This is a genomic window from Candidatus Laterigemmans baculatus, assembly GCF_010367455.1.
Taxonomy (GTDB): domain Bacteria; phylum Planctomycetota; class Planctomycetia; order Pirellulales; family Pirellulaceae; genus Laterigemmans; species Laterigemmans baculatus.
Map to the genome: position 1 here is coordinate 1 of NZ_WRPR01000148.1, position 115,343 is coordinate 115,343.

Below are 115,343 nucleotides of genomic sequence, written 5' to 3' on the forward strand. Positions count from 1 at the left end.
CCCGCGTTGGGCCGCTGAAGTGGTGATGTACCTCAGCAGGATGCGCCGCTTTTTTCACTCAATCAAGAACACGACTTTCGACAATAGCTCGCGTCGGTCACCATCGCCCCTCAGGGAAAGTCAAGCAGTAGGATCGTCAGTGCGGCCTGGACGGGCACGACCCGAAAACTGCCGAAATTTGACTGGTCAAGAAAACTACATGCTTTTACCGCCGCTGAAAATCTGTACTACTTGACTCAGAAGGCCATATAGATGTTCGCCGTCGTTTGGATGCGCGGGTGAACGTCTGAGGAAGTGGATGCAGTCGGACCGAAACCGAACGTACCCAGCCCCGATCGTCACACTGCAGTATAGCATGATCAGTGCCGGATTTACTCCGGCTTCGAGCAAGCGAGGCGTGTCGAGAAACCGATCACCGGACATCCACGCGAGTGCGAGGTATCCACCATTGGCGACGACGCAGAAGTCAGCAATGAACCAAGCCCATCGCTCGCGAATGAGTGCGGCAAGCGACACCGGGATGAGCACGCCAAGCAGTGGGCCGGCCCAAAGCGTCATGAGCGGGCGTGGATCAGGGGAGTGCAAACTGTACGGCATTCGACATGGAGCCAGGTCATAGTCCACAAGCGTTGCGCCGCACGCCATGCCGCCAACAATGTGCCCGCCTTCGTGCGTGGTCGTCATTACAATCCACGAGCTGGCTATCAGCAGGATGAAGTTGGCGCTGTGTCGTATCAACCAGCTTGACCAATGAGGGGTCGAGGAACGTCACTCGGCGAACGTCCGTCGTCACCGGGAGCGCGCCGATGGCTTTCCATTTCAAAAAGCCTGATTCGCGATCTCCGGTGCACGACGTTGTTACATCAGTTTCTAATTTATCTGGATAAAAACTGTGTAGTACGGAATACCGGGACGTTGAAAGCCGCGGGCAGCAGAGAACACCTTGAGGGCGACATGCTTCCCCGACGTGGTATCCGTGGCTGTAAAAATCGACGCCTTCTCTTCTTCGTCGACACTGACATGACCAGTAATCACGAAGCCTTCAAAATAGAAACCCTTCCATTTGCCGGCAAGAAGCTTGTCCGCCTGCCAGCGGGTAACGAGACCATCTGCGACGATTGAGTCCGCTAAATCGGAAGCACGAGAATAGGCTGCCTGGCTTCGCTTACTGCGCCATGCTTCATAGTGCTGGCGCTGAACGAGGCCGCTTTTCATCAACAATTCGGTAAAATGGTCGGCTGATTCGACTTTCACCGAAGCACTTGTCGAGTTGATGTAACGGCGGCGATGACGTGGCCGCCGCAGTGTGGAAAGTATCGAAGTACGCGGCCATCGGCGGCTTATCGTAACCCGCACATCAAATATCTTGGCCAAAGTGGGAGCCCTTGTCCAGCTCGGAACGGAGGCCAAAAGAAACAGCGTGCGGCGGAATTTTGCCGCGTTGTGAATATCCTGTTACATACTCCCAAACGCTTGGGAGACAAGGCCTTCGAGCCGGCCGCTGACGAATTTCGGCGGCTGCCGCGGCGGGGAACATCTCCCGACCGACGACTAACGTGAGACCTTCGCAGCGGCCGGTTCGGCTTTTGACAAAACGAATTCTCAGATGACGTACCTGGCAAGGACCATCGATAAGCACTTCGCCGTCAAAAGCCACTCGAAGGCTTTTTCCGTCCTAGATCCACACTATATGCTACGCGACACGCACCATGACGAGAACACCGGAAAAGCAGCGCGCCGAAGAACTCCCGTTGAGCAGCGAGTCTCGCATTTCACCGGCGAATCCGGAAACACGGGAACAGTCCTCCCAACCCGTCGTGTCCGTGGGCATCGACTGGACCGATTCCGCCCACGCCTACGCACTTCGAGCACCCGATGGAACGACTCATGCCGGCGAGTTCAAACAGACTCCCGAGGCCATTGGCACTCTGCTGGAATCGTGGACACGGCTTTATCCTGATGCCCGCATTGAAATCTGCATCGAAACCTCCCGCGGTGCACTAATCAACGCGCTGCTCGAGTCCCCGCACGTGACCATCTACCCGGTCAATCCAAATGCGCTGGCCAACTATCGAAAGTCGTTCGCACATGGCGGCGGCAAAAGCGATCCTGTCGATGCGCAGCTCATCCTCCAGTATCTCGAAAGCTATCCCGAGCGACTGCGACCGCTGCGCCGCGACGAGCCCCAGACCCGTGAACTAGCGACACTCTGCGAGGATCGACGCCGGCTTGTCGACCAGCGGGTCGCGCTCGCAAATGAGCTAAAAGCCCTGCTAAAAGTGTACTTTCCCGCCATTTTGCTGCTCGAACCGGCCAGGATCCATGCCGAGTTTATTGTCCGGTTACTGCTCAAGTTCCCGTCGCTCGAGCAGGTCCAGGCGGCCGGGCGCACGAAGCTTCGAAAATTGCTTTTCGGCATCGGTGCGAAAGCCATAGCCGAGAAGCGACTGGACGTGCTGATGAACGCGACGCCACTGACGAGTGACGCAGTCGCAATTCGATCCTGTGCACGTCGCGTCCAAGCCATCTGCGGGCTACTCGACTCCCTGAATCGTTCGATTTCGTCCTACGATTCAGAGATCAAGAAATTGGTAAAGACGCACGCCGACTATGTGGTCGTCGCTTCCCTTCCCGGGGCCTCCCACAAAACCCAAGGTCGAATCATCGCCGCACTCGGCGACGACCGTTCACGTTATGCCAACGCTGCCGCGTTCCAAGCAGCAGCAGGCATCGCACCTCTTACAAGTCAGAGCGGAAAGCAGCGGTACGTATCTAGCCGATGGGCATGCACGAAGTTTATCAAGCAGACGTTCCACGAATATGCAGGCCTCTCGATAACCAAGTGCGCATGGGCTAAAGCTTATTACGATCTTCAGCTCAGTAAGGGGAAATCCACTCATATGGCTCGACGGGCACTCGCATACAAGTGGATGCGAGTCACCTATCGTCTCTGGCAAGAGCGAGAAGCCTACGACGATGTCCGTTATGTGGAACGTCTAAAAGCTACTGGATCGCCAATAGCAGAGCGACTTTCCCCAGCCGCTTAAACTGACGAGCGATCTACATATCAGACTCCGACAGCCACTCCGAACCGGGTGCATGTTGAACCTGCGCGGTGGAAAACATGTTCTTCAGACAAGCAGACTTAGCCGCTGAAAAACACCGCCAACCTATTGACGCGTTGCCTCAGATGTCTCACGTCAATCGCATCGTTATGCGTCAGGTCTCGCTGCACGGAGCAATGGACGCACGAATTCGTAGCCCGGGGGTGGCATGACCCATTCGGTACAACGATGGCGGCGAAAACGGCGCGCCGTCGAGAGAACCAGGCTGACGGCGAGCACGTCTGGGGCGATGGCAATCGGCCACATCATCAGCTTCCAGAACGGTAAGGCGGCTAAGGTGCCAGCGGCGCAGCCAATGGTGACAGAACAGAGGCCACGCAACGCCGAACGTGAAAGCAAATACGTCTGCCGTGGTACGCGCCAGTGTTTAGCCATGTCTCCGGCCTTGAGCGTAGGCAACAGTAAACCGAATGGGAGGCCGACAACCATGTTTGCACCACCGGCGACAAGCAAGAATGCCGGGTCGGCCGCCGCAAACAGCGCTCCGCCCAAGACCTGAGGATCACTGAACATAAACGATTGCACCGCGCACCAGACCGCCGCGATGACGACGAGCAGTGGATAGACCACCGGCTCTCTAACGGACGAAACTATCGGCATGAAGCGGAGCCTACGTCGCATAACGGCGAGGATCACGCGGCGGCGGCCCACGAGATCGAGTCAAGGAAACGCGTCACCCGCCGCTCGCGTGAATCCGTTAGTTCAAGTAAGCCGCTGGCGCGGCGGGATGGCTGAGTGGCTCCAGTTTACGCGGTTCTGCGGGGCGGGGCGAGTTTGGGGGCATGTTTCCTTGTTGATTCTCTCTTTCCCCAACAAGGAACCCCTCTAATGTCCAAGGCTCACTCCCGCTTCTTCACCGGTCGCCGCTATACCCGCATGGCCGAGGACCTGCATCTGGCCGGCATGAGCGAGCGGACCCACGCCGGCTATCTGCGGGCCGTTCGCCAGCTCGCCGACTACTGCCAGACCGCGCCCGACAAGATCACCGAAGAGTGTGGCGAGTGTGGCGGCTCGCTGCGGATCGTGGAAGTGACGTACACACCGAGGCTGGTGCTCTCGGAGCGGGCGCTGGCTTACTTCGACAGCAGCTGAGATGCAGGATCTTACAATCTGCTCAACCGCCAGATCGAGAACACCGCCGGGAAGGTGCTCACTGGGCGCCCGCGCTGCCACTGGCAATCCGGCTTCAACTGCGGAATCTTTAAACCACCAGCGGGCCGCAATTACCACTGCAAGGCATTCTCGCCGGCGTTCGCTGCGATCTCAGTCCGCCGCCAGCGTCCTCTCGCCCCCGAATCGGCCCGCTGGCTCCAGGCCGTACTGAACCAATACCCAAGACGGCGACCGCGGCTCAGCCGGGCCTCTTGAACAGAGGCCTTGAGCTTCGGCTCGTACCTCGCGAAGTCAAAGCCTTATTGGTTCTGCCCTCTATCCGCAATGCTGAACGGTGGCGACTAGCCGCGACGCGGGCGCCGCCATCAGCCTCTGAACAAAGGGATCGTCACGGAACTTCGTAATCGCATTGTCGATGCGGCGTGGGTTTTCGATCCACTGGTTGGATGAAACTTCGTCTCCCGTCGCCTGTCCGTAGACGAGCGTCATGCTCAATTGGACCGCCGAATCGTCGAAGTCAGCGTCCTCGTCCTCGGCGGCCGCAAACACTTGGCGAGTGAAGTCAATGTACTGTCGCTCGGACTGCTCGAACGCTATGTCGTCAGCGGATGCGTTCCGTAAGTCGGCGGGACCTTCTGCGATCAACGGCGAGATGGCGCCCCATTGCAGCAGAAGCATGTCACCATCGGAGTTAAGGGAGGCACGGTCGATTCTGACGTCACGATAACCTTGGATCACACGTTGCAGAACCGCCTCTGCCGTAACCTCAGGTTCAGCCTGCAGGTCACGTGCTGCGTTGATGAACTGTCGAATTGCGGCTTCTAGGTCAACTGTCATCGTCGGAGAGCGCGAACCAACTGGGGGCAGAACGGTGGGGATCACGCGGCGGCGGCCCACGATGTGTTGTTGAGAAAGGATGTTGTCCGCCGATCGCGTGAATCCGTTTGTTCAAGTAAGCCGCTGGCGCGGCGGGGTGGCTGAGCGGCTTCAGTTTACGCGATTCTGCGGGGCGGGGCGAGTTTGGGGGCACGTTTCCTTGTTGATTCTCTCTTTTCCCAACAAGGAACCCCTCTAATGTCCAAGGCTCACTCCCGCTTCTTCACCGGTCGCCGCTACACCCGCATGGCCGAGGACCTGCATCTGGCCGGCATGAGCGAGCGGACCCACGCCGGCTACCTGCGGGCCGTCCGCCAGTTCGCCGACTACTGCTAGACCGCGCCCGACAAGATCACCGAAGCGTGTGGCGAGTGTGGCGGCTCGCTGCGGATCGTGGAAGTGACGTACACACCGAGGCTGGTGCTCTCGGAGCGGGCGCTGGCTTACTTCGACAGCAGCTGAGATGCAGGATCTTACAATCTGCTCAACCGCCAGATCGAGAACACCGCCGGGAAGGTGCTCACTGGGCGCCCGCGCTGCCACTGGCAATCCGGCTTCAACTGCGGAATCTTTAAACCACCAGCGGGCCGCAATTACCACTGCAAGGCATTCTCGCCGGCGTTCGCTGCGATCTCAGTTAGCGGCCAGCGTCCTCTCGCCCCCGAATCGGCCCGCTGACTCCAGGCCGTACTGAACCAATACCCAAGACGGCGACCACGGCTCCGCCGGGCCCCTTGAACAGAGGCCTTGAGCTTCGGCTCGTACCTCGCGAAGTCAAAGCCTTATTAGCTATGCGTAGTTTCAATTGCAGGTAAGCGATAAATTCAGTAGCCGTCGAAATCGCCAAGTTCGTATTGCGTGGGCTTCTCGCCTGACTCGTTTACGACCCGCGGATAATCGGTTCCAGCGACAGGAGCCCGCGGATTCTTGCGCGAGCGAAAGATCTTGAATAACCAGCAATCGCCATAATCAAACAAGTAATACAGGTGGTGCTTCGGGGGCAGCGGAAATAAGTCACGAATTCGGGTGTTAGATATCGACGGGTCGTCGCATTCGTATCTTCTGAATGGCTGCGACGATCATCTGCACCACAGCTACCAATCGCATCCCCTGTCGTAGATTATCTAAATCGGGTAGCACTCGTCGAGCGTTTATTCGTTCCTGAGTCGGGGTGAAAGTCCGGATGAACAGCCGCGGGCGTGACGAGAACACCCAAGTGGCTGTGGCGATGCAAGTGAAACCGATCGCGGCAGTCAAGAGAAACGCTTCGGTCTCAGTCATCAGGTCGGAGCAGCCATGAGCGAGGATCTATGCCTCGACGAACGTTTGCGTTAACCCGGCGGCGGCCGAGTGGACAGTATTCAGGAGACGCCCCATCCGCCGCTCGGGTTCGACGCCTGGTTCGCAGAGTCTTTAAGGAGCCGGCAGTTCGATCGGCCGGCGAGCCGGAACCACAAAGTGTAGCAGCGAAGAATGGCCGAGCCAATCTTCGAGCGCATCAGTTCTCGCGCGCATCTGGCGTTGAACAATCCGGAGTAGCCTCTCGAACCAAGTTAATCCAACCGCGAATTGGGGCCGGCGGTCAATTGCAGAAACCCACGATCACGGGGAGCACAGTCGAATCGCGGGCACCTGTTGCGGGATCGGACTTACGGCTGAACGAGAGTCGTGGACTGAGCGCATCAGGCCAACGTTGTCACGGAGCGGCTGGCACCAGTAATTCGAGCGCACCATTTGTGTGACGTGAGCGGGAAAGAACGAAATGAGGGGCCGCGAGGGCGGTATGTGATCGACGCCGCGAACGTTTGCGTTAACCCGGCGGCGGCCGGGTGGACAGTTGTCAGTAAACGCGTCATCCGCCGCTCGGGTTCGACGCGTTGTTATGGCTCCGTAGCAGTGCCCGGCGAGCCAGGACCGCAGATGTAGCACCGTGGTAATCGAGTGTAACCGATCGACTCGGCGTCAGCATGCCTGAATCAGCCGGTTCTGTGGCATCAATCGTGAAAGCCGGAACTCACGTATCACTCTTTGGGCCAAGCCCCGCGTACCAGGTTCAGTGATCATCGAACGCCAGACAGTCAACGACGGTGTCGCGTGAGCGAAGTGCTTCATAAACGTTGTCGGCCCCACGACTCTCCAATCCGATTGACCTTCACGCGCACCTGCTCCCCGATTGAACCCTCGGATAGCGATGACGCCAAATCCTCGAGCACGGAAGTTAGTGGCGCCCCAATCGACAGTCGGAATCTAATGCGGGTGGCGGTTCACTGTGCATAGGGGCTGATTCGAGCGCACCACGGCAGGCAGAGAACGGATAGCGCCGGTGATTGCCATAACGGGTGCGTTAACCCGGCGGCGGCCGAGTGGATAGTCTTCAGGAAACGCGTCATCCGCCGCTCGGGTTCGACGCGTTGTTATGGCTCCGTAGCGGTGCCCAGCAAGCCAGAGCCGCAGCGGTCGCGCCACGGCATCCATTGTAGCCGACCGGCCCAGCGCGAGCGCGTTTGCATTGGCGATCTGCGAGGCGTCAATTATCAAAGCCGGAACCCGCGTATCTCGCTTCGGAACTGAGCCCCGCGGACCGAGCCGGAATGTCACCCCGAGAGTCCCCATCAACGACGGTGTCGCATGAGCGAAGAGCATCATAAACGCTTTCGACCCGACGGGTCCCCAATTCGATCGACCCTCACGCGCACCCGTTGAATCCGTTAGGGGCGACGGAACCGGCGAGGCGCGACACCGTATTCATGAGTGCGGTGGGTGATTCGAGTGCGGTTCAGCAGCCGGTGAACATGTGGCGTCGGTGATTGCCATAACGGTGGCGTTAACCCGGCGGCGGCCGAGTAGACAGTTTTCAGGAAACGCCTCATCCGCCGCTCGGGTTCGACGCGTTGTTATGGCTCCGTAGCGATGCCCAGCGAGTGAGGACCGCAGAGGTCACGCCACGTTAATCCAGTGTAACCAATCGGCTCGGCGTCAGCATGTCGAAATCAGCGAGCTCTCCAGCGTCAACTATGGAATTCGGAGTCCACACATCACTCTTCGGGTCAAGCCCTGCGAACCAAGATCAGCGATCACCCAACGCCATGCAGTCGACGATGGATCCGTTTGACCGAAGAGCTTCATAAGCGTAGCCGGCCCGACGACACTCCAATGCGGTTGACCTTCACGAGCACCTCTGCTCCCCGATCGACCCCTCGGATCGCGACGACGTCAAATTCTCGAGCGCCGCGGTTTATGGCATCCCGGAAAGATCAAAGCAAATTGCATCCGGGATGGGTTCCGTTTTACATAGCGGATGGATTGCGCGCACCTCAGCAGTCAGAGAGTGTGTTGCGTGGGCGATTGCCATAACGGTGGCGTTAACCCGGCGGCGGCCGAGTGGATAGTCTTCAGTAAGTGCCCCATCCGCCGCTCGGGTTCGACGCGTTGTTATGGCTCCGCAGCAGTGCCCGGCGAGCCAGGACCGCAGATGTAGCGTCATGGTAATCGAGTGTAACCGATCGACTCGGCGTCAGCATGCCTGAATCAGCCGGTTCTCTGGCATCAATCGTGAAAGCCGGAACTCACGTATCACTCTTTGGGCCAAGCCCCGCGTACCAGGTTCAGTGATCATCAAACGCCAGACAGTCAACGACGGTGTCGCGTGAGCGAAGTGCTTCATAAACGTTGTCGACCCCACGACTCTCCAATGCGATTGACCTTCACGCGCACCTGCTCGCCGATTTAACCCTCGGATCGCGATGACGTCAAATCCTCGAGCGCGGAAGTTAGTGGCGCCCGAAACGATAGTCAGAATCTAATGCGGGTGGCGGTTCACTGTGCATAGGGGCTGATTCGAGCGCACCACGGCAGGCAGAGAACGGATAGCGTCGGTGATTGCCATAACGTTTGCGTTAACCCGGCGGCGGCCGAGTGGATGGTTTTCAGGACACGCCCCATCCGCCGCTCGGGTTCGACGCATGGTTCGCGGAGTCCTTGTGGAGCCGGCAGCTCGATAGGCCGACGAGCCGGAACCGCAAAGCGTAGCAGCGAGCAATGGCCGAGCCAATCTTCGAACGCATCAGTTCTCGCGCGCACCTGGCGTTGAACAATCCAGAGTAGCCTCGGGAATCGAGCCAATCAAACCACGAATTGGGTACCGGCGGTCAAATTCAGAAAGCCGCGGTTCCGGGAGCACAGTCAATCCGCGGGCACCTCTTACGGGATCGAACTTACGACTAAACGAAAGTAGTGAACCGAGCGCATCAAACCGATCGTGTCACCGAGCGGTTGGCATCAACAATTCGGGCGCACCATTTATGACGTGAGTGGGAAAGAACCGATCAGACGTCGCGAGGGCGGTATGTGGTCGACGCCGCGAACTTGTTTCTCACCGGGTGGTGCGGCGAGATGGGGGTTGGGGTGGGTGTTCTCGCCGGTTCGGCGGGTGGTGTTCCCGCTGGTTGGTGAGAACGGCTTGGCTCGTATTCTCGCCGGTTTCGGCGCTCGGCGTCAATCAAATGGGCTGGAATTGGTCTCTGCCGGAGTTTCGGCAGATTTTGCTGTACTGGCCTTCAGGTACTGAACATCCGGCACGTTCTTTGCCCCTCCGGTTGCGAGTGTGCGGACCCCTTAGTCCGGTTGGGCGTGTGGATTGGGGGGAGTGCACATGCGATTCGCAATGGAGAGGGCGCGGGCGGCTTGCTGGTTCGCGGCCGACGATTGTCAGGAGCTTGCTACGTCAACTGAAGCGTTCTGGGGTGCGCTGGTGTGGGCACGTGTGCCGCCTTCGCACAGAGGATTCCCCGGACGCTGCAACTCGGGAGATCGTGATGGCTGTTCTTGTGCGGTCGGCAAGGTCGGAGCGGGAGCTGAAGTGGGCGCGAATCTGGTTCAGGGATCTGGCCCGCTTTCATCAGCGAGTTCCGCGGGGCAGTTGGAAGTTTACAGCGGACCATGTGATTGCCTTCCTGCGGTCACACCTGAGGAAGGGGACGCCTGCTTGGAAGCGGCTAAGGATTGTTCAGGGGCTGATCAGTTATCGCTGGATGGTCCAAGAAGCAGCGGCAGGTGATCTGCTGCCGATACGGGCGAAACTTCGAGAGATCGCCGCCAAGGAGCAGCTCGCTGGTGCCGGTGTCGACTCGATCGAGGATGTGGTGGGGCGGATTGACCCGCAGGAGCCTGACATCCTTCGCGACTACCGGCGGACCTTGCGTCGGCTGGGGAAGAGCCACGAGACCGAGCGGGCTTACGTGCGGAAGCTGAAAGCCTTCATGAGCGCCCTTGGACTGCGGTGTCGCAACGATTTTCGCAAAGTCGGCGCGGCCGACGTCGAAGCGCACTTAACTGATCTTGCGGTGGACGGAAACGTTGCGCCGTCGACTCAGAACCAAGCATTCTACGCCCTGTTGTTCCTTTTCGAGAACGTTTTGAAGCGGGACATGGGCCGCATTCAGGCGATCCGCGCCTCCAAGGGTAAGCAGATCCCGACGGTCATGAGCTGCAATGAGGTCGAGCAGGTTTTCGCTCAGTTGAAAGGTGTTCCGCTGGTCATCGCCAAGCTCCTGTACGGCTGTGGGATGCGCATCAGCGAAGCCCTGCGGCTCAGGATCAAGGATATCGACTTCGATAACCAGTTGATCGAGATCCATCAAGCGAAAGGAGGCAAGAGTCGACTCGTTCCCCTGCCGCTCGAGCTGATCGAGCCGCTTCGCCGACTGGCAAAGTCACGGCGGGTGCTGCACGAGCAAGACTTGGCAGATGGCGTCGCTTCAGTTTGGCTCCCGTATTCACTGGCTAAGAAATATCCGTCGGCCGCTCGCGAGTTCCGCTGGCAGTTCCTGTTTGCCTCCGACCGGCTTTCCAAAGATCCACGCACCCACGCTCTGCACCGCCACCACCTTCACCGCGACACTTTTCCGAGCCATCTGCGGCGTGCGGTTGAGGCCGCCGGAATCACCAAACACGTTTCCGCCCACACATTCCGCCACTCGTTCGCTACCCATTTGCTGCAACAGGGAGCGAACATCCGCACCATTCAGGAGTTGCTCGGGCACAGCGACGTGACGACGACGATGATCTACACGCACGTGGTCTACCGAGAGGATGTCCGCGTTGTCAGTCCACTCGATCGGCTGGTCTGCAGCCAGCAGCAAAGCGAGTCAGGAAGTGTTGACCAGGTAAAGCCCGAACTGTCGCCGTGCGTCGTTGAGCTTGATCGGACATGTGTGCCAGATTCGGTCTGTGCCCCTGCTCCGGTCTGCGAGACTGAGCGTGCCATTGAGCCCGAGCTCACCTTTGAAAGCGAGCCGGTTGGGTCAGAGTGTGATCCCGAGTTTGCTTCTGAGGACGGGACGGTGTGTGAGAACGGGATGGGCTCCGCGAATGCGTTCATCCGCGGCGGCCAGGAGCCGGCTCGCGGCGATAGGTCGGCAACGAGTTCCGGAAGTAGAGGTTGGTGGACTGGTCTTGCTGGAGCGATGGTGAAGCTGAATTTTGCCCAGCCCGGCAGTCCGCGAGGTGACTGTGCGGCTGAAACGGATCGCGACCCCAGTCGCTGCGCCATGGCATCTTCGGGTTTGGCAGCAATTCTTAAAGGAACGCGTCTGCGGAAAGGGTCCCGCCGGAGCTCTTCGCAGCCGACTCAGCCAACGCCTCTGCTTCGTCGAGCAAGCTGACGGGGGCAGCTGCTGGGGCATCCGATGCCGCATGGTATTCCTCGAATGTTGGCTCGACTTCCCAGGGCCAAGGTCCAAGCCATTGGTGGAAATCGGGTTCTTCAGCCCAGACGTCGAAGTGGCTCTCACCAAGCCGCTGCGGATCATGGTGATCTAAGAATCCTGCTCCCGCTGCTTGCTGGAACAATTTGGGGTGCTGCTTAAGGAGTCTCCATCGCCGTCGCCTGTGCGGGCGGACTTGAGCGATCTGGCGGACGAGGGCCGCCAGGGCTGCAACAGCACCGCAAGCCTCTGCTTCAATTTTCTCGGGCCGCCGGAGGTTCTTGGCCGAGACGTTGGACTGTGCAGCTAGACTTCGTGCTCGTGGGTGACGCTTGCGTCGTCCCCGATCCGGTCACCCCTCAGCGGCGGGGCTATCTGAAGGGGCAGTATAACGGGAATCGAGAGCCTGTCAGCTCTCCGCACGTTCAGCACGGTGCTTCAAGAAGTGTTGCTGCACTCAGCAGCGGACAGCCTTCCATCATCGCGCAGGCGAGCTACACGAGCTACATTCGGAGCGAGTATCTTCAATGAATCGTCCGCTGCACTCTTTCCCTCCCGACCGTCTGCGACCGAGGCCTGCAGGACCCCATGTCTCTGGACCAGCTCAGACGCACTGTTCAGCACGCTCGTTGCCGAGTCATTGGCTGGCAGGACGCCAGCAATCACGCCCATCGTTCCGTGCTCGCCTCGCTCATTTGCGAGCTTAAAAGTGAGTCCTCGACGGTTCTCTGTGAACCGAGCCTCGCGCGCAGCACCACCCGCCCGCCAGACATCGTCGTCGTCTGCCCGAGGGCCGGGATTCATGTGATCGAAGTGAAGGGAGTTGGTCTCGAGCAGATCACGGCCATCGAACCGGGCGGCCAGTTCGCGATTCGTTACGCAACCGGGACGCGGCGCAAGAACCCATTCGTCCAGGTTCGCAACGCAATGTTCGACATTCGCGATGCGGCGCAGCGAGCGTACTTTGGCGACCTGGAGATTCCAATCCGGTACTGGGTCGTCCTCGCCCAGATCACCCGAGTGGCGTGGCAGGATCGGTGGGGTCGCAACGCCGTTCTGCCTCGGGAGCTTCTCTTCCAAGAAGACGTGGCCAGCTTGGCGGGGCGATTGTCAGAGGCCGGACGCAAGCAACTCCAGGCCTGCGATCTTCAGCAGTGGAACGCCAACGAGCTGCAGGCCGTGTACAGCGGGTTCGGTGATTCGTCAGTCCTGTTCCCCGCCCCAGAGGATCGCGCCCCAAGGCAAGTGCGAGAGACCACTCTCGGCGAGCTGTTCGATGAAGCCGCGGAAACATACAAGACGCTTTCGGATGAACAGCAAAAACTGTCCGCTCAAGTTTGGGGACGAGGGCCGAGGATGATTCGCGGGGTGGCGGGAAGCGGCAAAACGGTTGTCCTGGCCAATAACCTCGCCCGCTGGATCGAACGAGCGCAGAAGGGCTCTCTCTCGCTGTTTGACGAACCAGTTCGCCCACCTCGGATTCTTGCTGTCTGCTTCAATCGCACGCTCGTCCCATTCCTGCAAAAGAAGATTGGAGTCGCTTAGCGGGTGGAACACGGGAAGAGAACGAGCTCGTGGTGTCGCGGCTTCGCTGGCTGGTCGAGGACCAGGAAGTTCGTCCCCAGGACATCCTCGTTTTGTCGTACTACCGTGAGCGAGTCCGGGGACTTGCCGAATGGGTGCGGCGCGCCAGCATCAAGGGCGTGGAGGACATCCACATTGCCTTTGACGATCGGGACACGCATCTGGGGCAGCGCGGCCGGTTGACATTCTCGACTGTCGCGTCGGCCAAGGGCTACGATGCCTACTGTGTATTGCTCGCGTCTGCCAATCAGTTCCCGACAGACGTCTTGGGGCGAGCTAACTTCTACGTCGGTTGTACGCGTGCCATCGAGTATCTGGAAATCACTGGCACTGCACCGCACGGCCTGCTGCACGAGGCACAGAAGGCAAGCCAGTGGCAGGAGCACGGCTCCGACGCAAACGCCGCAGTGGCGTCACCTGCAGCGAATGCGATCCTCGGGGCTGCCCCAGCATAGCCTTAGGTACGCCTCGTAGCGGGCAAAGTGTTCGTCTGTGGTTTCCCTCAGTACTCGCAGCCATCGAGGGTGCTGTGGCGCGCGGTGTACTGATTCGCTGGTATCGCCCGACAATTGCGGCTGGGCACGGCGACTGGCAAATGACGCGTCCGCAATCGTTCAGAACCGCTCGGGCGACGTCTGGCGGATGCTCTGTAGGGCTTTGGCAGCGGCGTTGCGGAGAGTGACGTAGTCGTCTTCGCGGAGAGTCTGAAGGCGAGATAGGGCAGGTCGCGCAGCTGCCCCGATCTCTCCAAGAGCCTCGGTGGCAGCCACTCGGACCGCTAGGCGTGGATGACCGAACGCCGCGATCAAATGCGGCACAGCCCCCGCGCCCAGCTTCCCGAGGGCGCCGGCGGCGGAGCGGCGAACGCCGTCGCCAAAGTACTCTTCCTCGTCCAGTAGCAGTTCGATCAGTGCCGGGGTCGCCTCCGCGGCCGCAGGACCAATCGCGCCGAGCGTTTGAGCCGCTTCCGAACGGACGATCCAGCTTTCGTCGCCCAGGGCTGCGATGAACGCAGAAAGAGCTGGCGAGGCCGCAGGTTCCAGAGTGCCCAAGGCGCGTGCTGCGAACTCTCGCGTTTCCTGATGCGAATCTGTCAGCGCCGCGATGAGCGTGGGAAGGGAGAGTGCGTTCTCGTGATCGATGCGCCACAGGGCGAGGGCAGCCGCCACTCGGACTGGCCCTTCCTCGTCGTTCAGCATTTCCACGAGCGCGTCGGTCGCCTCGGCCAGGACCGGAACGACCGCCTCCTCGCCAAGCTGCCCCAGGGCCCGAGCGGCTTCGACGCGGTTGTTGCGTTCGGGATCGCTGCGGAACATCTGCACGAGCGCGTCGGCAGCATCCGCAGCATCAGGGCCCATGGCGGCGAGCGTGCGTGCCGCAGCGGCACGGTAGTCGGCATCGTCATCGGAAAGTGCCACGACCAGCGGTGCGGTGGCAGCTTCTCGTGGTCCACCGATCTGTCCGAGCGATTCCATGGCCAAACGGCGAATACTCTTCGCTTCATGCGAGAGTGCGTGGATGAGACCCGGGATAGCAGCAGCCCCGATCGTCTCCAGCGCGCCGGGTATCGACTCGGCGATGCTCTCGCAGCATCTCCACCAAAGCTGGTACTGCGCTCTGGGCCGCTGGACCCACTGTGCCAATCACCTTCGCGGCGTGGTGGCGGGCGAAGGCGTCCTCTTCAAGCAGACACTCGATGAGCTGCGGAATGAACGGTTCGAGTTCTGCTTCCATCGCAGCAAGCGCGTCGGCGGCGTCGTCCCCGACGCGGCGGTCGGCATCGTCAAGGGCGTCGATCAAGACTGGGATCGCTGCCTTCGCTTCAGGGCCGCATTCCCCAATTGCATAGGCCGCAGCGAGTCGCACATCGGAGTTGGGTGCCTGCATTGCCTCGATCAGAGTCGGCACAACTTCCTTGGCCACGGGGCCGACCATACCGAGCCCGTAGAGGGCTTTGCTGCGAAGGGCCGGCGATGCAGTCCATGCGAGCTCGGCGAGCGGCTCGACGGCCGGCTCACCGTAGCGAGGCAGTACGGTAGCGATGTGGATGCGGAGTCGTTCAGGACGTTGAGCATCCATCAACACTCGAACGAGCGGCTTGAATGCTGGTTCACCAATCCCGCACAGCGACTCGACAGGAACGCTGAGATCGATGAACCGGTCCGTAACTTCGATCAGATCCTCGATCGCAGGCTGAGCGGCAGGGCCAAACTCGCCCAGCGAAGCGGCAGCCGCCTCAACGACCGATGGATGCTCGTCGTCAAGCGATTCCACGAGCGCCGCGACTTCTTTCAAGCGGCCGCTACCGACCTTGCCCAGCGCCCGTGCGGCCGCTTCACGCACTCGATCGTCGCTGTCTTGGAGCAACGCGATCAGTGCAGGAACGGCCTGCCTCGCTTCGGTGCCTAGCATGCGGAATGCAAAGGCAGCTTTCCGGCGCCGTTCCGGATTCGTGTCCGATCGAGCGACTTCGATCCACTGGCTGACCGGCTTGCCCCCGAATTGCGGATCGTCTTCCGCTCCCGCACAAGTCGATGCCACCGTCCATGTGAAGCACAGCAAGAAGAGCGGAAAAATGGGATTGCAACCGGGGCGGATGGGACGTGTGCACCGAGTTCCATCGCGAGGCAATGCATCGAGACCGCTCGTAGACTTCTTTTCCGTGGGCTCGTTCATAGAGCATCAGGGCTGGGAACAAAGCCAGGATGCGGTACGTTGCTGTCCTTCCCGTGGAGCGTCAGCAATGCTTGATAGGTGCGGTAGTCAATGTCGTCGCTCACAAACCGAACACCCCCGTCTGCGAAGGATGCATTGACGCCCGATCGATGGGCGGAGGAAGGCCGGGCGTAGAGAGCATTCATTTGGTCGGTTCCGCTGGATGATATTGCTGCGGTCGATCTATCGCTGTTGATCAAGACCTGCGGCGGGGGTGGAGCTGAGTACTCTCGGTCGTAGTGGTGCCACACAATCCCGGTGTAGTGCTTGGCGAGGTTCGGCTCTAAGAATTTGCGTGGATTGAGCATCACCTGTGATGGGGCCAGGTTAGCACGCATCGGCTCAAAGCTAATGCGATGCCATGACTGTGCTTGCAGATTCTCGGTAAACAAGAGCGTGGTACTTGTGCCATCTCTGAAGTGATCGATCCGAACCGGCGGACCGGTCGAAGTCGCGTCGCCCAACATGCTGGGCCCACCGTATTTGTTATTGAAGGCTCCGTTAGCCGTTTTTGACGCTTCGGCGAATGGAAGTGGCGTGGTGCCTGTGACGCCACAGTTGGCGACGTAACTGTTGCGAGCGATTCCTTTGGCTTCGCCGACGGATTTTGGGCAGATGAAGGTAGGCAGGTTTGGCAACGCCCGGCGGTTATACGTCCCGTCCACTGTGCTCACGCTGCTCAGGAGTGGATATTTGTCTTCGGTCCAGTGCTCGTAGGTTGGCTGATGCCCCAAGTACGGCATCAGTGTGACGGCCCAGGTTCCAATCTTTGCATGAGCTTCGGCCGGATACCCGTCTCCCAGAGGCTCCGACGGATCGGTGCCACCGGGAAAAGTACCAAAATCATGGAGGTAACCCGGCAATTCACCGTTGGCAACCTCGTATTGAACGGCTGCCAAAGCGAGGTTCCTTAGATTGTTTGCGCATTCGGTCCGTCGATATTCCGTGTGTGACGATTGCATTGCCGGCATCAGCAGCCCCATCAGGACAACGATGATGGCGATCACTACCAGTACTTCAAGCAGCGTGATTCCAGTGCGACGGTGACCGAGCATTGACCCACCTTATCTTGGTTGCTTTTAGCCGCTGGGTATCGGACGCCTTGAAAGGAAAAGCAGCGCTGCCCCCTTTGCGGCGTGGCGGGCTAGGCGGCCAGCTTCGCGAGTTCCGCATCGAGCATCGGCTGGAGCATCTGTATCTGCACGTCGAAGATTGGGCGTGGTCTCTGAGAGCGGAAGAATCAGTCTACCACTGGTGCCGGCAGATTGCCGCATTCGAAGAGATGGAAGTAGCCTTCCGCGGCTACGATACTGCCGCGGGGTACCGGCTCCGCTGATCCTGCACGCCTCGTCCGCCGCCACCGCTCCAAAGCACCGCCGAGTGATCCACCTCGAATTCGCGGCCGAAGAACTGCCGCACGGCCTGCAGTGGCACGGACGGTGGTGAGGCTGCAGCTGGATCAAAACCGGATCTCGATGCCGGCGTCGGGATCGCTCTCGGGTTCCGTAACGTAAGCGACGAGCTCCAGAGGCAGGCCGTCCAGGAAGTACGCCTCATCCCCTTTAGAACTGCCAGACGCTGTCCAGCCACGTTCAGCTCTGGTGATGTGTAGTTCGTCCGCAGCCCTCGTCAGGGCGACGTAGAGCACGCGGCGCTCTTCTTCGGCTTCCTTCTCCGTGAGCCCAGGCTGCGGAAACGTACCTCTGGCGACGTCGACGACGAAGCATCGCTGCGCCTCAAGACCCTTGGCGGAATGGATGGTGATGATCTTGACTAGATCCGTTTCCCCCTTCTTCTCCAGTTGCTTCTCGTAGACGGGATTCAGCGAGTACTCGTCCACAAATGCGTGTACCGTCCGGTGTTTCTTCGCCAACTGGCGAATGTACGTGAAGTCGCGTCTGCGGGCGTCCCAGTGGTCATTCCGATAGATCTTTGCCATCGGCTTTTCCATTGCGTCGAGCACGGCTCCAAGCAGCTCGTCCGGCTTCGACGACGCCGTGAGACAACGGAGAAGCGGTTCCGTCCAGCCCGCACTATCCGAAGCCTTGGCGTCCCGGACCATGTCGAGCAACGGCGTCTCTGTGTTCCTCCCGCGTCCGACCGAATCCTCCGCTCCAAGTGCGAGCTGTCGGAAAATGCGTTCCGCAGTGACCTCGCCGATTCCCTTCCAGAGCTGGAGATATCGCATCCATGCCAGCTCGTCCCAACGATTGGCGTAAATTCGCAGGAGCGCCATTACGTCTTTGACATGTTTGGCGCCGAACAAGCTCTGGCCACCGATCAGGACGTGCGGGATCTTCCTCGAGAGGAACTCGGACTCCACGGCCCGCGCACTGTAGCCGCTCCGGACGAGCACCATGTTGTTCGCCCACCGCTGCTCCGTGCAGAAGGACGTCACGATCGTCTCGGCAACGTAGTCGGCTTGGCTCCACTGATCCTCGAATTCGCGGAGGATCGGCTTCTGCCCAGCCCCTCTGGCCGCACGAAGCTCCTTGTCGTATTCGAGTGGCGAGCGCTCCAGCAGCCAATTGCTGACGTCAAGGATCTCTTGCGTCGAGCGAAAGTTCTCTTGCAGCTTCAGGACGACCGCGTCGGGATATCGCGAAGTAAATGCGTGAATGCTCTCGAAGTCAGCCCCTCGAAAGCCGTAGATCGACTGGGCGTCATCGCCCACACAGAACAGGTTTACGTGGGGCGCAAGCGCGTCGACGATCAAATACTGAAGCGGGTTGGTGTCCTGCATCTCGTCGATCATGACGTGCGAGAATCGCTTGCCGATCGCCTTCGCGATGGCGGGGCGGGCGATCTCTTCGGCCACTCGCTCCAGCACGTCGTCGTAGTCGATGTAGTTCCTGCTTCGTTTGAAGTCGACGTAAAACTTCGAAGCCTCGGTGTACTGCGAGAGCTTGTCCTCATCGATTCCGGCCAGCTTAGCTGCTTCTTCAGCCGGGAGCCGAGTGTTCACGAGGAGCGAATGGAAGTCCGCGAGGTCTCTCGCTTTCGGAAGGTTTTGAGACGCGTGGGTTTTACGGTACCGCTGAAGCAAGGTGATGACGTCGTCCCGGTCGATCAGCGAAGGCGACTCCAGCTTGAATACATTCGGATTATTGCGAATCAGTCGCATCGCCCAGGAATGGAAAGTAGAGGCGGTAACGAGGCTACGTTTTCCTTCTGGTCCCCGGATCCGCGAGCGAATCTCGTGGGCCGCGCGCCGGGTGAACGTGATGAGCAGAATTTCACGCTCTGGGACACCCGAGCGGATCAGGTGATTGCAGCGGCCAACGATCGTCGTCGTCTTCCCGGTTCCAGCACCGGCCAGCACGAGAACGTGTTTTGCGGTAGTCTCGATCGCTGCGAGTTGTTCAGCGTTGAATGAAGAGTTCGAATCCACGGATGCAGCCCGATGTGCGTGCGAGGCGAATCGGCATAGGAGGCCGAATCTATCGTAATTGGAGCGATGTCGAACCGCTGCAGTCGGCACTGCAAGGCCAACAAGCAGAACTCACGCCGCATCGGCGCCGGCATTTCAAGATTGCTCCCACCGAGCCTGCGCGTGCCGTTGAGCGGAGGTGCCGGCTACCGTAGTGATTTTTTAGCTATCAGAGAGGCACCGGCGGGCATGCGGATTCGGTCACTCCTGCTTTAGGTAGATGTTCTGGTCAAATTGGGTGCACTGCCATTCTGGATCGTCTCCGGAAATACAGCACCCTCCCAATACGGTTTTGCCTGACTGAATTTCCTGTTCCAGTTCATCGGAAAAATGAGGCAATCCATACACGATCCTGGCGACTGGTTGGCCGCCACATTTCGGGCACTTGACGGGCTTTTGAGAAGCTTCAATTCGGGCTTCCGCCATTTATCTAGTCCCTTTCCACTTGCGATGGATGCGATGTGTCCGCCTCCGTGCCGGACCGCGAGCGAATGGCCCCGAATGCCTTCACGCACTGTGGACCGATCATTCGGGAAGTTTCGGAGTTTTGCCGATGTAGCCGGTGGGCGTCAGGACGTTTTCGACGAGCCAGTCGGGGGCGGCGCCTGTGTAGCCCTCAAAATCCAGCATCGCTCCTCGGCCTCCGATCGCGAGCAGCAAATCTCGGAAATCGGTTGCGGAGAGCGTGACCCCGTTGATGGTGGCCGTTCGAGCGTCGCCATCGATGCGAACGGTGACGGCCGGATACATCGATTCGGTCACCGGACCCGCCTCATTGAGGTTGTTGTTGACTGCCCGCTCAATCTCCGCTTCTGCGTACTTCGGCACATCGACATCTCCTGCTATGAAGCCGGAAAGAGTCACTGAATAGGTGACCCCGATCCTCTCGTCGGTTACCGTGTAACTCCCGGTGGTTGGATTGATTTGCTTGTATCGAGAGAATGCTTCGTACAGCCGGTTGATCTCGCTCGCGGTGTAGAATCGCTGCTGCCGACAATGCATCGCCAGGTCCGCCAGTTCACTTTTCAGACGCACAAGGTAGGCCAGGTCACTCTCGCCAGATTGACGCGTCGTTGCGTGCCGGAATTCCTTCTGACGGACGAACACGAAGCGATCTCTGTCGTAATCGAACGCGACTTGAAGCCCCGCTGGCTCCGTGGCTCCAGTGAATCGCTGTTCGCCCTGCAGCGCCGCCAGTTTGCTCGACACCGCCGACTCTTGCTCAGCGAGTCGCGACCGCATCTGCTGAATTTGCTGGTTCTGCGATTCCAGTCGCTGGCGATACGCGGCCATTTCCGCTTGCTGCTTCTGCAACTGCTCCGCGAGCTTCTGCACTTCCTCCGGACTCAGGGTGTCGACCGTTTCCGGTACCGTCACCCCGGGGACTTCGGCGATCGTCACCGTGCTCGCTCGAACCCTCTGGGAGACTTCGACGGCCAGAGTCACGACGAACAGCACGAGAACGACTAGCGCACAGAACACCAGGTCCGCGAAAGTTTCGTGAGCGCTGGAATGGGTCGATGAGTAATGGTCGCTGAGCGATTTCATGCGGTCACCTCAACCGGTTTGCCGGCACGCGAGTTTTTCCGAAGCCGGGGCGTGATCTGAACTTCCGTCAGCGATGCGATGTAGGAGACAAAGTGATCCACATTGGAGGTATAGACGTTGTTCAGCACCCGCAGTACGACGCTGCCGAGAATCGCTCCCACGAGCGTCGTGTAGAACGCTGTTCCAAGACCAGCCATCGTCGACCTCAGCCCGGTCATGAGGTCCCCAGGGTCGCTTGTCTCCCCCAGGCTTTCCAATGTCACGCCGAGGCCGCTGGTCATCGTGATCAACCCGACGACGGTTCCGATCAGACCCAGCGAGACCAGCACACCCGACAGCACCTCGACAATCTTGGCCCGAGCCATCATGCGACTGTAGAGCAGCGTGACGAGGCTGTCCTGGGAAACGTTCGGGTCATGCTTAGCGATCTTCACGAGATCCTGAATATGCCGGTGAAACACTCCCGAGGGAGAGACGGCCACAATTTCATTTAAGCCCCCAGCCGTTTTCAGCTTCTTCAGTAGGAACGCGGCACAGACAAACTCGTTGCGCAGGCCTTTGACTGCCCGAAAATTCAGAACGACCCCCAGCCCAAACAGCCCCATGATCAGCAGCACCAGCCCGCTACCGTCAGTGACGACCGCCCGCACCATGTGGATCCCTGCCGCTGCAACAATGAGGATCCCAATGACCGCCGCGTAAATGATCCACTCGCGAAGCGGATCACGGTCGAGCGCTAGGTTTCGATCTCGCTGCGCCTCGGCCGCCAGTCGCTGTGTGAGAACCTGGCTGGCCGCTTCTTTCTTCATTGCGCCCCGCTGCTCTCGGCGCTGCTGTTCCCCGAGCTGGCGCCCCACCTCGTCCATTTTCTCCTTCTCGCCCGGCACCTGCAGAAGCCCATGGCACTCGGGGCACGGAGCTTCATCACCGGCTTCCATGATGCTCGAGGTGAGTCGGGTCCGGCAGTGTGGGCAGTCGTACTTCACGGCCAGGCCTGCCATTCCCGGCTTGACTTCGTATTTCTCGATCCGTCGGTATGCTGTGCTCATTCGATGTTTTGGCCGGGGAAAGTGAGTGGGCGGTGGTTGGTGTAGGCCGTTGGAGAGAGCGAGTTGTCGATGAAACGGTTGCGACCGGGAGGCCTGCGGAGATTATTTGTCTTCCCAGAACCGGATGCTGTTCGGGTCGACGAACCACCAAGCAGCACGCGCATAAATCTCGGCCATGCGAGCGGTAGGCAGCGACTTGGGAGCGGCAAGCGTCCACACAAAGAGGCCGGCGGGTGCTCCGGCCGCCGTAGTCTGAGCCAGGTAGTCTACGAGGATCTGCGGGCGGTCGTGTAACCGACCGCTGAACGTGCGGAAATCTCTGGCCTTGTGAACGTGGCAGCGAGGGTCGAGCAGAATCACCCCGCTTGTGTCTTCGGCAGAAAGCCGACCCAGTCCCTCGACTGTCGTGACAGTCAGTCCACCTGCCCGCCAGCGTTCTCGTCGACCATCACGCTTCACGGATACGCCATGGGCCTCGAACATTCCTCTCGCGGTTTCGGTGAAAGGTTTCGACGAGCACACCACAATCCACCGCTGTGCATCGTTAAGCTGTGACAACGCAGCGAGCTTTCGAATCATCGGTTCACAGGACGTGAAGCCGCCGGAGAACATGCCCAGGTGGGAGCTCGCCAGATCGTTCAGCTGCCCCGTGTCCAAATCGGACTGCTGTATCACCCGTTGCCCATCACGAGTGACGCGTCGCAAATGCATCCTTAAATCAGTCGTGGCCATGGCGTCGGTAATACTCATTTTCTTACTCCACGGGGGTGCCGCAGTTCATGCAGAAACGAGACGCTGAAGGGATGTTCGCTTGGCACTCAGAGCAGGCGGCGTGGGCCGTGCCGCTCAGCAATTCGAGCCCGGGCTCGCCGAACTTCTGGATCTGCGGCGATGCTTCGGTGAGTGCTGACCGCAACTCTTTGAGCACCGCGACAGCCGCGGACTTGCTGGCTGTGGTGGCCTGATGGGGATGGGCGACGCAACGGAAGCACCCTTCGTCCCCCTCACAGTCGCAAGAGGAAATACGGTCCAGCGACTTCTCGATGAGCGCGGGCATGTGATCGTAAGCCTCGCGCACCAGCCCGACGCCGTCGTAGGCCATGTCATAAAGTACGATCGCCGGCTCGCCACCTCCAAGCTTGGTACATCCGGACGAATAGTCCTGAGGGTCGCAGGGGCCCGTCACTGTCGGGAACAGCCCGCACATCAGTCGCTCAACCGATTCGAGGGCGGTGCGGAACCGCTCTCCGAGCTTGTTGCGAAGCACCTCGGCCAGTGGCCCTTTCAAGACGAGCAATGTCGCTTCGGTCGGTAAACGATGTGCTGGCATTCCCGCCGGGTTCGGCCAACTGCGAACGACGTTGCCGCCAGGGTCTTTTTCCGTCAGGCAGCTGAGAAACTCGGTGACGTCAACGCGTCCCGTCGCCAACTTGACGCGGGGGTAGTCACTCGATTCGCTGAACCGTTTCAGGCGGATATCTTTGCGGATATACGCGATCGTTTCATTGCGAGTCATCTCCCGGGCAAGTCTCACGATCCGCTTGCCCCGGATGATGTCCTTCACTCGGTAAGTCCGCCCGCCATGGCGGTAGATCGCGTTCCTCGGAGCCTCGCGGAGCAGGTGGAAAGCACCGATCTGGCCAATGGCATCGCCGCCGTCGCACAGCTCATAGTTGGAGTCCCCGCTGGTGCGGAGATTGAGTTCGCCGTGAGGATCGTTCCGGTAGAACTCTTCCGGGTCGAGCTTTCCTTCATCTCGGAGTTGGCGGATCTGGACGGCCGTGGGGCCCAGTAGCTCCGCCTCGACTAGCTTCTCGTCGCCGCCCAATTCCTGAATCGCACAAGCGTAGTGGTGCCGCACGAGTCGCTCGTTTTCCACGTTAATGGCGATCGGCTCGTTGTCTCGAGCGAAGAGCTCGTCCGGATGCCGCGCATAGTAGGTGTCGATTGGCGAATCACCGGGGATCAGGACGATGGCTCCCTCGCGTCCAGCCCGAGCAACTCGCCCGGCTCGCTGCCAGAGGCTCATCATCGATCCCGGCAGCCCGATGCAGATCACGACGTCGAGTTGGCCGATGTCGATTCCCAACTCCAAGGCGCTGGTGGAGAAGACCAGCCGCTTGCTCTTCTCCCGGAGTCCTCGCTCAATCTCTTCCCGCTCAGCGGACGAGAGCCCAGAGCGGTAGACGGCCACGTGTTCATCAAAGGACCCGTCGCTGCGCCGCATGCGCGAGAGCATGCGTTCGGCGGCGACGCGGCTGGGACAGAACGCCAGCACGCTGAGCCCCTGGTCGGCTAGCGACATTGCCAGCTTCCGGCCGATGTCATAGTGGTGGTCCGCTCCACCGACCATCCAAAACTTGCGGCGTCCCTGACGGCTGCGGTCCTCTTCGGGGCCGACCAGAGCGAAAACATGGCCGGTGAGCAGCTTCATGTGCTTCTGCGGATCGGCGATCGTCGCGGAGGAAGCGATGAAAGTCGGATCCGATCCGTGCAGCCTGCAGATTTGGCGAAGGCGTCGCAGCAGCAGCGACACTCCGCTTCCGAAAACGCCGCGGTATTCGTGGCACTCGTCGATTGCCACATACTTGAGATTGGCGAAGAAACGTCCCCAGTGCGTGCCATGGTGCTGCAGGATGCCGAGGTGCAGCATGTCGGGGTTGCTCAGCAGGAACTGGACCTGTTCGCGGATCGGCTTTCGGTCATCCTTCTCCACATCGCCGTCGTAGCGGCTGATCAAGTACGGGTGCTGCTCCAACCGCGAGGCGACCGATGGAGTGCCAGCGGCCAGCCTCCGCAAGTTCAGCAGCTGGTCGTTTGCCAGCGCCTTTTGCGGGTACAGGAACAGGCTGGTCGCTTCGGGATCGCGACAAAGAGTGTCGATTGCGGGAAGCGAGAATGTCAGCGATTTGCCGCTGCTCGTGCGCGTCGCCGTAACCGTGTGCGCCCCCCGCAAGGCACTTTCGATCGCTCGGAACTGGTGGGCGAAGAGACCATCGGGGAAGGCAGGCCCCAGAGCCGCGACAACGTCCGGATGCAGGGACGAGTCGGCGAGCGGAACGAACTCGCCCTCGGTAGGTCCCGCGGCGGGCGGATCGTACAAGACGTTCCAGTCGGGGTTCGCGGCGATGGTCTGTTCGGCGAGTTCAATCGGCGACGTGGGGGCGAGCATTGGCGAAGCATCCCGTGGGCAAGTGGAGTGACTGCTGACGGGACTTCCCTAAAGCAACGAAGTGACCACTTAAGTTTCCTGGTGCGTCAGATTTCACCTAACTCGCTGCCGCTGAACCGTTTGCGTTCTTCCGGAATTTTTTCACTCCCACGTGACCCACAAATAAGCCTGTATTCACCACAAATGCCTTTGTTCCTGGCCCCGCCGCTGATTAATCTTTGCGGCACGGTGGCCGTCCCGCGGAAAGACCGCCAGCCGACAAAGCCGGTACCCTTGAACTTGGTGTCCTCCCATGACTCGGCGACGTGTTCTGATTCAGTGGATCGGCCATAGCGACCTCAAAGCACTTGCTGCCACGCTGCCGGCGGACCGACGCCGCAAGGTGCTCGAATGCACCGGCGGTGACGCTGGCACTCAAACGGATCAGGGACCGACAAAGTGCCTGCTGTCAGAGGTCTCGTTCGATCGGGTGTTGCTGCTGAGCAATTACCCGCCTGCCATCAACCGTTGGTTTGCGGAGTGGGTCGGGACGCCCGTCACTTTCGTCCCTGTCGAGCTGCAGCGCCCGACCGATTACGGCCGCATCTTCGAGATCTGCGAGCAGCAGTTGCGGGAGTTGAAAAGCGATCGCAGGTGGAGTGATGCAGAGATCTGCCTGCACCTCAGCCCGGGAACGCCTGCGATGACGGCGGTGTGGCTGCTGCTGGGCAAGACGCGCTATCCGGCGACGTTCTACGAGACTTCCCGCGCCGGCAAAGTTTGGATCACGGACGTCCCGTTTGAGCTGCTCGACGTCATCCCCGACGTGCTGCAGAAGCCGGACTCCTACCTCCAGCATCTGGCGTCGGAGGCGCCGGCGGAAATCGATGGCTTCGAGGACATCGTTGGCAACAGCCAGCCGATCCGCGACGCCGTGGGGCGAGCCAAACGTGCGGCCATGCGGAGCGTCTCGGTGCTGCTGCTCGGTGAGAGCGGGACCGGCAAGGAGATGTTCGCCCAGGCGATGCACCGAGCTAGCCCTCGCAACGGCGCCCCGTTCAAGGCGATCAATTGCGCGGCGATTTCCAAGACGCTGCTTGAGTCGGAGCTGTTCGGCCACGCCAAGGGAGCGTTTACAGGAGCCGAGCAGCACCGCAAAGGGGCGTTCGAGGCGGCTGACGGCGGCACGATCTTTCTCGATGAAGTCGGAGAGTGCGACCTCGACACGCAGGCCAAGCTGCTGCGGGTGCTCCAGCCGATCACCGGCGAGGGCGTTGCCGTCCGCAAGGTATGTCGGCTCGGCGAAGAGAAGGACCGCAAGGTCGATGTGCGGATCATCGCGGCCACCAACCGCGACCTGCACGCAGCAATCTCACGCGGCGAGTTTCGCGAGGACCTGTACTACCGGCTGGCGGCCGTCACGATCACACTGCCTCCGCTGAGGAACCGCCGCACCGACATCGCTGCGATCGCTGAGCGGTTGCTCGAGCAAATCAACCGCCAGTTCGCCGCGGAGGAGCCTGGCTACCGGCACAAAACGCTTTCTGCTTCCGCAACCGCGTTTGTGAAGGGGCACTCCTGGCCGGGGAACGTCAGGCAGTTGTACAACGCTCTGGTTCAGACGGCCGTGCTCACCGACGGAGAAAAGATCGGTCGCCGCGAACTGGCCGCAGCCGCCGGGGAAACGCTGGCCGCGGGGGCCGGGGACGCCGCTGTAGCCGACCGCCCGCTGGGGAACGGGTTTAACCTGGACGAGCACCTGAATTCCATCCATAAACGTTACCTGGAGCGAGCGATGAGCGAAGCGAACGGCGTCAAGGCGGAAGCCGCCCGCCTGCTCGGCATGAAGAACTACCAGACCCTCGATGCGCAGCTGAAACGGCTGGGGGTGCGGGAGAATTAAGGACTGCGAGAGCCGTCCCAAGAGTTAAACGGCAGCCGTTGGCACACACGTTGCCAAAAGGGGCTCGTCGAGTCCGAACGGGCCAAAGACAGGCAGCAGCGCAAGAGCCGCAGGGAGAGCAAAAGTGATCACCGCGATCGAAATCGAAAACTTCAAGTGCTTCGGCCAGCGGCAGCGCATCACGGTGGCTCCGATCACACTACTTTTCGGAGCGAATAGCGCAGGCAAATCGTCATTCTTCCAGTCACTGTTTTATCTGCAGCAGATCTTCGAGACGTACTCGGCAAATCCATTCGCTCTTTCGAGTTTTACGGACGGTTTTGACCTCGGCGGATATTCTCAAGTCGTTTTCGGGCACGAGATTGACAGGGAGATGACATTCCGTATCGAGTGTTGGGTTGAGGAGGAAGAAGTTCACATTCCTTTGCTTTTGCGGGGACAAGAGGAAGACGCCGGTATTTATTCCTTCGGTGCTTCCGAGATCGCAATCGAGTTAACCGTCTCAATAGCGGAAGACGGGTATGGGGGCATCGTGCGATGCTTCAAACTGTTTGCAGATGACAAACAGCTAGTCCAGTTCGAAGCTGGTGGGCTGGATGAGCTTGGCAAATTTCGCGATTTCACCGCGACATTCTTCTATGAAAACCTTGAGCAAAAGGTAGACGTCCCCGATCAGCGCGAGAACCCCTGGAAAACGTTCTATGGCTACGGAGCCCTTCCCAGTCGTTATGATCCGCCGCTGTCGGCAGGAGTTCGCCTCGATGACAGGACACTTTCGGAAGAGGAGTTTCAGTTTGGCCGGGAAGTCGATCAGTTCTGTAGCGCTGCAGTAGAATGCGTTCGAAATCACCTAAACAATCTGCTTTACATCGGCCCGGTGAGGCAGGTGCCGCCTCCAAACTATTCGCCAGTGCCACTACCGAGGTTGCAGCGATGGGCATCGGGACTAGCCGCTTGGGATATGCTGCACTATGGGGGTGGTGACCGCATCGCTCAGGTCAATTTCTGGCTCGGTCCTGACCGACTCGACACCCGGATAAATATCGAATATCAACGACTGTTTGCACGCCCTGATATGCCGCGGCTTCCCGTTCAAAGTGACCAGTCGCCGCGAATTCGTCTCAGGCCGCTGGTGACTGGTTCGGCAACGCCTGGTCCCGCTGTGCTCCGTGTGCAGGACGTAGGCTTCGGCATTTCACAGATTCTTCCTGTCGTCGTGGCATTGCTTGTAGCCAAGGAAGACTACGTGCTCGTCGAGCAGCCTGAACTGCATTTGCATCCGCGTTTGCAAACGGAACTTGGTGATCTTCTGATTGAAGCCTGTGTCGGCGATGAGAAGACCAAGCGGGCCATCATGGAGACACACAGCGAGCATTTGATTCTGCGGGTCCTGCGTCGCATTCGTGAAACCACCGACGGAGAACTGCCGGACGGATTCCAGGAAGTCGGTCCGGGCGATGTCTCAGTAAATTATCTTGAGCCTGCTGAAGAGGGAACGAAGATAATGCGCCTCCGCATCGATGACGACGGAGAGTTCGTCGACCGATGGCCGCATGGATTTTTTGATGAGCGAGCGGAGGAGCTGTTCTGATGATCCATACGTTCGCCATCGAACCTAGCGTTCTCTCGGATCCTCTGAACCGTCGATACTTCCTAGAGCAGTTCGGTGTGTCTAAGGGGAGGGTTATAGCCGGACTCCCTCGCGAATGGCATCGGAAGGTGTATCGACTTCTCGCGGGTGAGATGAAGGATCGGGAGCGGCGTCTATATGAAGAGCAATTGCTGCATCTCCGCAAAGCAGTGCGGCCGCTCGACCCGCCGATCGAGACGGTGCCGAATATGGCCGAGTGGTTGCAGTACGCAGAGGACTACCAAATTTCCCATGAGAAGCCGTTCCGTGCAATTGTCGCAGTAGAGAACCCTCGTGAACGAGAGTGGGTTATCAAAGCAGCCGAGGTAAACGAAGGATCGCCAAACTGGCACGTGAGACGGCAGGATAAAGTCCCTCGCACCCCCGAAAGCCTTGTTGAAGTGTCGCTCCCTTTGCTTGAGATCTCACGAGAGGTTCTGCTCGTCGACCCGTACTTCGATCCCAGTGCAAGTCGGTACGTAAAGTCGCTCAGAGCATTGATGACCGCCCTGGCTCCTAGAGCGAGAAAACTTGCAAGAGTCGAGCTGCATTGTTTTCGGCATCTCAACGCAGACGAGCAGTTCTGGAAACGTTGTGAGACGGTGTTGCCAGCGCTGATTCCCGAGGCGATGAGTCTATCTGTTCATCGCTGGAGTGCCGCAGTATCCGGAGAGCGGTTTCATCGCCGGTATGTGCTTACTGAGCAAGGCGGGATCGCTTTCGAAGGTGGGCTTGACTGCGGACGTGAAGGGGAGTCGACCGACGTGTTTCTGTTGGAAGACGAACTGCGACTCGTACGATGGGCTGAGTACCAGGCAGATTCGGACGTGTTTCAGCCCGATCCTGAAGGGCCGCGAGAGATCAGCGGCGAGGCATGGGTGACCTAGCCTCCCAGGCGACCGCCCTTTGAGACGACACTGAATTAGTTCCTCTCAGGCTTTCTGTGCGGTGATGGTTTGGAACGAATGAGTGCGGCTGCAAACCGCCTGCTGTTGAATGATTCGGATTCGACTCGGAAAAACACTGAATGATCACTGGTGAAGTTAAGTCGCAGGTTGATGCGATTTGGAATGCGTTTTGGACGGGTGGGATATCGAATCCGCTGGAGGTCATTGAGCAGATCACCTATCTGCTGTTCCTCAAACGGCTTGATGATCTGCATACGCTCGAGGAGAACAAGTCGACACGGCTCAAGAAGCCAATGGAGCGGCGGGTGTTTCCTGAGGGAAAGGATCCGAAGGGGCGTTCCTACGAGGATTTCCGCTGGTCCAAATTCAAGCACTTCGCCCCCGCCGAGATGTTCGAGGTCGTCTCGCAGCACGTCTTCCCGTTCCTGCAAAAGCTCGGGGGCGACGGGTCGACCTACGCCCACCACATGAAGGACGCCCGGTTCACGATTCCCACCGCAGCGCTGCTGGCCAAGGTGGTCGACATGATCGACCGGGTCCCGATGGAGGATCGGGACACCAAGGGCGATCTGTACGAGTATATGCTGGGCAAAATCGCCGCCGCGGGGCAGAACGGCCAGTTCCGCACTCCACGTCACATCATCCAGTTGATGGTCGAGATGACCGAACCGGACGCGAAAGACGTGATCTGCGACCCGGCCTGCGGGACGGCCGGTTTCTTGGTCGCGGCCGGCGAATATCTACGCGACCATCGGCCGGAAGTGCTCCGCGACTCACGGCTGAAAAAGCACTTTCACGAGTCGATGTTTCACGGCTTCGATTTCGACAGCACGATGCTGCGGATCGGCAGCATGAACATGTTGCTGCACGGCGTCGAAAATCCCGCCATCCGCTACCGGGACTCGCTGGCTGAGGAGCACGGTGGGGAGGAGGAGCGGTACACGCTGGTGCTGGCCAACCCGCCCTTTGCCGGCTCGCTCGACTACGAGAGCTGCGCCAAGGATCTGCTGCAGATCGTCAAAACCAAGAAGACCGAACTGCTGTTCCTGGCCTTGTTCCTGCGGCTGCTCAAGCCGGGCGGCCGGGCGGCGATCATCGTTCCCGATGGGGTGCTGTTCGGGTCCTCGAAAGCCCACAAGACGCTACGGAAGATCTTGGTCGAGGACCAGAAGCTCGACGGAATCGTTTCGCTTCCGGGCGGGGTCTTTAAGCCGTACGCGGGGGTTTCGACGGCGATCCTGCTGTTCACGAAGACGAATTCGGGCGGCACCGACCAGGTGTGGTTCTACGACATGGCGGCCGACGGAAAGTCGCTTGACGACAAGCGGACCGAATTACTCCCGCCGGAGAAGCAGGGTCCGGTGCCGAGCGTGCGGCTGGCGAAGGACGAGCACGCCAAGAACAACTTGCCCGACGTGCTGAAGCGGTGGGGTAAGCGGGACAAGGGGGAACGCAAGAACCCGCGGACGGCGCAGAGTTTTTGCGTGCCGAAAAGCGAGATCGCCGAGCAAGGTTATGACCTATCGATCAACCGCTACAAAGAAGTGGTGCACGAGGAGGTGGTGCACCGCCCGCCGCAAGAGATCCTGGCGGGGCTGGAGGAACTGGAAAATGAGATTCAGCGAGGCATGAAGGAACTGCGGGGGATGCTGAAGTGACGGAATGGCAGGCTCATCGCATGTCGGAATTAGTCGAGGAAGCTAAGCCTGGATTTGCATGCGGAAAGAACCCTGAGAGCGGCGTCTTCCAACTTAGGATGAATAATGTAACGAAAGAGGGGCAGCTAGATCTTTCAAAGCAGCGCCGTGTTCCGAAAGAAACCAAGCGGCTCGCCTCATATTTGTTGGAGCCAGGGGATGTTTTGTTCAATGCTACGAATAGCCCCGACCTCGTTGGGAAGTCAGCATATTTCGATGGCCACCTTGAGCCGGTCGTATTCAGCAATCATTTTGTTCGGATACGTCCACGCAGGGATGTACTGGATGGACGCTATCTCGCCCGCTGGCTAACGTTTCAATATCAGCGGCGAATTTTTCAGTCAATGTGCCGGCAGTGGGTAAATCAGGCTACTGTTGGACGCGACTCGCTGCTCTCGCTCATGATTCCCCTTCCCCCCCTTCCCGAGCAGCGGCGGATTGCGGAGGTGCTGGATCGAGCGGAGGCGTTGCGGGCCAAGCGTCGCGCCGCCCTCGCCCAACTCGACGAGCTCACCCAGTCGATCTTTCATGAAATGATTGGGAGACGTGCGAATCCAATTGAGACGATTGGCGACCTTCTGGAGCGAGGGGCGCTTTTGCTTCACAAAGATGGAAACCATGGGAGTCTTTATCCCAGGTCCGAAGACTTCGGGGAGGACGGTGTACCGTTTCTCTCCGCAAAATCGATTTCCGACGATGGCGAGTTGATAAGCGATCTCGTTGAAAGGCTGAAGCCGGAGAAAGCGAGCAGGTTAAGGCTCGGTTGGCTTCAGCCGGACGATGTTTTGCTTGCGCACAACGCGTCTGTTGGAAAGGTCGCGACTTACGATGGCCGGTTCAATAAAGCGATAATCGGCACATCTTTAACGGCATTCCGTTCAAATCGCAGCGATCTTGATCCGGCATATTTGGCTGCAGCTTTGCGCTCTGTGGCATTTCAGCGCCAGCTTGAACAAAACATGGGGCAGACGACGCGGAATCAGGTTCCGATCACAGCACAACGTCGACTGGTCTTGCCTGTTCCCTCTATGGATACACAGCTAGCGTTCGCACGCCGCGCATCGGAAGTTGAACGTCTTAAAGCGTCCCATCGCCGATCGCTCGCCGAACTCGACGCGCTGTTTGCATCGCTGCAGGATCGGGCGTTTAGGGGGGAGCTTTGAGAGAGAGTGACTGCGGCCCCGGTGGAAGGGGCGGCCGCAGCCGCCCGGGCCGGGGTGGCGGACGGGTTTGATCGCGTTTGCTTCTGTCAGAAAAAGAGGGTGTTTTTTCTGACAGCAAAGGACTCGTTCATGGCGGAAACTATCGAAAATCGCCTTCTCAAACGCATCCGTGGCGCTGGTCGCGGTTCGGTGTTCATTCCGAGCCAGTTTACCGACCTGGGCGGGAGGGCGGCAATTGACCAGGCCCTCTCGCGCCTCGCGGCTAGCGGGACCATCCGCCGCTTGGCACGGGGCGTTTACGACTACCCCAAAACTCACCCCGTGATGGGCGAGCTCGCGCCAACGGCGGAGGCGGTTGCCAAAGCCATCGCAGGCCGGGACCAGACCCGTCTGCAGCCGGCCGGTGCGCATGCCGCAAACTTGTTGGGATTGTCGGAGCAGGTGCCGGCCAAGGTTGTCTATCTGACCGACGGAGCGACCCGCACCGTTCAGGTTGGCGGCCAAACGATTCAGCTCCGTCAAACGACGCCACGAAACATGGCGGCTGCGGGACGCTTGAGCGGTTTGGTAATCCAGGCGCTGCGGCATCTGGGTAAAGAGCAGGTAACGGAACAACATATCGCTCAGCTCAAGCGAAATCTGCCGCTCAGCCAACGTCGAACCTTGCTGAAGGATCTGAAGCTCGCGCCCGTTTGGATGCACCCGCTGTTTCGCCAATTAGCGGAGGACGAGGAATGAAGCTGGAGTTTCTTCGACTCCCGGCGGCCGAACGGGGTGCTTACTTCAGCGAGGCGGCAGCTCGGCGAGGTGTGTCGCCGATCATCCTGGAAAAGGACTTCTGGGTCTGCTGGATGCTCGGCATCTTATTCGAGTCTCCGTTCGCCAGCGACATCGTCTTCAAAGGGGGCACCTCGCTCTCGAAGGTCTTCGGCGTGATCGATCGTTTCTCCGAGGATATCGATCTCTCACTCTCGCCGGAGTTTTTGGAGTTGCCGGAGATTGGCACGCCTCCGAGTCGAAACAAGGCGAACGAGTGGATGGAGAAAGCGGAGGCCGCTTGCGCGGCTGCAGTTCGCGACCGGTTGCAGCCGACACTCGAGGAGTCTGTAACCGAGGTGCTGGGTGAATCGACGTCGGCTTGGCTGGAGTTCCAAATCGACTCGATTTCGAATTCACCGGTTCTCTTGTTTCACTACCCAACGACGCAGCCAGCGGGCTTCGCTTATCTCCGACGTTCCGTGAAGCTGGAGTTTGGCTCCCTGACCGATCAGCGCCCGACCGGACGGCACTCGGTGAAGCCGTGGCTGGCGGAAATCTTTCCAGTCGCCTTTCCGGATTGGGAATGCGAGGTTGTCGCCCTGGAGATTGAACGCACCTTCTGGGAGAAAGCGACTATTCTGCATGCGGAGCATTTTCGCCCGGCTGAGAAGTCGACGTCCGAACGCTTTTCCCGCCACTACGCCGACACCGCCGCCCTGGCTAGCCATGCCAGTGGTCTCTCCGCAATTGAACAAGCGGAAGCACGGGAGCGGGTCGTCCGCTGGAAGTCACAGTTTTTCGGGAGCGCTTGGGCTCGTTACGATCTTGCGGTTCCAGGTTCGTTTCAGTTGCTGCCGTCCCAAGACCGCATTCGCGAACTGGAGCGGGACTACGAAGCAATGAAAGACATGTATCTTACCGAGCCGTCGTCGTTCACAGACGTGTCGGCAACTCTGCAACACCTAGCCGATCGCATCAATGGGAAAACATGAGCTGATGTCCCAGTTCGAATTTCTGCTGGCGGAGTTTCCCACCGTTCATGAATCGGCCACGCGCGCGGAGTCGCTGGCGATCGCCGATCCCCGGACCGCCTGCTTCTACGCGCGGCGAGCACTGGAGTTGGCGGTCAACTGGGCGTTCAAGTACGACCGTAGCTTGGAAAAGCCCTACCAGGACAACATCTCGGCCCTGGTCCACGAGCCGACGTTCAAAAAGACTGCCGGCGAAAAGGTCTTCAGCAAAGCACATTTGCTGATCAAGCTCGGCAACCTCGCCGTTCACAGCCACCGCGCAATCCCCATTTCCGATTCCACGGTGGCGGTGAAAGAGCTGTTCCACGTTTGCTACTGGTTCGCTCGTCTGTACGGCCGCCGGCACCGTCCCGATCCGGCGCTCGAGTTCCACGAGGAGCGGCTTCCAAAAACCGCTCCGATCCCCCGCCAGACGCTCGAGCAATTAAAGCGTCTGGAGAGCGAGTTGCGGGAGAAGGATGAGAAACTCTCCAAAATCCTGGCCGACAAAGACCATCTCGACGAGGAGCTGAAGCGGCTGCGGAAAGAGGTTGCCGAAGCCAAGAAGGCCGCGGCGGCGATTCCCGATACGCACGACTACTCCGAAGCCGAGACCCGCGATTACTTCATCGATCTGCTGCTGAAAGAGGCAGGTTGGCCCCTCGATCAGCGTCGCGATCGGGAGTTCGAGGTCGCGGGGATGCCCAAAAAGCTGGGTAACGGCGACGGCAAAGGCTTCGTCGACTACGTGCTGTGGGGCGACGATGGGCGACCGCTTGGATTGGTTGAAGCCAAACGGACGGGCCGCGATCCGCGAGTTGGCGAGCAGCAAGCAAAGCTGTACGCCGATTGCCTGGAGAAGGCATACGGCCAGCGGCCGGTAATCTTCTTCTCCAATGGGGCGGAGCACTGGATCTGGGACGATGCTGCTTACCCGCCGCGTCGCGTTCAAGGATTCTACACGAAGTCTGAGCTCGAGCTGCTGATCCAGCGCCGCCAGACACGGCGACCGTTGGCCGACACGCCCATCGATGAGACGATCGTGGAGCGTTATTACCAGACGCGGGCGATCCGGCGGATCGGCGAGTCGTTCGAGAACGACCAGGAGCGGAAGGCTCTTCTGGTCATGGCTACCGGGTCGGGCAAAACCCGCACGGCGATCGCACTGTGCGATTTGCTGATCCGCTGCAACTGGGCCAAGCACATCCTTTTCTTGGCCGACCGCGTTGCGCTGGTGAATCAGGCAACCAACGCGTTCAAGAAGTTCCTGCCCGATTCGTCGCCGGTCAACCTGGTTACCGAGCGGAAGGGCGAAGGGCGTGTCTTCGTCTCGACCTACCCGACGATGATGGGGATGATCAACGAGATGGTCGGCGCCCGCCGGCGGTTCGGCGTTGGCCATTTCGATCTGGTGATCATCGACGAGGCCCATCGTTCAGTGTTCCAGAAGTACCGGGCCATCTTTGAGTATTTCGATTCGCTGCTGGTCGGGCTAACCGCAACACCCAAGGCGGAGGTGGACCGGAACACCTACGGGCTGTTCGATCTCGAAAGCGGCGTCCCCACCGACGCCTACGAATTGGACGACGCGGTCGGCGATGGCTTTCTCGTTCCTCCAAAAGCCGTTTCCGTGCCGCTTAAGTTTCAGCGTGAGGGGATCAAGTACGAGGATCTGTCGGAAGAAGACAAGGACCGCTGGGATTCGCTCGAGTGGGACGAAGAGGAGGGAGCACCGGACCAAGTCGACCCGGCGGCGGTGAACAAGTGGCTGTTCAACAAAGACACCGTCGACAAGGTTCTCAAGCACTTGATGACGCGGGGCCTGAAAGTGGCTGGCGGCGACCGCTTGGGCAAGACGATCATTTTTGCCAAGAACCAGGCTCACGCCGACTTCATCAAAGAGCGGTTCGACGCGAACTACCCGCACTACCAGGGCCACTTCGCCCGGGTGATCACCTTCAAGGTGGACCGCCCCCAGTCACTGATCGACAGCTTCTCCAACCAGGAGAAAGAGCCGCACATCGCGATTTCCGTCGACATGCTCGATACGGGCATCGACGTTCCGGAGGTCGTCAACTTAGTCTTCTTCAAGCTCGTCCGCTCGAAGACCAAGTTCTGGCAGATGATCGGGCGTGGGACGCGGCTCTCTCCCGATCTGTTTGGGCCAGGAGACGACAAGAAGTTCTTCTACGTCTTCGACTATTGCCAGAACCTCGAATACTTCAGCGAAAACCCCGCCGCGACCGAAGGAGCAGTGGGTGAATCGCTGCAGACCCGCCTATTTAAGTCGCGTCTGGAGCTGTTCCGTGAGCTCGACGGGCGGCACGAAGCGAGTGGAGCGGTCGCCGCTGGCGTGGCGCACGAAGCGTCCCCCGCTTACACGGGGCTAATGACCGAAATCCAGATCCGCGACAGCACGAGACGAACGCTGCAGCAGCAAGTTGCGTCGATGAACCTGGACAACTTTGTGGTTCGGCCCCACCGGAGGCTGGTGGAGCGATTCGCGAAGCTGGAGGCATGGACGTCGCTCAGCGACCAGGACGCTCGCGAGTTGGGGGCTGATCTGGCGGGACTGCCGACCCAGATGGCAGCGGAGACCGAAGAGGCGAAGCGTTTCGACTTGCTGCTGTTGAAATTGCAGCTAGCTCACCTGAAGGCCGAGCCCTCCTATGCGCGGCTGCGGCAGCAAGTCATGGAAATCGCCGCTGCGTTGGAAGAGCTATCGTCGATCCCCGCGGTTCGTGCCCAGATGCCGCTGATCCTGGACGTCCAGACGGAAGTGTGGTGGGAGGGCGTCACCACTCCGATGTTGGAATCGGTGCGGCGGCGACTGCGAGACCTGGTGCAGTTAATCGAAAAGAAGGCGAAGAAGCCGCTCTACACGGATTTCGAAGACAAGATGGGTGAGGAGACGGAGGTTCCTCTCTCAGGCTTCGGGCAAGCCGCCACGCTGGAGAAGTTCCGCGAGAAGGCGAGGGCCTTTCTTCGGGAGCACCAGTCGCATCCGGCGATCGCCAAACTGCGTACAAACCAGCCGATGACGGCGAGCGATTTGGAAGGGCTCGAGCAGATGCTGACCGAGCACGGGCTCGGGCAGTCGGAGTTTTTTGAGCAGGCGAAGGCCGAGGCGCAGGGGCTGGGGCTTTTTGTCCGGTCCTTGGTCGGAATGGACCGAGAGGCGGCCAAAGAGGCCTTGGGGGCTTTTTTGACCGGCAAAACCTTTTCGGCCAACCAGATCGAGTTCGTCAACATGATCATCAACCAGTTGGCCGAACACGGAGTCGTCGACGAATCGCTGCTCTACGAATCCCCGTTCACCGACATCTCCCCCCACGGTCCCGACCAGCTCTTCACCTCGGACCAAGTCGACGAACTGATCACCATCCTGCAGCGCGTCCGCGCCCTGGCGCTCGCTGCCTAATCACGCGGGGCGAACGCGATGACGTCGCCCGACGACCAGGACCACCCCGTACATGCTGTTGTGAAAAGGGAGCAGGGCTGAGATAGATAGGCGTTTCTTGGTCCGTAGTCACGGCCGTGCGACATTCGGCGGAACACTCGCGGCTGCATCGCCGCTTCGTGGAATGACCTCATGCACTGCCGGTTTCCCAATGGTTCTGATCAACGACTCGAGTCTGTGGTGCTCCGCCTCAACGTCTGTGCGATCTCGGAGCGTCCACGTGCTTTTCTGCCCGTCACCATTCTTCCCGACAGCAACATGCTGAGCTGCAACCAACCATCGCGGGCGTCGTCGCAGTGTTCCATCGCTCATTTCTTGGAAAGTTCCCGCTAGAAAATTGCGGTCGAGTGCTTCTTCGTCCCAATACACACGGACATCAACGAGCCGCTCGGACGACAGTGACATCGACCTCAAAACGTCACGGATTCCGATCGCTTTTCTTTCGTCTCCCGGTTTGCACAAAAGATCCAAGGCAAACGGTCGAGTCGATCGATCGCTTCCGCAAGCGATACGGATCAGTTGCTTCACGGTCACGATTTCGTCCCCTGAATCGCCGCCCTTTATGTAGGGCAACTGAGCAACGCACCAGTCCGAGTGGTCGCAGAGCTTCTGCAGCAGCCTCTTCTGGCCGTCGACACTCCGACTTACCGACATCTGAAAAGGCAAAGATCGGCGAATCCACTCAAGATCCCGAACTTTGTCAGTTCCAACGACGGAAGCGTCTCCCCCGGGGTCCGCCCTTGACGCGAAGATCCAGTCGATGTGACCATTTTCTCGTCGTCTTGAAAAGCGAATCCACTGATCTTCGGATTTGGGAACCTTCAAACTGCTTGTGCGGTGAGAAAGCACGACGTCGTTGATTCGCGCAAGCAGTGAAAGGGCGCGATCGCGAGCCTGCGGAGGGAGCCGATAGACTCGGCTTTCCACATCTTTCCACCAGTGCTCCGCATGCGGATCTGATACGAGAACATTGAGGTAGTCGATTCGAGGTGGGAAGAGCAGCTGCTCCAATGCCTCCAATCCATCCACGGGACCGACCTGTTTGGCAATTTCTTCAAATGCTTCCGGCGTGATTACGACGTCGTAGATCATTTGCCAAACCGCTCCTTGTAGCTCATCTCAAACAAGTCGTCCGGCCAGTAGTCGGTGAGACATCCAAAGCGATCCAATTCCATCTTCTTCACCGCCGTCTGCCCATCTTGATTTCTCACGTGATACACCGAGACATCAGCTGACTGAAGATGCGGTCCGTCACTCGGCAGTTCTTTTGCCGTTTCGCGAATCCTGCGCATGAGGCGTAGCAAAAGCACTTCGCTGTGCGTCTCCGCTACAAATTGGCGGTCAGGCAGAATGCCGGGTTCGCTTGCGATGCCGGATGCAAGCAGATCGCCTAGGACCGCCTGTAATTTTGCATGGATGTGCAACTCTGGTTGCTCCAGAAGAAAGCAACCCTCCGTTTCGCCCTGTGCTGCGACAATGATTGGCAGAACTTGCGAAAATCCAACTCCCAGGTCAGTGCTGTTGAGGCAGAGGTTTTCTGGGCTATAGATCAGAACACGACGCGAGGCTTTAAGATGAGCCAGCAGTGAATTCGTCTCCTCTGCCACCTTCGAGCGACGCGACGCAAGTTCAGTGCTGATCCGATGAACGAGCTCCCGGGCTGGCTCAAGCCTTGCCCGGAATCCGAACAGCTCTTTCGATGAAATCCACTTGTTCACTGATTCACATGCGTGGCTAGTGGAGTTGGACAGTTCGTCCCACGCTCCGAGGCCGTCTGCCCAGCTTCGGGCATCACCGGCCGTACGACTCTCCGTTGGTGGCGAATAATGACTGCGCAGCGGACCGACATACCTGAGTCGATCCAGCTCAGAGCGCACGGCATGCACCGCTTGAAGCATCAATGCGCCGGCATACACCGTCGGCACCGACGCGTCCCGCAACTCCGCTTCTGTTAGCACACGTCCGAATATGTCGGTACTTATCTGTGGGTAGTTTGGCTGCTTGAAATGGACTTTTTTCCAGAACCACCCCTCGAAGATGGAATAGGGCAAATAGCGGCTTTCACCAAACAGATTATCGAGATCATTGCTTCCCTCCCCAACTGTCCAGTCGAGGGGCCTCTCGCCAATGATCTGTTTCAATCGATCCTTCCATCCAAAGCTGCCTCCTGAATCGCGTTCCTCTTTGAGCAATTCGTTCCACAGATGATTCTCTTTTGATTCCCAGTCATCGGGGCTCATCGGCGAATCAGAAAAGGATGATCGGAGTCCTAGGTTTTCGTAAGTTATCTCTAGGGATTCCCTGTCCCATCTTGCTAGGTCCGGAACATAGTCTGGAAGTACGGGATGGTCGCAGTCGATTTCTATTTTGTGATTCACGCTCCAGTTTCCAGGCTCTTCAGCCTTTTCGGACTCGATCCTCTTAATCCTGACAAGGCGACGCTGGTCATAATAAACTTCCATCTGCTTGAGCACTAACTGGCGGCCTGGCGGATCGAATCCGATGTCTACTGACACTCCGACAGTATAAGGGGCGACGCCGAAGTTCAGTGGCCAGGCCGGCGTCGGAGTTCGTTCGGAGAATAAGTAATATCCATCGTCTGCAAGAAGTTTCAGCGTGTTCTCCATCCCTGGATGCAGAATCGAATGTCCAGCAAGATCGAAGTACTCATCCAATTTCGGATGATAGAGCTCCCGATCAATGACGCAGTGGATTCCGAGCGTGACGTCACGCTCGGGACGCCGTCCATGGACGAACGTACGAAATCCGCCGAGCTCGGTGAAACGCCCGCCCGTTTCGGTTCGAAGCGGATCGTAGTTCCGATGGACAAACACCTCCCGAGCATATTGCAATCCCTGGAGGATGCTGCTCTTCCCCGAGCTGTTTTCCCCGTAGAGCAAAGTTATTTCACCGAGGTCAATCTCGACCGGATGTCCGATGGACTTGAAGTTCGCAAGTTGAAGATGGGTAAGCATTGATTCAGCGACCGAAAGAGTCGCGGGAGGGGGATTGCGTGAATCTGCTGCGGGATGTTCAGCCTACAGTGGTCATGTGGCAGCCTCCCGCGGGCTCATTAATGACCTCCGGAGGATCCTGTCCTCATCAAGTTCGACAATTCTACTGCATGACGGCAGCTGCGAGAGCACGGAGAATGTGCACGACGCCGTGTGATCTTGGAGTGCCCCACACGAGATGAAGCCCCCGGGCTGCCCAGGATTTCGGTGCTGGTCGCCGTCGAGGTCGGAAAGTCTAGCCTCGGCACGCTCTGAGGGGAGCTTGCGTTCCTCATCCCTGCGGTCGGGCTAGCGCTGCGTGGCTGGTTTCCGGATCCGCAATCGCGCTGCTCTGTGGAGATTGTGCCCCCTTTCAAGAGTGACCCACGGTTGTCACTGGAACTCGGCATGCTGCTCGTTTACTTTCAGCTGCGGCCGTTTGACCGGCTCGATTCTTAAGATCGATTACGATGCCACCTGCCGGTCGTCGCCGTCTAGGGTGATTTTCTTGCTTGATTCTGGATACCCATGATTCGTGAAATTGCTGCTCAACCCGCTCCACAGTGGCTGGCTTCGGTGGGGGAACCACTTCCGGAGTTGCCGGTCCGGGATGTCTTGGCTGGCTCGGTCTACTACCCCGCCAGCGGATTCGACGGCGATCCGGTCAAATTCCTCGGTGGGAACTTCCACAGCTTCGTTTACGTGGACTACGGCATCGGTCGCGAGCAATTGCTCGAGAATCTCGAGGCGTTCCGTGGCTATCGGGTCGCTTCGTACCGGGAGGTTACGGAGCGAGAGCTTACGCCGAACGGCTGGAACCCCATTCCGCCGCAGGCAGGCGAAGGAAGCAGCCGGATGCCGGACGGGCGAATCAAGCCGCCCTTCGGTGTTTGGTCGATCCACAAGCGGACTGAAGAGTACGGGCCGGAGCATGGTCCCGAACGCTTCAGCTTGATCTACATCGGGGGTGACGGGGTCGCGACCTTCCAGGCTCTGTACCACGGTAACCGCGTCGCTCCAGCCGTGCTCGCGATCATCCAGCCCGGCACCGGCTTTGGCGGGAACTGGACGGACTTTGAAGATCCCGATGCGGTGCTCGCGCGCTCGGTGCTTGGAAACGAGAGTGGCGTACCTGAGTATCTGCTGTACGGCGGAGGGGGAGACGGCGCGTTCTACCGCAAGCCTTGCTGGCCGAGCTACAGCGAACTGGTCGGCGTCATCCATGGACGGCTGCGACTGTGGAAGCGAAGCGGCGATTGATCGCCAGCGTCACGGCCCACTGCAGTCTCGAGCGGTCGCCAGGGCGGCGGTCGCCAGGGCGGCGGTCGGGGGTTCCATAGCGGACGGAGCCGCACAGCGAACAGAATTCTTCCGATTTCCCGCCGCCGCTGACCCACTGTTGTCATCGGGGCCGGATATTTTCTAGCTAACCGACTTCTCTAGCCGGGGAACGACGTGCCTCAGGGCGAGGCCGGCAGTAGAACTTTGAACGCACAGCGGAGTCGAACGACTTGAGCAACGCCAGACCCTCCCGCCCAGGGCGCTTGATCGCGATTGGGGATGTCCACGGCCATGCGGTGGCGCTGCGAAGCCTGCTGGAGTGGGTGGAGCTGGAGGTGGGCGACCAACTGGTGATGCTCGGAGACTACGTCAATCGGGGCCCAGATAGTTGCGGCGTTATTGAGTGCCTGCTCGGGCTGCGCGGGGCTTGTGAACTGGTGAGCCTTCGGGGGAACCACGAAGAGATGATGCTCGACGCCCGCAGCGACCGGGCGGCCATGGATCGATGGCGAGACATGGGAGGCTGGGAGACGTTGTATTCCTACGGTAGCGAAGGGACGCTCCGCGACGTTCCGGAGAGCCATTGGCGGTTCCTCGAAGGCTGCGTCAATTCCCACGAGACGAACAAGTTCCTGTTCTTCCACGCAAACTACGACTCCACGCTTGCTGCGGACGCCCAGCCCGCTTCGCTGCTTCGCTGGACGTCGATCGGGGAGTGTCCGCCACAGGCCCACCAGTCCGGCAAGGTCGCAATTCTGGGGCATGAACCGGGTGAGGTGCGGGACTTTGGCTACTGCCGCTGCATCGACACCGGGTGTGGCTTCGGCGGAATGTTGACCGCAATGGACGTTCGCTCCGGCCACTGCTGGCAAGTGAGCGAATCGGGAGAGCGAGTGGTGAGCAGCTGATCTCGCCGCTACTTACCCTGCCAACCGCCCGTCGTTCGGCGACGCCCCGTCTGGCGAGCGACGCCCTGACCTAACCTCCTCCAGTGAAGCGAGACATTCTGATTCAGCCTCATTCCCCAGACGCGACGATGCGGTGCCGAATCCATCGGGGCTGCCATGAAATTGGTGGGAACTGTGTAGAGATCGAGTTCCAGGGGCAGCGGATCGTGCTCGATGTTGGCTTGCCGCTCAGCGACAGCGAACCGAAGACGGTCCCGGAAATCAGTGGCTTCAGTTCCGCGGACGAAACATTGCTGGGAGTCTTTATCTCCCACTCGCATCCGGACCATTACGGGTTCCTCGAGCAGATCAAGGAGCCAGTGCCGATCTACATGGGGGCGGCAGCCCGGCGAATCATCGAAGTCAGCTCGTTCTTTACGCCGCTACCGGGCTTGGGGCATTTTCAGCCGAAGACGCTCGCGGACCGGCGGCCAATTCAGCTCGGCCCCTTCACGGTCACTCCGTTCCGCATCGATCACTCAGCTTTCGATAGCTACTGCTTGCTCATCGAGGCTGGCGGAAAGCGATTGCTCTACACGGGGGACCTTCGTGGCCACGGCCGCAACGCCGCTCATTTCGAGGAGCTGGTTTCAAGCCCGCCTCCGGACATCGACCTCCTGATCTGCGAGGGCACGCAGGTGGGGAGGACGCCGGACTATGCGTATCCGAACGAGGAGTCTGTCGCGGCGCGGATGGCAGAGATCTTCCAGCAGACGGAAGGGATGGGGCTGGTCTGGTGCTCGAGCCAAAACATCGATCGGCTGGTCTCGGTTTGGGAGGCAGCCGAGCGCTCCGGCCGTAAGCTGATCCTGGACATGTACACGGCGGAGATTGTGCGAGCAGCGGATCACGATGACCTGCCAAGCGTGGCGAAAGAGGATGTCAAGGTATTCCTTCCACGGAGTCAGAAGCGGCAAATCATGGCTCGCAAAGCGTTCGATATCCCGGCTCCTTACTATCCGCACCGCATCTACCCGGAGAGCCTTGCAGAAGCTGCTCACGAATCGGTGATGGTCTGCCGACCGAGCATGCTCCGAGAGTTGAGGCGGGCCAACTGCCTCGAGGGATCGTCGTTCATCAGTTCCCTCTGGTCGGGCTACCTCAACCGCAGCCAGAAACACCTCAGCGTCCTGTCGGAACCGTCGCCTTTGTCATCGCCAGCGGCCGATCACGCTCCGAATGGCGAGATGACTGGCGGGCAGACGTCAAGCCAGCAAGCCGTCCCCCACTTTCACGTCCACACATCTGGCCATGCGACAGTGGAGCAGCTAGAACGTCTCCTGTCCGCCTTCCCCCGCTCGCGAGTGGTTCCGATCCACCTCGATGACGCTGAGCGGTTCGCAGAGCTGGCGGCGAATGTGGAACTGAAGAATGATCTTGAATGGTTTAGAGTATAAGTGATGCTGGCATCTAAAGCGTTGGTTTACATTCCAGACCTAAATAAACACACATGGCTTCTCATGACGAGGCGGAAGGATTCGGTATGCCTGCGTGACTATTTTCCGGCTGATGGCTCCGCGCCCAAGGAAGACAGAACCAGAAACCGCAGTGACATAGAGCGCTTACTGAAGAATGGCGACTCGCATTACGAGTCTCTGTCCACTTTTACGGAAGTGGGATATCAGGATATAGATTTCTGGAGGGATCAGATCGAGCTCAGGAATGCGGAGCTGCATCCAGAAGAGGAAGCACCAACTCGCTTATCCCAAAGATTTGCAACAGAGTTCAAAAAAGCCTCCAGTCAGGCGAGCTGCAACGAAGCGATCCGCACCATGTTCGAAAGGTGGTCTGGTCGTTTCGAGAGAACTATCGTGAGCAAGCAAGATTTCAACCACTGGGATCGAGATTCTCCTACGGAATACTTTTCGAATGGGCGGGGAGGCCGCACGTACGAAGATTTGTTGCGAGTGACAGGAATCGGTTGGACATCGCAACTCCTGGAGTATTCGAGGGGCAATAGTGTCTGCACCTACGTTCGCACAGGTATTGAGGAAGCAGATTTTTCTCTTCTAGCGATGGAGCTGTCGCTTGGCATTTCTTCAAGAAACAACTTGTTCAGGGAGGGGCAGCGCGACTTTATAAAGCCCGATGGTCTCGCTGTTAGAGCCGATGGGAGCATGACCGTTCTAGAGGTAAAAGGTCCTCAGGATGACCCCAGCTTGACGAACCCAGTTGTGCAGGCCACATGCGCGGCGCTTGCGGTGGTCGCGAAGAGGCACATGATCACGAGAATTGCGACGGCAGCCGACGGTGACAGCCTGAAGCCGAGAAGGCGTCCAGTCATCGCTAATGCTCGCATCCCGTTGAGACGGCGGTCGCTGGGGATCCATGTTCTGAGTCATGCTGAAAAAGCTGGGCAGCCGCGACAACGTTGGAGCGATCAGGTGGAGGGAACATGTCGCTCCATCCTCGCCAACTTTGCGCAGCTCAAGTACATCGCATTCTCGTTTGTATCAGCCGCTCAGGCAGAGAGTTTAGGAAACAAACTTAGGACCGACATACTTGTCACCCCAGATAGTATCTGGCAGCGATAGGCAGAGAAGGTGAGCATCGTCGGAAACACCGATCGTGACCGCCGTATCCGCCAGGCGGACCGGATGGCTCGCGTCTTGAAGGTGCTGCGATTGATTTGCAGTCGTGGATGCTGGGACGCCGAGGCGATCGCTGACGAGGTCGAGGCGTCAACGCGGACGGTGATGCGCGACCTCAAGGCCCTCGAGTTCGCTGGAGTGCCGGTCTACTTTGACCGCCGCTCCGGCAGCTATCGCGTCCGCGATGGGTTCCGATTCCCAGTTCCAAACCTCACCGAGGACGAGATCATCGGCCAAGCGGTAGCGTCGTCGATTACCGAGGCAGCCGGGCTGGACGCCGCTGGAGGTGCGGCTCCGACGACTCAGAAGATTGGCGCCTCGACCTCGGAGGAGAACCGCCAACTGCTGGCGGACGCTCAGTCGACCGTCGCAGTGCTGGGGCTGCAGTTGGCGGATCACTCAGCCCACCAGGACGTCATTCGGACCTGCCAGCGGGCGCTGCTGAAGAAAGTACAGGTAGCTGGCGGCTACCGCAGTCCTTACCAGTCAGCGACAGCACAGCTTCGGCTGAACCCGGTGAGGCTCTGTCTGGTCAAGAACGCTTGGTACCTGATCGCGGTTCCGCTGGATTGCGATGAGCCTCGGACATACCGAGTGGCGCGTTTTGAGAATCTCGCGCCGCTTGACGCACCGGCCGTGACTCCCCCCAACTTCGACCTGCAGCAGTACCTTGGGAACGCGTGGGCGGTCTATCGCGGAAGCGAATCGCACGACGTGAAGGTTCGCTTTCTGCCGGAGGCGGCCAAACTCGTGACCGAGACGCACTGGCACCACACCCAGACGGTCGAGTGGCAACCTGATGGTAGCGTCCTCTTGGGCTTCTGCGTTGATGGCCTGGAAGAGAGCCGGAATTGGCTGATGACCTGGGCGGGATACGTCGAAGTGATCGAACCAGAGGCACTGCGGGAAATGGTTGTCGAGCAACTACGCCGAGGCATTGAACTGAACCGCAGTAGGTGCTGAACTCCGGACACTTCAAGAGAGACTTCAGGATTGGGCAAGATCGGAATTTGGTGGGATGACGGGCAGCGATTGGTTGCCCTGACGCACCCGGCGAGTGAGAACGCGACGCGGATTTCCGGACGCATCGACAGCAATCTGGCGCATGTCGATGAATGGCCGAGCGTGGCCAATCGCCTTGGTCGGTCCGCTCGCGAAGAGTACTTCGTGGTGCCGCGAGGCCGTGTCGTGCTGGATGCCCGGACCGGAAGGGGCATTGTCTTCCATGGGAACGGGACGAGCCGCGACCGGCTTGCCCTGATCGCAGAACGCTTTGACTTGGCCGAGTGGCAGGCAGAGCTCGATGCTCATTATTCGGTGGGTGCCGAGATTGATCGTCTCTTCGACGAAGACGACTGAGGACCCCTTTCTGCCGGCTTCAGCGGAGCTTTCTCGGCAGAAATCCAGAAATTGCGGATTGAATGCATGAGCTCAGAGAACCTTCCGCGGCGGCTGCTCACCATGCGTGCCTTCAATCGGATCAACCGGGAGCTTGGTACGGCAGGCGTGACGTGTGCCCGCTGCGCGGTTGCGGTCGCAGCGGCTGTCCATCCGGATGCAATTGTGCAGCATGAGGAGTGGGATCAGCTGAATCAAAATCTCCCGAAGCCGGCACTCACGCCCGCGGATGCAGGGAAGGTCGTGGAGGAGTGGCTCGAGCACGGTCATCTCGATTGGTCGGCGTGCCTGGCCCGGCTCTACGCGTGCGATCCAGCCCAGCTGATTCGGACGCTCATCCGTGGTGCGGCGACACACGTCGACTCCGCCAAGGCTGGTAGCCAGTTGGTGGTACAGCCATGCCTGGCCGGCCGAGTGCCGGAAGCGGGCGATGCGCCCGCAGACTCTGGGCGAGCTTCGCGAGAGAAGCTGGACCGCCTTGTGGAGGTGATGACGGCAATCTGTGGTGTGCCGATCCGATGTCCCCGTGAAGCTCAAATCGATCTCACCGAGGCGGCCATCGGCTGGGCCTTGGCCACGCTCGCACTTCACAAGGACCGGGGCCGGTGCGAGGAGCATCTTTATGCCCTTGCCGATGCGGTTCACCTCGCCGAGCCGGACCAGGTAGAGGACCTTTCGAATGGTGCATGCGACCCAAGTGCACGTATCCACCACAGCTTCGCAGACGAACTGAACGACATAACCCGCGCCTCAGCCGAGATCGTCCGCCGCTACGAGCAATTCTTCCACCCACCCACTGCGGCCACAACGCTCCAGCATGTCCGCCGCAGCCAACTGGAACACATTGCCCCGTTCAGGCTGGCCCGGCTGATAGCAGGATGCGTAAAGCTCAGCCAGGCGATCGGTGATATCGGAGTACGCCCCGAAGCACTGACAAGCGTTTCTGAAAATACGAGCTTCGTCATCAGCACCGCTGTGGAAATCCCTCTGTCCATTCTCTCTGCCATCGAGACGGAGAAGCTGACGGTAGAGCGCGGCGTACTGGTCAACCCAGCTCGTGGGACACATCCGTGGGTGTGGTGACAGTACTCGCGAATCGGCTGAATACGCGACGAGCCATTCGTGAGCTAGTGCTGCCCGAACTCGCTGCAATTCAGGCGACTCTTGCGGATATTCAAGCACGGCTAGACCGGCTCGAACGGTCACTCCCGGAAGAAGGGTCAACGAGTAATTAGCTCATTCCTTCCCCCAGATGGTGTCGTCTATGCGAGTGTCCCGTGCTGAAGAGGAAGCGACTGGTCATGATGCCAAACGGCCAGCGGGATCGATCCCGCTGGCTTCAACTAGCTGTCATGATCGCTTTCGTCGGCGAACGGGTGGGTTAACTCAGCACCTGCAGGACAAAATCCCTGGATTTCCAGTCTGCTTGTTGTGCCTGTTTAATGTGTCTTTCGAGCACCGCGAATATTTGCTGCTTGGCACAGAACTGCCGGAAGATCCGTTCGATGAGCGGGCGGCGGAGGGCGAGCAGTTCAGCGACGGCATTCGACGGCTCTGCACGTCCAGGAAGGGGGGCTGGGATAGGGGGCTCCATAGCCGCCGAGAAGATTGACAGCCGGGGGACGACGATCCGAGGATTGTCAAAGGGCGCGATGGCGATTAGCTCCCTCTGTTCCAAAACGCGAAGGTGCTTATTCACCATGTCCCGCGACGTCTGCAGTACGGATTCCAGGAGAGCTGTGTCACCGGCACCGGCTTCGACCACCGCCAGTAACGTCTCGAGCTGACCATCGGTCAAACCCAGCAACGCCGAGATGAGGCCGAGTTGCGTAGCTCGTGCCAGCAATTCAGCACGGTCTTTGCGAGGCTTCCACTCGCGGGACATCCCGCATAGCGACACCCGTGTCTTCACGGCTGAATCACTGCGCTCCAGAGTCTCGGCAATTTCTTTGATGCTGTCTCCCCGCTCATACATCGCTCGCAAGGTCCCGATTTCTGATTCTGTCCATTGGGAAGGACGTGTCCTGAGCATTTGATGCCTCAATTAAAGAAGTTGATATCTCTAGAGGTGGTGGCTTCACCGCCTCCTCTTCCAGTTCTTCAACCTACGCGGCCGCCTCCGTTTCCCCAAAAATCGTCACTCGCACCTGGTCGTTTCGGCTCCGTTGTCGCTGGATCGACGGGCGGCTGGGCTAGAGCAACGGGCCTGCCCGCCGATTGCCTGCGGCCACTGGCCAAGAGTCTGGCGGTCTCGAGAAATTCATTCGGCGGCGGCTTCGGCGAATCGGCTGCAGCCCATTGTTGAAGTGGGGTGGGAGCCGAGCCGAGAACGTCACTCGCCTCGCGAATGCGGCTGGGCGCCCTATGGGGTGGCTGCGTGCCAGAAGCTGGCAAGGCGTGGCCGGACTCCGGCTGCCTTGCTCCCAGCACGGTGGTACGCTCTAGCCGAAGTCGCGAGGGGCGTGGCTCGCGGCACGTACTACGAAGATGAGGAGGCCCGATGGATAGGCTGCAGCGACGAGCACTTCTTGTTCTTCAGATGGTTCACGAACTGCACAAGCAGGGCTACCAGCTACTTCGCATCGCACCCGGGATGTCGGCGTCGGGTTGCCACTGGCGGTGCGCGGTGACGCAGCGGGCGAACATCCGGCGAGACAATGGCGCGATGCTGGCCGACTACGGTGCCCCAGCGGCCGTCCACTACACGACTGGCCAAGAGGACGCATACTTCGGCTGGACCGATGCGCAGGAGGACGACGCTCCGGAGCTGGCGAGAAAGTTTACGGAGCGGCTACCCGAGGTCGTCGATGGGGCGTTTGGCGATGACTGGGCGTACGCGGGCTGGTACGCACGGATGCTGGGCTACGCCGAGCGGGGCATGTTCCCGGTCGCCTATGCTGACTGGTGGGAACCGCCGAACCCGCGCTTTCTGCCGCTATGGGGCCACGAGAGCGACCTGCCGATGCCACCTCCGGGCGACGCTGAGCCCGAGGAAGAGGCTCTCTAGAAAAATCGGTTCGACGTGTGGTTCCTCGTGGTCGCTTCCTCAGCAGGCTGGAGATTTCCCTGGCGTCCATCGTGGGGAGTGCGAATAACGCTTGCTCTGGCGGTGGGAGATTACTCCAGGACGCCCGGGCCTAGCTCGACGGCGTCTCTCGCGAGGACTCGGCTGGAAAGGTCAGGTACTCGGCTGGCACGGCTTCGGTGAGCCAGACTCCGTTTGCCGACAGGTAGAACTGGTGGCCGGCCTGGTGCATTCGGGCGGCGGCCACGGTCAGGACGATTGGCTTGCCGCGACGCGAGCCGACCTTGGTGGCCGTAAGCTCGTCGGCAGAAAGGTGGACGTGGTTGCGAGACCGCTTGAGCAGGCCGTGCTTGCGGATTCCACCGAGGAAGGCTTCGACGGTCCCGTGGTAAAGAGCACCGGGCGGAGTCGCCGGTTCCAGCTTCAGGTCGACCGCCGTGATTGAGTGCCCTTGGTTGGCTCGAATGCGAAGGCCGTCGTCGCTGAGCGAGAACCGCTTCTTGTCGTTGGTCGCGACCACCTCATGCAGGAGCTCCAGTGTGAGCGAGTGCCCGTGCTGGTTGGCCTTGTCGAGCAGCGCAGCGATCTCGAGCCAGCCCTCCGGATCGAGCTGCATCCCGATCACCTCCGGCTTGTGCCGCAGAACAAGGCTGAGGAACTTGCTGGTGGAGACGAGTGACTCGTTCATAAGGTCCTGCCCGCTTCATGGGGGCTCGCGTGGTGCACTGCGCGACCTTGGGCCACTTCGTTGACGCGGTCAAGTGCTGCTTCCCCAAGCGGGGCAAAGGGTCTACAGCGACCGAACCGCCGCCTGACCGATAGCCGGCGACGCTGGTAAGCTGGTGCCGCTCCCTGCAGTTTTGTAATGCACCGTTTTCCGTCGATCCCCCGGCTCATCGCAGGCCTTCATCTATGGCATCGCTGACTGGTAAGTACTTCTCACTGGCCGACGAACCGACTACCGAGGACCGAGGACCTGGTGCCTCTCGGAGTACCGGACAAGACGGGCGTGCGAGCAGTGGCCACAGGGGATTCGAGGAAACCGCGAAAGGGCGAATGATACCTGTCGGGATCAATCGTCGAAGCGTATCGCGCCCCAAGTGACCTCTCCAGTGAGTTTCACATTGCGAGACTGGTCGTAATGTGAGAATGCCGCCCGACAGCCCCGTAACCGCTACTTGAGCAGTCGCCGCATCGCGCCGGCTACACCCAGGGTGACCTCCGTCATGCGGGCATAGTCGAGCGTGTCGGGGGTGTCGCTTTCGAGGTGGTAATTGGGATTCCGTAGAAAGCTGGTGTCGGTCAGCATCAGGGCGGGGTAGCCCTGGTCCCAGAATGAGCTGTTGTCGCTCAGCCGGATCTCGTGGACCGTTTCCGGGAGGCAGATTGAGAACAGGGGCAGCCGGGTGCTTCGCTTGAAGCCGCGGCGGAATGCCCAGGCCAGCTTCCACGACGGCGGGTTGCCGACGGCGGCCAAGAAGTTGCCGCGGCGGGGGAAGAAGCGGTGCAAACGGCTGGGGATGGTCGCGGGGACTTGCTGGGAGCCGGGCTCGTCGCTGAAGTACCCGACCATCTCCAAGCAGAGCATGCCGGCGATCCGCTCGCCTCGCTGCCGGCATTGGCTGGCGTGATGCTGGCTCCCCATTTCCCCAAAGTTGAAGAAGGGCGGCTCCTCGCAAGCGAACGCGACGTAGCGTGCGGTCCGACGGCCATCGTGACCGCGGAGCAAACGGCTGACCTCCAGCAGGACTGCGACGGCCGATGCGTTGTCGTCGGCTCCGGGCGTCGTGCTGACCGTGTCGTAGTGGGCGCCGAGCAGGACGATTTCATCGGAGCGGCTCGTGCCCCTCTTCTCCACGATCAGGTTCGTGGCCTGCTGGCCGAGGGCGACGTAGGACTCCCGTTCGACCTCGAAGCCGATCCCTCGCCACTGATTCTCGAGGTACCCGACAGTGGCTGCGATCGTCTTGGGACGCTCGAGCGTGCGGGGACCGATCAGTCCAGCGAGGGTCTCGACGTGCTGGCGGAGATTCGCTTCGATCGTCTCGCGGTCGACGGTCATCAGTACGGTGGAGCCAAACGTCGGAAGCCGTGAAACAAGACGACCGCGAGAAACAGCAGATTGCGGGGCAGCACCGCCAAAGGATTGATGCTGATGGCTTTCGTGGGAGCTGAGGCGCTGTGGGCTTTGGCTAACTGCTGTGCCAGGCGATTCATCCAGCGGACGCTTCGCGGCCACTCGCAGAGGCCGTCGATCCACTCCCACGGAATTCCCTGGCGACCGACTCCTGCTCCGACGATTCCACCCACAATCGCCGCGGTGGTATCCGCGTCGCCGCCGCACTCGATTACCGCGGTGACTGCGGCAGCGTAGTCGGTCGGGTGGGACAGCCAAGCGTGGATTGCGACCGGCACCGTGTGGTACGTGTACCCGGTGACTCCCTTTTCCAGGCCGAGTGACGCAGCAAAGGATCGTGTGGACTCGCCGGCGGACACGCTCTCGCTCGCCCGGCGGACCAGAGTGACCAATTCGCTAGCTTCCTCGCCGACGCATTCGGCGAGCGACTGCAGGAAGCGGTTCGGGGCTTGCATGCCCGCTCGCGAGGCCTGAGTCGCGAGCGCTACCGCGATCGCACCCGCCTCGGCCTTGGGGTCGGTGTGCGTGAGTCGCGACGAGGCCTTTACGAAGCGGAGCAGTCTATCCCTCTCATCAATCACCGCTCCGAGGATTGCGGCTCGCATCGCTGGTCCGTTGCCGGCTGAGAAGACGCCCGCGGTTGTGGGCGAGGCGCCGAGCCAGAGTTTGATTCCGCTGCGAGCGGTCGCTTTCCCGACACCAGCCGGCAGGGCCAGGATCCACCAGCGGAGTCGCCACGCGAGCCGACGTGCGAAATCGTCCACGTCGTCGCCCGCCTCGATCAGCGACTGGGCGACCATCAGCGTGTGCTCGGTGTCGTCGGAGATCATCCCGCGGCCGAACAGGAAGCGATGCCGCGTCGGCGGCCCCAGCAAGCGTGGAGCCCGATCGCGCGCGACGCCTTCATACGGCAGCCCCAGCGCGTCACCGACCGCGGTGCCCAGGATACAGCCGGCGATTGGCTCGGTGCTCATCTCGCCTCCGTCGTCTCATCGATTGAAGCTGCAGTGCGATCTATTTCACCGGCTCCGGGCCTATTTTATCGGCTTGGCATACAGGTCGCGCAGCGCAGGCTCCAATGCCGGGTAATGAAATTCGAACTTCGCGTCCGCCAGTCGTTCCGACACCACGTACCGGCCGTAGAGGGCTAGTTCAGGATCGGTCCGCAAGAACCACGGAGCGCCAATCCGCACCATCCACTCGAACGCTGGCAAGCCGATGGGCATGCCGAGGACTCGGCGAAGCGTGCGCATGAACTCGATCTGCGAAACAGGGTTGGGTGACGATGCGATATAAGGGCCCGACATCGCTTCATCGGCGATCGCCTGAGCGAACAGACGATTCAGGTCGGTCTCATGAATCCAGCTCATCCCCTGTGTTCCGCTGCCGACGCGCCCGCCCAATCCCAGCCTCGCCAGCAGTCCGAGCGTCGAAAGGGCACCGCCGCCTGCACCCCGGTCACGTCCTACGACGAAACTGGTTCGCAAAATGACGCCGCGCTGCTCCGGCAGTTTGCTGTTGGCGAATTCTTGTTCCCACGCGCGAGCGATCTCGGGTGCGAACCCAAAACCTTCGGCAGAGCTTTCCGTGCAAACGAGGCTCGGCGGATCGCCATAGATATGAGCCGTGCTCATTTGCACCCAGACGGGCGGCGGCGATGCCACCGAACGCATCGCCGCACCGAGGACCCGCGTCGCTTCGATCCGAGATCTCAGGATCTCATCCTGGTGATCCGGTGTCTTGATGCAGTTGACGGTCCGCCCGACCAGATTGATCACAGCATCGGCACCGTCGATCGCTTCCACCCAAGAGCCGACCGAGCGAGCGTCCCAGGGCTGATGCTCACAAAGCCCGGATGCCGGGGGCTTGGAGCGGGAGAGAATCACAACCGATGCACCGCAAGTGGTCAGGTGATTGGTCAAGGATGTCCCAATAAAGCCGCTCCCGCCAGCAACGACGACCTTCATCCCGTCCAGTTTTATCACCGGTTCTCCTTGTGGGTCATTGAGGCGTGCAGCTCTTCCAAATCTCCTGGATCAGGTCTTGGTGGGCTATGCCCTCGTACTCAAGCGGATCGCCGTAGCGGTCGCAGTAGTCCCTGAGGACCGTCTCGAGGAGTTCCATCTGCATCACAACGGCTGCAGCGTGGCCGAGTAAATCCTGAGCGTAGTTCCAGAAGGCGGCCCAGACTTCGCGACGATGGTGATCGCCTGTTCGCTCGGTTCCGGAGCCCTCTCGGCTTTGGGAGCAGTCTCACCGGCTAGGAGAAGGTCGTACTGGCGCCTCGAATCTTCGGTGCCGTACATTGCCGATGGAGATGTCGCGGCCGTCGATCGTGACGGCGGCGGGAGCGGTGGGTTTATGCAGTCGACCTTGAGTCACGATTCGACTGGGTTTTGTCTCAGTACGCCCGACAGGATTCGAACCTGTAACCTTCGGCTTCGGAGACAATTCCGGGGCCGCTCGAAAACCTCACGTTTTCCCAGGAAAAACCACCATATCGAGCTTTTTTGCCGCTCACAAGCTGTCACACAGCGAAACGCAGAAACACCGCAAATAACGGTGCGCAGCCTCCCCTGCTCCGAGTTAATCCGGTCAAACTGCCAGGCGGCTACGATCCACTCGAAGCCGTAGACTTCGGATCGCGAATCTGCGTCGCCCGACCGATTCACCGGAAGCGACCACGGTTCATTCAACGAAAGGAAACGACGTGCGTATTCCAGTAATCCGAGGCGTGATTGATCGTCGCATCCTGGTAAATTATCGGGTCGATCCGAATGCTCTCCAGAAGGTGCTGCCGGAGCCGTTTCGTCCGCAGCTGGTGAAGGGCGTCGGAATCGGCGGGATCTGCCTGATCCGCCTGAAGCACGTCCGCCCACGGTACCTGCCTGGGGTCATGGGGACCTCGTCAGAAAACGCTGCTCATCGAATCGCCGTTGAATGGGAACAGGATGGGGAGCTGCGGTCGGGGGTCTACGTTCCACGCCGAGACACCTCCTCTCGGCTGAATACGCTACTCGGAGGCCGGGTATTCCCCGGCGTGCATCACCATGCGACGTTCGAATCCCGAGAGCGGGATGGGCAATACAGCGTTCGAATGACTAGCGACGACGGGAATGCTCAGGTCAGGGTAGACGGGCATTGTTGCGACGCTATCCCGTCAAACTCGATCTTAAGCTCCTTGAATGAAGCGTCGAGCTTCTTCGAGTGCGGCTCGCTGGGATACTCTGCGACATCGTGCAGCGGCGAGTACGACGGGCTTGAGCTTCGGACTTTTGATTGGACTGTCGAGCCGTTGGCAGTGAATCGGGTCGAATCCAGCTTTTTCGGCAACGCCGACGTTTTTCCTTCCGGATCTGCCGAGTTTGACTGTGCCCTGCTGATGCGGGACATAGAACATGAGTGGCATGGGAGAGAGTCACTGAAGGCAGCCAGAGGGGCTGATTAGTCCGCCCAGTTGCGATGGGCAAATTCGATGAAGAGGGCCAGCCCGCTACACATGGTGCGGTCGGCACTCAAGTCGGATCTCTGATGGGGCATCCTCGTCACAGGCCGAACGGCCAATTCTGTTCACCTCCGCAGCGAGGCAAGCCACTGCGTCAACTCCTTCACGTCGGCGGCATCCATCCAAGCGACTAGCTCCTGCCGGTGGATGTCGTGGACCGCAAGAACGTGATCCTCGTGAAATACGATCTCGTCGCCCTGATGCAGTTCGTGCAGGCGAGCCTCCACCAGCGGGCTATCCACGACGCCGACAAAGAATTTCTCCCACCGTTCTGTAGCTCGCACCCAGAAATCCTCGCCCCAGCCTCGGGAGGGGACAATCTGCTCGGGTAGCGGGACCAGTGAGGCAGGATGCGGATGCCGCAGAATCGGCTTCGTCATCTCACCGTTGCACGAGGGACAGGAGCATTTCTCGAGAGCATCTTCATGGACCGAGAACCTCGGCGAGTCGACCCTGAGTTCCACGAACTGGCCCAACTTGATGTGCCGCTTGATGACATCAGGTGGAATTTGGAAGCGATCGCCGTTCTCAGCGTGGAGGGCTACACCGTTCGCCAAAACGTAGTCGTTGGCGAACTGCTGACGCTCGAATCGCTGCTCCAAGTCCGTTGCCATTCTACCGCTCGGCTCATGCAGTTCTTTTGCAGGCTGTATTCTTGCCGGACCCGGAGTAGCTGGTCGCCTCCCGCCCACGATGCATTCCGAGTCTGGCCTGCCGCCTCGATTCCTCAACGCGTCCAGGATAGATAGCCCCATCGCGTTCGCGTAGAAGCTGCGGTGTCCGGCAGCGCACCAGCGATATTAAAAACAACTGGCGGGTGATCCTCAGTCGTCCTTGCCGACTTTGCCGCCGTAAAGTGAAAACACCGTTTTTACGTGACGCACGAGAGACTCTGTTAGCGCTGGATCGTCTGCCGTTAGTTCTGTAGTCGGATCAAGCTCACCCGCGCGAGCCGCCAGCACGACAGCCGCCAAGACGTGCTCAACGTCGACAGGAAGCCGTGTCGGCTCTTCGAGATTGAGCGCCAAGTCGAGCAGGACGCTCACCAGTGGCGGATCGACCGTTGCTTGTCCCGATGGTGTGAGAAAGATACCGGGAATGATTTGTTGGTCGAGGTCGCTGGCCATGAACAAGCTCGCGGAGTCGGGGGAAGGTCAGCCGTTGCGGCAAATGAGTGGCTAGGCATCAGTCGCCCCATGCCCCGAGGCATCGTCGAAGCAACACCAGTTGTCCAAGATGGTAGGCGTTGTGGTCAGCAACGAGCATCCAGGAGATTCTGGAGGTAATGCGAGATCTCTTTCGCCAGGACAAAGAAGCAAGTGGAGAGAAACGCCGCGACGTGCACGTCAAGTCGCACGGCTGCCCGGCGGGACGCTTGGAAGTTCGTCCTGGCCTGCCGGCTGAGCTGCGCCAGGGGCTTTTTGAACAGGAACGCACCTACCCCGTGCTGGTTCGCTTTTCGAATTCCAGTCCGCAGCCAATGCCGGATGCGATTCCGGACGGCCGCGGCATCGCCGTCAAGGTGCAAGAGGTTACAGGTTCCTTCCTGCCTGAGGGGACCACCGACCCGGGTGTCCAGGACTTCGTGATGGTGAACAGCCCCACCTTCATTTCCCGCGATGTCAAGGATTACCTTCGCATCGAACGGACGCGGCTGGAGGGGCTCCACCGGCCGCAACTTCCCGTCAAAGCTTTCACCGGAGGAAGCTGGGATCCCCGTCGTTGGCAATGGAAGGGGGCGATTGCGGCCGCCAGAGTATTAACTCGGTTCCCCACGCACCCGGCCCGTCTCACCTATTACAGCATGGTTCCGATCCGATTTGGGGGCTACGTTGCCAAGTACCGCTTGAAGCCGGCTGCACCCGTCCCGGCGACCCCGCGAGTGAAATCGCCCCTTCGTCACCGCCACGCCTTTCGTCTGGCCCTGCAGGAGATGCTTCGCACCTCGAGCCTGTCTTTTGATTTTGAGGTTCAACTCCGTACGAACGGCTCGAGTATGCCGGTCGAAGATGCGACCGTGCTGTGGCCTGAAAGGGAGTCGCCCTATCGTCCGGTCGCTCGGCTGGTCATCCCGCGACAGGAACTCGACGCGGCATCATTCCAGCGGGGAGAGGAGTTGGCGTTTAGCGTTTGGAACGCCTTGGTAGCGCACCGTCCTTTGGGAGGCATCAATCGGTCGCGGCTTGCCGCCTATCAACTCTCTACCGCCTGGCGGTCCAATCCGGCTCGGAAATGACCGAGCCGGATGAGTGCCATCCCAAATCAGCGCGATCAGGGACCACGCGGCCTCAGGCGGCGCGCCGGTAGGAGCGGAGCGTCCCGCCGAGACGCTCAGTGATCTCGATCGGTGCGTCGGTGTCCGGCGGTCGCTCGAGCGGAAAGATCAGCTGCTCACGCCGCTCGCCGGCACTGGGACGGGACACTCCGCGGCTACGCCAATGTGATGCGGGATCAGACCGAGCAAAAAGCGACGCAGGACGCGCTGCAGCAGTCAGAGAAATCCCACCGAGAGCTTTGCCGGAAACTGGCCGCAGCGGGAGCGATCGCTCGCCATGCTCAGCCACGAGCTTCGCAATCCGCTCGCTCCTCTTCTTACAGCCCTGGGCGTCCTGCAAGTAGCTCCGGAGCGTGATCCAATCCAACGGGAGGCTCTGGGATTGATGGAGCGCCAGGTACGGCAACTCGTGCGGCTGATTGACGATCTCCTCGACACTTCCCGGCTGACTGCAGGCAAACTTCAGGTCCGCAAGGAGCCCGTGGAGTTGAACGAGATCGTCGAACGCGCGGCGCAAACGGCACGTCCTGTCCTCGAGGAGCGCCAGCATGCCTTCTCGCTCAGCCTGGCGATGCCTTCTCGCTCAGCCTGGCGGATCAGCCACTCTGCCTGCATGCCGATCCCGCACGGCTCGAGCAGGTTTTCCTAAACCTGCTGAACAACGCCGCCAAATACACCCCCGATGGCGGACGCATTCATGTCGGTGTCGAGCACCGAGAAAACTCGGCCGTCGTGACTGTGGCGGATAACGGGATAGGGATTCCGGCAGACATGCTCGAAAAGGTGTTTGAACTCTTCACGCAAGTGAGTCCAAATCAAGAGCAAGCAAACGCGATCCTCAGCCAGCACCCGTTGCGGGTTAACCGTGCCGGTTCGCTGCCCGAGCGGACCCCACGCTCGGCCGAACCTCGCGACGCCCTGTGGGTGGAAATCGCTGACGCCGGTCGAGCGTTGCAGGTCGTGACAACTCATCTGGGCTTGGCCGCCGGAGAACGGCAGCGGCAAATCGAGGCGTTGCTCGGTCCCGGGTGGGCCGGCGGAGCAATCGACCGTGGCCCGGTCGTCCTCTGCGGCGATCTGAACTCGGTGCCTTGGTCGCGACCTTACCGTCAGCTCGGCCGATCCTTCCGTGACGCCGTGCGGGGATGCAATGAACAGCCGAAGCCGACCTTCCACAGCCGATTCCCAATGATCCGTATCGACCACGTGTTTACCACGGGCGCTGTTCAAACCTTGCACGCATCAGTTCCGAGGACGGTCGACACCGCACATCCAGCAGAATGGCCCCGCGAGCTGTCAGCTGTTTTCGAGCCGATCGAGCAGTCGGGGAGACCCGCTATGGCTGATGTACCTGCTCTGCTTCACGGCCGCACGTGATCAGATTCTGCTGGCCAACTCCTACTTTGCTCCGAACGATCGGGCCATATCAGCACTGGTGGCGGCTCGAGAGTGCGGCGTTCGTGTCGAAATCATGATCCCCGGCCGCCATTTGGATGTGAAGGCGACACGGCGTGCGTCCCGATCCCAGTGGGGGAAGTTGCTGGAGCACGGAGTCGAGATGTATCTGTACCAGCCCACCATGTTCCACGCGAAGTATCTCGTCATTGATGATCGCTTTCTGTCACTCGGATCGGCCAATTTCGACGAGCGATCGTTTCCTTTGAACGACGAAGCCAATCTCAACGTCTACGACCCTGGTGTCGTCCAGCAGCAAATCGCCGTTTTCCGCTCCGACAGACGGGAGTCGCGGAGGTATACCCTAGAGGAGTGGCAGAATCGCTCGTGGAAGCAACGCACCGTGGAGCGGATTTACGGGGTGCTGCGATCCCAAGTCTAGGGCGCGCCGACTCCGCGGATCTTCGCCACCTCGTTCCGCGGCAGCCACCGGCTGATCTCGCTTCCGCAGCGTGACATCCACGATCAACGGCAGGTGAACGTGCCCATGAAACTGCCGCCATAGTCGGACCGAATGGCGGGGGCCGCTCCGCTGAATCGACAGTGACTCTCACAACGCTGCCGGCCGGCCTCTGCACCACGCTCGATGGTTGGAATCCCGAAACAGCGTCTGACCCCTACTGAACTTCAGCCCTCGCTTGTACCGGGCTGAGCTGCACCTCTCGGGTCTGCATCTCACCATCACGAAATTCGCGGACGACGCGGAGCCGGATCCCGCTGCGTCGCCCACAGTCTCGGACCGCATAGATGACCGGCAATGTGGCCTCCGCATCGAGCAGACTCAATTGCCCCTGCTCGTCGACCAGGCCGTAGCCGCTCTCCAAGCAGTGGCCCATCAGCATGCACTTTTGTGAGTGCTCTCGTGCCCGCTGAACCAACTCGCCACGCGGATATTTGCGGAGGCAGGCCAGATCGACGACATAACCTTCGAGCACTTCCTGGTCAGCAGCCATCATTCTCTCCGTCGCGTTTGGAGTGAACCGAAACGGTTCGGGCGCTCTGGGAATCTTGCGCTTCGAGTCAACGGCCAGGGCAATTCCTGCGCCGCCTTCGAGCGCTTGCCGGGGCCATTTTCATGACGACAGCGGGAGCCGATTACTCGCGTCGCTGCCATTCGTCTCTGCGGCGGCGAACAGTCGGTCTCGGATGCCGAACTTGATCTTCATTTCTTTGACCAGACAGTAGAGGACGGGGACGACCAGCATCGTCATCACTTCGATCAGCATGCCTCCGACGCTGGGGATCGCCATCGGCACCATGATGTCGGAACCTCGCCCAGTGGACGTGAGCACGGGGATCAAAGCCAGAATGGTGGTGGCCGTCGTCATCAAGCAAGGTCTGACGCGGCGGAGTCCTCCTTCAAGCGTCGCCGCGCGGGCATCCTCGACGGTCGTGATTTCGCGCTCCCGGAATTTCTGATCCAGGTAGGTCGTAATCACCACGCCATCATCGGTCGCAATCCCAAAGAGCGCCAGGAAGCCAACCCAGATCGCGATACTGAGATTGATCGGGTGCACCTGGAACAGCTGCTGCATGTTGACTCCGAATACCTCGAAGTCCAGGAACCAGGGCTGGCCGTAGAGCCAGATCAAAAGAAAACCACCAGCCCAGGCGACAGCAATACCGCTGAAGACGAGTGAGCTGGTAATTGCGTCCTTGAACTGGAAGTAGAGGATCATGAAGATCAAAAACAGCGCCACCGGCAGCACAATCATCAGCGTCTTTTGCGAACGCACCTGATTTTCATAGTTGCCCGCAAAGGTGTAGCTCACCCCGGGCGGCAATATAAACTCTCCGCTCTCGAGCTTTCCTCGCAGAAACGCTTGCGTCTCCTCGACCACATCGACTTCGGCCTCTCCCGGCCGCATGTCAAACAGCACGTAGCCGATCAAGAACGTGTCTTCGCTCTTGATCGCCTGCGGACCGCGGACAAAACGTATATCGGCCAATTGCCCCAGTGGGATTTGCGCACCGTCGGGGGCTGCGACCAAAATTCGCTGCAGCTGCTCGGGCGAATCGCGAAGCTCTCGCATATACCGCACCCGAACCGGATACCGCTCGCGACCTTCGACGGTGGTGGTCAGCCTGCGGCCACCGATGGCGACTTCGATCACATCCTGGACTTGCTCGATCTGCAGTCCATAGCGGGCGATTGCGTCGCGATCGATCTCGATCTCGATGTACGGCTTTCCCACAATGCGATCCGCGATCACTGCCGAAGGTTCCACGCTCGGCACCTGTTTGAGCAGTCCTTCGAGCTGTAACGCCACGTCCTCAATCGTGGCCAGATCTGGGCCTTTGACCTTAATCCCCATTGGCGCTCGCATGCCGCTCTGCAACATCACGATGCGGGCGGCGATCGGCTGCAGACGGGGCGCCGAGGTTGTCCCCGGAATCTCCGCGGCGGCCACGATCTCTTTCCAAATGTCTTCCGGCGTGCGGATGTGCTCGCGCCACTGGCGAAAAGGGCGACCGTCGGGATCGGGAATCAACTCTCCAGCAGAGTCGCGGACGAAAGCCGCTTGCTCTTCGTCGTAGCGAAACCGGAGCTGGTGGCCCGCCTGATCGGTCACGTATTCCGACTTGTAATTGATGATCGTCTCGATCATGGAAATGGGTGCGGGGTCGAGCGAAGTCTCGGCCCGCCCCAGCTTGCCCACCGCCGTTTCCACCTCAGGGATCGACGCGATCCGCTGATCCTGCAGTTGCAACACCTCCAGGGCTGCCCCAATCGAAGCGTGTGGCATGGTGGTGGGCATGTACAGGAAGGAGCCCTCGTCCAGCGGCGGCATGAATTCTTTCCCCAGGCCCGGGAACTGCTCGGCACCCCACTTCCACGCCGTCGATTCGCGCACTTGAGACTGCGAAATCCCAGCCCGCTCGACTGTCGCCGGAACGACGGCGAACACAGATTCGAACCCGAGCCACGCTGCCAGGCCCGCAAGGATCGTGCACGTCGGAACGGTGAGAAACAAGAGCTTGTGATTCAGGCTCCACCGTAGCAGGGGGGCGTACAAAAATGTCTGGAAGACGTAGAAGGCGCCGAGCACGCTGCCAATGATGACGGTGACGAAGACAAGATTCCGCACCAGCCCCAATTCGGGCCCGAGGGGCAGCCATTCGGTCGTCAACAGGACCCCGACAAGGAGCAAGGCCGCGGCGTTCGCAATCCAAGGCGCGGCCTGCCGCGCTCGCGAGGGCAGTTTCGGTTCGGCGAGTTTCCAGAGCCCGATGGCAATCAGGACTGCACCCACCCACCATGCCAGCCAAATGGCCGCAGCAATCCCCGCTAGGATCAGTGCCCCGAGGGAGATCTGCCGGAACCGGCCGCGGGATGGGCGGCGTGCCAGCAGCATGTGGGCGACCGGCGGAATGATCGTCAGTGCGACGATGACCGACGCCAGCAGCGCAAAAGTCTTGGTAAACGCGAGGGGGCGAAACAGCTTGCCCTCGGCTCCGATCATCGTGAATACGGGCAAAAAGCTAACGACCGTCGTCGAGACCGCAGTCACCACCGCACTGGCTACTTCGGTCGATCCCCGGTAGATCACCTCCAGGCGACTTTCGCTCGCATCGGCCTCATCCAAGTGCTTGAGAATGTTCTCGTTGAGAACGATTCCCATGTCGACCATGGTGCCAATTGCGATCGCGATCCCTGATAACGCCACCACGTTGGCGTCAACGCCAAACACTCGCATCGCGATGAAGCACATCAACACCGCCAGCGGCAACAGCAGACTGATCAAGAGCGAGCTGCGGAGATTCAGCAACAGCACGATCACGACGATGATCGTGACCAGGATCTCCTCGACTAGCGCCGTATTGAGCGTGCCGAGTGTCTCGTAGATTAAACCAGTGCGGTCATAGAACGGAACGACTGTGACTTGGCTGGTATTGATCCAACGGGGCCACTCGTCTCGCTCTCGGCTGCGTAGCCAGCGTAGCCACTCGTCGTGCCGCAGTTCCTCTCCCTCGTAGGCTTCGAAGCCTTGTCTCTCGGCAAACGCCACCACCTGCGAGCGGGAAACGTCGCCGTAGTCGACAATAACCTTGGTGGGAAGGCCCGGCGCGATCTCTTCGATCTTGTCCTTAATGTTACTGATCGCTTCGAGCGGATTGAATCCATACCGGACCACCGCGACGCCACCGACTGCTTCGGCGCCTGCTTTGTCGAGCGCTCCGCGGCGGAGCGCGGGCCCCATTGAGACTCGTCCCACATCTTTGATCGTTATCGGTACATTGTCGTTGACCCGGACGACGACCTTCGCCAAATCCTCCGGCTCTTGGACAAAGCCCAGTCCGCGAATCACGTATTCGGCGTTATTGACCTCAATCGTCCGGGCGCCGACGTCCAGATTCGATTTGCGGACCGCGTTATAGATCTCGTGGAGATTGACCCCCGCGGCTCGCATCGCATCGGGATCGACATCGATCTGGTATTCCTGAACAAAGCCACCCACACTGGCGACCTCGGAAATTCCTTCCGCAGCTAAGAGGCCATAGCGGACGTACCAGTCCTGGATGCTGCGGAGTTCATGGAGATCCCAGCCCGCCGATGGCTGGCCATCGGGATCACGCCCCTCGAGCGTGTACCAGTAGATTTGTCCCAAGGCTGTGGCGTCTGGGCCGAGCGCTGGTTGGACTCCGTCGGGTAATGTCCCCGATGGCAAGCTGTTGAGTTTTTCGAGGACGCGGCTGCGTGACCAGTAAAACTCAATGTCCTCATTGAAAATGATGTAGATCGAGGAAAAACCGAACATCGAGTAGCTGCGGACGGTTTTGACCCCTGGCATGCCGAGCAGCGAGACGGTCAGGGGATAGGTGACCTGATCCTCCACGTCTTGCGGGCTGCGCCCCATCCACTCGGTGAAGACGATCTGCTGGTTCTCGCCGATGTCGGGAATCGCGTCGGTCGGCACCGGCGAGCGGGGCAGCCCGTACACGTCCCAGTCGAACGGGGCCACGAGCGCGCCGGCAAATACCACCGCCAGAACAAGCAGCCCCACGACGAGCTTGTTCTCCAAGCAGAAACGAATGATCCAGTTCAACATGGGCGGCGTTTCAAAGGGCAAAGAGCGGCTAAGGAGGGGCAAGGAGCAGTGCGGGAGCAAGTCGCGGAAGCGAGGCTCGTCGACCACCGCTGGACGGTCCGGCAGAGATGGTCAGTGGGCTGTGTGGTCGACGGAGCGATGGCTGTCTTGCCCACTCGACGCGCCGCTGGCGATTTTCTGCACCCGGTCGGCGCACTTGAGCATGCTGGCGCCGAAGTAGGGATTCCGCGGCTGGTCGTCCGCCTGCAGCCATGTCGCTCCCTGGTTGCCAAACGCCATGGGGCAGTGGAGCGAGTAGACGGGCCCGGCATCGCCCAAGCCAAAGTTTTGGACCAGCAGTTCCATTTCCGACGAGAGGGGCGCGAAGGCGGCTCGCAGCGCTTTCAGGTCGGTAGCGCTCTGCAGCTGCGCGACAATCTTCTGGAGGTTCGGTCGCTCCCGCCCCCAACGCTCGGCAGCTTCGCCGGTCAGCGGCGCTGCATCGACCGCCGCTAGCGCCGATTGCAAGCGATCGACCGCTTGGCGAGCCGGTTGCGGTTGATCACCGGCCAAGGCTTGCTGCAGCGCCAGATAGGCCTGCCACAATCCGCCCAACTGCTCCTGAAATTCAGCTGGAACCGAGGCGGCGAACCCACCGTGCCCGGCATGCTCCGAGGGTGCCGCCATGAACTGCTCCTGGACTCGCTGCATCGTCCGCTCCATGCCGACGGCGATCCGCCGCGCCTCGGCAACTTCCTTCGCAGCACTCCCCTCGATCGCGTCGTTGCGGAGCAGCATCGCCAGCTCGTTCCACTGCATCAGGACATGCCCGCTGAGCAACTCCCCATCGACCTCGCCGAGCGTCTCACCGAACCGCGCAAAGGCGGCTCGCATCTCGGGGAGGCGATCCGTGTTGACCGTTTCCTGGACCGCCGCGTAAGCGATGTGCAGGGCTTGAAGCTGGGCGAGGAAATCGGCGGGGAGTTGCATCGCCATCCCGCCTGCCATCTCGCCGGCGGTCGGCTCGGCGTCGGTTTTGGGCGCCTCGCCGCCGCCATGGCCCCCGTGGTCGTGGCCGCCGCCTCCGCCACCTTCGGGCGTCATCATGCTCGGCTTGGCCTGAATCTGCAGAGCACTGTCAATTTTGAAATTGCCGTTCGTGACGACCATCTCGCCTTCGGACAAGCCACTGCGCACCAAATAGTAATCGCCGGCCCGTGGGCCCAGCACGATCTCACGGCCTTCATAAGTCGGCCTGTCACGCTCCGGAACTTCGACATACACGATCGCCCGGGTGCCGGTCAGGAGGACGGCGGAGGTGGGCACGACCAGCGGCGGCTGTCCCTCGCCGCTGTCGGCCGGGACGTAGCCGAGAGATTCGGCCCGAACCAGCGGCATCCCGCAGATGTCGCACTCGCCCGGCTCGTCCTTGACGACCTCCGGATGCATCGGGCTGATCCACTTGCCGGCGAGCTGCTCGTCGAGAACCTTACCGCCACGAGCAATTTGTGCTCGCACCACACCACGCACGAACATGTCGGGCTTCAACTTGCCATGCTCGTTCGCAACGTTCACGCGGACTTTGACCGTTCGCGTGCGGTCGTTGAGAACAGGATCGATGAAGGCGATGCGGCCACTGAACTCCTCGCCCGGGTAGGCTTCGGTCGTAAACGTCATCTGTTGCCCATACCGCAGCCACTGCAGATCCGACTCGTAGGCATCGAACTTGACCCACACCTGGTTCAGATCCGCCAGCGTGTAGATCCGCTCGCCGACGCGAACATAATCTCCCTCCTGGCGATGCTTTTCGATCACGATCCCACTCATCGGAGCGTGGATCGTGGTGTGATCGGAGGGCTGTTCTTGCTGCTCGATCTGCTTGATCTGTTCGGCCGTCAGCCCCCAGAGGCGGAGCTTGTCGCGGGCCGCTTCGACCAAATTCAGGCCTCCGGCGCCCGAGAGGATTCGACTCTGCGGCTCACGTCGCTGCCGCTCATTGCGAACTGCTTGGATCAGTTCTTGCTGAGCCGTGTACAGCTCGGGGCTGTAGAGGTAGACCATGTGGTCGTCTTCGTTGACCATCACGCCGGTGTAATCGACGTACAGCCGGTCGAGCCGTCCCGGGACCCATGCCGTGATGTGCCGCAGCCGCGTTTCATCATAGTCGACTTTGCCGACCATCCTGACTTCCGCCGTCACATAACGCCGCTCGACCGGGACGCTCTGGATGTTCATCAGCTCCTTGGCGGCGGGGCTGAAGGAGACTTGTCGAAGTCCCGTCAATCCGTCCCCCGCACTTGCGACGGGAACCAGATCCATTCCGCAGATCGGGCACTTGCCCGGCCGCGGCTGGCGGATTTGCGGATGCATTGAGCAAGTCCAAATCTCTGCCTTGGAGCCTCCAACGGTCTCCACCGAGCCGGCCGCCTGGGGCGCAGGGCGCTCCCGGTCCGCAATCAGCCAACTGCTGGCAAACCCCAGCAAGAACAGCACGACGGCTCCACCGCCGATCAAGAGGGTGCGGTGACGACGGGCAAGATCGCCGGTCGACTGCTGCAGGGAGTGAAAATTCATCGGTCGGTGGATTCCGAACAGCGCTTGCGAGCTGTTTCAATCGCAGGTTCAGGGCGTTTCTCTACAGAATAGCCTACCACTGTTTCAGGGCCGGGAATTTGCTTTCTGGGCCGCCGTAGGTGCGGCGCGGATCGCAGCGGTTCTGGCAGCGGGTCGGCCTCAACAAAAGCTGGGCATCCCAGCTTCTCGAGTGACCGTCGCGGGAGGGAGCGGGCAACACGCGCGAGGCAGCCAGAAACGCTCCACTGCTGCTGACCGCTCAGGCGTCTGCGATTCGAAAAATTGTCTGCGTGACGCTTTGGCGACCGATGCGAGCTGCGGATGCGTAGAAGGTGCCGGACAGCAACCGCCGGGCCGGAAGGTGCGGGTGTGCCACAGGGGCTGGCGCGTGTCGCAACACCACCCATCCGCCTGACTTCGTGACGCGGCGGATCTCGTCGAGTGCTCGAAGGCGGAGGGGCGTCCGTTCCACGATCACAAGGTCGACGCTGTCTGCTGGCAGGGGAATATGCTCTCCGCGTCCCTGGATCAGCCGAGGGATTCGCTGTCCGCGAAGCGGACCTAAAGTGCGCCGCGTCCGCGGATTCAAATTCCAGGCTCCGCGGTGGCGGCCTTCGCCTCCGATGTCGAGCACGAAGCCGTCCGTGGAACCCTCCAGCAGCCGCTCGAGATTCACTTTTCCTGCGGAGGTACTGTGAAGACTGGGCATCGAGCAAGCCTGACAACTGCGGCTAACGATACATGTGTGTCGCGAGTTCTGTATCTTCCATGACGACGATACTGTGCGGGTTGACCTGGTAGGCGGTTGCGTGAAACGCGCCTCGGTCGTCTCCGCTTTCAACATCCAGCGGGCTAGGAAGCGACGTGTCGATCGCCCGCAGCCAACCAATCGCGGCTACCATGCGTAGATTGAATGCTCGTTGCTCGCCAGAACCGTTGATCATCACGTACAAGTTACGCTCGCTGGACGAACCGGCACGCAGATGATAGGCGAGAGTTCGAGACTCCGCGGATAAATCAACTTCGGGGGACTGCGCACCGAACCAGCGAATATCGTCTCGCCAGAAAGTCGAACGCCCAAGCGAGGTGTGCGACTTGCGAAACGCGATCATGCGTTTAAAGAAAGAAAACACCTCCTCGTTCTCCTTCAATCGCCGCCAGTCGAGCCAAGTCGTTTCGTTGTCCTGATTGTAAGGATTGTTATTGCCTCCCTGCGTCTGCATATATTCGTCACCCATGCGAAACATCGGTGTGCCCGCTGAAAGCATTAACAAGCAGCAGAAGTTCTTGATCTGACGTTTTCGCACATCGAGAACGTGTTGAGGGGCGTTGATGTCGCCCTCCCAACCGCTGTTGCACCCGTATTCAATTGGGCCGTCGGCGTTCTTGTGGCCGTTCGCACCGTTGTGCTTGTCGTTGAATGAAACGAGATCGTAGAGGGTGAACCCGTCGTGGGACGTGATGTAGTTAATGCTCTGGAAAGGACGAAACGATCGCGACGGATGATCAGGAAATAAGTCGCAGCTTCCGTACAGTCGCGTCATTAGGTCAGAGACCATTCCAGCGTCTCCACGAACAAACCGCTGGAGCGTGTCCCGATAACGACCGTTCCACTGCATCCAAGTCTGCCCGGGAAACGAGCTGCCGAGTTGATACAATCCCGCAGCGTCCCATGGTTCCGCGATCAAGCGAATGTCCGCCAACTCGGGATCGCTGGCGATCTGATCGAAAAGCGGTGGTTGTTGCAGACTAATTTTTCCCTCAGAGTCACGGGAGAAGACCGACGCGAGATCGAATCGGAATCCGTCAACGTGCATTTCTCTAACCCAGTAACGCAAGCTGTCAACGATGAGCGAACGGACAATGGGATGCGCAGTGTCGAGCGTATTTCCGGTGCCACTGTAGTTGGCGTAGGGGAATGCCGAATCGCCGGAAGCTACGTAATAGACGTCGTTGTCGATTCCGCGATAGCAATATGTTGGGCCGCGATGATCGCCTTCGCAGGTATGGTTGAAAACAACATCCAGAATGACTTCGATGCCAGCTGCATGAAGTTCCCGGACCATTTCTCGAAACTGGCCGTGTTGCTCGCATGACGACTGATGCGAAGAGTAGGCGTGGTTAGGCGAAAAGAAATTCAGTGGCATGTAACCCCAGTAATTGTTGTCCTCGGGGTCGAATTGAAATACTGGCATCAATTCAACTGCCGTGATTCCAAGCTCCTTCAGGTAGGCAATTTTCTCGACGACACCAGCAAATGTCCCTCGATTGTTGGCAACCACATCGGAGGACGGGTGTCGTGTGAACCCTCGCACGTGCATCTCGTAGATCACTAAATCGGAACCATGTCGAATGCGTTGCTCACCGGTCCAGTCAAAGGAACAGCGACAGATGTCCAACCGCCCCAGCGGCGCGCGACCGGCATTGGAACCTCGCGACCGCGCTGCCTCCCGATTGAAGCATTCTGGAAAAAAGACGCTTCGCGCGTAAGGATCCAGCAGAACCTTTTCCGGATCGAACGCGTGCCATTGTAGAACCGCGCCATCAACAGGACCATCGATTTGGTAGGCGTAGTACTCGGCGTCGCCCGCCTCTGAGATTGGGACACGACAATGCCAGATCGGTCCCGACTTGTTGAGCAGAGGATCAAGCGTCACGGAGATGCATGGAACACGCAGTTCGTGCTTCTGGTACAACTGAAGAGTGACAGTCGCAGCGTCGCCTGCATATAGCGCAAAGTTGTATTGTTGATCGTGTTCCAGCCACGTGACACCAAGCGGTCGCGGTGTACCGTCAGTCTTTTCCCAGAGGGGCACTTTCGCAGGTCGCTCCGAAGTGGAGTCGGTGATACCGGCCCCACAGTGATGGCAATGAGACTGACGCGTGTGTTTCATCACGGCTATTTTCACCCAGCTGAGTTTCTTTCTGCTCGGTCTCCAGAGCGAACCCGCTCGAATTCAAGTTGAAGATGGAGTAGCTCCGATTGTAAACGATCCACCTGCCAGTGCAGGTGATGCAACGGATCTGATGTAATTTGAGGTTGTTGCGCCCGTTTCAGCGCCAGTTGAGCCAGTTCGGCGGCGAGTCGCAGTCGCTTGACTTGGTCCTCGCGGATCAATGCCGGGTATTTTGCGTTGATCTCCTCGGCCCATCTCAGTTGCGCTTCGGCTAGTCGCAGTTCGCTCTCAACCGACTGCAGATGGCTTCTGTGCCAGTCACGGTCGGATGTCGCCCTCGCTTGCTGGATCGACTTCGTTGTGTAGGCGCAGATGCAACATTCTGCGGCATCACCAGTGGAGCCATCGAAGTAATCCGCCCGAACACTTCGATCCTGGCGACACACCGACTGGGTCGGCGATTCATGGTGACCTCTGTTTTAGCGAACATGGCTCGGCACTAAATGGACAGCGGCTCTCCCTCGCCAACGCCTAGTACTTGCAGGCTCTCCCGGAAAATTAAGGTCTTTTCAGTATGTGACGCTCTGGGACGCGTGCTGCGACGCTAGGCAGGTGTTGAGTGGCATGGGATTATGATTCGCTACGGGAAGCGGGCAACACCCGCTCGCCTTGGTCCGACTGGTCGCTCCGGGCTAGCGAAACGTGTTCTTCCGGCGGTGCGATATCTAGGCGCTCGTCGCGCTCGACGTGCAAGAAGCGAGCATTGATAGCGACGATAACCGTCGATGCGGCCATCAAGACCGCCGCCGCAGCAGGTGGCATCCAGAAGTCCCAGTAGTAGAGCACTCCGGCGGCCAGCGGGATGGCGACGATGTTGTAACCGGCGGCCCACCAGAGATTCTGTAGCATTTTGCGGTAAGTGGCTCGCGCAAGCCTGATCAGAGCGGTCACGTCGCGGGGATCGCTCCGCACCAGCACGATATCGGCCGACTCGATCGCCACGTCGGTACCCGCACCGATAGCGATCCCCACATCGGCTTGGGTGAGCGCCGGCGCATCGTTCACTCCGTCGCCGGTCATTGCCGTGACCAGCCCTCGACCCTGCACCTCCTTCACTTTTTCGGCTTTCTCGCTCGGCAGGACCTCGGCGAAGTAGTCGTCCAGATCGAGCTCATTAGCTACCCAGTGGGCCACCGCTTCGGCATCGCCGGTGAGCATCATCACCTGAATGCCCATCTCCTTGAGCCGCCGAATCGCCATCCGCGACTCTGGCCGGATGATGTCAGCCAGAGCGATCGCGCCGATCAGCTGCTCGTCCGCCAACACGAAGACAACCGTCTTACCCTGTTCAGCCACTTCGCGGAGGTGCTCATCGTCGATCGCCAAATCGTGCTCGCGGAGGTAGCCCGGACTGACAACCTTAACTCGCTCGCCGTCGACGAGCGCTTGGGCCCCTTTCCCCGGAATTGCTTTGAACTCGCGAGGAGGCGAGTACTCGATGCCGCGCTGCTGAGCGCCCCGGACGACGCCCTGAGCGATGGGATGCTCCGATTGGCTCTCTAGGCCAGCGGCGAGACGCAACAGATCCTCTTCGCTCCGTCCTGAGAGGGAGACGACATCTGTCACTCCGAACTGGCCCTCAGTCAAAGTGCCCGTCTTGTCGAAGATCATCGCCTGCACATTCCGTGCACGCTCAAAGGCCGAGCGGTCACGGATGAGTAGTCCGCTGCCGGCCGAGATGGCCGTCGACACGGCGACGACTAGCGGCACGGCTAGGCCTAACGCATGCGGGCAGGCGATCACCATCACCGTGACAGTCCGAGTCAGAGCGAACTGGAATGTCTCGCCAAACGCGAGCCAAAAAATGAAGGTGGCGGTGCCGACAGAGAGCGCGGCTAGGGTCAGCCAAAAGGCGGCACGGTTGGCCAAGTCCTGGCTGCGGGAACGCGACTCCTGCGCCTTACGGACCAGCTCGATCACCTGTGCCAGATACGTCTGATCGCCCGTCTTTTGCACCTCGACAGTGATCGCCGCTTCACCGTTGACCGAGCCACCAATAGCGTTGTCTCCCGCCCCTTTTTCGACAGGCCGACTTTCACCGGTCAGCATGGCCTCGTTGATCGAAGTCCGTCCCTCGAGAATCTCCCCGTCGATTGGCACCTTTTCGCCCGGTTTGACGAGCACCCGGTCGCCCGGGGCGAGCAAGGTGATCGCAACGTCCTCAGTGCTGCCGTCGGAGAGCAGACGATGGGCGTCCGACGGCATCAGCCGCACCAGCGACTCGAGCGCTGCCGAGGCACCCATCACCGACCGCATCTCGATCCAGTGGCCGAGCAGCATGATGTCGACCAGCGTCGCCAGCTCCCAGAAAAACGGCTCGCCGATGACCAGCCCCAATGCGACCGCAGCGCTGTAGAGATAGGCCACGCTGATCGCCACGGCGACCAGCGTCATCATTCCAGGCCCACGCCGCCACAACTCGTCCACAAATCCCTTCAGAAATGGCCATCCGCCGTACAGGTAGATGGCTGTCGCAAAGGTGAGCTGGACGTAGGCGTCTCCGGGAAACGCAACGATCCCGGCGACTCCGAATAGCTCTTGCAGCATCTTCGATAGCACAACCACCGGAATGCTCAGGACCAAGCAGATCCAAAAGCGGCGGCGGAAATCGGCGACCATCGCCGCGTGATGCGACCGATGATCACCATGTCCCGCGTGATCACGATGAGCAGCGTGATCATGCGGCTTGCCGTGCGCATGCTTCTCAGGCTGCCAACGGGCATGCTCGGCTGTCTCGCCTAGCTCGCTTTTCAGGTGCTCGTCAGCATGCTGCGGCGGGTGCCGATGCTCCTCTCCGCTCCCGGGACTAGTTACGTGACCAGTCGGTGCAATTCGCTCCTGCTCCCGATTGCCATCATCACTCATCCGATTCGTGCTCCCAATATGGTCCGACGCTCCGCCAACCCAGGGGGTACAGGCATCGAGGAGAGTCCTTGAGACGCTTCAGCGCTCGCCTGTGAGGCCGAGATTGGAGCGAACTTCCATATCCGCCCCCAGGGGCCAGCTGAAGCCGCCGGGGATGGCCGCAAACCATATGCCGGCCGCAGTGGCGTCTGGTCCTCTCGGGGGAACCGCTCCTCCGCTTTATGCAATCGCTAGCCGAAGTTCTTTGGCTGCAGCTTTGCAGCGAGATCATGGCAACCCGATTTCGTCACGGCACCGTCTCTGGCGCACGAAATGCCCGCAGCAAGTCTTGATGTGCGGCCCATGTGCGAGCCGCAGCGATGACGTTCACCCACTGTCGACTGAGGACGAAGTGATGCCGACCAAGAACACGTTGTTGACGACCGCAGCGTTGGGTTTTGTGGCGCTCGCGGCCCTGAGCCTCCAAGCGAATGCCCAAAACCAGCCGCAGAAAGAGAAGATGATGATGCAGTGTCCGATGATGGACGCACTCAAATCACTGCAGCTACCAGCCGACGCGCCCCCAGTGCTGTTAGCCCAGGACGAACAGTTGCAGCTGACGGCGGATCAGAAAGAGCGGCTCCGGGAGATCGCTGAGACGGCCCGTCAGCAGGCCCGGGAAGTGCTCGACGAGGACCAACGTGAGCAGCTCGAAAAGGCCCCCTCTGGACCACTTTCCCCGATGCAACTCGCCCACACGCTTATGAAAGGCCAGATGGGGAAAAGGGGTGATGGGCAAGGCAAGCAGATGTGCCCGATGTGCAAGAAGATGATGGACCAGATGCAGGGCCATCAGGAGGGCAAGCACGAGCACAGCGGTAGCGGGCAGAATCGCAGCAATTCGGAAGATCGGTAACTGCGACATAGCGACGAAGGCACGCCATCGAAGAGTGCCGAGGCGGCAAGCTGCGCGAACACATCTACAGTACGCCAACGCGGATGCGTTTGCGAGCGGTCCGGTCACGCGACCGCCAGCATTCAAGCCGCTGCAAATTCATCGTTCTTGGAATTGAGATCCATGGCCAAACCGACGGCGATCGACGTACCTGCTCTCCTGGGCGAGGAAGCCGCCTCGTTGCTGGAACACCGCTGCGAGACGATTTCCAACGAGAGCCTGCACTTGCCGCATCCCGAATTCGTCGATCGCGTCTGGTCCGCGTCCGATCGCTCGCCCCGCACGCTCCGAGCTCTGCAGACGTTATTCGATCATGGGCGTTTGGGCGGCACCGGCTATCTCTCGATCCTCCCAGTCGATCAAGGGGTCGAGCACTCGGGAGGTAGCGCCTTCGCGCCTAACCCACAGTACTTCGATCCCGAGAACATTGTCCGACTTGCGATCGAAGGAGGCTGCAGTGCCGTGGCCAGCACGTTTGGCGTGTTAGGCTCGGTAGCCCGTCGGTACGCGCACAAAATCCCCTTCATCCTCAAGCTAAATCACAACGAGCTGCTGAGTTACCCGAACCGGTACGATCAATTTTTCTTCGCGCGTGTCGAAGACGCCTGGAACATGGGCTGCGTGGCGGTCGGAGCCACCATCTACTTCGGAGCTTCAGAGTCCGACCGGCAACTGCAAGAGGTTTCCGACGCGTTTCACCGCGCCCACGAGCTTGGGATGGCGACCATCCTTTGGTGCTACCTGCGAAACGAGGCCTTTGAACGAGGCGGCGTGAATCATGAACTTTCAGCCGATTTGACTGGGCAGGCGAATCATCTTGGAGTGACGATAGAGGCGGATTTCATCAAGCAAAAGCAGCCGGAGAGTAACGGCGGATACAAGGCTCTCAACACGGGCGAGGGCAGCTACGGCAAGCTCGATGAGCGGATCTACAGTCAACTGACCAGTGAGCATCCGATCGATCGGACCCGTTACCAAGTGCTGAATTGCTATGCAGGACGTTGCGGGTTGATCAATTCCGGTGGTGGCTCGGGCCAAAACGACCTGCAGCAAGCGGTACGGACCGCCGTCATCAACAAACGCGCCGGCGGCATGGGCCTGATCACCGGCCGCAAAGCCTTCCAGCACCCCATGGCCGAAGGCGTCGAGATCCTGCACGCCGTGCAGGATGTTTACCTCAGCCCTGAGGTGACGGTGGCATGAAAGTGCGTGTGGTAGCCGGCGACGACTGATGAATCATCCGGGCTAGATCATGGTGCGCCGCTTGCACGCGAATGGGGGGCGGGAACGCTCTTTTCCATCCAATTGAGCAGACGCGAGGTATTGAAGACATGATCGGCCACCAATCAACTCAGCCCCGCGGTCTGCGCTGGGCAACTGCCCCGCTGCTGGCCCTGCTGATCTGCAACCGACCCTCCGTTGCAGAAAGCCAGGACAAAACACCGGCGGTTCGCCAGTACGATTCGGCGGCAATCGCCGTCCCGGCTGGTTACACAATCGAACCGGTGGCGACCAAGCTCGACTTTCCTGTGGATATCACTTTTGGAAACAAGGGAGAGATTTATCTTGCGCTGGCCGGCGGACACACCTATGGGACCGGCCCCAAAATGGCCCCCCCTGCAAAAATTATCCAGCTGATGCCCGACGGAAGCACCAAGGTCGTCTTCGACAAAATGGTGCCGATGCAGGAGATTAAAAAAGCGGACAGCTCGGACAAGATGTCCGAAGGGCTGATCCCGCCGGTGACCGGCGTCACCTGGCATGAGGGCAAGCTGTATATTTCCCACCGCTTTCGCTACTCCGTGCTCGATCCAAAAACCGGCGACTTCAAAACGATCGTCAATGGCTTGCCTTCGTGGGGCGAGTTCCTCAACGGCAAACCGATTTTCGACGACCAAGGACGGATGGTCTTCTTTCTGTCGACTCAAGGAAATTCAGGAGTCCTGGAAGAGCACTGGATGAAGGTGATCAACACCTTCAACAAGCCAGCAGCGCACGAGATCCCGGGTGAAGATATCGAATTGACGGGCCAGAACTTTCCCGTGCCTGTCGAAGATCCATCGACTCCGAACGTCCGCGACACAAAAATGACGGGTGCCTTCATGCCGCTCGGCCAGACGGCCAAACGCGGCAAGATGGTCGGCGGCAAAAAAATCTGCAACGGCGCCTTCTTTCGTTGTCGCACCGATGGCAGCGAACTGGAGCGAATCGCCTGGGGGTTCCGCTCCAGTTTCGGCTACCGTTTTGCTCCGGACGGTCGCCTGATCTGCACTCAAAACAGCGCCAATCCGATGCCCCCCCGCGGGCTCTGGTGGGACCACGAGACCGTCTACGAAGTCGTGCAGGGCGAGTGGTACGGATGGCCCGATTTCTTTAGCGGGATCCCGATCACCGATCCGCGCTTCGAGGTGCATAAGGGCAAGAACGAGTTTGTGTTGACCGCACAAACCCACCGCCGGCTGCTCAAGGGCCAACCGCTTCCTCGCCAGCCGCTCGTGCGACTCAGTCCCCACAGTGCGGCCGAAGGCATGGTCTTTGGACGCCGCGATTTTGGGCTGTCCGAAAATTCGATTCTGGTCGCCGAGATGGGGGCGATCGTGCCGATGTTCAAGGGCAAGGGAGTCGGGCCGGGCAAAGCCGCTCCGTCCGATCCGCCGCCGGACGTCGACTTCGATTGGCCCGGGTTCCGCGTGCAACTCATCGATCTCGACAGTCGCCGCGTTTCCGACTTCGTGATCAACCGCTCCCGGCGTCCAGCCTCGGCGGCTGAGCCCGACCAGCCGGGGCCGGCCGGAGGACTGGAACGGCCAGTCCAGCTGGAATGGGGGCCCGACGGCGCGCTTTATATCGTCGACTTCGGCGTCATCCATTTCGAGCCGAAAGGAATGAACGCGCACGCCCGAACCGGTGCCGTTTGGCGTGTGACTCGGGCGACGCAATAGGAGATTTATTCTCCAGCTACGCTTGCTCTTTGCCCTCGGTTTTGCCGCGGCGGCGTTTGATCTCCTCAAAGACCTGCCCGGGCTGGAGTTTCTCGTCGCTGTGCATCACCAGATCGTAGAGGTCGTCCGGTAGGACTCGCACCACGGTCATCAGACCCTTGACGCCCATGTGCCACATCGGACGCATCCCGCGAGTCTCACGGCGATTGTTGATCTTCTGCATTTCCGCCGGAGTCATCTCCTGGCCTTGCATCATCTGCGGGTAGCCGGGGACTTGGTAACCAGGATCGGTGTGCGGAAATTTCACTTGCGGGCGCGAGTCGAGATTGCCCCGATAGCGGGCCACATCGACGTCTTCGCGAATCCGCGGTCCGACCTGTCTGACCATGTGGTTCATCATGTGATGGACCATGTGGCAGTGCATGATCCAGTCCCCAGGGTTGAAGGCGATGAACTCAAAGTCGGAGGCTTGCGCCACGGCGATCAGTTCCGTGTTGCGGGGAATCCAAGCCGATTTGGGAATCCGCGTTCCCTCGTGCCCCGTCACCCAAAAGGTGTGGCCGTGAATATGGACCGGGTGATGCTGCATGGGGCTGAAGTCCAGAATCCGAATCCGCACCCGCTCACCATGCCGACAAACCATGGGCGTGGTGTAGGGACCGCTGCGGCCATTGATCGTGTGCCAGCTCCATTCCATGGCCATCGAATCCGGAATGGTCTGATTCGGGTCGATGCGAAAATTTTGGAAGAGCAGCAGAAAGTCACGATCGACCGGCGGATCGAAAGCCACCGCGGGGTGGATAATGAAAAAGCCGACCATGCCAAAGGCTTCTTGCATCGGCATGTGCGAGTGATAGAAGAACGTGCCCGCTTGGTGCAGGTCGTATTCGTAGACGTACGTTTCCCCGGGCGGGATGGGATTTTGCGTCAGTCCTGGGACACCATCTTCCTCGACGGGCAACTCCAGGCCATGCCAGTGAACCGAGGTCGGCTCGGGCAGATGGTTGTGAACCACGAACCGCACGCGGTCCCCCTGTTCGGCCTCGATCGTCGGTCCCGGCATGCTGCCGTTGTAACCGAAGAAATCCATCCAGTTGCCCGGCAACAGCTCGCGGCGGACGTGTTCACAGTAGATGTGGAACTCTTTGACGCCGTCGACCATTTTCCAGGGTAGTTTCCCCAGATCGGGCGCTTCCACAGGGACCGGGGGCAGACCGGAGCCGCGCAGCCCCGGTACCAGTTTGCCCATATAGTTGTCGCTCTCGGGAGGCCCGCCGTAGCTGGGGCGGTAGCGCGAGTACTCCTGAAATTTTTCGGGCAGCCGCTCGCTCTGTTCCGCAGTCGCCGTGTTTGCGTTTTCAGGGGGCGGGGTGGGGGATTCGGCGGTGGGTGGCGGATCCTGTCCGTTTGCCGCGGCGGCGGTTCCTCCCGAGACGATTCCTGCAGCGGCTGCGACTGCTCCACGGCGCAGAAATTCCCGTCGGCTGTTGTCGTCAGTCATCGAGACCTCTCTCTCAGGTGTGTGACATCTAGCCGGAATTATTCATCAGCCGCCACGCGCTAGCGTCCGGTTTCTGCGGAGTTCGTGAGCACCGAACGCTAGCGCGTGGCGGCTGATCCGATCTAGCGCTCAGCGGCTGATGCGAGATCCTGGATCGAGCGCTACCAGCCATTCTAGGCGGCAGTCCATCCCGTTTCCGCCAGCCGTCCGTTCCCAGCTCTCCGTTTAGCGGTAGCACAGTGTCATACCACTCAAACGCAGCGAGGGGGGCAGCTCGAGATCGAGCTGCCCCCCTCGGCTGATTGCGGTGCCGCACGAGCCGCCTCAGCGAGGCTGGGGCACGGCGTCGATGTGTCCCGGCGGCGTCGGGTTGGGCGGATCGGCCAGCCCACCATGCAGCAGGAAGCCCATGATGCTGACCTCGTTCTCCCGCCAGATGATCAAGTTGCGGATGTATTCAACGCGGTGGATGAAGTAATCCTGTTCGGCTTGCAGGACGTCTGTCCAGGGAGCCCGATCTTCCTCATAGCTTTGCAAGCGCAGGTCGTACGCCAGCTTCGATTCGGGCAGGATCACTTGCTCGTAGTTGCGGACCTGCTGAACGGCGGTGAGATAGTTGCGATACTGCTGGGCGAGTTGCTGCCGCAGGAACAACTCGGTCCGCCGCACTTCTCCGACTTGCCGCGAGTAGTCCGCTTCGGCCTGGCGAATCGTGCCTTGGTTCCAGTCGAAAACCGGAACCTCCAGCATTACTCCGGCAGCCCCCACCGTCTGCTTGTCGACGAAGTTATAACCGGCTCCCCCTTCGACAATGATATCCGGCACCGGTTCCGCAATTTCACGGCGGATGGTGAGGCGATCCGCTTCCAGTTTGCTCCGAGCGGCACCGATCTGCGGGCTCTCCTGCAGCAAGCGGTCCAGAGCCTGATCGTAATCGATCAACTCCAGTTCTCCGACCAACGGCGTCTCGAGCCCACCCGGCGGCAGCTCAACACCGCTAAGAGCCGTCAACTCTTCAAACGCTTGATGGAAATCATTCTCCGCCATCAGGAGATTCAGGCGTTGGTTCTGCAACCTTACATTCGCTTGGTGCACCTCGGCCCGTGTCGCTTGGCCGACGTTGTACATCTCGCGAAAGGTGACGACGTTGTCTTCGGCATTCTTCAAGAGCTCCCGCTGGACCTCGACCATTTCTTGGCGACCGCGGGCCCGGAAGTAGTGGATCCGGACGTCGTTGAGCACGCGATACTGCTGGGCGAGCGCCACCCATTCCGCCGTCCGCGTGCGCGCCATGAATTTCTCGCGGCTCAAATCTAACTTATGAGCCGTGACGATCCGCTGCCGGACTAAACCGCCGTGGAATTCGCCCGGAGTGTCGTTGAGGCTGATCTGCTCGGCTTGATAGATCAACGTCGGGTTCGGCCACAGCCCCGCTTGAATCGCCTTGCCCAGACTCCCCTGCACTTGAGCGCGAGCTTGCAGCAGCGTCGGGTTGTTGCGGCAGGCGATCGCTTCGAGCTCACTCAGCGTGAGCGGCGCAACGTCGATCGGTTGGCCGCCGTACTCCATCCCCTGAGGTTGCCAGGTGACGCTCGGCGCCGGCGGGATTTCCGGAGCCGGTAGAAAGACGTTCCCGCTCTCGACTGGGGCCTGCGGTTCGGTCGACGAATAAGGTTGCTCGGGCGTGATCGCCGGCTCATCGAGCAACTGCCGCCGTGGCACGTTCGGAGCGGATTCGTCCTGAAAGTTGACCGCCGTGACCGCTGCGGTGGGGGTTGGTTCAGGAGTTGGTGCGGAAGTTGGTTCGGGGGCTGTGACCGGGGCCGAACTTTCGGCACTCGCGACCGACTCAGCCGGGGGCGAATATCCATCCGGTACCGCCGTGGCTTTCGAAAAGCCGCCGATCGGAGCCGAGGGGGACGCACAACCGACCATCGCCAAACTGACGAACACACTGGTGTGACAGAATAGACGTTTCATTCGCGGGCTCCTCCGATCGGTCCGACGGCGGGATAGGAGACTTCCGCTGCGTGTTCAGGGCCCGCTGAATGATCGGGGCCCGCCGGATAATCAGGGCCGAGCGGGTAATGGGGCACGGCGTTGCAGGATGAGCAGCCGGCTTGTCCATGTGGGGAGCGGTGATGGTGGCCCCGGTGGGAGGCGTGATGGCGAGCGCCCGCTTTGGCGTTGTGGATCCCGATCCACCACAGCGAGAGCGCTGCTCCTGGACGGCCGCACCGCCCTCCCGGGCAGTCATCAAAACCGTTGGCCGGATCGTCGTCCCACGGGTAGCTACCGTAGTAGAGGAACCCGCGGTGGGTGTCGAAGCAGGGAGCCCCTGGGGCCGGGCCGGGACACTGCAGGCAATCGCGCGGCGGAAGCATCTTCTGCGGCGGTGGCGGCAGGTATTCCGCCGGCAACGCTGCGACCGGATCGGTCTCGTCGGCAGAAGCGACCGCTGGCAACCCGCCGAGCGCGGCGGCAACCAGGGCCAGCCTAAGGACACCACTCGAAGCGAAACCGCGATGCACCACCTCCGAACTCCTTTTCGCCGTGTGGGATCGGTCATGCGGGACGAAGCGAGCAGCGGACGGTCACCGCTCCCCATTCTCCCGCCCGCTCGCGCGGTCCGATCGAAATTGCGGGACCCGCTATTCTGGTGGGTCCCTTGCATAATCCACTCTTTCGGACACTCACGTTCGGCAGCACACCGTTTCAAGCGAGATCCGTGTGGCGCCGCCGCTGGGGACGGCACAGTCCGGATAACCGGCAAATCTTGCCGTGACGAATCTGACCTTCCGCTTCTGTTGCTATCTAGGCTTCACTCGGACACAGCATTCCGCGTCGGCAGCGGACAGCCGACCGCCCGGTCGAGCCTCGCCAGTGTGCCGGCCAGCGAGGCCTCCATCCGCGCGATCTGCACCTGGTAGACGAGCAGCTCTTGGTAGATATCGATCAAGCTGAAAAAGTCGACCCGCTCGCCGCGGTAGTCGGCCGTCGCCAGCTGCAACGTTCGTTCGGTCCGCGGAATGATCCGTGTGCGATAGAGTTCGAGCTGTTGGAACAGGCCTTCCGCTTCAGCCAGCAGTCGGCGAATTCTGCCGTAGATCGCATCTTCTTCCGCTTCACGCGTGCGAGCGGTGGCCGCCCGGTTTGCCGCCGCTTCACGGACACCCGCATCGATCTTTTCTCGCCAAACAGGCAGCGTCATGCCGAGCATGAAACTCAGGTTGTCGTTGCCGTTTGCCACACCGCTGAGTGCGTCGTCTTCGGTCACCGCCGACCAGCCGACGCCGAGTTGGAAATCGGGGTACCGTTGAAGGCAGGCCAGTCGCTCACGCTCGCGGTCCCGAGCGATCTGCCACGCCAGTTCTCGTAGCTCTGGACTACAGGCGAGAGCGGCGTCAACCAGCTGGTCCAACTCCCCGGCGTTCTCCGGCAGGTTGAGCTCCCGCACGGGTTCGGGTGCCAGCTCCAGGGGTCGTTGCAACAAGGCACCGAGATCGGCCTGGGCAGCGGTGCGCTGGCTGCGAAGTCGGATCAGTTCGTCCTCGAGCCTTTCAGCCTCCAACTCCGCCCGCAGCACGTCTTGCTGCGCTCCACCGGTGCGGTAGCGGGTCTCGGCGAGTGTCACCAGGTCGCTCACCAGCGCCCGGTTGTCTTCGACGACCGCAATCGCCTCGGTCGCATACCACAGTTCGTAGTAGGCCAGCCGAACCGCTTCGGTGATCTCCCGTTCGGCCTGCTCTAACTCGGCCCGCGCGATCCCCACTTCGCGGCTGGCGATGGCCGCCCGAGCCCGCAGCTTTTCCGGCCATGGCACCTGCTGCTGAAGCATCATCTGATGCGCAATCCGCCCGCCCGCGGTTTGCAAGGCATTGTCTTCGATCGGCCAAAACGTGTTGTTCCATGTGGGGTCGGATAACGCCCGGGCCTGCGGAATTTCCTGGGTGGCGGCCGCGACCCGTAGGCGGGCCGCCGCGAGGCGAGGATGCGACTGCAAAGCTCGGGCGATGTAGTACTCCACTGGTTGCGGAGCGGGTGCATCCTGCACCGCAGTGGGGACCTGGACGGGCTCCGGTTCATTGCCATCATCGGCGTCCGGCTCCTCGGTATTGCGGGGCGGTCGTTCGTCCGACGGAGACTGGTCGAAAACGACCTGCTTGGCCTCGACGACGTGGCTGACCGGCGCGACTTGCACGTCGGGCAGAAGATCGGACTCGGACGAGGCAGCCTGGAGGCTCGGCTGCTCGAAGGAAGGCCTTTTGCCCAACACTGCGCGCCTCTCCGCACTCGTCTGACCCGTCTGGCTCGGAGGGTGGACTGCGAGGGGGATGATTTCCGGAGCACGAGGCGCACTGCAACCGCCAGCTGCTGCGGCGGCCCACATCAGGTGGAGGAAAACTTGCAGTCGGAGTCTGCGGTCTGTGGCGGCAGGCGGGTTAACAGCCTGCGGGCGACGCGGTGTCGTTTTCATGTTCAGACTCCCACCTGCTATGACCGGCGCCCCGGGCAGACGACGGATCGGATCGAGCCGATGGCAATGGCAACCGACGCCGCTTCATTCTTCCCAGCCTTCTCTTCGGGTAGGTGTAACTGCCATCTCCCGAAAAACCGCCGCCGCCCGCACAGTTTCGCTGACCGGACATAGCCTGGAAGCGCGACGGGGTTCGGAGCTACCAGCCGCCGAGCGTTTGAGACGCCACCGCGCTGCGGGCGAGACGAGCGGTCGGCTGACCGATGAAGCCGGACGGTGCCGTGTCGGCAAACCGGGGTACTGGACTGGGAACGAGAGGTGGCACGGTGCTTGCGAGATAGCGGCAACCGAACGCGCAACTTCCTCGCGGACATACTCACGGGGAGCCACGACCGCTGGTGAATTCGACAGAAGCCGACGAGGCCCTGAAGATGGCGAATGGACAGAAATTCGTGGAACGACCGATCGGAGACTATGGCATCATCGGGAACGGGCAAACTGCCGCATTAGTAGCCTCCGACGGTTCGATTGACTGGTGCTGCTGGCCGCGGTTCGACAGCGCGGCGGTCTTCTGTCGACTCCTCGACGCTAGCCGCGGCGGCTACTTTCGGATTGGGCCCACGACGCCGTCTGAAACCAGGCGGAACTACGTGCACGGGACGAACATTCTTGCCACGACCTTTCGCTCGGCGGATGGCGAGGTCCGAGTCAGCGATTTCATGCCGGCTCCGTCAGAGACCAACGGCGAGCGAGTTTTCCCCCATCGCATTCTGCGAAAAGTGGAGGGTGTGGCGGGGCGAGTCGAACTCGAAGTCGAGCTGCGCCCGACGTTCGACTATGCTCGCGCCAATGCGGAACTTGAAACCGACGGGTCCGGGGGAATCGCCCGCAGTGGCGACGAATCGCTGAATCTCCGCAGTCCGGTTCCCCTCCGCCGGAGTTCCGATGCGCTCCTAGGTCGGCAGACGGTCGGACAGGGCGACTGCATGTGGCTCGTGTTAAGCCATGGCCCGGCCCGAGATTCGGACGATCAGATGCAGTTTTCCGCGGAAGACGCGGAAGTGGAGCTCAAACGCACGACGAGCTACTGGCACCACTGGCTCGACGCAGCTCGCTATGAGGGGCCTTACCAGCAGCTCGTCCACCGCAGCGCCCTGGTTTTGAAACTACTGATCTATGAATCGACCGGAGCGCTGGTCGCAGCGCCGACGACATCTTTGCCCGAGACCATCGGCGGTGCCCGCAACTGGGACTATCGCTACACTTGGCTTCGCGACTCGGGTTTGATGCTCGACGTCCTGCAGCAGCTCGGCTACCACGACGAGTCGATGCAATTCATCTCCTGGCTGGAGCGGTTGTGGGGAGCAGGCGAAGACGGCTTGCAAATCATGTACAGCGTCGACGGCGGTCCTGCGCCCGACGAAGTGTTGCTGGATCACCTGGAAGGCTATCGCAGCTCCCGTCCGGTGAGGATCGGCAATGCTGCGGCCGTTCAGACGCAGCGAGATGCGGAAGGTCATGCCCTCGACGCGGTCGTCCTGTGTCTGGAACGCCTCCCGCGCCCCGTCCGCCCTCAGCTCTGGAACCTCCTCCGGGAACTGGCCGACTGTGCCGCTCGCGGCTGGAGAGAGCCAGATCACGGGCCTTGGGAACTGCGCGGCGAGCCGCGGCATTTCCTGTACTCCAAACTGTACTGCTGGGTCGCGCTGGATCGGGCCCTGCGACTAGCCGAAGACGTAGGGCTGGAGGGAAACCTCGAGTTGTGGCGGCGCGAACGTCAGCAGATTCGAGAGGCGATCGTCGCCGAGGGTTACTGCGAGAGCGTTGGCGCCTACACCCAATCCTTTGGGAGCACGACGGTGGACGCTAGCGCGTTGACGATGTCGCTGGTGGGATTCCTGCCTGCGACCGATCCTCGGTCCCTCTCGACCGTTGAGCAGGTTCGTGGACAACTCGGCCACCATGGCCTCCTCTACCGCTACCTCAACGACGACGGGCTGCCGGGCCGAGAGGGGTGCTTCACCCTGTGCAGCTTTTGGCTGGTCAGCAATCTGGCACAAGCCGGGCGAGTTGAGGAAGCCAAGGATCTGTTCGAACACATTTGCGGATACGCAAATGATCTCGGACTCCTCGCCGAGGAAATCGATCCTGACAGCGGTGAACTACTCGGGAATTTTCCTCAGGGATTCACCCACTTGGGCCTCATCCGGGCGGCACTTCATATCGCCGAGGCAGAGCGTGCATAATCGCGCGCAAAGCTTCGCTGCCTCCGATGCGCCGGTGGGTCTTCACCGGTACCAGAGTTGCGTGCGATAGGGGCCGTGCCGTTCGCCGGAAGCTCTGGGGACTCACTCAGCCGGTAAAGAAACGAGGTGGTCGTAGCAGCAACGCGGTATACCGCGGGGAGCACAAGCCATGGATCAGACGACCAGCGGAGAAAGAAGCGTCTCAAAACGCAGCACGGGAAAAAGTTTCGGCTTGGGAGTACTGGTGGGAGTGCTCGTCACTGTCATCGTGCCGCTCCTGGTGCTGGCTACAGGCGTAATTAACATGGGAGCGACGCAGGAACCAGGGCCGATCGAACGCAGCGTCGCTAGCCTATCCCTCAACGCCTCGGCGGCGCTCCGGGCCCCGGAGTCTGAAAACCCGTTCACCGGTGATCCGGCCGCCATCGAAACGGGAATGATGCACTTCCGCGACACCTGTCTTCTCTGCCACGGCGCTCCCGGAATTGAGCCGGAGGAATTTGCCCGAGGGCTCAACCCCGATCCGCCGGAGCTTTCGACCGTCTTGGCTGACTGGAGCGACGGAGAACTATACTGGCTGACCAAACATGGTATCCGCATGACAGGCATGCCGGCCTTTGGTCCTACCCACAGTGACGAAGATGTGTGGCGGATTGTTGCTTTCGTTCGCCAGCTTTCGGATCTTACCGCGGACCAACGAGATGTCCTGCGAGAGGCTGTGGAACAGGGACACCGGCACGGAGGTGCGAGGAACGACGCTTCGGACCAGAGTGAGGGACACCACTAAAGGAAGCGATGGATCCGGCAACTCACCGGAGAAAGCCGGTTCGACGCACGAGCACAATCAACTCCCAATCAGGGACGGCTCACGCAACGCTGGCGTCAATCTTCCAGTGTTCGAAGTCGTACTGAACTTGAAGCCGCACGGCCTCGGCGAGACACAATTGCACTTCTTCGCGCCTGCCGGCGGGAAGGCCTCTCGTATAGTGCGTGAGAACTTCCTGTTCTGCCTTCGTCAATCGCTCTGATTCCGGCCGGCTTGGATCGGCGAAAATATCTTCCACCGCGACCGCCAGACTCACGGGCCATTCCTCCGCCTGGAGGTGCTGGACTTCGGGGAATCGGGAGCATAAGTCGCAGTGCCAATGCTGCCACCGCTCATGCCTAGGTGTCTGAGCCATGGTTGTTCTCCTGCGATATCGCTCACCATCTTGGAATCCAGTCACACGCCAGAGGCAACTGCTGTGCCGATGGAGACCGCTCAATCCTGTTCCTCGACGCCTGCCTCGTGCGACATACCCTTGAACTCGCCCTGGGGCGCCGCAATCATGTGCTGACGCCGCAGTGGCAAAGAACGCTTCGTGATCAGCAGTAATCCGGCGATGCATTTCCCACCAGTCCTCCGCAGCGTCCTCGCTCCGCTGCTAGTCATCGCGACGGTGCTCCAGCCGTTTGCTATGGCCGTGGCGGGGATCGATGCCTGCGGCGCCCAGTTCAGGATTCGCAGTATCGCGAGTGACAGCTGCCGCTGCTGTACTGACGATAAGTCGCAGAGGCCTTGCCGTTGCTGCACCGAGTCCGCGCCTGCCGAGGACGCTCGCGCTGCCGAAAGGGCTCGCGCAACCAAGGCGACGCCCTCGTGCGGGCATTCAGAGGCAGCACCCAGTAAGGCGACGTGGTTTCCAGAATCCGAACCGACCCACGCACACCTGCTGACTGCTTCGGTCGACAGCTGCTCCTGCAACCCAGTCCCGCAACCAGGCAGCCAGCCCGCCCCCCACGGGTCGCGAGACAGTGATCGTTGGGAAATCGGCTTGTCCGGCGAGTGGTGGCCCGCATACGTCGCCGACGCCGGTCTCCAAGCTAGCGAACGCGTCTCTGCAAGCACGCGTCCTCACGCTGCGCACTTTGCACAGCGTCATCTTTGCGTTTGGCTGATCTGATTCGCTGAATCGCGTGCTGTGCTTCCGCGGTAGCTCTGCTGCGTTCCTCACAGGTCGCAAGCAGTCCGCAATCACGAAGAACATACGTCGCGAGTCTATGCTTCAGGCGGGACTTGAAGCTTTCGCCAGTGCGGTTACCCCGCTGAATCTCTGCACTCTCGGGTGCACTCTTATATGTTCCATCTCTTTTGCAGGAAAATTTACCATGCGTACCTTTTCATTTTCAGTACTCGCTCTGCTCACCGCCACCACCCTCGGGCTCTCCGTGGTCGGCTGTGGAACCTTAGAGACTCCCACTGCCAGCGAGGCGGAGACAGATGCGGCGGACGTAACCATGGTCAGCTTTGCCAACAAGTCGTGCCCGATCATGGGTGGCGATTTAGATACCGAACTGACTCGTCAGTGGAACGGAAAGACGGTCGGTTTCTGCTGTGACGGCTGCCCCGAGGATTGGGATGCGCTGAGCGAAGAGGAGAAAGCAGAAAAGTTCGCAGAAGCCTCGGAGGCCGAAGGGCACGATCACGGGGACCATGACCACGGCGACCATGACCACGATCATGCCCCCGCCAGTGAAGCTGCACAGGGTGAAAGCCAAGAGTCCGGAGCGTAGCTCTCGTCCGGAAACTGGTCCTGGTAGCCGGTAATCTGATCGCTGGCAGCCGCTGCAGAAGACAGCGGCTGCCACGCGATTCGTCTTAAATCGCCCCCGTGCCGGCCCTAGCGGACGTAATGGTTCCAGGCACCGTACCGCTCCAGCACTCGACCTCGCGGAATCGATAGCAGTATTGCGACAATCCCCAACACAGTCGCCGTCGCTGCATATCCGACAGACGAAGATTCGGCGAACCAGATTCCAACCGCCACGACCAGACCGATCAAGACATTCAGATAGCGTCCGATCCGCACGACTTCGCCCATCGCAATCACCGAGACGGTGACGATCAAGGCTCCGCCGAGATGGCCGATGTCTGCAGCGACACTTTTGATATCTATGCCAAAGAAGCTGGGAGCCAGCATCAGGAATGCCCCGGCCAGCGTGGCGGCACTTAAGGTCCAGGGGAAACTCATCCCCCAGACCGAGGACTTCACAACTTGCCCCGGGCGTTCGGCGAATTCAACCAACTCCGGCGAACGCTCGTCTGGCTCGCATCCCTCTGCCGTGCCTCCCTTCCAGAAGAGGGCCCACAAGGATCCTCCCCGGTCGCCTCGGCGGCGGGCTTGTTTGAGGTGCTGGAACATCGCCACGACTTCGTCAGCTTGCAACGGAATCATCGGCAGCATAATCGCAGCGGCCAGCAGACACATCGCACACCAGTGATGGACCAGCACCGGTTGAGAAATAACAAGGATCACATGAGCCAGCCCCAATGGGATGACTAAGATCCCAAAGAACGTCACCATCCAGGGCATGGTTCGCCACCGCGCGGAGCTGCCCATAAAGCCCATCAGAAACTCGATCGTGTAGGAGATGGCCCCCAAGCCTGCGTCGGATATCGGCCAGGCATGGGACATGCCGGAATTGAGCACTTTCTTTGTGCCTTGGGTGAATCCCACTAACGGGTCCCAGACGTAATCGATGTAGCCCAGCTGGAACGCAGTGAGATAACGGGAAACCATCCAGCCTGCAAAGGCTAACGCGATCATGATCCACCGCTGAGGCCAACTTGACGGGTTATAGCTCCATCCCGGAGGTGAAGCGGGCCCCATTTGCATGTACATGATCATATTGGGCATGCCGGGTATCAAGATTGTCAGCGCGACAATCCACGCTCCCACAATCGAGTCGTTGAGATACGCTCCGGCCGTCGGAGCCCAGAGAACGATCGGAGCCACCGTCAGCCAGACTCCGATGAAGCAGCATCCCCACATGCTGACAGGCCGATTTGGCCGCAATGACCGCCACCCAAGGACCAGCAGCGCGACCCCACTAAGAAGATCGCTGGCCACCATCAGCTGAGCCCGCAGGGCCGTGTGCGGCTGGTCGCTGAACCACGCGCCGCGACCGCCGCTCGGGTCCACCCACAGGTCTTCGTTCAAGTATCCGAAGGTGAACGGTGACGTAAGGAGCCACAGCCCGAGGACGATTAGCATCCAGTAAATCCACAGCGTCTTTTTGTGATGCATTTTCAGCATCTCGTGCCGCTGATCTTGGCTCATGGAGTGGTCGCCATGTCCGCCGTGCATCAATTCCATCGGTCGGGTCGCACCGCGCTCCCCCATTCCGCCCTGGGATCGATGGCCGCCATCTGCTCCGGAACCGTGGCCTGTCTGCGGCTCCTGCTGATCATGTTCGTGCTGAGGCATGAGCGTCCCTCTGGGGCTGACATAAACGTGAGCGGGTGGCGAGCCACACAACGCGCCCGACAACGACCGCGCTGGCCGCATGAGCTGAAGGCACTTCTGTCGCAAGCACTTTGGCGCGAGCAACTTGTATGCCGCGCTCCCGCGTCTGGAGGCGCCGTCTGGTCTTCAAACTCTCATGCTGCGTGTACCGGAAAATGGATGGGGCAGCCCAAATCCTCTAGTGCTGTTTCGGAATGTCGCTTGCACCCGCTGTTCAGGCATTGGGGAGCTGGTGCTCACCGCTTGGAACAATTGCCTCCGGCTTCTACTTTGAGGAATTCCGATGACCCACCAAGAACACCAAGCATGTATTGAGGCCTGTATTCGCTGTGCTCAGGAATGTGAACATTGCGGAAATGCTTGCCTGGATGAGAAAGACGTTGCGAAGATGGCGGAATGCATACGGCTGGATAAGAAATGCGCAGAGATCTGCTGGACTGCCGCAGCCTTCATGAGCAGAGGCTCCAGGTTCATGCAGGAAATCTGCCGAATCTGCGCGGATGTCTGCGAAGCTTGTGGGGCTGAATGCCGCGATCACGAGGCCGATCACTGCCAACGGTGCGCAGACGCGTGCGAGCAGTGTGCTAAGGAGTGCCGCCGCATGGCAGGGGCAGCAGCTTGATTCTTCGTCAAACCCAGTTTCGCCCCACCTGCTGGCGATGGCGGCATGTGGATGGCGGCACCGGGGCAAGCAGCTAGTCGCGTTGAGTGAGCTATAAGATAGCGAGTGCGGTTTTGGGGTTGATGCTCAGAGGTCGGTCCGAACACGCAGCCTCGCAGCGTGCTTTTCAATTCAGGTCGGCGTGCGAACGTGCCGCCCTGCCCCCTTTGCTCGGATGTGAAATCGAGAATGACGGGTCGCGCCGCCAAACCGAAAGCGCGACCAGTTTGGGTGGGCCTGCGCGCTCCGTCGGTCTCCCAGCGGTCGTGCACGGGAAGGTCCGCCTCATCTGAGGCGGCTCCCATCGCCCGCATGCCGTTGAACCTTTGGATGCGTCGGTCCGGCAGACCGATGGCCGCAGGCTACCTCGGTCGATCCAACCGATGCGTGTTGCGGTGGGCATGGGTTTCAGCAGCCAGGAAATTACGTCAGACGTCCGCTGTATTTCCACGAGTCGCCAATCCCTGTCGAATTTGGCCGCCGCGACGCTTCCTCGGCTCGCCGGGAATGATGATGCGGCACCCCTGTTCGCCAGCCGCTGATGTCTTCTCGGCCTGCTCTCTTTCAGCCGGCTCGCTTTGATGGTCGGAAGGCCTGATCATCCGATTCCTCGTAAAACGCGTCCCTTCGGCTGTTGCCGCAAGCCTCATGCCACGCCGGGCGGCGATCGGGGGGCTCGAAGCAAACCCCAACCATTCAGACCTCCGGGGAGGCCGCCCGTGGGTAATCAGTCAAGCGAAGCCACTCGCTGCAAAGTGAGCAACGTCAGCGAGGGCACCACCAGCCACTGCAGCAGGGGAGCCAGAGCGATACCCGCCACTATGGGCATGCGAGGGCCATACGCCCAGCGATCGGTGGCCAGTGCGTAGATCTCAAAGCCGACTGTGACTATTAGGCCGCAGCTAACACAAATCGCAAAGGGCACGGACCAGCGGTCCTGAAACGGCCAGCCGACGCGAAATACGAGCAGCGCGGCCATCCCATAACTAACCGCGGCAATTGCCAAATCCCCCAGCGCCGCGCGGAAGCACGGCCAAGCGTGTTCCCACACGCTCATCCCGACAAAGTCGGTGAACAGCGGTGCCTGCAGCATTTCCCAGCTGTAGTGCAGCACCAGGGTTACCAAGGCTGCGAGCAGCCACCGCATACCCCACTTCTTTCGTTTTCCCCTCACCTGCCTGACTTCGAGCTGATTGCCGCAGGTTCTGACCGAATCCGCCGTAGCTCCCGCAGTATTTTCGCCTGAAGGACGACCTGCACAATAACCGTCACAAGCACAATCAGCACAAAGAGAGTCGTGGCGATCATGCATGTCATCATCATGCCACCTTCCATCATCCCATCGCCCATCATTTCACCGTTCATTTCGGACCCCGATCAAGCTTTGCGTATGAAATCATTACAGATTCCGTGTCAGGCAGCTCAGCATTTTGGCAACTCAGCATTTTGGCAACTCAGCGTTTGCTTGCATCTCCAGCCCATGACAGTCCCTGGCGGCGAGACTGGCGCCCGTCGAGCGTACCGATTCGGCAGAGTTGTATTGATGGCGATTGGGCCTCAAACGCTAGAGCAGCGGCGAACCGGTGGGTCGTACTGCCACGGCAATTCCCGCGCCGCATATTACGTTCGGCAACCGCCCCGGTTTGCCCTCCCGCTGCGTAATCGCCGTCCCAAACCAGCGATATCGAAAATGGCCTACCAGCGGATGTCGGGGTCGCCTGCATTTGATGTATGGCTGTGCAGAGGGGCAGTGGGAATACGTAATCCAGTGGAGCTTCACCGGCGCGCCGATTGCCGCAAACTTTCGCCTCACCGCTTGGCCGCACGGGGTAAATCCGACCAGGCATTTCATCTGCGAAACAGGAGCAGTCCGATGACCGACAGAAACAGCTTTTGGGCCGTTGCCGTGGCGAGCGTGATCGCGAGCGCTGCGTTCGGCTTTCAGGCGGTTGCGCAAAACGCAGAGGAAGGCGGCGCGAGCGCCGAGCAGCAGGGCAAGATGATGATGTGCCCGATGATGGAGGCGATCAAGCCGGTGCACTTGTACGCCGATACCCCAGCCGTGTTGCTGGCCCAGGAGGACTCGCTGGCACTGACCGAGCAACAACAGGAAAAGCTGGAGGAAATTACTGCTGAGGCCCGCGAGCGAGCACGGGAGATACTGACGGAGAAGCAGCGCCAGCAGCTTGAGGAAGCGCCTTCGGGGCCGCTCTCCGCGATGCAGCTGACGAAACTGCAGAGGAAAGAGGGGACCGGAAACGCCAAGGGCGCGATGTGCCCAATGTGCATGAAGATGATGCAGAAGATGAAGGAGCGACAGGGCAACGACGGCCAGGACGTTAACTGATTGGAGCAGTGCGGAACCGCCGGCGGCGTCGCAAGCCGTCCGGCTGCCATGGAACGCGCCGCGAGTTGGACCAGCCGGTCTGCTCGGGCGCTCGGTCTTCAGCGATCACCGTGCCGGTTTGAAGCGTCATAATGACTGCAGACTCATTTCCTGTCCTTCTCATCGGGTGGCCCACTGCGCTTCCAAGCCATCACCACCATGCCGCCGCAGCAGAGGAACATCAGGGCGATAACTGCGAGGAGGAGGATTCTAGTCCAGGCCATACTTGCCTCGCTGGGGAATCAAACGGTGTTACTGCCTCAGGACCACTCGTCCTCCATCATGAACTGATCCTCTGGCTCTGCTTCGGAGACTGGTGCTCCTTCTTGCCGTGACTCCCGCCACTGTTCCCACCGCTTGTGCAGTGTGTAATAGACGGGGATGAGGATCAGCGTGTGGATCGCCGAGGTAATCACGCCTCCGATCACCGGGATCGCGATCCGCTTCATCGGTCCGGCTCCCGGCGTGGTGGCCCAGAGGATCGGCATCAGTGCGATAAAGTCAGTTAAGACGGTCATCAATTTTGGCCGCACGCGTAGCACTGAGCCCTCGATGACCGCCGCCTGCAACTCTTTCGGCGTCAGTCGCCGACCTTTCTCTTTGCGGTGCTTCTTGTAGGCCAGGTCTAGATAGACATGCATGATGATCCCGGTTTCGGCGGCTAATCCAGCCAGCGCGATAAACCCGATCGCGACCGCGATGCTCCAGTTGTACCCCAATAAATACATGCCCCAGACGCCACCGATCAATGCAAACGGCAGGGTCATCATCGTGATCAGCGTCTCGGTGACGCTCTTCATGTTGAAGTAGATCAGCACAAAGATGATCGCCAACGTGATCGGAATGATGATCTTCAGCCGCTCGCGGACCTCCTCCATAAACTCATACTGACCACTCCACTGCATGTAGTAACCGGGCGGGATCGCCAACTCGCCGTCGGCGATAGCCCGGTCGATCGCCGCTTGCGCGCCGTTGACGTAGCTGCCGATATCCGTGCCGGCTTCGATGTCGACCGGGATGTTTACCAGCAGCATGCCGGCTTCGCTTTTGATGACCGGTGGCCCATCGGCGAATTGGATCTCGGCGACCTGGCCGAGCGGAATTTGGGTGCCGCTGGGTGTGGCGATCAGAATTCGCTTGAGCTTCTCTGGATCGTCTCGCAGCTCACGCGGATAACGGACGTTGATGGGAAAGCGATAGCGGCCTTCGACGGTGGTGGCAACATTCATCCCCCCAATCGCCGTTTCAATCATTCGCTGGATGTCCCCCACCTCCAGCGCGTACCGGGCCGCCGCCTGCCGGTCGACGTGGATGTCGAGGTAATGGCCTCCCATGGCCCGCTCGGCGACGACGCTGTTTGTACCCGGCACATCCCTCAATACGTCCTCGATTCGCTGGGCAACGTCCGCCAGACCATCCAAGTCGGTGCCGTAGAGCTTCAGTCCCAGCAGACCCCGCATGCCGGTCGTCAGCATCCCGATCCGCGTCTCGATCGGCATCAGCCACCAATTAGGCATCCCCGGAATGCTGATCTCCCGTTGCATCTCACCTTTGGTCAGCTCCGCAAAGGTCGTCTGGACCAAGGGAATCTCCGCGGCCTCGATGCGCCCGGTCCAGGTGTTCCGCAGATGCGAGATCGCTTCGTCCTGGAGGGCCGGCGCGATGCCGCCCTGAGAGCCGAGAATCTCCACGAGGTCTTGGCTGGCCTGAGCGACGATTCGCTTCGGAAGCCGCGGGCCGATTTCCCCCATGGCTCGCCTCAATATTCCGGCAGTCCACTGATCCTCCAGCCCCTGTTCGTCGAACCGCGTCAGCGGGTTCCCTCCTCGCTCGATCAACTGACTCCGGTGCTGCTCATAGGCCTCTCGCATTTCTGGCATCTGCTCGTCGAGTGCTTGCATCAGCTCCAATCGCGTCTGCCGATTAACCTCCGCCCGCGTCATGCCCTCGAGCTGGGTGGCGATTGTCTTCCGATCGAGTTCCTCGCCCTGGCCCGTCGCAAAGCCCCCCGCCTCCAGATCGGCCAGCATCTCCGCTGCCCGTTCCTTCAGATAGCCTTCCTCGACCAATCGATACGGCCAGTCCTCCTCCGCACGGAGCGCCGCGTGCGTTTCGACCATCGACAGCGGCGCTGGATCGGTCGGCGTGTTAAAGCGGCCGATCTTGCCCAGCACCACTCGCACTTCGGGGAACTGGGCCAGCATCTGATCTTGGATCTGGAGCGTTCGCCGCGCTTCGGTCGCCGAGAGTCCGGGGACGGTGGTCGGCATATAGAGGATGTCTCCTTCGCGGAGCGGCGGCATGAATTCGCTGCCCGTCTTCGTCCACGGGACGACCGTCACCGCCAACAGCGCAAAGGCGATCGCCATGCTGATGAATTTGTGGCGAAGGGCGAATCGGATCAGAGGCATGTAGATCCAAATCAACATGCGGTTCAGCGGATTCTTCTCTTCCGAAGGAATGCGTCCGCGGACGAACAGTCCGGTCAGGATCGGGATCACCGTCACCGCGATTAGCGCCGCGGCCGCCATCGCGAAAGTCTTGGTGGCCGCCAGCGGTTTGAACAGTCGTCCGGCTTGTCCCTCGAGTGCAAACACCGGTAGGAAGGCTACCGTCACTACCAACAGCGCGGTAAACAGCCCTGGGCCGACTTCCTGGGCTGATGACTTCACCAGCTGCCAATGATCAGCATCCGGTTCCCGCTCTTTGCGCTTGTGGAGATTCTCCACGACCACGATGGACGAATCGACCATCGTGCCGATTGCCACGGCGATCCCGGAAAGGGACATGATATTGGCGTTGAAACCGGTCAGCTTCATGGCCAAAAACGCCATCAGAATGCCCAGCGGCAAGACAACGGCAGCGACCAACGCACTGCGAATATGAAACAGAAATGAGATCACGATGATGGTCGTGATAATCAATTCTTCGATGAGCGTGTGCTTGAGCGTCTCGATCGAGCGATGGATCAGATGGCTGCGGTCGTAGGCGGAACGGATGACGACCCCCTCGGGCAATCCCGCTTCAATCTCTCGGATCTTCTCCTTCACCGCCTCAATAGTGGTCAGGGCGTTCTCGCCAAAGCGCATCACGACGACTCCGGCGACGACCTCTCCAGTGCCGTTCTTTTCCGCGATGCCCCGCCGGATGTCGGGGCCGATTTGCACATCGCCGACATCGCCCAAAAGAACCGGCGTCCCGTCTTCGGTGGCCGAGAGCATGATCTGCTCAAGATCTTGCACATTTTGGATGTAACCGCGGCCACGGATCATATGCTCCGTCTCGGTGATCTCCACCACACGGCCGCCGACGTCATTGTTGGAATTCTGAATTGCATGAGTCACTCGCTCAAGCGGAATTCCGTAGAGCAACAACCGTCGCGGATCGAGCGTCACCTGGTACTGCCGTTCCGCACCGCCGGCCGTGGCCACTTCCGCCACGCCCGGTACCGATGTCAGTTGGTAGCGCACGTACCAATCCTGAAGCGCCCGTAGTTCGCCAAGATCGTACCGGTTTTTTGTATCTTCGAGAGTATAGATGTAGACCCATCCGAGACCTGTCGCATCGGGCCCTAGCCGCGGTGTGATGTCCTCGGGGAGTTGTCCCTGCACCTGGTTCATGTACTCCAGCACTCGGCTGCGTGCCCAGTACATATCGGTCCCGTCATCAAAGATCACGTAGACGAATGAGAGGCCAAAGAAGCTGTAGCCTCGCACATCCGCCACGCCCGGTACCGACAGCATCGTCGTCGTCAGTGGGTACGTGACCTGATCTTCGATCGTCTGCGGATCACGTCCCTCCCACGGCGTATAGACGATCACCTGCACATCGGAGAGGTCGGGGATGGCGTCGATCGGAATCGTATAGGTGGCCCATACGCTGACAGCCGTCAAAATGGCTGCGAGCGTGAGGACCATGAACCGATTGTCGATACACCAGCCGATGAACTTTGCGATCAATGCAGCATACCCTGTTCTCGTTCGCTAGCGTTCCTGCCGCCGCCCAGGGCTACCGCCTCCGGTGATTGGTTAGCAGCGCCGGCTGGAACCGCGCTAGTGACGAATTCCGCCACCAGAATGGTCATGTCGTCCGTCGTTGCGCTGCTGCCTTGGTGATCAACTAACGCTCTGTTGAGCCGCCCCACCGTTTCCTCTACGGGCTCCGCTCCAGAGTTCCGCACCAGTGACTGAAGCTTTTCTCTACCGAAAAGCTCCCCCCGGGGGCTCCAAGTTTCAGCCACCCCATCGGTAGTGGCGAGAAGACGCTCACCAGCTCGAGGAGAAAACTCCTCCGTGGACCACGATGCCTCCGACTCGATACCCAACAAGAAACCTGTGGCACCCAGCTCTGTGATCGTGCCGTCACTGCGGAGCAGCAAGCCGGGTTCATGGCCTGCGCTGGCGTACTGGAGCACCCCTCGCTGGGGTTCCCAGCGGACGAGTAGCATTGAGGCGAATATGCCGGGCGGAGAAAGTACTACGAATCGGCTGTTAATGAACTTCAGCAGTTCCCCCGGTGCAACATGGTGCTCCGCCGCATTCAGCAATAGCGCCTTCAGCATGGCCGCACTCATGGCCGCAGGTACGCCGTGGCCACATACGTCTGCGACGCAGAGAATCCAGCTGCCATCTGCAAGCGGTAAGATGTCATAGTAATCGCCAGCCACATCGGCGGCCGGGCGGTAGAGGGCCGCAAGTGTGACTCCGGGCACTACCGCAGAGGTAGGGAGAAGATGCTCCTGAATTTCTCGTGCCTTGGCCATCTCTCCTTGGCGCTGTTCGGCCGTCGCCTGCAGGCGTTCGCTCATCGCTTCGATCGCAATGGCCAGTGCAGCTAGTTCTCGGCTTTTTGCGCTGTGGAAATGGACCTCAAAATTCTCTTCAGAAATCGCGGTCACCGTTGTGACGAACCGGCTTACTGGCCTGGCCACCATTCGTAGCAGGACCGTGCTGGCAACAACCGCGGCTACCACGCCTAACGCCAGAATCCCCACCAGACGCCATAGAACTTGGCCGAAAACGGCGCGCCGCAGAACGGCCACGTCCTCCGAGACATAGACAGTCGCATCGCCCTCATCAGCGCTGCCGACGACCAGATCGTGCTCTCCCAGCCCTGCAGATTGTTGCGCGGCCAGACTCTGTTGCATGGCCTGAAACATCTCTGTGGAGGAGCGTCCGTGTGCGGTCGATTGAATGACCGCGGCACCTATATCGACGGTAATGTGGTGCCCGGGCGACTCGGCGTCATGCATCTGGCGGCAGACCGCGTCGAGGTACTCCTGCACTGCGTCCAGGCCGCCGGGTCGCAGGCGTGACACGGCAGGGAGGATCGTCTTCGCTTCCTCCTGGAGCGCAATTCGCTTCTGCTCTAATCGGTCGCTCAGTTCGCGGCGGTAGTCGAGAACCAGGAACGCGACAAGAAGAATCGCCATCGCACCATTGACGATTACGAGAAGCTGAACACCTAGTGTCGGCGGCTTTTTTCCTCTCCGGAAGAGCGACCGCAGGGCCGAAAAACGGCTCCCTCGTGGCCTGGTGGGCGGCTCTTGTCGCCCCTGCTGATCGATCATTAGTGATCCTTACGGCTCGTGCCAAATTCTTACTAAGCTGCTGCGTATATTCGCGAGCGATCCATGCCGCTGACCCTCTGGCCCGTGGGATGTGAGAATCCCACGGGCTGTGACGTCTGCAATAGCGGCCGCTCTACCTCTGGGAGGCGTTACGGTTGAGATTCTCCTCGAGCAGCTTGTCGACCTTGGCCAGATACTGCTCCGGCTCGGCTTCGATCTTTCTGGTGCATGGTGGACAACAGACAAAAACCTGTCGGTCATCAACGACCGTCGAAGCAGGCTTCTCCGGTAGCGACTTGCCCATCGCCGGGCATTTGCCCTGGGCCGCGATCCGGTTGGCCTGGATCTGCGCCCAATGCTGCTCCTGGACATCACGACCGAAGCATCCTTTGCAACACAGAAAGACGATCTGGTCGCCGATCTTTGCTTTGATCGGGCCGCCCATGCTGGTCAAATCTTTTCCCGATACCGGGCAAATCTTTTGCGCCTGAACCAGCAGTTGCTGCTTCTTTTTGGCCTCATCCTCGCCAGTTTCCTGAGCGAAGGCGGCAGCCTGGAAAGCGACCGCGGCACACGCGGACAAAACAATCGCGAAATAACGCATCCTTAAACTCCTATCAAAAACCGAATCCGTCTCCAAAACCTCGCCGAACCCCCAACGCAGGGCTTCGGCGTCTTCCTATTGATTGTCGATTTTGGCGAAATACTTCTCCGGATCGCTCCGTAGTTTCTCTTCACAACCCTCGCAGCAGATAAACACATCACGCCCCTCTACCGTCAGTTTCTTGGGGGTTCCCATCGATCCCAACAGCCCGTCGGCCACAGGACAGATGCGCTGCGCTGCAGCCAACTGGCGGTCCACCTCAGGCAATTTGGCCAGTTCAGCGGCCACCTCGGGGTCCACGTCCGTTTGCACAGCCGTCTCAATCGGTTGGCTCTGGTCGACCGCAGCGTCATTTGCACCGCAACCCGAGAAGGTCGTTACAGCCAATCCCATCATCGCCAGCAGCGCCGCGGATATCGTCAGACTTCGCATCTCTCTCATCTCCTATTAATTCCAACCTGTCACGAACGCGCCGACATCGACGCGTTCACATTCCGAATCAAAGAGCTTTGAACCAAAAAACCGGCACCTACGGCTCCAACACATCGAGCTGGCTTCCGCAGGTCAACATCTTTTGTCCCATATAAGGGTTCAGCTTTTCTTCACTCCACCAGAGCCAATTCTCATAGCCGACCTTGGACATCCCGCAGCGGAACAGGAATACATCTTCGCCAAACAATGTCTGTCCACCGTTCTCGGCGAGCAACTGGACCATTTGCCGACTGATCCGGCCGAAGTGGAACCGTGCCTCTTTCAAATCGGCTGGGGGTTGATTGCCGATCTCGTCCGCCTGGCGTGCAATCCGCTCGGACAGAACCGTCAGTTCCGGGACCTGATTCTCGTGGGCCTGCACGGCCAGCGTCGAGGCCGCTTCGCCGAGCGCCGCGAACGCCGCGACGGCCTCGTCCAGTTTGTCACCGGCGAGCGCTTGGCTCAGATGAAAGTAGCGGTTCAGTAACTGACGGATGTCCTTCGCCAGCTCTTCGCCAATCGCTTCCTCCAGCGTCGCCGACCGCTCCTCAGGGGGGAGCATTTTCGTCAGCACACTTTGAAATTGACTCTCGGCGCTCAGCAGGAAGGCTCCGGCGGTGACCACTTCTTCGCCCGGACTGAGGCCTGAGAGGACATGGTGGTATCTTTTGAAGTCGGAGCCAAATTGCAGTTCAGCTCCCGGCTGATAGGCGGCTTCGCTCGTGCTTGGATACAGCCATCGAAGGCCGATCTCGATCTCGCGGGGCTCAAACGCACCCTCGCCTAGCTTGACGACTGCAACTTGCCGCTGCCCCGACCACAACACCGCGTTCTCCGAAACCGCTAGCGTTTGCGGCAACTCGGCGCGGAATTGGGCGCGGGCGTACATTCTCGGCTTCAGTCGTCCGTCGCTGTTGGGGATTTCGATCCGCACGCGCACCGTACGACTTTCCAGCTGGACCGTCGGATCAACGAACGAGACGACTCCCTCAAAACTCTCTCCCGGGAAACTTGGCACCGTCACGGTCACCTGCTGCCCCATGTCAACCAGCGGCAGTTCTTCCTCGTAAATGTCCGCCAGCAACCAGACTTCTTCCAGATTCACAATCTGAAATAGCGTCTCTCCCTCCTCGATATATTCGCCCTGCTGGACGTGTCGCTCGAGCACCGTGCCGGTCAGGGGAGCGTGGACCGGAACTCGCTCCAGCACTTCCTGCGTCTGTACGAGACGGTCGATCTGCTCCTGAGTCATCCCCTGATCGCGCAGCTTCTGCGAGGCGTATTTCCTGAGGTCGACTCCAGACAATCGCGAGGTCGACGTGTCGCGAGCCATCAGGAACTCTTGTTGCGCGACGATCAATTCCGGGCTGTACAGCTCGGCGATCACATCGCCTTGCTGGACGTGCGCTCCGGTGAAATTGACGTACAGCTTTTCAATGCGGCTTTTGCCGCGAATCCAGGAGGTGATTTTCGCTTCCCGCCGTTCGTCGGCGGCAATGCGGCCCGTGGTATCGATCTCGCGATGCAGCTTTCGCCGCAGTACCGGTTCGGTCGCGACCCCCGCCTGCTGAATTTGGCGCGACGTCAATGTCAGGTGTTCCGGTGCCTCCAACCCGCCGCCTACGAGCGGCACCAGTGCCATGTTGCAGATAGGGCAGACATCATTGGGATCGTTCCGCTTGATTTGCGGATGCATCGGGCACCAATAGACGACGCCCGAGTCACCGGCCTCGTCTGCGAAGCCGGCCCATGCCACCGCCCTGTGCCATACCGCATCCGCCTGGGTGCGAGCCTGCGGAACTGTCAGAACGATGCCGACGGCGACTGCGACCATGGAGAGCAGGAGCAACTTTCCCCAATGACGGCGTAAAAGACTAGAAAATGGGCGCATAACAACGTCCTTGAGAACGACGGATTAACCGTGGTTTTCCCGCGACCGCAGGAAAACCTGCATGCTGCGTTTGGTAGCTCAGCTGGTCGAAAATACCGGCGAGCCGACAGCGGAAAACGGGCGACAGAGGAAAGCCGTGCGCGCAGAAATCGCGCTGGTCGCCAGATCAGATATCCAGACGAACCTGGAGCCGTTGCAGAGAGGGTTCAGTGATCATGTGGGCCGCCTGCAGTGCGTGCCGTGCATGCGGAACCGATCCTGGGCCCGAATTCGGCAACCCTGACTCGGAGTTCAGCATGAAACAGCTTGACGCACGCTCGCTGGAGCGCGAGTCGCGGACTGGAGGAGAGTCGGGCGCCACCGGCGCCTGGACCACGCAGCATCCCATCCCACAGTTGCCGTCCAACCCGCAGCAGCAGGTCGCGGGCGGAGTCGCGCTGGCAGCCCCCGCCGCTTCAGCACTCCGGACCAGCGAGGCGGAGAACCCGCTGCAGGTCATGCCGAGCGCCAGACAGACGACGATCAGCGAGCGAAAACGGCGCGGGAAAACGGGGTGCCACATGCGGCTATCTTAGCACCGATCCGTCATCGGGACAACGTTTGCTCGCAGTCAGCTGCCGCTCGAACTGCAGCCCGAGCCGGTGGACGAATTGGATCTCCCGGATGATGCGGGGCAATTGGAGCAGCTGATCACGGCCGCATTGGCATGCAATCCGGAACTGCGTTCGTTGGCCTTGCAGATCGCCGCGAATCGCGAAAGACAGCGGCTGGCCTGCCTGCAACGATATCCCGATTTCCAGCTCGGCCTCGGTTGGTCCGCCGTCACTGCGGACGACGCGCTCAGCCGTGTGGCCAATGGCAACGACAATCTCAACTTCGGCGTGGGGATCACGTTGCCGATCTGGCGAGAGAAGATCAACGCTGGAATTCGTGAGGCTGCAGCGAATACTGCGTCCACGGCCCAAAGGCGAGACGCGGAAGAGGACGCACTGCTCGGCACCCTGCGCCGCCTGTTGGCCGAGGCGGAAGCGGTATTTGAACAGATCGAACTGTATCGCACGCGCATCATTCCACGCACTGAACGAACGCTGGAGTTGGCCACGGCCGATTACCGTAGTGAGCGAGTCGATTTCTTTACCCTGATCGACATCTACCAGGAACTGCTGGTCTATCAGATGCAGGTTGCACGGATGGAAGCGTCACTGGCCGGTACACTGGCGCGGCTCGATCGTGCAGTTGGCTGCCCTGTGCAAGTAGCCGGTGCACCAGAGTAGCCACTCCAGCGCGCGATTTAGCGCCGCCACTACAGACCAGCATGCCAAGCATTTCCACGAACGCCTGAATGACGATGACGGCAACGGCCAGTCGGCATTCAGAAGGCAGAGCCAATGCCAACGGCAGCACCACGAATGAATTGCGGGTGCCGGTGCTGAAGATCACGCCTCGACCTGATTTGGGAGGCAGGGAATAAAGCCAGACCGTCAGCCGCCCGATGACCGCCGCCAGTGCCACATACAACACGAACACCAGCGTCACCTGCGTTAGTTGGCTCGCGTGATCCAGCATATGCTGAATTTGCGAAGCGGCAATGACCGGCACCACCAACGCCAGCAGGACGACTGGCAGGACGCTGGACCTGGCAATTCCGCTCACCACTCGTTCGCCTCGCTTGCCCCACCCTTCAGTCAGCCACGCCAGCGAGAGGGGCAACGCGACCAGTCCGACAAACGCTTGCAAGAATGGTTCCGTCGCCACCGTCCGGCTCGTGTCGCTCTCCAGCAGCAGCCACAGAAAGATGGGCAGCAGGAGGATTTGCGTTATCAGCAGCAGTGGCGTGGCTGCCAGCGTCCGGTGGGCATCTCCCTTCCCCAGCAATGTGAACGGGTTCATCCAGTCCGTGCAGGGCGTCAGCAGAACAAGTACCACGCCGAGATGGATCGCTGTCGACGGGGGAAGCATCCACAGTAGGAGTCAGACGACAAGGGGAACAAACACGAAATTGGCCGTCAGGATGGCGGCCAGAAATCGCACATCCGCCAGTGCTCTCCGAAACCTCAGCAGCGGTACCTGGAGAAAGGTGAAGTACAGCAGGATGCCAACAACAGGCCAGATGGCCCCTTCCATCGCCATCCCTAGGCCGGGCAGCAGCAAACCCGCTACCGCTCCGGCCGGCAGAGCTGCGAAGTAGATCGGCAGCAGGCTGATGCCTCAGCGCTAAACAAACGCTCGAGCACCACTTTACCACCCCAAACGCGAGCCCATGGCGGTCCGGCAGAGATTCGCCAGACTTCGGGGGCGTCCCTATTCTGCTTGTCTCTACGCTAAGCGGCGAGAGAGGATCGCGGCCGTCATCGGCGGCCCATATCAGCGGATTATCCTCGGCCGGGTGAGGAAAAGCGTGTACATCCGCGACCGCGACCTGCATTCTAAGCGGCGCACTTTTCGCAGAAGCTTCGACCGCCGCTTGCTGCTGACCGACGGCAGCGGGTCGTCGTGGCCGTCCGTCCCAAAGTGCGGACGGCGCTGCTGCAATGGCCACTGACGAAGATTGGCTTGGCGGTCCGCGATGGCAGCGAGTCCCTCGCTAGTACCTGAAATGCTGTGGCTGGCAGAGATCGTCACAGGAGGCAAGCAATGAGGAGCCGATGTGATCACTTTGCTGTGGGGAGTCGTACTGCTGGCAGCGCTGTGGGCAGCACACTGGGGAGCTGAACGGCTCTCGAGTCCGCTCAAGAAGCTGCGCCGCCAGTGGGGTTTTTCTGTCGCCGCCGGGGGCAGCATCGTGGGTCTTGCTGCCGCCAGTCCCGAGACGGGGATCAACACCGCGAGTGCAATTCGCGGGGTAGCGGATATCGGTCTGGGGATGATGCTGGCATCCAACATCATCGCCATTCCGCTGATGGTCTGCACTGCATACATCGCAACGCGGAAGCGGGAGTTGCCCGATCACGAGGAACACGGACGTCACCGCCGCGAAAGACGGATCGCGGTGGACCCGCAAGCGGTCACTGTCCAGGCGCTGCCATACCTCGTGATCGTCGGCCTGTTGGCTGTCCTCACTCTGCCGGCTCAGTGGCGGGGACTGCAACCGATGGATGGTTGGATCATGGTCGGGGCCTACGTTCTTTACGCAGCGCAGGCACTCCTTCGCGGCCGGTCCGACAGCGAGCGGGTCGAGTGGAAAAAGAAAGAGGTCCTGCTGGCGCTGGGGGGAGTCGCGGCCATCGCAGGGGGCACCTATTTCGCGGTCCGTGCGACTGAGCAGATGGCGTCCGCGTGGGGGCTGGCCAAGATCGCTGCGGGCATGTTCATCACCGCTCCAGTGGCTGCAATGCCAGAACTGTTTGCCACCTGGAAGGTCACTCGCAGCGGTCAGGTCACCAGTGGCGTGACCAGCGTCATCGGCGACCACGCTGTTACGCTGACCGTGGCGCTATTGCCGTTGGCACTGGTGACTGTGCCCGTGGAGAATTTTCGACTGATGTGGGTCAATCTGTCTTTCGTCGCGCTGATGCCTCTCCTCTATGCCACTTGCATTCACTTCAGTGGGAGGCACGGCGAGCCCCACGGATTTCGTCGGTGGCATTTAGGTTTGTTTATCGGAGCTTTGCTCACATGGCTCGCCGTGGTGATCTTTTGGGTGCCAAACATTTTCACTGCCAGCTAGTTCAGCCCTGGATCAAAGTCCAGATTCGGCGCGAACCGATTCGGATCCAAGCTCCCTTCCAGCAAAAATCCATCGATAAGAGCGGAGGCCTGCCGAGCGTCGGCGGTGGCGGTGAGCGCGTCCAAGCGTACCTGGAACAAGGTCCGCTGCGCGGTCAGCAGCTGCAAGTAATCGCTCTCACCGACCTCAAACGCCTGACGCGACAGCTTGAGGTTTTCTTCGGCTGTCGGGAGGATGCTCTCGGTCAACCGCTCGACCCGAATGCGGGCGGTTTGGTATCGCTGTAGGACCGCGGCTAGCCGATTGGCGAGATTCAACTCGGTGCGATCTTGAGCGAGTTGCGCCGCAGCGATTTCGGCTCGGGCTCTCCGGATATTCCCTTGGTTGCGGTTGATAGTGGGCAGTGGAAGACTGAGCTGAACTCCGGTGAAAGTGTCGTCGGCACCGGTGTCATATCCGACTCGGACTTGGCCCGTGACGTTCGGCACCACCTCCGCGTGGGCGAGGCGAAGAGAGCGCTGGGCTCGGTTGACCGCTGCCGCACGATCAGCCAGCTCTGGGCTGGCGGCGAGCAAATGGCTCAGTGCGGCCTCGTAGGGCACCTCGGGCAACTCGCGCTCGAGGTCGCCCACAAGCGTCGCTGGAGGCAATTCGACGACCCCCACGACGCTGGCTAGCTGGCGGCGTGCGCCGGCCAGAGCGGCTTGCGAAGTCTCGACTGTCAACTCAGCCTGCTGGAGTTCGGTCTGAGCCTGCAGGAGGGCAACTCGCGACACCTCAGCGGCCACCAGCAATTGATTGACCGCCTCGATCGATTCGGCGGCGATGCGACGGAGCTGCTGTGCAAGCTCAACCCGTCTCTGGGCAACGAGGGCAATCGTAAAAGCGGTTTGCACATCCGTTTCGATTCGCAATCGATCTGCTGCCAGATTTGCCTCCGCTCGCTGGATCTCTGCCGCGATCACCGACTGTCGCAGCTGCAATTTATCGGCCGTCACGATCGTTTGTCCGATCCCCACGCTGTGCAACCCCGCCGCACCCTCGCTGCCGATCTCGTCCGCCTGGTATTGAGCGACGGGGTTGAAAGGTAGCCCCGCTTGGACCCACCGACCGCGTAGTGCTTCGATGCGAGCACGCATCTCGGCAACGGCGGGATTGTTAGAGAGCGCCAGCGATTCAAGTTCGCTCAGCTCCAGTTGGTCGTCTGAAAGCTCGCTAGCCGGCGGAACCGGCAGCAGTTCAGGAGCCTCGGCCAGTTCGACCGGCGATTCACTTTCCGTAGCGGGCCCTTGGTACTGCGCGAGCATTACCCCACTTTGAGCCTCTTCCGCCCGCTGAATCGCCGAGACGGTGGGCTCGACTGCCGGTTGGGGAATCGCATCAGCGGTTTGCCGGCCGGGAAGAGCGCATCCGCCCATAGGCAATAGCAACAGAAGCCACCTGAGTCCCCCGCGGCGCACGGCGGTGGTCCGCGCTCGTCGAGTACGGCTGCACTTCGCGGCAGTAGGTGTGTCTGGCGTGTTGCGGGGCACGGCTGTGGCCCTCCGTGGCCGAGTTCGGCCGAGTTCGGCCGCAAAATAGGAAAGGCCACTCCAGAGCGGCGTCCCTACACGCTATCGGCGTACTGCAGTCGCCATTTCATGAAATTCCTGGACCGAGGACAAATCCGCAGTTCACCGGCCACCGGCCGATTGCAGTCTGCGGGACGCCTTCAGGATCCCGCACTGGCTAAACCGTGACTGAGTTCACTCAGTCTTTGCTCCTGTGCTGTGGCCGCGCCCGGCGCGGCGATTGCACGCCGCAAGCCAAGGGGCACCGGTTTGTCTAAAGCTCGGAAGCGTGGCGTTGAATTGGAGAACTCAGGCTCCATCGACTCGGCTCCGTGACGGAATGAGGATCCGAGCCGGATCGTCCGTCACGTGCAAACTGTGCCGCTGCTCGCAAGCCGTTTAAGATTCGTCCGCAAGGCTTCGTGGCTCATTCCGCAGGCCACTCTCCGTATCTTATGAACACGCACGACGATTCCGGAATGGACGCTGACAGCCACGCTGGCCACGCGCATGACGTTTCGGGGGTCAGCGACTCGCGGCTCTTGTGGGCCGTTGGTCTGAACCAATTGCTCACGTTAGGGCAGATCGTCGCGGGGGTTTTTTCCGGCAGCCTCGCGCTGATGGCCGATGCGCTGCACAACTTCAACGACGCGATGGCACTGCTCATCGCCTATATCGCTCGTCGCGTGTCGCGGCGCCAGGCGACGAAAGCCTTTACCTTTGGCTACCGGCGGGCCGAGTTGATCGGTGCGATGATCAATCTGACCGCACTCGCAATGGTCGGGCTGTACCTGATCTACGAGGCGGTGATGCGGTTCATCGAACCGAAAGAAATCACCGGGTGGCTCATGATGGCAGCTGCCGGGCTGGCGTTGGTCGTTGACATTGCCACCGCCGTGCTGCTGTGGGTGATGAGCCGGGGCAACCTCAACGTGCGGGCGGCATTCGTCCACAATATGACGGACGCAGCCGCTTCGGTGGCGGTCCTGCTGGGTGGGCTAGCAATCATCTATCTCGATGTCTATTGGATCGATCCATTGCTGACGCTCGTGATCGCCGGATACGTTTTGTACCAGGCGCTGACGATGCTGCCCAAAGCCGCCAGAATCTTGATGGGAGCTGCGCCACCAGGGATCGACTTTGATGAAGTCGTGCAGGCCATGCAGGGGCACGAGCTCGTCGAGGAGATCCACCACGTGCATATTTGGCAGCTCGACGAGTCCCATTGCGCGATGGAAGCGCACGTCGTCATCGACCCCTCCGCCGTCAATCAGATGCGAGCTGTCAAACACAGTCTCAAACGGGTGCTTGAGGAGCAATTCGAGATTGGCCACTCCACGCTGGAGTTTGAACTTTCCGATGAACAGCTGGGTGGGACGGAGCACCACGGGCAGGTGACGCCACACTGATGCGACAGACTGGCCTCTACGAATTCGCTGGAAAACTCTCCGTGCGGAACGTCGGCGATGGGCGGCTTTGCCATTAGTGCCGAAGGAGCGACGATAGCGTTTCGGGCGTCGTCGGCATTGCAGCCGGTTTCGCACCCGCGGTTCAGATCGCCAGTGTGCCGATCGTCAGCGCACTGCGGCAGGCATAACTCGCACGCACCGCGTACAGGTGGAAGGAAGGAACGGATGAGCTTCTGGGAGAAATCTCAGCCCATTTTCATATTACTGTCGGTCGTGCTGGGGCTACTGCTGGGGCAGGTCTCTTGGGTGAGCGAGTCCGCTGGGACACTGGTCGTTCCGTTTCTCATGCTCATGCTAGCCGGCGTGTTCCTGCACGTCCCGCTACGGGGCCTTGGACGAGCGTTTGCGGATCTCCGTTTCACCGGCTGGAATCTGGGGATCAACTTTCTTTGGACGCCACTCTTTGCTTGGGTCCTGGGAATCGTCTTCCTAATCGAACAGCCTGAGCTGCGCATCGGTTTGCTGATGCTTCTGGTGACGCCGTGTACCGACTGGTATCTAGTATTCATCCATTTAACCGGTGGTAATGTCCGGCTGGCCACGGCCCAATTGCCCTGGCACCTGATTCTTCAGTTGTTACTCCTGCCGATCTACCTGCTCGTCTATGTGGGGGCGTTTGTGACCCTCGATGCTCGCTTACTCGTGGAAAGCGTGCTGTGGGTGCTGGTCCTGCCGTTGATTGTGGCCACTCTTGCCCGGGCGGTAGCCATTTGGGCCAAGGGTGTGGACTGGCTAGAAGGGAGCGTGCTGTCTCGCATCGCGCCGCTTCAGTTGGTTTTTCTGTTGCTCGCCATCTCGGCAATGTTCGCTTCGCAAGGAAGCACACTTGTCGACCGCCCAGAGATCATTGTTTGGCTCTTACCGCCACTGTTGGTCTTCTTCGGTGTCAACCTTGGGCTGGGACTCGTCATTGCGAGATTGGCTCCCTTCGACCGCGGTGATTGCGTGGCATTGTGTTTTGCGACACTTGCGCGCAACTCTCCGATTGCGTTGGCGATCGCCGTGGCCGCATTTCCCGAGCGGCCGCTAATCGCCCTATCGCTGGTGATCGGGCCGCTCATCGAACTGCCGCTCCTCGCTGTCGTCTCGCAGTTCCTCAAGCGTGTGCTGCCGGGCACTGGCCGAGCCGCTATTTGAGCCGTTGCACCTGCGTCAAACCGTGGCTTAAGGTCTGCTCGATGTCAAAGAAGCTGCGCCAGTAGTCTTCAGAGAGCATCCCACTCTGTCCCCCTTTTTATCGGCTGCCCCCATCGCGCATCGACATCGCGTGGTTGGGTTCCGTCCGCTCCGTCCGTAGGTTTCAGGCTGGTGTTTCAGGCTGGACACTCGACAGGAGCAGGCTGACGCATCGCCAAGAACCGCGTCGCCAATACCCGGGGGGACGCTCCGCTGCGTTCGCGGGCGGTCTGCCGGATTGGCAAGAGCCGCATCTACGGCTCCCAATAGCGGCAAACCGGCAACCCTTGACCGGCTGATTCCTGCTCCCTACACTTCGTTAGTTGGCGAAGTGAAGGAGTGGATTTATGCAGCAGTTTATGTCGATTACGAAGGCGTTCAGCGACGAGAACCGGGTTCGGATCTTGCTCAGTCTGCGCGAAGGCGAACTCTGCCTCTGCCAGATCGTCGAAGTCCTGGGGCTCGCGCCTTCCACCGTCTCCAAGCACGTGGAGCTGCTCCGCAGGGCAAATCTCGTCGAGCGACGCAAAGAGGGCCGCTGGCATTACTACAAGCTTGCCGGCCGCGGCGCCCCGCCGGTCGTTCGCGAAGCGATTCGCTGGACGCTGAAATCGCTGGAAGAGGAACCTGTCATCACCGCCGATGCGGCCAAACTGTGCTGTGTCCGCAATACAGACCTGGAGGAATTAGCTGGATGCTACAACCGAAGCTAAATGTGCTCTTTCTTTGTACGGGCAACTCGTGCCGCTCACAGATGGCTGAAGGATGGGCGCGGCATCTGAAATCCGAGCAAATCAATCCCTACTCGGCCGGGATCGAAAAGCATGGGCTGAACCCCAATGCCGTCCAGGTGATGCGAGAGGCCGATGTCGACATTTCCGGCCACTACAGCAAAACCTTAGCCGATCTGCAGGATGTGCGGTTTGACTACGTCGTCACGGTGTGCGGCCACGCCCATGAGACCTGCCCGGTCTTTCCCGGAGACGCGGAGGTGGTGCATGTCGGATTCGACGATCCTCCGAAGCTTGCCACACAAGAAACCGATTCGGCAAAGGCGCTCGATCATTACCGCCGCGTGCGTGATGAGATTCGGGCTTTTGTTGCGACGCTGCCCGAGGCTCTGAAAACACAAAACACCCTGACTGATGAGGTTTAAAACAATGGCCACGATTGAAGTGTTCGATCCGCCGATGTGCTGCAGCACGGGCGTTTGCGGTCCCGAGCCGGACGAGAGGCTGGCTCAATTCTCAGCGGACCTTGATTGGCTCAAGCGTCAGGGAATGCAGGTTCGCCGGTACAACCTTTCGCAGGAGCCGGCAGCTTTCGTCAACCAACCAGACGTGGCTCGTGTCCTCCGCGAGACCGACGGCGAAGGATTGCCGGTGGTGATCATCGACGGCTCCGTCGTCAGTCATGGGGAATACCCCGCGCGGCAACGGCTGGCGGAAATGGTGGGGCTCTCTGCGAGAGTCGACCAGAATCCTGGAGCTCAGCCTTCTGAACTGCAACGTCAAAGCCCCTCACTGTCAGTCGTTCCGCCTGGCGGCGGCTGCTGTGGTGGTAGCAAAGGGAATGACAGTGGGTGTTGCTGAGCGCGTTGTAATCGACCGAAGCGAATAATAAGAGAAATGCAATGACCACGACCCGCAGCTGGCACGAGGGGGCGACCAAGCACCTGTTTTTCACTGGCAAGGGCGGGGTTGGGAAAACGTCGCTGGCTTGTGCTACCGCCGTCCGGCTAGCCGATGCTGGCAAGCAGGTGCTGTTGGTCAGCACCGATCCGGCCTCAAATCTCGCTCATGTTTTCGGGGTCGAGATCGACGAGCACGAGCCGACCTCCATTGTTGAGGTACCAGGTCTCTTCGCGCTGAATATCGACCCCGAGGCGGCCGCTCAAACGTACCGCGACCGCATCGTGGGGCCGGTCCGTGGTCAGTTGCCCACGGCCGTCGTCGCGAAGATGGAGGAAGAGCTTTCCGGGGCGTGTACCACGGAGATCGCAGCCTTTGATGAATTCACTGCTCTGCTGACCGATCCGGCGGTGCACGAGCGATTTGACCATATCATTTTCGATACCGCACCGACGGGTCATACGCTCCGCCTGCTGAAGCTGCCGCGAGCCTGGTCGGAATTCTTAGCAACCAATGAAAGCGGTGCATCATGTCTGGGCCCTCTGGCGGGCCTGGAGAAACAGCGACAGCAATATCAGGCGGCTGTTGAGACGCTTGCCGACGGCCGGCGGACTTCAGTGCTATTGGTCAGCCGTCCCCAGCGGGCAGCGCTCGGCGAGGCGGCACGTACCAGCGGCGAGCTCAAGTCGCTGGGCGTCCATAACCAGCGGCTGATCGTCAACGGCCTAATGCCCGACACGGGCAGCGGCGATCCGCTGGCCCGCGCGATGCGCGACCACGACGCCGAGGCGCTTCAGAATATCCCCGACGCACTCCGGCAATTGCCACGCGACGATGTGGAACTGCTGCCGATGAACCTCGTCGGTCTCGACGCGCTGCGGGGGCTGCTTGGGGAGTCGCAGCCATTGGCCATTGCTGACGACCAGTCGATGACGGCTCCGGGGGCCGATGTGCCGTCGCTGAGTGAACTGGTCGACGCGATCGAAGCGGACGGGCACGGCTTGGTGATGGTGCTCGGCAAAGGGGGCGTGGGCAAAACGACCGTTGCTGCCGCCGTGGCGGTCGAACTGGCCGCTCGCGGGCACGACGTCCATCTCACCACGACCGATCCAGCGGCCCACATCGCCGAGACGATCGAGTCGGAGGTCGAGCACGTACAGGTCAGCCGGATCGATCCTCTGGTCGAGACCGAACGCTATCGACAGCATGTGCTCGAGACGAAAGGCAAGAACCTCGACGACCAGGGGCGAGCACTGCTGGAGGAAGATCTGCGTTCGCCGTGTACCGAGGAAATTGCGGTCTTCCAGGCGTTCTCTCGAGTGCTCCGCGAGGCGAGCAGCAAATTCGTCGTCATGGACACCGCACCGACCGGTCATACGCTGCTGTTGCTCGACGCCACCGGTTCCTACCACCGCGACGTCGTACGTCACATGAAGGAGGCCAACCGCATCATCACCCCAATGATGCGGCTGCAGGATCCCAAACAGACGAAGATGCTGATTGTGGCGCTACCGGAGACGACACCGGTTCTGGAGGCGGCGGCGCTACAGGAAGACCTGCGGCGGGCGGGAGTGGAACCGTGGGCTTGGGTGCTGAACGCTTCGCTGGCTGCGGCCGGACCGAGCGATCCGCTGCTGACCGCTCGCGCCCATTCGGAACTGGCACAGATCGAGAAAGTCCGTGAGCAGTTCGCATCGCGGCTAGCGTTGACGCCCTGGGTGGCGAAGGAGCCGGTCGGCCCAGCGGCGCTCCGCGAGTTGTGTCATACCGCAGCACGCTCCGCCAAGAATACATAACGAGGAGTCTGAGAGAGCTGTCATGGCAGAGCAACGTGTTGCCGGAGAACTTTCACTCTTGGACCGTTACCTGACGGTCTGGATCTTTTGCGCGATGGCGTTGGGAGTGGCGATCGGCTACTTATTCCAAGCGAGTATCGAGCGGTTCAACGAGGTGCTGACGATCGGCGAGCACACGAACCTGCTGATCGCCGCCGGATTGATCCTCATGATGTACCCGCCGCTCGCCAAGGTGAAGTATGAATTGATGCCCAAAGTCTTTTCCGACTTCAAGGTTCTAGGTCTGTCGCTGCTGCAAAACTGGATCGTGGGACCGGTTCTTATGTTTGTTTTGGCGGTCGGTTTCTTTGGGTTCATTGCACCGGGGCTGTTCGGAGCTGACGAGCGGTGGGGCCATTATATGGTCGGCTTGATCCTCGTCGGGATCGCCCGATGCATCGCGATGGTGTTGGTCTGGAATCAGCTCGCCCGGGGAAACAGCGAGTATGCCGCTGGGCTAGTCGCGCTGAACAGCATCTTTCAAATCCTGACGTTCGGCATCTATGCCTGGATATTCATTACCGTGCTTCCACCGATGTTCGGACTCGAGGGGACCACAGTCGACGTCGGGATCGGCGAAGTTTTTGCCAGCGTCATCATTTATTTGGGGATTCCGTTCGCTGCCGGAATCCTTAGTCGAGTGATTCTCGTTCCGCTCAAGGGAAGCGAGTGGTACGACCGCGAATTTGTACCGCTGATCTCGCCAATTACGCTCACCGCACTGCTCTTTACGATCGTGGTGATGTTCTCGACGCAAGGCGAGCGGATCATACAACAGCCGCTGGACGTGTTTTGGATTGCGATCCCGTTGGGCGGCTATTTTGGGATCATGTTCCTGGTGAGCTTTTTTATGGCATGGAAGGTCGGGGCGGACTACTCGCGCTCTGCCACGCTGGCATTCACCGCTTCGGGCAACAATTTTGAGTTGGCTATCGCCGTGGCGATCGCTGTCTTCGGCATTGCCTCGCCGGTGGCCTTCGCGACGGTGGTCGGCCCGCTCGTGGAGGTTCCCGTCCTAATTGGACTGGTACACGTGAGCTTGTATTTCCTGCGTCGGCTTTACGGCGGTGTGGTCCAGGAAAGCGAGCTCGATCCGGCGGCAGTCATCGCAGCCGCTGGGCCGCAAGCGTGCTCGGTTACCCGCCAAGTCTCAGTTGCACCGCGGAGCGATTCGCAGGGCCCGATGCAATAGTCCGGTGACTTAGCCGGCGCATGCTTGCGTGCATGTTCCGAAAAGGAATGGGACGAGTGCTGAGGCAAGCGAGAGTCGCCCGTGCAATTCCCGCTTGCCTCAACCATTTTGTCGAGACACGCCTTTTACCGAGGCGGTCGCGACGTAAAGGTACCGGCCGGAGAAACCATCTTCGTCGGCGTCTTGCCGATGCCTGCCATCAAATCCCAGACGCCCCGCGGGCTCAGACGAACCCCCGGCTCAGGGGCGACCGTCACGCTTTGGTGCTCAATACTGCACTTCACGCCAGCGATGCCTCGGATGCCGTCGAACCGCTTGGTGATCTTTTTCACGCAACCACCACACATTTCACCCACGGTCATCACCGTGTTCGTCTTCTCCCCATCCGCCGCGGCGAGCGGCGACGCGGTTGCGACGACTGCGACCAAGAGCGCGAATCCTGCAACCAAACCGGTCCGACGAGAGAACTTCAACATGCCTAAACTCCTCTTTCTGAAACCGTACTAAGAAACGGGATGACCCAGCCGCGCACGACCGCCGCGTGCAGCCTACCGGTCAATTACCCAAACCTGATGGATGGCTTTCCAGAAGCATCGCGGCGATTGGCAACACCACCGCTCGCTGTGGTCGCGCGAGCGCAACCGAACCTACGAGTTCCTGGAATGGCGAAACATTTCAAAGCTCAACCGCGTGAGAGCACGCGCAGAAGAAACTGAATCAAATCAGCAAAGATTGATACGCAATGCGCGCATCGCGACCGCTGGCGTAGACGCAACGGCTAGAGGCCGGATCGACCGCCGAGGCAGCCTCGGCAAACGGCCGTTCGATGTCGCTGCCTGTCAAAGAAGCGACGGCGGCGAAATCCAGAACCGCCGCCACCGACAGTTCCGCTCCGCTACTCAGAATGGCCCCATGGCAGATGCAATCGCCACAGTCACAATCGTTGTCGGGGCAGCCGCGACTGGGTATCGCTGGCTGTGGGCTACAGCAGCCGCAGGCCGTAGCCGCAGACTCCTGGACTGCTGGCAATTCTCCCGCTTGGCAGCGCACCGGGCATACCAGCAGGGAAGTGATCAGTAGCAGGAGAAGAACGCGAAGCATCTGTACAGCCACGGCCTATGCGCGATCGGTCACTGAATGACGGCCACTCCTTATATCGGGCATTGTGGCAGAGGCACAACAGCAGGCTTTGTCCATGATGCCGATTTTCTGCTTGCGAGAATCTTTCCATAACGCGTCGCGGTTGATTTGCTTGCGCGTACGGTGCTTGTAAACCGAGGGGGTTGTGAGGTCCATAAGTCGGGGACGTGCCGCTTTCAGTCTCGCAGCGCCCGCAGACCGTTGGCGATCACGGCCAGCGAGGCTCCCATGTCGGCGGCGACCGCCATCCAGAGCGTCGCCCAGCCGCCGACTGCGAGCACGACAAACACGGCTTTGATGCTCAGCGAGAAAACGATGTTTTGCTTGATGATCCGCAGCGTCTTGCGACTCATTCGGACGCCGGTCGAGAGCTGTGAAAGCGAGTCAGTCATGAGCGCCATGTCCGCGGTTTCCAGGGCTGCATCGGTCCCCGCGGCGCCCATGGCAATGCCGACCGTCGCTGCGGCAAGCGCCGGTGCATCGTTCACCCCGTCACCGACAAAGGCGACCCGTTCTCCCCTGGCTTCCGCTTGGCGAACCACTTCGACTTTATCCTCGGGAAGCAGTTCGGCATGGAAGTCATCCAGACCGAGACGGTCGGCGACCGCGTGGGCCGTCGCTTCGTTGTCGCCGGTGAGCATGATGAGTTTGCCAATTCCGCTGCGGCGGAGCCTCGCCATCGCCTCGGCCGCTTCGCCGCGCGGCTGGTCCGCGACGGCAATCACTCCCAGAGGCTCGGTTCCCTCGAGCAGCGTGACTGCCGTTTTGCCTTCGTGCTCGAGGGGCCGCAGAATCTCCGAAACCCGCGCGTCGATTCCCCGTTCTCGGCAGAGCCGCTCGTTGCCCACCGTAAGCAG

Annotated in this window: 94 protein-coding genes and 2 pseudogenes (1 of these 96 running past the window's edge); 47 read left to right on the forward strand and 49 right to left on the reverse strand. The window is 60.3% G+C overall.

Features of this window, described 5'->3' with window-relative positions; genetic code table 11:
* Positions 1-195 precede the first annotated feature (195 nt).
* On the reverse strand, positions 196-684 hold the full coding sequence (locus tag GNK13_RS20400; protein ID WP_235935366.1) for a hypothetical protein: 489 nt from the start codon (positions 682-684) through the stop codon (positions 196-198).
* Between the two features lie 186 nt (positions 685-870).
* The gene (locus tag GNK13_RS20405; protein ID WP_164104400.1) at positions 871-1,254 is read right to left on the reverse strand and encodes a hypothetical protein; all 384 of its coding nucleotides are present in this window, start codon (positions 1,252-1,254) and stop codon (positions 871-873) included.
* A 455-nt stretch (positions 1,255-1,709) separates the two neighbouring features.
* On the opposite strand from GNK13_RS20405, the gene GNK13_RS20410 reads away from it, so the two are divergent.
* Positions 1,710-3,047 (forward strand): IS110 family transposase, encoded by a 1,338-nt coding sequence (locus GNK13_RS20410; RefSeq protein ID WP_235935367.1) that lies wholly within the window; start codon positions 1,710-1,712, stop codon positions 3,045-3,047.
* 165 nt (positions 3,048-3,212) lie between these two features.
* On the opposite strand, the gene GNK13_RS20415 is transcribed toward GNK13_RS20410, so the two are convergent.
* Positions 3,213-3,695 (reverse strand): hypothetical protein, encoded by a 483-nt coding sequence (locus tag GNK13_RS20415; RefSeq protein WP_164104402.1) that lies wholly within the window; start codon positions 3,693-3,695, stop codon positions 3,213-3,215.
* A 258-nt stretch (positions 3,696-3,953) separates the two neighbouring features.
* Between GNK13_RS20415 and GNK13_RS20420 the strand changes: the two genes are divergently transcribed.
* Entirely contained in the window at positions 3,954-4,217 is a 264-nt protein-coding gene (locus tag GNK13_RS20420; protein ID WP_164104403.1) for a phage integrase N-terminal SAM-like domain-containing protein, read from the forward strand.
* A gap of 336 nt (positions 4,218-4,553) precedes the next feature.
* On the opposite strand, the gene GNK13_RS20425 is transcribed toward GNK13_RS20420, so the two are convergent.
* Complete coding sequence (locus GNK13_RS20425; protein WP_164104405.1) at positions 4,554-5,075, reverse strand: hypothetical protein; 522 nt, start codon at positions 5,073-5,075, stop codon at positions 4,554-4,556.
* 237 nt (positions 5,076-5,312) lie between these two features.
* On the opposite strand from GNK13_RS20425, the gene GNK13_RS20430 reads away from it, so the two are divergent.
* From GNK13_RS20430 to GNK13_RS20445, 5 genes are all read left to right on the forward strand, one after another.
* Positions 5,313-5,450 carry a hypothetical protein gene (locus GNK13_RS20430; RefSeq protein ID WP_164104406.1) on the forward strand — a complete coding sequence of 46 codons (138 nt, stop codon included), beginning with the start codon at positions 5,313-5,315 and terminating at the stop codon, positions 5,448-5,450.
* 4,478 nt (positions 5,451-9,928) lie between these two features.
* Positions 9,929-11,776: an integron integrase gene (locus GNK13_RS20435; protein ID WP_203329169.1), complete on the forward strand. Its 1,848-nt coding sequence runs from the start codon at positions 9,929-9,931 to the stop codon at positions 11,774-11,776.
* A gap of 31 nt (positions 11,777-11,807) precedes the next feature.
* On the forward strand, positions 11,808-11,933 hold the full coding sequence (locus tag GNK13_RS21955) for a hypothetical protein (RefSeq protein WP_261345444.1): 126 nt from the start codon (positions 11,808-11,810) through the stop codon (positions 11,931-11,933).
* 473 nt (positions 11,934-12,406) lie between these two features.
* A complete protein-coding gene (locus GNK13_RS20440; RefSeq protein ID WP_164104408.1) occupies positions 12,407-13,363 on the forward strand; it encodes a nuclease-related domain-containing DEAD/DEAH box helicase in 957 nt (318 codons plus the stop codon).
* Positions 13,364-13,395: 32 nt separating this feature from the next.
* Entirely contained in the window at positions 13,396-13,857 is a 462-nt protein-coding gene (locus tag GNK13_RS20445) for a hypothetical protein (RefSeq protein ID WP_164104410.1), read from the forward strand.
* Positions 13,858-14,016: 159 nt separating this feature from the next.
* Here the strand turns inward: GNK13_RS20445 and GNK13_RS20450 are convergent, their stop codons facing one another.
* The 3 genes from GNK13_RS20450 to GNK13_RS20460 all read right to left on the reverse strand — a co-directional run bounded on the left by GNK13_RS20450 (position 14,017) and on the right by GNK13_RS20460 (position 17,172).
* On the reverse strand, positions 14,017-14,877 hold the full coding sequence (locus tag GNK13_RS20450) for a HEAT repeat domain-containing protein (protein WP_164104412.1): 861 nt from the start codon (positions 14,875-14,877) through the stop codon (positions 14,017-14,019).
* A gap of 25 nt (positions 14,878-14,902) precedes the next feature.
* Complete coding sequence (locus tag GNK13_RS20455) at positions 14,903-15,943, reverse strand: HEAT repeat domain-containing protein (RefSeq protein WP_164104413.1); 1,041 nt, start codon at positions 15,941-15,943, stop codon at positions 14,903-14,905.
* A 131-nt stretch (positions 15,944-16,074) separates the two neighbouring features.
* Complete coding sequence (locus GNK13_RS20460) at positions 16,075-17,172, reverse strand: DUF1559 family PulG-like putative transporter (protein ID WP_164104584.1); 1,098 nt, start codon at positions 17,170-17,172, stop codon at positions 16,075-16,077.
* A 47-nt stretch (positions 17,173-17,219) separates the two neighbouring features.
* Between GNK13_RS20460 and GNK13_RS20465 the strand changes: the two genes are divergently transcribed.
* The gene (locus GNK13_RS20465) at positions 17,220-17,453 is read left to right on the forward strand and encodes a hypothetical protein (RefSeq protein WP_164104415.1); all 234 of its coding nucleotides are present in this window, start codon (positions 17,220-17,222) and stop codon (positions 17,451-17,453) included.
* A 123-nt stretch (positions 17,454-17,576) separates the two neighbouring features.
* Here the strand turns inward: GNK13_RS20465 and GNK13_RS20470 are convergent, their stop codons facing one another.
* The 5 genes from GNK13_RS20470 to GNK13_RS20490 all read right to left on the reverse strand — a co-directional run bounded on the left by GNK13_RS20470 (position 17,577) and on the right by GNK13_RS20490 (position 25,316).
* The gene (locus tag GNK13_RS20470) at positions 17,577-19,598 is read right to left on the reverse strand and encodes an ATP-dependent helicase (protein WP_315853013.1); all 2,022 of its coding nucleotides are present in this window, start codon (positions 19,596-19,598) and stop codon (positions 17,577-17,579) included.
* 474 nt (positions 19,599-20,072) lie between these two features.
* A complete protein-coding gene (locus GNK13_RS20475; protein WP_164104418.1) occupies positions 20,073-21,095 on the reverse strand; it encodes a hypothetical protein in 1,023 nt (340 codons plus the stop codon).
* A complete protein-coding gene (locus tag GNK13_RS20480) occupies positions 21,092-22,096 on the reverse strand; it encodes a MotA/TolQ/ExbB proton channel family protein (RefSeq protein WP_164104419.1) in 1,005 nt (334 codons plus the stop codon). The genes GNK13_RS20475 and GNK13_RS20480 overlap by 4 nt, the downstream gene beginning before the upstream one ends.
* A gap of 150 nt (positions 22,097-22,246) precedes the next feature.
* Positions 22,247-22,894: a hypothetical protein gene (locus GNK13_RS20485; protein WP_164104421.1), complete on the reverse strand. Its 648-nt coding sequence runs from the start codon at positions 22,892-22,894 to the stop codon at positions 22,247-22,249.
* Positions 22,895-22,898: 4 nt separating this feature from the next.
* Entirely contained in the window at positions 22,899-25,316 is a 2,418-nt protein-coding gene (locus GNK13_RS20490; RefSeq protein ID WP_164104423.1) for a DEAD/DEAH box helicase, read from the reverse strand.
* Positions 25,317-25,608: 292 nt separating this feature from the next.
* On the opposite strand from GNK13_RS20490, the gene GNK13_RS21825 reads away from it, so the two are divergent.
* The 8 genes from GNK13_RS21825 (at position 25,609) to GNK13_RS20530 (ending at position 37,786) form a co-directional block, all read left to right on the forward strand.
* Positions 25,609-27,198 (forward strand): sigma-54 interaction domain-containing protein, encoded by a 1,590-nt coding sequence (locus GNK13_RS21825; RefSeq protein ID WP_164104424.1) that lies wholly within the window; start codon positions 25,609-25,611, stop codon positions 27,196-27,198.
* Positions 27,199-27,322: 124 nt separating this feature from the next.
* Complete coding sequence (locus tag GNK13_RS20500) at positions 27,323-28,789, forward strand: DUF3696 domain-containing protein (RefSeq protein ID WP_164104426.1); 1,467 nt, start codon at positions 27,323-27,325, stop codon at positions 28,787-28,789.
* On the forward strand, positions 28,789-29,715 hold the full coding sequence (locus GNK13_RS20505) for a hypothetical protein (protein WP_164104428.1): 927 nt from the start codon (positions 28,789-28,791) through the stop codon (positions 29,713-29,715). Before GNK13_RS20500 ends, GNK13_RS20505 begins: the two co-directional genes overlap by 1 nt.
* Before the next feature lie 140 nt (positions 29,716-29,855).
* Positions 29,856-31,394, forward strand: coding sequence for a type I restriction-modification system subunit M (locus GNK13_RS20510; protein WP_164104429.1), 1,539 nt, complete (start codon positions 29,856-29,858; stop codon positions 31,392-31,394).
* 20 nt (positions 31,395-31,414) lie between these two features.
* On the forward strand, positions 31,415-32,596 hold the full coding sequence (locus GNK13_RS20515) for a restriction endonuclease subunit S (RefSeq protein WP_164104431.1): 1,182 nt from the start codon (positions 31,415-31,417) through the stop codon (positions 32,594-32,596).
* Between the two features lie 6 nt (positions 32,597-32,602).
* Positions 32,603-33,334 (forward strand): DUF6088 family protein, encoded by a 732-nt coding sequence (locus GNK13_RS20520; RefSeq protein ID WP_235935369.1) that lies wholly within the window; start codon positions 32,603-32,605, stop codon positions 33,332-33,334.
* Positions 33,331-34,347: a nucleotidyl transferase AbiEii/AbiGii toxin family protein gene (locus tag GNK13_RS20525; RefSeq protein ID WP_164104432.1), complete on the forward strand. Its 1,017-nt coding sequence runs from the start codon at positions 33,331-33,333 to the stop codon at positions 34,345-34,347. Before GNK13_RS20520 ends, GNK13_RS20525 begins: the two co-directional genes overlap by 4 nt.
* 4 nt (positions 34,348-34,351) lie before the next feature.
* Positions 34,352-37,786 carry a DEAD/DEAH box helicase family protein gene (locus GNK13_RS20530; RefSeq protein WP_164104434.1) on the forward strand — a complete coding sequence of 1,145 codons (3,435 nt, stop codon included), beginning with the start codon at positions 34,352-34,354 and terminating at the stop codon, positions 37,784-37,786.
* Positions 37,787-37,894: 108 nt separating this feature from the next.
* Here the strand turns inward: GNK13_RS20530 and GNK13_RS20535 are convergent, their stop codons facing one another.
* Both GNK13_RS20535 and GNK13_RS20540 read right to left on the reverse strand, forming a co-directional pair.
* Positions 37,895-38,917 carry a hypothetical protein gene (locus GNK13_RS20535; RefSeq protein WP_164104435.1) on the reverse strand — a complete coding sequence of 341 codons (1,023 nt, stop codon included), beginning with the start codon at positions 38,915-38,917 and terminating at the stop codon, positions 37,895-37,897.
* Entirely contained in the window at positions 38,914-40,800 is a 1,887-nt protein-coding gene (locus GNK13_RS20540; protein WP_164104438.1) for an AAA family ATPase, read from the reverse strand. The genes GNK13_RS20535 and GNK13_RS20540 overlap by 4 nt, the downstream gene beginning before the upstream one ends.
* A gap of 546 nt (positions 40,801-41,346) precedes the next feature.
* On the opposite strand from GNK13_RS20540, the gene GNK13_RS20545 reads away from it, so the two are divergent.
* From GNK13_RS20545 to GNK13_RS20575, 7 genes are all read left to right on the forward strand, one after another.
* Complete coding sequence (locus GNK13_RS20545) at positions 41,347-42,078, forward strand: hypothetical protein (RefSeq protein WP_164104439.1); 732 nt, start codon at positions 41,347-41,349, stop codon at positions 42,076-42,078.
* 251 nt (positions 42,079-42,329) lie between these two features.
* The gene (locus tag GNK13_RS20550) at positions 42,330-43,007 is read left to right on the forward strand and encodes a metallophosphoesterase (protein ID WP_164104441.1); all 678 of its coding nucleotides are present in this window, start codon (positions 42,330-42,332) and stop codon (positions 43,005-43,007) included.
* 128 nt (positions 43,008-43,135) lie between these two features.
* The gene (locus tag GNK13_RS20555) at positions 43,136-44,443 is read left to right on the forward strand and encodes an MBL fold metallo-hydrolase (protein WP_164104443.1); all 1,308 of its coding nucleotides are present in this window, start codon (positions 43,136-43,138) and stop codon (positions 44,441-44,443) included.
* A 3-nt stretch (positions 44,444-44,446) separates the two neighbouring features.
* Entirely contained in the window at positions 44,447-45,580 is a 1,134-nt protein-coding gene (locus GNK13_RS20560) for a hypothetical protein (RefSeq protein WP_164104445.1), read from the forward strand.
* A 9-nt stretch (positions 45,581-45,589) separates the two neighbouring features.
* The gene (locus GNK13_RS20565) at positions 45,590-46,600 is read left to right on the forward strand and encodes a helix-turn-helix transcriptional regulator (protein WP_164104447.1); all 1,011 of its coding nucleotides are present in this window, start codon (positions 45,590-45,592) and stop codon (positions 46,598-46,600) included.
* A 30-nt stretch (positions 46,601-46,630) separates the two neighbouring features.
* Positions 46,631-46,996 carry a hypothetical protein gene (locus GNK13_RS20570; protein ID WP_164104448.1) on the forward strand — a complete coding sequence of 122 codons (366 nt, stop codon included), beginning with the start codon at positions 46,631-46,633 and terminating at the stop codon, positions 46,994-46,996.
* Positions 46,997-47,062: 66 nt separating this feature from the next.
* Positions 47,063-48,118: a hypothetical protein gene (locus GNK13_RS20575; protein ID WP_164104450.1), complete on the forward strand. Its 1,056-nt coding sequence runs from the start codon at positions 47,063-47,065 to the stop codon at positions 48,116-48,118.
* A 298-nt stretch (positions 48,119-48,416) separates the two neighbouring features.
* On the opposite strand, the gene GNK13_RS20580 is transcribed toward GNK13_RS20575, so the two are convergent.
* Positions 48,417-49,019: a response regulator transcription factor gene (locus tag GNK13_RS20580; protein WP_203545389.1), complete on the reverse strand. Its 603-nt coding sequence runs from the start codon at positions 49,017-49,019 to the stop codon at positions 48,417-48,419.
* Positions 49,020-49,535: 516 nt separating this feature from the next.
* Here GNK13_RS20580 and GNK13_RS20585 point away from each other — a divergent pair.
* Entirely contained in the window at positions 49,536-50,042 is a 507-nt protein-coding gene (locus tag GNK13_RS20585; RefSeq protein ID WP_164104454.1) for a hypothetical protein, read from the forward strand.
* Positions 50,043-50,172: 130 nt separating this feature from the next.
* On the opposite strand, the gene GNK13_RS20590 is transcribed toward GNK13_RS20585, so the two are convergent.
* From GNK13_RS20590 to GNK13_RS21960, 5 genes are all read right to left on the reverse strand, one after another.
* Positions 50,173-50,748: an RNA 2'-phosphotransferase gene (locus GNK13_RS20590; RefSeq protein WP_164104456.1), complete on the reverse strand. Its 576-nt coding sequence runs from the start codon at positions 50,746-50,748 to the stop codon at positions 50,173-50,175.
* Positions 50,749-51,234: 486 nt separating this feature from the next.
* Positions 51,235-52,122, reverse strand: a complete 888-nt coding sequence (locus GNK13_RS20595; RefSeq protein WP_164104457.1) for a M28 family metallopeptidase — start codon at positions 52,120-52,122, stop codon at positions 51,235-51,237.
* Positions 52,122-53,171 (reverse strand): ADP-ribosylglycohydrolase family protein, encoded by a 1,050-nt coding sequence (locus GNK13_RS20600; protein WP_164104459.1) that lies wholly within the window; start codon positions 53,169-53,171, stop codon positions 52,122-52,124. Before GNK13_RS20600 ends, GNK13_RS20595 begins: the two co-directional genes overlap by 1 nt.
* Before the next feature lie 60 nt (positions 53,172-53,231).
* Positions 53,232-54,182, reverse strand: a complete 951-nt coding sequence (locus GNK13_RS20605) for a TIGR01777 family oxidoreductase (RefSeq protein WP_235935370.1) — start codon at positions 54,180-54,182, stop codon at positions 53,232-53,234.
* Positions 54,183-54,198: 16 nt separating this feature from the next.
* Positions 54,199-54,327 (reverse strand): hypothetical protein, encoded by a 129-nt coding sequence (locus GNK13_RS21960; protein ID WP_261345445.1) that lies wholly within the window; start codon positions 54,325-54,327, stop codon positions 54,199-54,201.
* 580 nt (positions 54,328-54,907) lie between these two features.
* Here GNK13_RS21960 and GNK13_RS20610 point away from each other — a divergent pair.
* Entirely contained in the window at positions 54,908-55,645 is a 738-nt protein-coding gene (locus GNK13_RS20610) for a DUF2071 domain-containing protein (RefSeq protein WP_164104461.1), read from the forward strand.
* A 122-nt stretch (positions 55,646-55,767) separates the two neighbouring features.
* On the opposite strand, the gene GNK13_RS20615 is transcribed toward GNK13_RS20610, so the two are convergent.
* Positions 55,768-56,316 carry a hypothetical protein gene (locus tag GNK13_RS20615; protein WP_164104463.1) on the reverse strand — a complete coding sequence of 183 codons (549 nt, stop codon included), beginning with the start codon at positions 56,314-56,316 and terminating at the stop codon, positions 55,768-55,770.
* 210 nt (positions 56,317-56,526) lie between these two features.
* Complete coding sequence (locus GNK13_RS20620; RefSeq protein WP_164104465.1) at positions 56,527-56,829, reverse strand: hypothetical protein; 303 nt, start codon at positions 56,827-56,829, stop codon at positions 56,527-56,529.
* A 158-nt stretch (positions 56,830-56,987) separates the two neighbouring features.
* On the opposite strand from GNK13_RS20620, the gene GNK13_RS20625 reads away from it, so the two are divergent.
* Positions 56,988-57,938, forward strand: coding sequence for a catalase family protein (locus GNK13_RS20625; RefSeq protein WP_164104466.1), 951 nt, complete (start codon positions 56,988-56,990; stop codon positions 57,936-57,938).
* Positions 57,939-57,990: 52 nt separating this feature from the next.
* Here the strand turns inward: GNK13_RS20625 and GNK13_RS21965 are convergent, their stop codons facing one another.
* Complete coding sequence (locus GNK13_RS21965) at positions 57,991-58,125, reverse strand: hypothetical protein (protein ID WP_261345447.1); 135 nt, start codon at positions 58,123-58,125, stop codon at positions 57,991-57,993.
* 27 nt (positions 58,126-58,152) lie between these two features.
* Between GNK13_RS21965 and GNK13_RS20630 the strand changes: the two genes are divergently transcribed.
* From GNK13_RS20630 to GNK13_RS20640, 3 genes are read left to right on the forward strand one after another with little or no spacing between them, the layout of a single operon-like run.
* A complete protein-coding gene (locus GNK13_RS20630; RefSeq protein WP_261345457.1) occupies positions 58,153-58,626 on the forward strand; it encodes a sensor histidine kinase in 474 nt (157 codons plus the stop codon).
* 5 nt (positions 58,627-58,631) lie between these two features.
* Positions 58,632-59,354, forward strand: coding sequence for an endonuclease/exonuclease/phosphatase family protein (locus tag GNK13_RS22150; protein ID WP_390622536.1), 723 nt, complete (start codon positions 58,632-58,634; stop codon positions 59,352-59,354).
* Positions 59,323-59,814 (forward strand): phospholipase D-like domain-containing protein, encoded by a 492-nt coding sequence (locus tag GNK13_RS20640; protein ID WP_164104472.1) that lies wholly within the window; start codon positions 59,323-59,325, stop codon positions 59,812-59,814. Before GNK13_RS22150 ends, GNK13_RS20640 begins: the two co-directional genes overlap by 32 nt.
* A 235-nt stretch (positions 59,815-60,049) precedes the next feature.
* Here GNK13_RS20640 and GNK13_RS20645 read toward each other — a convergent pair whose 3' ends face one another.
* From GNK13_RS20645 to GNK13_RS21970, 7 genes are all read right to left on the reverse strand, one after another.
* Positions 60,050-60,385 (reverse strand): hypothetical protein, encoded by a 336-nt coding sequence (locus tag GNK13_RS20645; protein WP_164104473.1) that lies wholly within the window; start codon positions 60,383-60,385, stop codon positions 60,050-60,052.
* A 120-nt stretch (positions 60,386-60,505) separates the two neighbouring features.
* Positions 60,506-64,483, reverse strand: coding sequence for an efflux RND transporter permease subunit (locus GNK13_RS20650; protein ID WP_164104475.1), 3,978 nt, complete (start codon positions 64,481-64,483; stop codon positions 60,506-60,508).
* 111 nt (positions 64,484-64,594) lie between these two features.
* Positions 64,595-67,036, reverse strand: coding sequence for an efflux RND transporter periplasmic adaptor subunit (locus tag GNK13_RS20655; RefSeq protein WP_164104477.1), 2,442 nt, complete (start codon positions 67,034-67,036; stop codon positions 64,595-64,597).
* Between the two features lie 259 nt (positions 67,037-67,295).
* Entirely contained in the window at positions 67,296-67,745 is a 450-nt protein-coding gene (locus tag GNK13_RS20660) for a methyltransferase domain-containing protein (RefSeq protein ID WP_164104479.1), read from the reverse strand.
* A 22-nt stretch (positions 67,746-67,767) separates the two neighbouring features.
* A complete protein-coding gene (locus GNK13_RS20665) occupies positions 67,768-69,930 on the reverse strand; it encodes a glycogen debranching protein (RefSeq protein WP_164104481.1) in 2,163 nt (720 codons plus the stop codon).
* Positions 69,931-70,563: 633 nt separating this feature from the next.
* Positions 70,564-72,612, reverse strand: a complete 2,049-nt coding sequence (locus tag GNK13_RS20670) for a heavy metal translocating P-type ATPase (protein WP_164104482.1) — start codon at positions 72,610-72,612, stop codon at positions 70,564-70,566.
* Entirely contained in the window at positions 72,567-72,692 is a 126-nt protein-coding gene (locus tag GNK13_RS21970) for a hypothetical protein (protein ID WP_261345448.1), read from the reverse strand. The genes GNK13_RS20670 and GNK13_RS21970 overlap by 46 nt, the downstream gene beginning before the upstream one ends.
* A gap of 560 nt (positions 72,693-73,252) precedes the next feature.
* On the opposite strand from GNK13_RS21970, the gene GNK13_RS20675 reads away from it, so the two are divergent.
* The 3 genes from GNK13_RS20675 (at position 73,253) to GNK13_RS20685 (ending at position 76,734) form a co-directional block, all read left to right on the forward strand.
* Positions 73,253-73,753, forward strand: coding sequence for a hypothetical protein (locus GNK13_RS20675; RefSeq protein WP_164104484.1), 501 nt, complete (start codon positions 73,253-73,255; stop codon positions 73,751-73,753).
* A gap of 162 nt (positions 73,754-73,915) precedes the next feature.
* Positions 73,916-74,995 carry a class I fructose-bisphosphate aldolase gene (locus GNK13_RS20680; protein ID WP_164104486.1) on the forward strand — a complete coding sequence of 360 codons (1,080 nt, stop codon included), beginning with the start codon at positions 73,916-73,918 and terminating at the stop codon, positions 74,993-74,995.
* Positions 74,996-75,123: 128 nt separating this feature from the next.
* Positions 75,124-76,734: a hypothetical protein gene (locus GNK13_RS20685; RefSeq protein WP_164104488.1), complete on the forward strand. Its 1,611-nt coding sequence runs from the start codon at positions 75,124-75,126 to the stop codon at positions 76,732-76,734.
* Positions 76,735-76,750: 16 nt separating this feature from the next.
* Here the strand turns inward: GNK13_RS20685 and GNK13_RS20690 are convergent, their stop codons facing one another.
* The 4 genes from GNK13_RS20690 to GNK13_RS20705 form a co-directional block, all read right to left on the reverse strand.
* Positions 76,751-78,235, reverse strand: a complete 1,485-nt coding sequence (locus tag GNK13_RS20690; RefSeq protein ID WP_164104490.1) for a multicopper oxidase domain-containing protein — start codon at positions 78,233-78,235, stop codon at positions 76,751-76,753.
* Between the two features lie 324 nt (positions 78,236-78,559).
* A complete protein-coding gene (locus GNK13_RS20695; protein ID WP_235935372.1) occupies positions 78,560-80,215 on the reverse strand; it encodes a TolC family protein in 1,656 nt (551 codons plus the stop codon).
* A complete protein-coding gene (locus tag GNK13_RS20700) occupies positions 80,212-80,766 on the reverse strand; it encodes a hypothetical protein (RefSeq protein ID WP_164104492.1) in 555 nt (184 codons plus the stop codon). Before GNK13_RS20700 ends, GNK13_RS20695 begins: the two co-directional genes overlap by 4 nt.
* 290 nt (positions 80,767-81,056) lie before the next feature.
* A complete protein-coding gene (locus GNK13_RS20705) occupies positions 81,057-82,511 on the reverse strand; it encodes a TolC family protein (RefSeq protein ID WP_235935373.1) in 1,455 nt (484 codons plus the stop codon).
* A 599-nt stretch (positions 82,512-83,110) separates the two neighbouring features.
* Here GNK13_RS20705 and GNK13_RS20710 point away from each other — a divergent pair.
* Positions 83,111-84,958 carry a glycoside hydrolase family 15 protein gene (locus GNK13_RS20710; RefSeq protein ID WP_164104494.1) on the forward strand — a complete coding sequence of 616 codons (1,848 nt, stop codon included), beginning with the start codon at positions 83,111-83,113 and terminating at the stop codon, positions 84,956-84,958.
* Between the two features lie 169 nt (positions 84,959-85,127).
* Positions 85,128-85,745, forward strand: a complete 618-nt coding sequence (locus GNK13_RS20715) for a c-type cytochrome (RefSeq protein WP_203329173.1) — start codon at positions 85,128-85,130, stop codon at positions 85,743-85,745.
* Positions 85,746-85,824: 79 nt separating this feature from the next.
* Here GNK13_RS20715 and GNK13_RS20720 read toward each other — a convergent pair whose 3' ends face one another.
* Positions 85,825-86,040, reverse strand: a complete 216-nt coding sequence (locus GNK13_RS20720) for a hypothetical protein (protein WP_164104495.1) — start codon at positions 86,038-86,040, stop codon at positions 85,825-85,827.
* Between the two features lie 1,066 nt (positions 86,041-87,106).
* Between GNK13_RS20720 and GNK13_RS20725 the strand changes: the two genes are divergently transcribed.
* The gene (locus tag GNK13_RS20725) at positions 87,107-87,511 is read left to right on the forward strand and encodes a hypothetical protein (protein WP_164104497.1); all 405 of its coding nucleotides are present in this window, start codon (positions 87,107-87,109) and stop codon (positions 87,509-87,511) included.
* Between the two features lie 107 nt (positions 87,512-87,618).
* On the opposite strand, the gene GNK13_RS20730 is transcribed toward GNK13_RS20725, so the two are convergent.
* The 3 genes from GNK13_RS20730 to GNK13_RS20745 form a co-directional block, all read right to left on the reverse strand.
* Positions 87,619-89,205 carry a vitamin K epoxide reductase family protein gene (locus GNK13_RS20730; RefSeq protein WP_164104498.1) on the reverse strand — a complete coding sequence of 529 codons (1,587 nt, stop codon included), beginning with the start codon at positions 89,203-89,205 and terminating at the stop codon, positions 87,619-87,621.
* A gap of 1,427 nt (positions 89,206-90,632) precedes the next feature.
* Positions 90,633-91,052 carry a hypothetical protein gene (locus tag GNK13_RS20740; protein WP_164104502.1) on the reverse strand — a complete coding sequence of 140 codons (420 nt, stop codon included), beginning with the start codon at positions 91,050-91,052 and terminating at the stop codon, positions 90,633-90,635.
* A 23-nt stretch (positions 91,053-91,075) separates the two neighbouring features.
* Complete coding sequence (locus GNK13_RS20745) at positions 91,076-91,270, reverse strand: hypothetical protein (RefSeq protein WP_164104503.1); 195 nt, start codon at positions 91,268-91,270, stop codon at positions 91,076-91,078.
* A gap of 508 nt (positions 91,271-91,778) precedes the next feature.
* Here GNK13_RS20745 and GNK13_RS20750 point away from each other — a divergent pair.
* Entirely contained in the window at positions 91,779-92,252 is a 474-nt protein-coding gene (locus tag GNK13_RS20750; protein WP_164104505.1) for a hypothetical protein, read from the forward strand.
* Positions 92,253-92,551: 299 nt separating this feature from the next.
* Here the strand turns inward: GNK13_RS20750 and GNK13_RS20755 are convergent, their stop codons facing one another.
* The 5 genes from GNK13_RS20755 to GNK13_RS20775 all read right to left on the reverse strand — a co-directional run bounded on the left by GNK13_RS20755 (position 92,552) and on the right by GNK13_RS20775 (position 100,769).
* Positions 92,552-96,250, reverse strand: a complete 3,699-nt coding sequence (locus GNK13_RS20755) for an efflux RND transporter permease subunit (protein WP_164104506.1) — start codon at positions 96,248-96,250, stop codon at positions 92,552-92,554.
* Entirely contained in the window at positions 96,247-97,722 is a 1,476-nt protein-coding gene (locus tag GNK13_RS20760; RefSeq protein WP_164104508.1) for a PP2C family protein-serine/threonine phosphatase, read from the reverse strand. The genes GNK13_RS20755 and GNK13_RS20760 overlap by 4 nt, the downstream gene beginning before the upstream one ends.
* Before the next feature lie 271 nt (positions 97,723-97,993).
* Positions 97,994-98,464, reverse strand: coding sequence for a hypothetical protein (locus GNK13_RS20765; RefSeq protein WP_164104510.1), 471 nt, complete (start codon positions 98,462-98,464; stop codon positions 97,994-97,996).
* 75 nt (positions 98,465-98,539) lie between these two features.
* Entirely contained in the window at positions 98,540-98,896 is a 357-nt protein-coding gene (locus GNK13_RS20770) for a hypothetical protein (RefSeq protein WP_164104511.1), read from the reverse strand.
* 97 nt (positions 98,897-98,993) lie between these two features.
* Positions 98,994-100,769, reverse strand: coding sequence for an efflux RND transporter periplasmic adaptor subunit (locus GNK13_RS20775; RefSeq protein ID WP_164104513.1), 1,776 nt, complete (start codon positions 100,767-100,769; stop codon positions 98,994-98,996).
* A gap of 353 nt (positions 100,770-101,122) precedes the next feature.
* Between GNK13_RS20775 and GNK13_RS20780 the strand changes: the two genes are divergently transcribed.
* Entirely contained in the window at positions 101,123-101,401 is a 279-nt protein-coding gene (locus GNK13_RS20780) for a hypothetical protein (protein WP_164104514.1), read from the forward strand.
* A gap of 66 nt (positions 101,402-101,467) precedes the next feature.
* Positions 101,468-102,100, forward strand: coding sequence for a TolC family protein (locus tag GNK13_RS20785; RefSeq protein ID WP_164104516.1), 633 nt, complete (start codon positions 101,468-101,470; stop codon positions 102,098-102,100).
* Positions 102,101-102,458: 358 nt separating this feature from the next.
* On the opposite strand, the pseudogene GNK13_RS22155 reads toward GNK13_RS20785, so the two are convergent.
* A pseudogene (locus GNK13_RS22155) lies at positions 102,459-102,785 on the reverse strand (hypothetical protein); the annotation flags it as partial.
* A gap of 12 nt (positions 102,786-102,797) precedes the next feature.
* On the reverse strand, positions 102,798-102,977 hold the full coding sequence (locus GNK13_RS20795; protein WP_164104520.1) for a hypothetical protein: 180 nt from the start codon (positions 102,975-102,977) through the stop codon (positions 102,798-102,800).
* 496 nt (positions 102,978-103,473) lie between these two features.
* On the opposite strand from GNK13_RS20795, the gene GNK13_RS20800 reads away from it, so the two are divergent.
* Positions 103,474-104,493 (forward strand): sodium:calcium antiporter, encoded by a 1,020-nt coding sequence (locus GNK13_RS20800; RefSeq protein WP_164104521.1) that lies wholly within the window; start codon positions 103,474-103,476, stop codon positions 104,491-104,493.
* Here GNK13_RS20800 and GNK13_RS20805 read toward each other — a convergent pair.
* A complete protein-coding gene (locus tag GNK13_RS20805) occupies positions 104,490-105,911 on the reverse strand; it encodes a TolC family protein (RefSeq protein ID WP_164104523.1) in 1,422 nt (473 codons plus the stop codon). The two genes, GNK13_RS20800 and GNK13_RS20805, sit on opposite strands and share 4 nt — an antisense overlap.
* Positions 105,912-106,522: 611 nt before the next feature.
* On the opposite strand from GNK13_RS20805, the gene GNK13_RS20810 reads away from it, so the two are divergent.
* The 8 genes and pseudogenes from GNK13_RS20810 (at position 106,523) to arsB (ending at position 113,346) form a co-directional block, all read left to right on the forward strand.
* Complete coding sequence (locus GNK13_RS20810) at positions 106,523-107,452, forward strand: cation diffusion facilitator family transporter (RefSeq protein WP_235935374.1); 930 nt, start codon at positions 106,523-106,525, stop codon at positions 107,450-107,452.
* A 57-nt stretch (positions 107,453-107,509) separates the two neighbouring features.
* Positions 107,510-107,640: pseudogene (locus GNK13_RS22015) on the forward strand (ABC transporter permease); the annotation flags it as partial.
* Positions 107,641-107,677: 37 nt separating this feature from the next.
* Positions 107,678-108,649 carry an arsenic resistance protein gene (locus GNK13_RS20815; RefSeq protein ID WP_164104527.1) on the forward strand — a complete coding sequence of 324 codons (972 nt, stop codon included), beginning with the start codon at positions 107,678-107,680 and terminating at the stop codon, positions 108,647-108,649.
* A 386-nt stretch (positions 108,650-109,035) separates the two neighbouring features.
* Positions 109,036-109,401 (forward strand): ArsR/SmtB family transcription factor, encoded by a 366-nt coding sequence (locus GNK13_RS20820; RefSeq protein ID WP_164104529.1) that lies wholly within the window; start codon positions 109,036-109,038, stop codon positions 109,399-109,401.
* Positions 109,383-109,844: an arsenate reductase ArsC gene (locus tag GNK13_RS20825; RefSeq protein ID WP_164104531.1), complete on the forward strand. Its 462-nt coding sequence runs from the start codon at positions 109,383-109,385 to the stop codon at positions 109,842-109,844. Before GNK13_RS20820 ends, GNK13_RS20825 begins: the two co-directional genes overlap by 19 nt.
* Before the next feature lie 4 nt (positions 109,845-109,848).
* On the forward strand, positions 109,849-110,280 hold the full coding sequence (gene arsD / locus GNK13_RS20830; protein WP_164104533.1) for an arsenite efflux transporter metallochaperone ArsD: 432 nt from the start codon (positions 109,849-109,851) through the stop codon (positions 110,278-110,280).
* Positions 110,281-110,321: 41 nt separating this feature from the next.
* Positions 110,322-112,115, forward strand: a complete 1,794-nt coding sequence (gene arsA / locus GNK13_RS20835) for an arsenical pump-driving ATPase (RefSeq protein WP_164104534.1) — start codon at positions 110,322-110,324, stop codon at positions 112,113-112,115.
* Positions 112,116-112,137: 22 nt separating this feature from the next.
* Positions 112,138-113,346, forward strand: coding sequence for an ACR3 family arsenite efflux transporter (gene arsB / locus GNK13_RS20840; RefSeq protein ID WP_164104536.1), 1,209 nt, complete (start codon positions 112,138-112,140; stop codon positions 113,344-113,346).
* 125 nt (positions 113,347-113,471) lie between these two features.
* Here the strand turns inward: arsB and GNK13_RS20845 are convergent, their stop codons facing one another.
* The 3 genes from GNK13_RS20845 to GNK13_RS20855 all read right to left on the reverse strand — a co-directional run.
* A complete protein-coding gene (locus GNK13_RS20845; protein WP_164104538.1) occupies positions 113,472-113,822 on the reverse strand; it encodes a heavy-metal-associated domain-containing protein in 351 nt (116 codons plus the stop codon).
* Positions 113,823-114,063: 241 nt separating this feature from the next.
* Positions 114,064-114,225, reverse strand: coding sequence for a hypothetical protein (locus tag GNK13_RS20850; RefSeq protein WP_164104540.1), 162 nt, complete (start codon positions 114,223-114,225; stop codon positions 114,064-114,066).
* A 437-nt stretch (positions 114,226-114,662) separates the two neighbouring features.
* Positions 114,663-115,343, reverse strand: the 3' end of a protein-coding gene (locus tag GNK13_RS20855; protein ID WP_261345451.1) for a heavy metal translocating P-type ATPase. It continues 1,662 nt past the right edge of the window; the window shows 681 of its 2,343 coding nt (coding positions 1,663-2,343); its start codon lies off the right edge, out of view; its stop codon occupies positions 114,663-114,665.

What these genes read in the sequence shown, in the direction of transcription:
- GNK13_RS20400 (WP_235935366.1), bottom strand. Translation starts at nt 684, where the DNA reads ATGACGACCACGCACGAAGGCGGGCACATTGTTGGCGGCATGGCGTGC.
- GNK13_RS20410 (WP_235935367.1), top strand. Translation starts at nt 1,710, where the DNA reads ATGACGAGAACACCGGAAAAGCAGCGCGCCGAAGAACTCCCGTTGAGC.
- GNK13_RS20420 (WP_164104403.1), top strand. Translation starts at nt 3,954, where the DNA reads ATGTCCAAGGCTCACTCCCGCTTCTTCACCGGTCGCCGCTATACCCGC.
- GNK13_RS20425 (WP_164104405.1), bottom strand. Translation starts at nt 5,075, where the DNA reads ATGACAGTTGACCTAGAAGCCGCAATTCGACAGTTCATCAACGCAGCA.
- GNK13_RS20430 (WP_164104406.1), top strand. Translation starts at nt 5,313, where the DNA reads ATGTCCAAGGCTCACTCCCGCTTCTTCACCGGTCGCCGCTACACCCGC.
- GNK13_RS20435 (WP_203329169.1), top strand. Translation starts at nt 9,929, where the DNA reads ATGGCTGTTCTTGTGCGGTCGGCAAGGTCGGAGCGGGAGCTGAAGTGG.
- GNK13_RS21955 (WP_261345444.1), top strand. Translation starts at nt 11,808, where the DNA reads ATGGTATTCCTCGAATGTTGGCTCGACTTCCCAGGGCCAAGGTCCAAG.
- GNK13_RS20440 (WP_164104408.1), top strand. Translation starts at nt 12,407, where the DNA reads ATGTCTCTGGACCAGCTCAGACGCACTGTTCAGCACGCTCGTTGCCGA.
- GNK13_RS20450 (WP_164104412.1), bottom strand. Translation starts at nt 14,877, where the DNA reads ATGGAATCGCTCGGACAGATCGGTGGACCACGAGAAGCTGCCACCGCA.
- GNK13_RS20460 (WP_164104584.1), bottom strand. Translation starts at nt 17,172, where the DNA reads ATGCTCGGTCACCGTCGCACTGGAATCACGCTGCTTGAAGTACTGGTA.
- GNK13_RS20475 (WP_164104418.1), bottom strand. Translation starts at nt 21,095, where the DNA reads ATGAAATCGCTCAGCGACCATTACTCATCGACCCATTCCAGCGCTCAC.
- GNK13_RS20480 (WP_164104419.1), bottom strand. Translation starts at nt 22,096, where the DNA reads ATGGCAGGCCTGGCCGTGAAGTACGACTGCCCACACTGCCGGACCCGA.
- GNK13_RS20485 (WP_164104421.1), bottom strand. Translation starts at nt 22,894, where the DNA reads ATGAGTATTACCGACGCCATGGCCACGACTGATTTAAGGATGCATTTG.
- GNK13_RS20490 (WP_164104423.1), bottom strand. Translation starts at nt 25,316, where the DNA reads ATGCTCGCCCCCACGTCGCCGATTGAACTCGCCGAACAGACCATCGCC.
- GNK13_RS21825 (WP_164104424.1), top strand. Translation starts at nt 25,609, where the DNA reads ATGACTCGGCGACGTGTTCTGATTCAGTGGATCGGCCATAGCGACCTC.
- GNK13_RS20505 (WP_164104428.1), top strand. Translation starts at nt 28,789, where the DNA reads ATGATCCATACGTTCGCCATCGAACCTAGCGTTCTCTCGGATCCTCTG.
- GNK13_RS20510 (WP_164104429.1), top strand. Translation starts at nt 29,856, where the DNA reads ATGATCACTGGTGAAGTTAAGTCGCAGGTTGATGCGATTTGGAATGCG.
- GNK13_RS20515 (WP_164104431.1), top strand. Translation starts at nt 31,415, where the DNA reads ATGTCGGAATTAGTCGAGGAAGCTAAGCCTGGATTTGCATGCGGAAAG.
- GNK13_RS20525 (WP_164104432.1), top strand. Translation starts at nt 33,331, where the DNA reads ATGAAGCTGGAGTTTCTTCGACTCCCGGCGGCCGAACGGGGTGCTTAC.
- GNK13_RS20530 (WP_164104434.1), top strand. Translation starts at nt 34,352, where the DNA reads ATGTCCCAGTTCGAATTTCTGCTGGCGGAGTTTCCCACCGTTCATGAA.
- GNK13_RS20535 (WP_164104435.1), bottom strand. Translation starts at nt 38,917, where the DNA reads ATGATCTACGACGTCGTAATCACGCCGGAAGCATTTGAAGAAATTGCC.
- GNK13_RS20540 (WP_164104438.1), bottom strand. Translation starts at nt 40,800, where the DNA reads ATGCTTACCCATCTTCAACTTGCGAACTTCAAGTCCATCGGACATCCG.
- GNK13_RS20545 (WP_164104439.1), top strand. Translation starts at nt 41,347, where the DNA reads ATGATTCGTGAAATTGCTGCTCAACCCGCTCCACAGTGGCTGGCTTCG.
- GNK13_RS20555 (WP_164104443.1), top strand. Translation starts at nt 43,136, where the DNA reads ATGCGGTGCCGAATCCATCGGGGCTGCCATGAAATTGGTGGGAACTGT.
- GNK13_RS20560 (WP_164104445.1), top strand. Translation starts at nt 44,447, where the DNA reads ATGCTGGCATCTAAAGCGTTGGTTTACATTCCAGACCTAAATAAACAC.
- GNK13_RS20575 (WP_164104450.1), top strand. Translation starts at nt 47,063, where the DNA reads ATGAGCTCAGAGAACCTTCCGCGGCGGCTGCTCACCATGCGTGCCTTC.
- GNK13_RS20585 (WP_164104454.1), top strand. Translation starts at nt 49,536, where the DNA reads ATGGATAGGCTGCAGCGACGAGCACTTCTTGTTCTTCAGATGGTTCAC.
- GNK13_RS20590 (WP_164104456.1), bottom strand. Translation starts at nt 50,748, where the DNA reads ATGAACGAGTCACTCGTCTCCACCAGCAAGTTCCTCAGCCTTGTTCTG.
- GNK13_RS20595 (WP_164104457.1), bottom strand. Translation starts at nt 52,122, where the DNA reads ATGACCGTCGACCGCGAGACGATCGAAGCGAATCTCCGCCAGCACGTC.
- GNK13_RS20600 (WP_164104459.1), bottom strand. Translation starts at nt 53,171, where the DNA reads ATGAGCACCGAGCCAATCGCCGGCTGTATCCTGGGCACCGCGGTCGGT.
- GNK13_RS21960 (WP_261345445.1), bottom strand. Translation starts at nt 54,327, where the DNA reads ATGCAGATGGAACTCCTCGAGACGGTCCTCAGGGACTACTGCGACCGC.
- GNK13_RS20615 (WP_164104463.1), bottom strand. Translation starts at nt 56,316, where the DNA reads ATGGCAACGGACTTGGAGCAGCGATTCGAGCGTCAGCAGTTCGCCAAC.
- GNK13_RS20620 (WP_164104465.1), bottom strand. Translation starts at nt 56,829, where the DNA reads ATGGCCAGCGACCTCGACCAACAAATCATTCCCGGTATCTTTCTCACA.
- GNK13_RS20625 (WP_164104466.1), top strand. Translation starts at nt 56,988, where the DNA reads ATGCGAGATCTCTTTCGCCAGGACAAAGAAGCAAGTGGAGAGAAACGC.
- GNK13_RS20640 (WP_164104472.1), top strand. Translation starts at nt 59,323, where the DNA reads ATGTACCTGCTCTGCTTCACGGCCGCACGTGATCAGATTCTGCTGGCC.
- GNK13_RS20645 (WP_164104473.1), bottom strand. Translation starts at nt 60,385, where the DNA reads ATGGCTGCTGACCAGGAAGTGCTCGAAGGTTATGTCGTCGATCTGGCC.
- GNK13_RS20650 (WP_164104475.1), bottom strand. Translation starts at nt 64,483, where the DNA reads ATGTTGAACTGGATCATTCGTTTCTGCTTGGAGAACAAGCTCGTCGTG.
- GNK13_RS20655 (WP_164104477.1), bottom strand. Translation starts at nt 67,036, where the DNA reads ATGAATTTTCACTCCCTGCAGCAGTCGACCGGCGATCTTGCCCGTCGT.
- GNK13_RS20660 (WP_164104479.1), bottom strand. Translation starts at nt 67,745, where the DNA reads ATGCCCAGTCTTCACAGTACCTCCGCAGGAAAAGTGAATCTCGAGCGG.
- GNK13_RS20665 (WP_164104481.1), bottom strand. Translation starts at nt 69,930, where the DNA reads ATGAAACACACGCGTCAGTCTCATTGCCATCACTGTGGGGCCGGTATC.
- GNK13_RS20670 (WP_164104482.1), bottom strand. Translation starts at nt 72,612, where the DNA reads ATGGTCGCCGATTTCCGCCGCCGCTTTTGGATCTGCTTGGTCCTGAGC.
- GNK13_RS21970 (WP_261345448.1), bottom strand. Translation starts at nt 72,692, where the DNA reads ATGCGCACGGCAAGCCGCATGATCACGCTGCTCATCGTGATCACGCGG.
- GNK13_RS20675 (WP_164104484.1), top strand. Translation starts at nt 73,253, where the DNA reads ATGCCGACCAAGAACACGTTGTTGACGACCGCAGCGTTGGGTTTTGTG.
- GNK13_RS20680 (WP_164104486.1), top strand. Translation starts at nt 73,916, where the DNA reads ATGGCCAAACCGACGGCGATCGACGTACCTGCTCTCCTGGGCGAGGAA.
- GNK13_RS20685 (WP_164104488.1), top strand. Translation starts at nt 75,124, where the DNA reads ATGATCGGCCACCAATCAACTCAGCCCCGCGGTCTGCGCTGGGCAACT.
- GNK13_RS20690 (WP_164104490.1), bottom strand. Translation starts at nt 78,235, where the DNA reads ATGACTGACGACAACAGCCGACGGGAATTTCTGCGCCGTGGAGCAGTC.
- GNK13_RS20695 (WP_235935372.1), bottom strand. Translation starts at nt 80,215, where the DNA reads ATGAAACGTCTATTCTGTCACACCAGTGTGTTCGTCAGTTTGGCGATG.
- GNK13_RS20715 (WP_203329173.1), top strand. Translation starts at nt 85,128, where the DNA reads ATGGATCAGACGACCAGCGGAGAAAGAAGCGTCTCAAAACGCAGCACG.
- GNK13_RS20725 (WP_164104497.1), top strand. Translation starts at nt 87,107, where the DNA reads ATGCGTACCTTTTCATTTTCAGTACTCGCTCTGCTCACCGCCACCACC.
- GNK13_RS20730 (WP_164104498.1), bottom strand. Translation starts at nt 89,205, where the DNA reads ATGCCTCAGCACGAACATGATCAGCAGGAGCCGCAGACAGGCCACGGT.
- GNK13_RS20740 (WP_164104502.1), bottom strand. Translation starts at nt 91,052, where the DNA reads ATGCGGTGGCTGCTCGCAGCCTTGGTAACCCTGGTGCTGCACTACAGC.
- GNK13_RS20745 (WP_164104503.1), bottom strand. Translation starts at nt 91,270, where the DNA reads ATGAACGGTGAAATGATGGGCGATGGGATGATGGAAGGTGGCATGATG.
- GNK13_RS20750 (WP_164104505.1), top strand. Translation starts at nt 91,779, where the DNA reads ATGACCGACAGAAACAGCTTTTGGGCCGTTGCCGTGGCGAGCGTGATC.
- GNK13_RS20760 (WP_164104508.1), bottom strand. Translation starts at nt 97,722, where the DNA reads ATGGCGATTCTTCTTGTCGCGTTCCTGGTTCTCGACTACCGCCGCGAA.
- GNK13_RS20765 (WP_164104510.1), bottom strand. Translation starts at nt 98,464, where the DNA reads ATGCGTTATTTCGCGATTGTTTTGTCCGCGTGTGCCGCGGTCGCTTTC.
- GNK13_RS20770 (WP_164104511.1), bottom strand. Translation starts at nt 98,896, where the DNA reads ATGCGAAGTCTGACGATATCCGCGGCGCTGCTGGCGATGATGGGATTG.
- GNK13_RS20775 (WP_164104513.1), bottom strand. Translation starts at nt 100,769, where the DNA reads ATGGTCGCAGTCGCCGTCGGCATCGTTCTGACAGTTCCGCAGGCTCGC.
- GNK13_RS20780 (WP_164104514.1), top strand. Translation starts at nt 101,123, where the DNA reads ATGAAACAGCTTGACGCACGCTCGCTGGAGCGCGAGTCGCGGACTGGA.
- GNK13_RS20805 (WP_164104523.1), bottom strand. Translation starts at nt 105,911, where the DNA reads ATGGGCGGATGCGCTCTTCCCGGCCGGCAAACCGCTGATGCGATTCCC.
- GNK13_RS20810 (WP_235935374.1), top strand. Translation starts at nt 106,523, where the DNA reads ATGGACGCTGACAGCCACGCTGGCCACGCGCATGACGTTTCGGGGGTC.
- GNK13_RS20815 (WP_164104527.1), top strand. Translation starts at nt 107,678, where the DNA reads ATGAGCTTCTGGGAGAAATCTCAGCCCATTTTCATATTACTGTCGGTC.
- GNK13_RS20820 (WP_164104529.1), top strand. Translation starts at nt 109,036, where the DNA reads ATGCAGCAGTTTATGTCGATTACGAAGGCGTTCAGCGACGAGAACCGG.
- GNK13_RS20825 (WP_164104531.1), top strand. Translation starts at nt 109,383, where the DNA reads ATGCTACAACCGAAGCTAAATGTGCTCTTTCTTTGTACGGGCAACTCG.
- arsD (WP_164104533.1), top strand. Translation starts at nt 109,849, where the DNA reads ATGGCCACGATTGAAGTGTTCGATCCGCCGATGTGCTGCAGCACGGGC.
- arsA (WP_164104534.1), top strand. Translation starts at nt 110,322, where the DNA reads ATGACCACGACCCGCAGCTGGCACGAGGGGGCGACCAAGCACCTGTTT.
- arsB (WP_164104536.1), top strand. Translation starts at nt 112,138, where the DNA reads ATGGCAGAGCAACGTGTTGCCGGAGAACTTTCACTCTTGGACCGTTAC.
- GNK13_RS20845 (WP_164104538.1), bottom strand. Translation starts at nt 113,822, where the DNA reads ATGTTGAAGTTCTCTCGTCGGACCGGTTTGGTTGCAGGATTCGCGCTC.